The sequence below is a fragment of the Asticcacaulis sp. YBE204 genome, from assembly GCF_000495855.1.
GTDB lineage: Bacteria > Pseudomonadota > Alphaproteobacteria > Caulobacterales > Caulobacteraceae > Asticcacaulis.
This window is the reverse complement of the sequence record NZ_AWGF01000016.1, coordinates 1-81,716: the sequence shown is the minus strand read 5'-3', so window position 1 is coordinate 81,716 and position 81,716 is coordinate 1. Positions and strand designations below refer to the sequence as shown.

The following is an 81,716-nucleotide window of genomic DNA, read 5'->3' as shown; positions in this document are numbered from 1 at the left end:
GGCGGGGTGTCGACGACCGGAGCCGGCGGCGGGGTCGGCGTGCCGAGCGCCCAACGCAGGCCGACGGTGACGGTCTGGTTGTTGAACTTGCCCGAGAAGCCGTTGTTGGCCGGGCCGAAGAAGTTCGGCGTATAGGTGGTGGTGGCCGCGACGTTATACTTCAGGTTCACTTCTTCCGTCGTCAGATAACGGTAGGTGAGGTCCAGATTCAAACGGTCGGACAGGGCCCACGCGAAACCGGCCAGGGCCTGGTAAGCGGCGACGGTGTCTTCACCGGTGATCTTGAAGTTGGCGTTATAGGTCGCCGCCTTGCCCGAATAATCGGCCTTGACGCGGTCGAGACCGATACCGACGCCGACGAACGGATGGAACTTCGACTCCGGAATGAAATCGTAGATCAGGTTCGTGATGAAGGTCGTCTGGTCGAAGCTGCCGGTCACGCCGGTCAGGCCCGGCGTCATGCCGATGCCGGGGGTGCCGCGGACGGAGTCCACGTCGCCGGGGCGGTAGCCGCCTTCGAATTCAACGCGCCACTTCGGGCTGTAACGGTAGCCGAGACGGGCGAAACCGGCCCAGTCGTCTTCCGTCGAGGTCTTGAAGACGTAGGTCGGGCTCAGGCCGGTGCCTTGTGCAACCGGCGCATTGCGCGCGTCGTAATCGGACTTCGTGTTGTAACCGAGGTCGACAGCGCCGTACCAACCTTCAGCTTCCTGAGCAAAGGCGCCAGTCGCCGTTGCCAGTGCGACGAGCGCAGCGCCCGCCAGCAAATTGAGTTTCATGTGTAATGCCCTCTCTTGGCCATCGATCGAACAGCCGAAATCCCGGCTGAGTACCGTTGTTTACAAATGTATACATAACTTTGGGAACGTTTTTTGCCTAGCACCTAAAATGGTATTTTGGTTAAAAATGCGCCCGGTGAATCGCTTTAGCGACGACTGACACCCGAAAGACACGAATTATGACGGGTCAACTCTTGAACATCAGATGGCTTATCACCTCTAGGATCGGGTGTAAATTTTCAATAATTAAATGTGAATAGCTGTGGAAAGGGACTTGCGGAATTCGTTACATGTGAGTAGGAGAACACCTCGTTCAGACCACTGAGCGATTTGCGCTTCCTTTTGGCGCAACACCTTGAAAAGACGGAGAGGTGGCAGAGTGGTCGAATGTACCGCACTCGAAATGCGGCGTAGGTGGAAGCCTACCGTGGGTTCGAATCCCACCCTCTCCGCCATTCAAAAAGCCCGCCGGTTCGGCGGGCTTTTTTGATTCTGTGGTAAATTTACCGCGCTTATCGCAGTGGATATTTAACGTTCACAAAGGACGCCGTCGCCGCAATCCATTGCAGCGCACCCAGACTCGATTCGCATTTGCGAGATGAAGTCAGGCGAGTTCGATCTCGCGCAGGCGCACCGTATCGCAGACTTCGCCCGCGCGCGCCGGGTTGAGCGTGTCCTCCAACGCATTGAACAGGCTGTCGGCCCCGGTCACCAGCAGCGGACTGTCGTCTTCTCGCCGGGGCAAACCGAGCGGGTCGTGACCGCCTGCGGCCGTTTCGGATATTTGCACATGGTGCTGATGCTTGGTCATGACCTAGGCCTCGCCCGTCTGGTGCAAGCGGAAATGTTCGCGCACCGCGTGGTTTAGTTCGCCGATCTGCTCGATCCACAGATCGCTGGAAATCGAGGTCGCGCCGATGGCGTCGATCAGTCGACGGATATCGGCGATTTGATGCGCGCCCTCGCCCGTTCCCGCGCGGCCCTCATGCCCGTCAGCGTCTATATGCGCCAGCAAGGCCGCTTTCAGCTGTTCGTAGCCCGCCACGCGCAAGGTGCGGTTGGTCGTGCCGATAATGTCGTCGAGCAAGGCGATCACGCGATGACGGTCGTCAGTATCTACGGTCATTCGGCGGCCACCTTCGTGTCTTCGGCGACGGCGTTTTCGATATCGCCGGTCAGACGCTCGTCCTCGCAGCCCCGCGCAATGTCGCCGAGCGACACCACGCCCACCAGCCGCCGGTCGGCATTGAGGACGGCCAGACGACGTATCTGGTCGCGCTTCATGCGCCGGGCCGCGTCCTCGACGTCGTCTTCATCGAAGCAGTAGATGATGCGATCGCTCATCACATCGGACACCGGCGCGTCGGGCTTTTTCCCTTCGGCCAGACCGCGGATGACGATATCGCGATCGGTTACCGCCCCTTGCAGGCGATCGTTGGAGCCCACAGGCAGAAACCCGCAGTCGCGGTCGCGCATCATCTGCGCCGCCTCGCGGAAGGAGGTGGAAGGATGCACGATGCGGACATCGGTACACATGACCTGACGGACTAACATAGATTGCTCCCTGACTTCTGGAGCTTCAACCTATACGAAAGGCCATAAAAAGGACGGCAGTCTTGGCGAGTCACATGTAAGGATCGAACAAGACGCGCCTTTATGGATTTTCTATATCCTCACCTTTCAGCTTCGGGGCGAGAAAAGCGCAGACGATCAGCTGCAACTGATGGAACAGCATGACCGGCAACAGCACCGGCCCCAGCACGGCGGGCGGAAACAGCGTCCCGGCCATCGGCACGCCGGACGCCAGACTCTTTTTCGAACCGCAGAACAAAACGACGACGCGATCCTCGCGGCTAAGACCTGCCCGACCCGACGCCCACCAGGTGAAGCCCATGACGGCGGCCAGCAAGGCGGCGCCCGCGACGAACATCAGGGTCAGATCGCCAAGGCCGACCTTCGACCACAGGCCCTCGACCACCGAGGCCGAAAAGGCGGTGTAGACGACCAGCAGAATCGAGCCGCGATCAACGCGTCCGACGAGGGTCTTGTGCCTGTCGAGAACCCCTTTCAGAACCGGCCGCAGCAGGTGCCCGACGATGAACGGCAGCAGCAGTTGCAAGGCGATCGAGCTGATAGCATCAAGCGATACACCGCCGGCCGCTTGCCCCATCAACAGCGCCACCAGCATCGGCGTGATCAGGATGCCGAGGATATTGGACACCGAAGCGCTGCACACGGCGGCGGCGACATTGCCTTTGGCGATGGCGGTGAAGGCGATGGACGACTGCACCGTCGAGGGCAGCAGGCAGAGGAACAGCAAACCGGATAACATCATCGGGTCCATGATCGGGCCGAGCGCCGCCCGCAGCCCAAGCCCCAACAGCGGGAACACCGCAAAGGTCGTGGCGAAGACCAGCGCATGGACTTTCCACGCCTTCATCCCGGCCCAGATCGATTCGCGCGACAGCTTGGCCCCATGCAAAAAGAACAGCAGGACGATGGCGGCGTCCTTGGTCCATTCGGCCATAACGGCGGCTTCGCCCCTCACGGGCAAGATCGAAGCCAGCAGCACCATGCCCAGCAGCATGAGGATATAGGGGTCGAGGACTTTGAACAGTTTCATGGGGTTTGTCCCGCCAGCAGGGGCACGAGGATATCGCTGACCGGGGTCGGGATACCATGCTTGCGGCCTTTTCGCACGATCACCGCATTGCGGGCGTCCCATTCGGTTTCGCGGCCCGCCGCCCGGTCGTCGTACATCGAATTGGTGTCGTCCGGGGTAGCGTCCATGAATTTCGCCATCTGGGCCTCGATGAGGCTGTCGGGCAATTTCGCGCCCTCGGCCCTACCCACCGCCACGCATTCACTGAGGATGGCGCGGGCGATATCGGCCACGCCCGGTTTATGGAAGACGCGCATCGGCTGACCGGTCAGGGCCAGGACCGCGCCGCCGGGCGCATTGACGCACAGCTTCAGCCAATTGTCGGTGACGAAATCCCCGGTCGTGCGCGCGCTGACGAAGGTGCCGTCGAACAGGGCGCAGAAATCACGGCCATCGGCTGAGTCCGGCACCAGCAGATTGGCCCGCCCGCGCCATTCGACGACGCCGGGGGCGTAACGACCTGCGGGGATATCCACGACCACCGGCACCAGAGGCACGTTCGGCACCAGCGGTTCGACACGCTCGACGTGTTCGACGCCGTTTTGCAGGATGGCGACGCGCGTCCCCTCACCCGCCGCCGCGTTGAGCCAGTCCGCCGCGCCCTGAACCTGATGCGCCTTGACGCAGAGCAGTACCCAGTCGGGCGGCGTGACCTCAGCCGGATCGGTGACGACGGTGACGGCCAGATCGCGCGCGGGTTCGCCGGCACAGTTGACGCGTAACGGCGCGAAGGCCTGACGCGCGGCGAAGGTGACGTCGTGTCCGGCGTCGATCAGGGCCGCTCCGGCGCTCAGGCCGACAGCGCCCGGTCCGATGATCAGGATATTCTTCATTTTAAGTACCGGCTTCCCTTGGGTGAATCTGTACCGCTGCTGCGTTTGACGTTAAGGTCAAGACAATCTCATGCGGAGCGTACTTATGGCCAGCGACCCTATCAAACGTTTCAAGCTGATCAACCTCTATCCGCCGATGATCGGGGCCGGTATCCGCGTCGTGCGCTATTCCGACGACTTCACCGAGATCGAGGTCCACATGAAGCTACGCTGGTGGAACCGCAACGTCGTCGGCACACAGTTCGGCGGCTCGCTCTATATGATGTGCGACCCGTTCTTCATGGCGATCCTGATGACGCAACTGGGGCGCGGCTATATCGTGTGGGACAAGGCGGCGCGCATCGACTTCCTCAAGCCCGGTCGCGGGCGGGTCAAGGCCATCTTTCGCATCCCGCCGGAAGAGATCGCGCGGATCAGGGCGTTGGCCGACAGCCAGCCCAAGATCGAGCCGGAATTCGAGGTCGATGTGGTGGATGACGACGGCGTAGTGGTGGCGCGCGTCCACAAGACATTATATGTGAGGAAGAAACCCGCTAAATAGCTTAGAATGGCCTTACTTAAACTCCCTCGCCCCTACGGGGAGAGGGCTGGGGTGAGGGGGCCACCTCCGAGCGTGTCACGCCCCCTCACCCGGCCTTTCAGGCCACCCTCTCCCCATAGGGAGAGGGGAAAGTTGAAATCATGCCCTCCTTAGCCAGCGACAATACCGCCCCGATGCACCCCGCCGTTCTGGCAGCCTTAGGCGCCGTCAATAGCGGCCACATGCCGTCCTACGGGGCCGACGAGGTCACCCTCCGCCTCAACGCAAAACTGCGCGAGGTGTTCGCCGCGCCGCAATTGCGCGCCTTCCCGACCTTCAATGGCTCGGCGACCAATGGCGTGGCGCTGGCCGCCATGATGAAACCGTTCGAGGCCGTCATCGCCACGCGCGACGCCCATATCCAGAACGACGAATGCGGCCTGCCGGAGTTCTTCACCGGGGCCAAGATTCTGATCGCGCCGGATCACCTCGGCAAGCTGACGCCCGACGGTATCGAGCGCATCGTCGCCGGATCGAAGGACCACGCGCCGCACGCCGTGCGGCCCCGGGTGATCAGCCTGACGCAATCGACCGAGATCGGCACGGTCTACAGCATCGCGGAGTTGCAGGCCTTGCGTGCCGTTGCCGATGCGCACGACCTGCTGATCCACATGGATGGGGCGCGCCTGAGCAATGCGGTGGCCTCATTAGGCGTGTGGCCGCGTGAGGCCGTGACTGGCGTCGATATATTGTCGTTCGGCGGCACCAAGGCGGGCGCGGCTCTGGCCGAAGCCGTGGTCATCTTCAATCCGGCGCTCCAGCGCGATTTCGAATACTGGCACAAGCGCATGGGGCAGTTGCCGTCGAAGATGCGCTTCGTTTCCGCGCAATTGCTGGCCTTGCTGGAGGGCGATCTGTGGCTTGAACTGGCTGGTCACGCCAACGCGATGGCGCAGCGGCTGGAGGCCGGATTGGCTGGCATCGACGGCGTATCGGTGCTCTATCCGGTCGAAGCCAATGCCCTGTTCGTCACCCTGCCACCCAAGGTCGCAAAGGGCCTTGAAGCGGCGGGCCATAAATTCTATCCGTGGTCGCTCGCCGGGGATAATGCCTACCGTCTGGTGTGCAGTTTCATCACTACCGCCGCGGAGGTCGATCAGTTCCTTGCCGATTGCGGCTCTCAACAATCCCCTCTCCCTTGAGGGAGAGGGCTAGGGTGAGGGGGAACTGTTAAACACATACTCGCTGCACCCTTTCCCCCTCACCCGGCCCAGTCGGGCCACCCTCTCCCTCAGGGAGAGGGAAAAAAATGACAAGTCCATGTCCAAAACCACCGCCGCCACTGCTGCCCTCACCAAAGCCGGGATCGTCTTCGATCTCCACCCCTATGCCTACGACCCGGACGCGCCGCGCGTCGGACTGCAAGCCGCCGAGGCCCTGAACGTCGATCCGTCGCAAACCTTCAAGACCCTGATGGCCGAGGTCGACGGCAAGGGCGTCTGCGTCGTTGTGCCGTCGGACGGCGAAGTGTCGATGAAAAAGCTGGCTGCGCATTTCAAGGGCAAGTCGGCTAACATGATGAAAGTGCCCGAAGCGGAAAAGGTCACCGGCTTCAAGGTCGGCGGAATCTCGCCCTTCGGCCAGCGTAAAGCCCACCCCACCGCCATCGACGAAACCGCGCAGCTTTATGACATTGTCTATATCAATGCCGGTCAGCGCGGTTTGCTGCTCAGCATCGCGCCAGATGAGGCCTTAAACTTCCTAAATGCCGGATATATGGATTTAATGGCGGAATAACTATGCGCATGATACCGTCCTCGAAACAGGGGGCAGGACATGCTGAAGACCGTTTTAGCGACCATTTTTCTGATCGCGACCAATATCGGTGTCGCTCAGGCCATACAACCGTTCGATATGGGTTACCGTGATGGGGAACCTGAACGATTGACGGAATCCAGCGGCCTTGCTGAACGAAACGCAGACACGCTCATCTTGAATTTCGACGGTAAGCCAGTTGTCCATCTTAAAGACAACGCTTCGGGAAACTGCCCGGTTAATGAATGCTATATCTGGACCTACTGGATGATGTGGCAACTGAAAACGTCAGCGGACAGCGCGCCGGAACCTCATGCCTTGACCGTTTGGTATCCGGGCGAAGGCGGAAACCTTATTCTGATCGGCAAAGACGGGCGCTTGTTCTGGTTCGATGCCAATGTCGCGCCCTCACCCGATGGCCGCTACGTGACCGACTCAGCGATCGAGGAGATGCATAGTCCGGCGCAATTCCACCTGATCGATTGGGCCTCGCCCGATCATGCCACAGCGTGGAAAGCACCTTTTCCCTGTGAAATACCGGAATGGGCAGGTCCGTCATTGTTTTACGTGGCCTGCCAGAATCCGCAACTAAAGTCCCGTAGTTTTGCCGAAGTCAGCCTAATGCCTGATGGGAACTGGAAATTGCGGGAATTAGGCGGCTTACCCAAGGGCATATGGCTGCTGGATGAGTTTATCGCCAAAGGCGCCAAGGTGGTCGCCGTTCCGAAACGCCACCTGAGAGAGGTGGTGCTAACGCCGTTTCGTTACGATGGCCGCCCAATGTGGCCAACCACTGAAGTCTATAATGACGTCATGCGTTCGGTAACGGTCGTAAAATCCAAATAGGCCTAACGCGCTTCCTTGCCGATGGTCATGCCCTTTTGTACCGCCGGGCGTTCGCCGACCTTGGCGAACCAGGCATTGATATGCGGCGTGGCTTCCAGCAGCGCTTCCTGCTTGTAGAAGGTGCGGAGCGTATTGATCCACGGATAGATGGCGATGTCGGCGATCGAATAGTCCTCGCCCGCCACGTAAGGATGCTTCGACAGTTGCGTTTTAAGCACCTTCAGCAGGCGGATCGCCTCGGTCTTGTAACGGTTCTGGGCATAGGGCACCTGTTCCGGCGCGAATACCGTAAAGTGGCCCAGTTGCCCCAGCATCGGCCCCAAACCGCCCATCTGCCAGTTGAGCCATTCCAATACCTTATACCGCGCCTCGCCCGACGCGGGCAGCAGCTTGCCGGTCTTTTCGGCCAGATAGACGAGGATGGCGCCGGTTTCGAAGACGCTGATGCCGGTCTCGTCATCGACGATGGCCGGGATCTTGTTGTTGGGGGAGATTTTGAGGAACTCCGGCTTGAACTGATCGTCCGCGCCGATATTGATCGGATTGACCTTGTACGGCAGACCCAGTTCCTCCAGCGCGATGGAGGCCTTGAAACCGTTGGGCGTCGTCCAGGTGTGCAGGGTGATCATCGCGGAAATCCTTAGTTCGGGTTTCCCCTGTCGGGGTGTCTCAGTGCTGCGTCAGAGATAGGGGCGCAATTGTGGCGGTCAAGGGCTGCAAATCAATATTTACGCCCCTGACTACGGCTTTACCACCATCAGCCAGAACACCACCACGATCGCCGGAAAGGCGAGCGCGCCGAGGATCACCCACCAGCGTTCATAGATCCAGTAAAGTGGCGGCAGGGGCTCGCCCGACGCCAGTGCGGCTTTCGACAGGTCGCGCATCCGGATCTGCATCCACACCACCGGCAGCCAGCACAGGCCTGCGAACACATAGAGCAGCAATCCGCCCAGTACCCAGCCACCGAACAGGCTAAACCCGCCCAGATGGACCAGCCATAGCCCGGTCAGAAGCTGCACCGTCACGGCAGGCGTGGTGAAAATCCAATCGGCAATGACCACGTGGCGCGCGGCGAAGGCGATGCCCGCGACGTCCTTGCGCCGATTGGCCATGAACATGAAAAAGGCCGTGCCGATGCCTGTCCCGAACAGGATGGTCGAGGACACGACGTGTACCCACTTGATCCACAGATAGAGCATTGATCCCCCTCCCCGACAGGCCTATGACAAGGTGATAAAGGGTCAGGGGATGATGAGCAAGACCGACGCCGATACGCTCTATCTCGTCTATGACGGCGACTGCCCGCTGTGCCGGGCGGGGGCGCAGGGTTTTCGCGTCAATCGCGCCGTCGGACGGCTGGAAACGCTCGATGCGCGGACGACCGATCACCCGTTGATAGCCGAAATCAAGGCGCGCGGTTTCGACCTCAATCAGGGCATCGTCGTCGCCTATCAGGGACAGTTGCACCACGGCGAAGACGCCATGCATATGCTGGCTTTGATGGGCTCGTCGAGCGATGCGTTCAACCGTTTCAATGCCTGGCTGTTCCGCTCGAAAGCGCGGGTCAAATGGCTTTATCCGGTGCTGAAAACCGGACGACGCGTGAGCCTGAAATTGATGGGGAAGCACGAGATATGAAAACCACCTTCGAAGCCGTGTTCGATGAGCAGTGGGCCGCCCTGCCCCCGGCGCTCAAGGCCCACTACGCCAACCGGCCATTTTCGCGCGATCGCGTCACCGTCGAAGGGACGCTCGATGTCGAGATGCACCCGTGGATGCGCAAGCTGTCGTGGCTGATCAAACTGACCGGCATGCTGACGCCCTATGAAGGCACCGCCGTGCCGACGACCGTGCATTTTCATTCCGAGCCCGACAGCAACGCTTTCGTCTTTGAGCGCATTTTCAACTTTCCGGGCCGCGCGCCGGTCGTGTTTCGCTCGCGTATGATCTCCAAACGCGCCCACCGCGTGACCGAATATATGAAGACCGGCGCGGGGTGGAAAGCGACCTACTATTTCGACAAAGACAAGGTCATTCTGCGCCACGCCGGTTATGTGGTGCGCCTGCTGGGCCTCGATATCCCCATGCCGATCGAATGGCTCGTCGGCTACGGCTATGCCTACGAACAGGCGACCGGCGAGGACAGCTTCAAGATGCACATGCAGATGTCAGGTGGTTTGCTGGAAAAGCCGCTCTACAGCTACGGCGGCGAATTCCGGGTGACGGAGATTCTGCGGCGTGACTAATTCGGTAATGGTGTTAGGCGGCTATGGTAATTTCGGTAAGCGCATCGCCGATGGCCTGAGGGCGCGCGGCGTATCCGTGATCATCGCCGGGCGCGACCCGAAACGCGCCGAGGCCTGCTTCGACCTCAATACGGGTCTGGCCGAAGCTCTGGCCACATACAAACCCGCCGTCGTCGTCCATACCGCCGGACCGTATCAGGGCGCGGATTACCACGTGGCACGGACCTGTATCGCCGCGGGCGTCCACTATGTCGACCTATCCGACGCCCGCGATTTCGTCGTCGGATTCAGCGCGCTCGACGCCGAGGCGAAAGCCGCCAACGTGACCGCCATCAGCGGGGCCTCGACCGTGCCGTGCCTGTCGTCGGCGGCCATTGACCATTTCCGCGACCGGTTCGCCACGCTGGATGCCGTCGATTTCGGCATCTGTCCGGGCCAAGGGGCGGAGCGCGGTCTGGCCACCACGGCGGCGATTTTGTCCTATGTCGGGCAGCCGCTGAAACCGTTCGCCGGACACGAGAAAGCCTATGGCTGGCAGGGTTTACGGCGGCACCGATTCCCGCATCTGGGGCCGCGCCTGATGGGCGATTGCGATATCCCCGACCTCGACCTGTTGCCCGCGCACTATGGCCTCAAGTCGATCCGTTTTGGCGCCGGGCTGGAGCTGGGCTTTATCCATCTGGGGCTATGGGCGCTGTCGTGGACGGTGCGCTGGCGGCTCCTGCCCTTTCCGCTGCCGAACCTGGCCAAGCCGTTGTTAAAAGCCGCCGACCTGTTCGATCCACTGGGCTCCGACGATGGCGGCATGTTCATGGTCCTGAGCGGCACCGGGCACGACGGGAGGCCCAAACGGATCGACTGGCATATCATCGCCAGGGACGGCGACGGACCGCAGATCCCCTCGGTCCCGGCCATCCTGCTGGCCGAACGGCTGGCGCAGGGCGAACCGCTGGCCGCCGGCGCGCGCTCCAGCCTCGGCCATATCCGCCTAGACGACTATCTGGCCGCGCTGAAACCGTTCAATATTGCAACCGCTTAACTCGCCTTCAAACGCTTCTTCTGCGCCTTGATGACCTCTAGTTCGCTCTTGGCGATCTGGCTCTTCGGGTCGAGCTTCAACGAGTCCTTATAGGCCTTCTCGGCCTCGTCCCACCGCGCCAGCTCGATCAGGGCATAGCCCTTGCGCCGCAGAATAGCGGCCTTGCCGAGGTCCGACAGACCCAGCATGAAATTGTTCAGGTAACCATCGGCCTTGGCGACGGTTTCCTCGTTACGCCGGTCTTGCCCCATGCAATACAGCTCTTCGGCGATCATCAGTTCGTCGAACGGATCGCGCTTCAGACCGTCTTCGAGCACCGTGATGCAGCGGTCATAGTCCCGACGGTCGGCATAGGCCCAGCCCAGGCCGAAAGCCAGTGTCGCATAGGCCGTCTGACCGTGGAGATTGAGATTATTGTTGGCCTTGCTGTCCTTGTCGCCCGCCGCCATCGCGCCGACCAAAATCGCCGCCGTCATATTGCTGGTGTAGATATTGATGCCGTTTTCGCAGCGCTCGATATAATAGGGTGCGGGTGCGGCAGCCATGACGGCTTCCATTTCCGTCACCATACCGAGAATAGCCGCGCGATCGCCTGAACGGAGCGCCGTTCTGAACTTGTCCGCCAGGCCTTGGGCCTTTGCCTCGGCGTCCTTGTCGTGCGTCTGGCACGGCGACACCGGTACCAAAGGCAGGATATCGTCTTTCTTGTCCGCTTCCGCGTAAGCGCCGGTTGCGGTCATGGCGACGCATGCCGCGACGAGTATCGGTCTGAAAATCATGAAAAAGCCCCCCGTTATGATGACGGGAGGCTAAACCGGAACGGGTATGTCTGGCAAGACTTAACCGCCGCGCAGATAGTCGCTCTTGCCCAAATCGACGCCGTTATGACGCAGGATCGCATAGGCGGTGGTGATATGGAAAAAGACGTTCGGCAGCACGAAACCGATCACGTAGCTGTAGCCGGTGAAGTTGATTTCGCGCGCCGGGGTTTTCAGCACGACGTCGCGCGTTTCCGCGCCTTCGAACAGGGCCGGATCGACCGATTTTATGAAATCGACGGTCTTTTGCAGGCGTTCTTTCAACTCGGCGAAGGTCGTTTCCGTGTCCGGCATGGACGGGTTTTCCGTGCCACTCAGACGCGCCACCGCGCCCTTGGCGGTGTCGGACACCGACTGGATCTGACGACGCAGCGGGTGCATGTCGAGCGCCAGACGCGCCTCGGTCACCACCGCCGGGTCGATCTTCTTTTCCGTCGCATAGGCCTCGGCCTTGTCGAGGATATGGGTCAGGTTTTTGATGCCGTTGAGCAGTACGGGCACGGTCATCGAATAGATATTGATCGGCGGGACGTCGGACATGGTTTCGCTCTCTGTGGTGCAATATGCCCTACGCAAATGGGCGGCAGACGCGTCCGATCAAGAGGCGGGATTTCGATTATCTGCGATATATTGAAGTTCGTATTTGGCCTGCATATTGCCGGGTTCGAGTTTCAGCGACGCCTTGAACGCTTTTTCCGCCTCGTCCCAGCGCTCCAGCCCAATCAGGGCATAGCCGCGCGATCGGAACAACCCGGCCTTTGCCTTCTTGTCCAACGGCTTGCGTATGAGCAACGCGTCGACGGCGATCAGCGCCTCGTCGTACCGTTCCAGCTCGATCAGGGAAAATGCCGCCTCGTGCGCCAGCGCCATATCCATCGGCGTATAGACCGTACCGCGCACGAAGATCGCCCGCGAACCTTCGTGGTCACCCGACTGTGCGCGCAACCAGCCGAGCGCCAGCGCCACCTTGCCATAGACGTTGAGCTTCCCGGCACAGGTCGGGTCGGCGGGATCGGGCGCGCGGTCGAACGCCGCTTCCAGTTGCGGGCGCAGGGCCTCCAGCGCCACCTGATCGGTCGCCTCGTACAGCCGTTCCGCACGCACGAACAGCATCGTGTCAGGGCGCGAAATGAGCGGACAGGCCTGCGCCGCACCGGCAAACACCAGCACACAGAAAATAGTCAGCCTGATCATGTTCCACCCTCTTTTCCTTAAGGGAACCACAGGTCGCCCCGACTGACAAGCCAGCGTTACGCGCTTACAGCACTTGTAACGGGCCCGCCCGGTCGGTCAGGGCTTCGGTGCGGAACCGCCCGTCGGTCGTCACGTTATAGTCGCGCGAGGTGATCGACGACACCGACACCCATTCGGCCTCGGCGCGCTCCGTCGTCAGCGTCAACCGCACAAAGCCGTTGCGGTCGGTCGAGGCCGCCAGCACCTCGGCGTTCTGATCGGTCAGCACCTTCGGCAAATCGAAGTTCGGGATGATCTTGTCGAACCAGATGGTCGGGCTGGAGATCGCCGTGACGCCGATTTCGACGGCGACTTCCGCGCCCGTTGTGTCATGAAGTTGATTGGCCCAGGCCTGATGGCTGTCGCCCGACAGGACGATGGCGCGCGCCTTCGCCGCCTTGATCAGGTCGTAGAGCCGTTCGCGCTCCGCCGGGTAGCCGTCCCAGGCATCGAGATTGAGCGGCAGGGCATCGTCCTGACTGAAGGTCAGGACCAGCGGCTCGACGATGGCACGGACATTGCCCGGCAGGCTGTCGAGCAGTTTTTGCACCTGTGCGTCGCCATAGACCTTGCGGATATTCGGCCCGGCGACCTTCGCCATGACCACCTGATTGCCGAGCACCTGCCAGCGCACGCCGTCTTTGGTCGAAGCGGTCAGGGCTGCCCCCAGCCAGTCGCGCTGCGCCTGCCCCAGCAGTTCGCGCGCCGGGTCGTTCAATTTCACGCGGAAGGCGTCGAAGTCGAGGCCGGTGGCCGTCTTCGGCACATCGGTCTGGTAATCGAGCTGTTTGCTGCGCGCCAGCAACCGCGTCTCGGTCATGAACAGTTCGGCCAAGGTGCCGAAACGGAAGCTGCGATAGATGGCCTCATTCAGTTGCCCCGGCTGCGGATCGCGGATCGGCATCCATTCGCGATAGGCCCTCAGCGCCACGGCCTTGCGCACCATAAAGTCGCCTTCGCGGTCCGGTTGGTGGTTTTCGGCGCCGCTGGTCCACGGGTCGTTGCAGATTTCGTGATCGTCGAAGACGCAGATCCACGCCGCGCGGGCGTGCGCCGCCTGAAGGTCGAGATCGGACTTATATTGCGCGTGGCGGGTGCGGTAATCGGCCAGCGACACGATCTCGTGCGGCGGGTCCGGCACCCGGCCCAGCATCCGCCCGTTGCCCATGCCGTAGTCGGTCAGGCCCGCGCCGTATTCATAAAGATAGTCGCCCAGATGGACGACCACATCGGCCTCATCGAGGTCGGCTATGGCGCGATAGGCGTTGAAATAACCGTTCGGGTGCAGCGAACACGAGGCCACGGCCATGATCACGCGCTCGGTCTTTTCGGGGAGCGTCTTGGCCTGACCGACGGGCGATTCGACGCCGTCACAGATGAAGCGGTAATGATAGACCGTGCCGGGTTTGAGCCCCGCCACATCGACCTTGACCGTATAGTCGCGTCCGGCGTCGGTATAGAACTGTCCACTGCGCAGAATGGTTTTGAAACCGGCGTCGGTCGCGATTTGCCATGTCACCGCCGTCATGGCCTCGAGACCCGACACTCTTGTCCACAGGACCAGCCGGTCGTTCAGCGGATCGCCGGCGGCGACCCCGTGGCGGAAATGCGCCCCCTTGACCGGCGCAGGACCGGTGGCGCTGACGGCGGGGGCGGCACCCGCCAGACCCAGCGCCATCAGGGCCTTGCGGCGATTCAGTCTGTAGTCGGTCGTCATGCCCGCCGTCCCCTGCGTTGCAACGCTCAGACCGGCCTTTAGGGTGATTTCATGACAGCCGCTTATCGACTTTGCGACAGTTTATCCACAGGCCGTAATTCATTTGACTCTCGCCACAAAAGTGATATCACTTTGATATAAGAATAACGGAGGACTTTTAATTATGGCTGACGATACGAAACCCCTGAGCGATCTGGTGGCGCAGGGCTGGGAAATTCTGAACTACAGTTCGTCTCACGATGCCGCGGGCCTGAATGTAGACAATTTTCTTCTGCGCAAGCAGAAGATGCACCGCGTCCTCACCCTGCGGCCGAAGATGATGGGCAAGGGCTACGCGACCACGGAAAGGGACATCTGAGATGAACACGCAACCGATAAACAGCACGCGCGAACGGCCGGGTGCGGGCAGCAGCGGCGGCCTGTGGCTGCTGATCGTTCTGGTGTTTCTGGCCGGGGCCGGGGTCGCCATCGCACTTCGCCTGATCCCGCCCGCGATCGTGATGGGCGTCCTGACGCTTCTGGCCGTATCGGGCTTCTATACGGTGCAGCCCAATCAGGCCGTGGCCATCACGGTCTTCGGCAATTACAAGGGCAGCGACCGCACGACCGGCCTGCGCTGGGTGCCGTTCTGGTACACGCGCAAGAACGTCAGCCTGCGCGTGCGCAACGTCACCAGCGAGGCGCTCAAGGTCAACGACCAGCGCGGCAACCCGATCGAAATCGCCGCCAATGTCGTCTGGCACGTTTCGGACTCGGCTCAGGCCCTCTTCGACGTCGACGACTATAATGTCTTCGTCAATATCCAGATCGAGACGGCCCTGCGTGAAACGGCACGGCAATACGCCTACGATCACGCCGAAGACGGGGCACCGACCCTGCGCGACGACGCCGACATCGTGGGGGCGCGCCTCAAGGCCGACCTTCAGCTGCGCGTCGAGGTCGCCGGCGTGACGGTCGACGAAGCCCACCTGATGCATCTGGCCTATGCGCCGGAAATCGCCGGAGCCATGCTCAAACGTCAGCAGGCCGAGGCCGTCATCGCCGCGCGTCAGAAAATCGTCGCCGGGGCCGTCGGCATGGTCGAAATGGCGCTGGAGCAGTTGTCGGAGCGCGGCGTCGTCAAGCTCGACGAAGAGCGCAAGGCGGCGATGGTGTCGAACCTTCTGGTCGTGCTGTGCGCCGACCGCGAAGCCCAGCCGGTGGTCAATACCGGCACGCTGTACGGCTGAGATCGTGGCCTCGCCCGGTAAAAAAGCCTATCCCCTGCGCCTCCCGCCTGAGGTGCTGACGGCGGTCGAGCGTCTGGCCGCGGCCGAACTGCGCTCGACCAACGCCCAGCTTGAGATGCTGCTGCGCGAAGCCCTGACCCGGCGCGGCGTCCGTCTGCCCGTGCCGGGGACAGAGGATTAACCATCACGTTCCTCGCCGCTGTTGTAACAACTTATCAACACACCGGTCGGTTAGGGACTTGCCAAAAGCGCGCTCAGGACGCATAGGCGGCACAGGATCGCGTATCGGGCGTATTTTCTCAGCACAATTTTCATTTGCGCAAGAATTTCTGGTTCGGATCTGGTGTAAAGTTGCGTCTGGACTTGTAGTGCTTTCAATTTATCGTTTCGAAGACTTTGTCTCCGATACTGTTACGGCCCCCACCGAAGCCGCGTTATTCGGCTACCTGTCCCGTGCGGTAGGCCAATACGGCTACGAGCGGATAATATTCTCTATTTTCAACGATCCGGACATCCCGGAATGCAGCCATGCCTACGGCATTCACATGCAGGCGCTTGAGGGATGGAAGGCGTTTTACAATGAAAAGAATTACGCCCGGATCGACCCGCTTGTGCGGGCCGTAAAGTCCGGCGTGCGTATTTTTGCCTGGGACGATCTGGCGAAATTCTACAGCCTGAGCCGGGCGCAGGCCCATTTCATGGGCGAACTGGAAGATCTGAATTTACGTCAAGGGATCGCGGTGCCGCTGGCCGGAGGCCGCGCCGCCATAGGTTTATCGACGGCGGACCGTGAAAAGCGTCACGTCGATCTGCCGCTTCTGAACGCGATATGCGCCCAGTTCTATCAGGCCTACCGCGACATGAAGACGCCTCATTGTGCAGGGCGCGTGGACATCCATCCCCTGAGCGTCAAGGAACGCGATGTCCTGCTGTGGCTCGCCGCCGGTAAGACCGATGGCGAAATCGGCCAGATACTGGGCATCAGCCAGAGCACGGTCGATGGCCACTTGCGCAGCATTTTTCATAAGCTTGACGCACCCAACCGGGTCGTAGCGACCGTCCGCGGTCTGAAACGCGGATATATCAGTCTTTAGAGCCCAGCCTGTACTTTAATTTCTCGGAAACCAATCCGGGCGTTTGCCCTATTGGCGGATAACCGTGTTTTCGGCACCTTGGGCAAGATTGTTACTCACCCGATATGAGCGTTAAGGTTATGAATCAGGACAAGTTTATGGACGCCCTCCTGGGGCAGTTGGATCTCCTTCAGGACCTGGCGCTCAAGGCCGGCGACCCCGATCTCGCGCAAGACCTGAACGCGATGATGGCGCGAACGCTGGAGCGCTATTGCGCGACGAAGCGGTCGCGCATGGAGCAACAATTCCACGGACGCAAGCACATCGCTTAAACCGCGATAACCGCTCCGTTATAGGTTCTGGCGATGAAATCCTTCGCCGTAGCCGACGTCAAAGCCACCGCCAGCGCCGTGATGCGCGGATCGTCTTTTTTGTCGGCGCGCGCCACCAGATAGTTGATATAGGGGCTGTCCGAGCCTTCGATGATCAGGGCGTCGCGCTTGGGCTCCAGCTTGGCGTCCAAAGCATAGTTGGTGTTGATCAGCGCCAGATCGACCTCGCTCAGCACGCGTGGCAGGGACGGCGATTCCAGCTCCTTGAACTGGAAGTTCTTCGGATTGGCGGCGATGTCTTTCAGGGTCGCATTGATATTGGCCGGGTCTTTCAGTGTGATCAGGCCGTTCTTGTGCAGCAGGATCAGGGCGCGGCCGGTATTGGACGGATCGTTCGGCAGGGCGATGACCGCGCCATTGGGCAAGGCGTTGATGTCTTTGTACTTGCGCGAATAGGCCCCGAATGGCTCGACATGCACGCCCGCGACCGTGACCAGCTTGGTGCCGCGTTCGGTATTGAAGGCCTCCAGATACGGCAGGGTCTGGAAATAGTTGCAGTCGATCAGGCCCTGATCGACCTGCAAATTCGGCTGCACATAGTCGTTGAAAATCTTGATATCCAGCGTGATCCCGCCCTTGGCCAGTTCCGGCGCGATGGCTTTGAGGATTTCGGCGTGCGGCACGGCGGTCGCCGCCACGCTCAGGTGGCTGAGGTCGGCCTTGGGTTTGGCACAGGCTGCCAGCGAAGACGCAGCTAGAACCGATCCTACAAATCCACGACGTGATAGCATGTTGAGTTCCTCCTACTTACGGGCAAAGCGGGCCACCAGCCCGTCGCCCAGCCCCTGAAGCCCCTGAACCAGGGCGATGATCAAGACGACCGTCACCACCATGACGTCGGTCTGGAAACGCTGATAGCCGTAGCGCACGGCCAAATCGCCCAGCCCGCCGGCCCCGACGACGCCCGCCATGGCCGTGTAGGAGACGAGCGCGATGGCCGTCACTGTAGCCGCTACTATCAGCGACGGCAGGGCTTCGGGCAAAAGCGCCTGAAGGACGATTTGACGCTTCGACGCACCAAGCGCGCGGCTGGCCTCGATCACCGAGCGGTCGACTTCGCGCAGGGCGTTCTCGACCAGCCGGGCGAAGAACGGCGCGGCCCCCACGACCAGCGGCGGGATCGCGCCCCTCACCCCCAGCGACGTGCCGACCAGAGTCAGAGTGACCGGGATCAACAGGATGAACAGGATCACGAAGGGGATGGAGCGCAGGACGTTGACCCCGAAACTCAAAGCTGCATAGACGCCGCGATGGGGCGACAGGCCCGACGGCGACGTCACCGACAGCCACACACCCAGCGGCAGTCCCAGCGCGATGCTGGCGACCAGAGACGCCGCGACCATGCCGAGGGTCTCACCCGACGCCCGCGCGATTTCCAAAGGATCGATATTGCCGAGCCATTCCATCATGCCGCCTCCCGCACCTGAACGCCCGCCAGCCGCAGGGCGTCGATGGCCTTTGTGCGGTCGGGTCCACTGATGTCGGCCCACACATCGCCATAGGGTCCGGATTTGAGTGCCGAGACCTGCCCGCTGCGGATGCTGACCCAGGCGTCTAACCCTCGCAGGCTGTGCGCCACGGGGTCAGCCCCTTGCCACGTCAGGCGCACAAGACCGGCGTCACCCGGTGGTCTGAAATCCGACAGTACCCGGCCCTGCGCGCTTTTCGGCGTGAACAGCACCTCGGCCACCGTGCCCGTTTCGGCCAAATGCCCGTGGTCGAGCACGGCCACGCGGTCGCAGACCCGGCGCACCACCTCCATCTCGTGCGTGACCAGCACCACCGTCAGGCCCAGATCGCAGTTCAGGGCGGCGATCAGATCGAGGATATCGCGCGTCGACTCCGGATCGAGGGCGCTCGTCGCCTCGTCGCACAGCAGGATGTCGGGCGCATTGGCCAGCGCCCGCGCGATGGCCACGCGCTGCTTCTGACCGCCGGACAACTGCGCCGGATATTTGTCGGCGTGGGCAGTGAGTCCCACCTGCGCCAGCAACGCATCGGCGCGCGCCTTGCGTTCGTGCCGGGTGCCGGTCCCGGCGATATCCAGCGCATAAAGGACGTTCTGCCGCGCCGTGCGCGACGACAACAGGCCAAACTGCTGAAAGATCATGCCCAGCTTGTGCCGCCGGATGGACAGATCGGCCTCGGACAAGGTGGCCATGTCGATACCCGCGACCTCGACACGCCCCTCATCGGGCCGTTCCAGACGGTTGATGAGGCGGATCAGGGTCGATTTCCCCGATCCCGACGGCCCGATAATGCCGAACACCTCGCCGGTGGCGATCTCCAGATCGATACCGGACAGGGCAGCCTGCGCCCCACCGCCCTTGAGCGGGAAACGCTTGCTGACCCCGCTCAGGCGGATCATGGGCGCGGAACTGTTATCGACTGAAACCATGTTCCGGTTCTAGGCAGTGCGCGGAAGCCGGTAAAGCGCGATTTTCTGCGGCCTCAGGTGATCCAGACTAAACCGCCTCTTAGTAATTCACCCGCACCGTGACACCGACCATGCGCGGTTCGCCCGCGATGAAGGTCGCTACACCGAGGTTGTCGCCCGTATTACCCGCGTCCTTGATATAGGCTTCGTCGGTCAGGTTGTCGGCGAACACTTCAACCGACCACGGGGCTTTTTTAGGCGCGAAGCCGAGGCGCAGGTTGAGCAGACCATAGGCTTTCTGCTTTTCGTCCTGCACCGTGTCGCCGACCGGGCGCAGATTCGGCACGGCGGTCTGAAACTGCGGCAGGTCGTTGTCGTTCTCGAAGAAGACGTCCGATTGCCAGGTATAGGTCGGGGTGACCCAGAAGCGCAGGGCTTCGGTCGAGAACTTGAAACGACCGCCTAATGATACGCTATGATCCGGGCTCAGGCGGAAGCGATTGCCTTTGTAAATCCCGTTACCGAAGCGCGAATGGTTATAGGCGTAGGTGGCGAAGATATCCGCTCCCGGGATCACGCGGTAATAGGCCTGGGTCTCAAGGCCGTAGGCGTCGGCCTCTCCCGCGCTGACCGTGACCAGACCGCCGGTCGAGGTCGAGACCTGTGTCTGGAAGTTCTCGTACTTGTAGCCATAAACCGCCGTGTCCCAGCTCAGGCGACCGCCCATCAGGCGCGTCTTGAGACCGAGTTCGAGGCTGTCGACCGTCTCGGCGTCGGCTTGGGTAAATTTCGGCTGGGCCAGCGGCGTGGCGCCGGAGTCGCCCGACAGGACCTTGGGCTGACGGCCGCGCGCCACCGAGACGTAGCCGTTGACCGTATCGCTGAACAGGTAGCGGCCCACGAGGCGCCAGGTGACGCCGTCGTCGCTGAACGACTGGCTGACGACGTTGCCGTTACCCGGCGTCGGCTGCTTGAAGATACCGACCGGCGGCAGGCCCGCCACGGCGGCTTTCGTCACGGCAGCCGTCCAGGTCGCGATCATCGCCTGCGACGGCGCGGTGCCGGTTTGCAGGAAATACTGCGTCGCCAGCTGATTGACCTGCGCGCTGATGGCGGGGGAAAGCTGCGAGGCGGCGGCGAGCACCGACGGCGTCTCGACGCTGGCCGAATAGCCCGACACCTTGTCGTCCTGCGTGTAGCGGATACCGGCGCTCAGTTCGAACTTCGGCGTTACGCGCCACGTGGCGTCGGCATAGGCGTCGATCGACTTGGTGTCGCCATAGGTGGTCGACACTTCGCGGTGCGTGGTGTCGAGATAGGGTGCCAGCGGGCCGAAAGCGGCATTGGCCGTGGCTTGCAGCACCGGCAGGGACTGCGGCGTCGGGCGCGTCAGGACGTTGGCGAGGAACAGGCCGGCGGCGCGCTCGTCGAATTGCAGCGGCACGGCAGTCGAGGCCTCTTCTTTGAAGTAGCTGACGCCCGCGAACCACGACACGGCACCGCCCGTATCGTAGTTGAGGCGTAGTTCCTGCGACCACTGTGACCCCTTGGCGATTTCGGCGGCGGTCAGCAGGTTGAGCGACATGCCGTCGGCGTCGAAGACTTCCGAGGCGCTGAAGCGGCGGTGCGCCGAGATCGACGACAGGCTCCACACGTCGTTGATCGCCCAGCGGCCCAGCAGGGTCGTGCCGGTCACCGTGCGCTCAAGGCCGAGGTCGCGGCCCAGGAAACCGGGCGACAGGGCGGCACCGCCGAACGGCGTGCGATCGCCCAGAACCGCGCCCGTATTGGGATCGGTCGGGTTCCACGTCCCCGACTTGAAGGCCGTGCCCGGCGTCGAGTCCTTCTGCGTATTGACGATCAGGTCGAAGCCGAGCACGTCCGACGGCGTCCACGCCGCCGACAAACGTAAAGCATCCGTGCCGAGCCCGTTGAAGTCCTTACCGCCGAGCAGGTTCTCGACATAGCCGTCGCGGTGCTTGGTGCGGCCTGCCAGACGCACGGCGAAGGTGTCGCCCAGCGGCACATTGATCATGGCGTCGACCATGCGGAAATTGTAGTCGCCCGCGCTGACGGCGGCCTTGGCGTCCAGCACCGGCTTGGCCTTGGCCTGAATGACATTGACCGCGCCGATCAGCGCGCCACGCCCGAACAGGGTCGATTGCGGGCCCTTGGCGACTTCGACGCGCTCAAGGTCGAACAGTTCGACATAGGAACCGCGCGAGCGCGAAATGCTCACCCCGTCCTGAAACACCGAGACGCGGGTTTCCGCGGTCGCCGTGCCTGAGTCCGAGGTCACGCCGCGCATGACGAAGCCCGGATTGTTCGGTGACTGGTCCTGCACCTCGAAGCCCGGCACGAACAGGGCCAGTTCGGCGAAATCGGTGATGCCGACATCGGTCAGGAAGCTGTTGCTCAGGCCCGTCACCGCCGCCGGGACGTTGAGCAGCTTCTGCTCGCGCTTTTGCACCGTGACGACGATTTCGGGGATGACGTCTTCGTTCACTGTTTGGGCGGAAACCGGCGCAGCAGCCATAAGAGCGAGAGTGGAAACGGCCATGAGCGAAAGGCGCGAAGACGACATGGGAACAACCTGCAAATAAGGGAATAGGACGTTATCTCGTTGCAGGCTTAACGAAACCTTATGACAGTCGCGTTGCGCTTTGGTGTCAGTTGTGGATTGCGTCGCGCGCGTTACCTAAAAGCGACAATGGCGACCGTATGGAAATCTGATAATTCTCGCTGCGTTTTTATTTTTATCGCGGTACACCCTCTTGCAAGCCATAACGGTAACTCTTATAGTTACGTTTAGTCGCATACATGTTTCTGCCTCAAAAGGATCCCTTCATGAAGCCCCTGTTCAAATCCGCTGCCGTCGCCGCCGTTCTGTTTGCTGGCGCCATGAGCCCTGCTCTCGCCGCGCCGGAAACCTTCAAGCTCGACCCGACCCATACCGAAGTCGCCTTTAGCTGGAACCACCTCGGCTATTCCAACCCGACCGCCAAGTTCATGAACGCTGTCGGCACCGTCACGCTCGACGAAGCCAAGCCGGAAATGTCTTCGGTCGAGGTCTCCTTCGCCATCGCTGGCCTGAACACCGGTTACGATGTCTTCGACGGCCACCTCAAGGGTGAGAAGTTCTTCGACGCCGCCAAGTACCCGACCGCAACCTTCAAATCGACCAAGGTCACCGTCACGGGTAAGGATACGGCCAAGGTCGTCGGCGACCTGACCATCAAGGGCATCACCAAGCCGATCACCCTCTCGGTCAAGCTGAACAAGATCGGCGAGCACCCGATGGCGAAGAAGAAGGCCGCGGGCTTCAGCGCTACGGGCGCCATCCTGCGTTCGGAATTCAACATGGGCGCCAATGTCCCGTTCGTCAGCGACGAGATCAAGCTGGTCATCACCGCCGAAGCACAAAAGCAGTAAGTCACGCCTAAGCCTATACGTACAGGAACGGGCGCAATTCGGTTGCGCCCGTTCTTTTTTGGAGACCTGTCATGTCCGCGAAAATGCCTACCCTCTATATCCCGCATGGCGGCGGTCCGTGCTTTTTCATGGACTGGAACCCGCCGCATATCTGGGACAGGATGGGCGATTATCTGCGCGATATCCCTCGTCAGGTGGGCCAGAAACCGAAGGCCATTCTGGTCGTATCAGCCCACTGGATGACCGAACGCTTCACGGTCCAGACCAAGGCGCATCCGGGTATGCTGTTCGACTATTACGGCTTTCCCGACCATACCTATCAGCTGAAATATCCCGCGCCGGGTTCGCCGGAACTGGCCGAGCGCGTGATCGAACTGGCCGCCGGGGCCGGTATTCCGGTCGATCGCGACGCTGAGCGCGACTACGACCACGGCGTCTTCGTGCCGTTCCTGTTGATGTATCCCGATGCCGATATCCCCGTCGTGCAATTGTCGATCAAGACCAACTGGAAGCCGGAGGACCATATCGCCTTGGGCAAGGCGCTCGCGCCACTACGCGACGAAGGCGTGCTGATCGTCGCCTCGGGCATGAGTTTCCATGATCTGAAAGCCCTGATCCGCGGGACGCTGGTGCATGAACCGGTTAACGGCTCACACCATTTCAACGACTGGCTCAACGACAGCCTGACGCGGCATGACGGTGGGGAGCGCGAGGCGCTGCTCGCCGACTGGTCACGTGGCGCGGGGGCGCGCATCGCCCATCCGCACGAAGACCATCTGGTGCCGCTGTTCATCGCCGCCGGGGCCGCTGGAGACGATGCCGGTGTGCGGACTTATGACGAGACGCTCCGTCCGATGAACACGGCGGTGAGCGGTTTCCAATTTGGGTAATGGCGGAATATTTACGAAAGCTGACAAACTGCCAGCTTTCGTAAATCCACACGTCTTGGCATAGTCTTCGCATCAACCGGAGACGCACCATGTACGACCTGCACATCGCCAATAAGAACTATTCCTCGTGGTCCCTGCGCCCGTGGGTGCTGCTGCGCGAACTGGATATCCCGTTCACCGAGCATCAGCACTTTTTCAGCACCCCGATCGGCGAGAACGTACAGTTCAAGGCCTTTTCACCGACGGCGCTGGTCCCCGCCTTGCAGGACGAAGCGGTGACGGTCTGGGACTCGCTGGCCATCGCCGAATATGTCTATGAGACGCATCCCTCCGTCTGGCCCACCGATCGCGAGGCCCGCGCCTTTGCCCGTTCGGCGGCGGCGGAGATGCATTCAGGCTTTTCGGCCCTACGCAATATCTGCACCATGAACTGCGGTTTGCGCATCGAGTTGACGGAAATTGCTGCGCCTTTGCTGCGCAACATAGAACGCCTCGACGCCTTGTTCCGCGAAGGCTTGCAACGCTTCGGCGGGCCGTTTTTGGCGGGTGCGACCTTTACGGCGGCTGATGCCTTTTACTGTCCGGTCGCATTTCGCGTACAGACCTATGGCCTGAAACTGAGCCCGCCGTCGCAGGCCTATATCGAGCGTCTGCTGCAATTGCCGTCGATGCAGGTGTGGTACGCCGAAGCCCTGCAAGAGACCGCGCGCGAACCGGAACACGAAGACGAAGCGCTGGCCGCCGGAACGATTACCGCCGATTACAGAGTGGTATAATTATCCGGCGGAAGGCATCGTCCGGAGCCTCCCGCCGCGGCAGGTCATCTCACGGATGGCCTGCCGTTTACGCGCCGTGCAAAAGTTCGGGCGGCAAGGTCATTGCCACCCAAGACGGCGGGTAAAGCGGAGAACGGCCTCAAGCAGGCCAAAAAGATCAGGACGATGCGGGGGAATATAGACTTCGGTCGCGCGCTGGGCCTCGGACGGCAGATTGGCGCGGGCATCGGCGCGCAGCGCCGGGAACAGGGGATCAGGGGTACGCATACTCAACACCACATTTACACAGTCAGACTCTATAGCCTGAAAACCCGAAGCGTAACCATGTTCACTTAATGCGCGATTAACGCCCCGGTTGCATATCCTGAGCGGCATATCATCCAAGGCACTTGACGTGTGCATTTATTTCGTTATTTTGGCAACGAGCGAATTAATGGGGGTAAGTTATGAAAAATGCGCTTGTGTCCGCCTTGATCTGGATCATCGCCCTGCCCGCCGCCGCCGAAGAGGCTGCCGGTATCTGGCACGGCAAGCTGATGGGGCAACTCAATATCATCCTGCGCATCGAGAAGGACGGCGCGGGCTATAAGGGCGTTCTGGAAAGTCCCGATCAGGCCAATTTCAAGATGCCGCTCGACAGCGTCACGGCGACGCAGGACAGCCTCGATGTCACCGCCGCCAGGATCAATGGCCGCTATCAGGGCAAGTGGGACGAGACGCAAAAAGCCTGGGTGGGCACGTGGACGCAAGGCCAGGGCCTGCCCCTGACGCTGAGGCGCATCGACGCCGATCAGGCCAATGGCTTCGCGCCGAAACGCCCGCAGGTCGATGCGGCTGAGGCGGCTCTGGCCCATTATCACGTCGAGGCGGTCACCCTACCCGGCGCGGTCGCGAGCGTCACCCTGTCGGGTACGTTCAGCGCGCCCAAGGGCAGCGGACCGTTCCCGACGGTGATACTGATCGCCGGATCGGGCCCGAATACGCGCGACGAAGCCGTTGCCGGACACAAGATTTTCCTCGTCTGGGCCGATGCCCTGAATAAGGCCGGGATCGCCGTCCTGCGTTACGATAAACGCGGCGTCGGGGCCTCGACGGGCGATTACAAGGCCGCAACCACCGCCGATTTCGCCGCCGATGCCGAAGCGGCGGTGACGTGGCTCAGGGCGCGCAAGGACGTCGGGGCCATCGGTCTGATCGGCCATTCCGAAGGCGGCGTCATCGCCCCTATCGTCGCCAATCGCGATTCTGCGGTGAAATTCATCGTGCTGATGGCGGGGTCCGGCGTGCGCGGCGATCAGGTTCTGCTCGGTCAACAGGCTTTGATCGGTCGGGCCAACGGTCAGACGGAAGAGGTCATCGCCAAGGCAGCGGCGACCAATCGCAAGATTTACGACGCGATCATTACCGACCCCGACCACGCCGAAGCCAGGGTCCGCGCCATTGTCGAGGCGGAACTGCTGCCGTCTCAGAGGGTCGATGCCGCGATCATCGACAGCATCGTCAAGCCGGTCACCGCGCCGTGGATGACATATTTCATCGCCTACGACCCGGCGCCGGAACTGCGCAAGTTGAAGACGCCGGTGCTGGCCCTGATCGGCGAAAAGGATTTTCAGGTGACGGCGAAGGACAACCTGCCGGTTATCACCGCCGCGCTCAAGGACCACAAAAAGGCGACGGTACGCGAATTGCCGGGGCTCAATCACCTTTTCCAGACCGCCCCGACTGGCGCGCCGTCGGAATACAGCCAGATCGAGGAGACGACCTCACCGGCAGCGCTCGATCTGGTGACCGGGTGGATCAGGACACAGTAGCACCCTTTTTCAGTTCGTCCTCAAGCCATTCCATGTCGTCGTCGCTGAGGCCGAAATGATGTCCGGCCTCGTGGATCAGGACGTGGGCGACGAGGTCTTCGAGCGTGACCTCTCCGCTGGCCCACTCGTCGAGGATCGGGCGGCGAAACAGGTGGATCATCGGCGGCAGGTCGCCGGTATAGACCTCGGTTTCCGCCGGACGCCCGCTATAGAGGCCGGTCAGTTCGAACGGATCGTCCATCTCCAGATCGGCGAGCAGCTCTTCGGACGGGAAGTCTTCGACGATCAGAACCACGTCGCGCAGGTGTCCGGCAAACGGCTCCGGCAGCTTGGCCAGAGCGTTGCGGGCAATGACCTCGATGGTGTCCAGCGATGGCGGCGGGCCGTATTTGCGCGTCATTCGGCCGCCGGACGCGTTTCGGTGTCCGGATGGACCTCGACCGGTTTTTCGCCGTCCCAGACGACCCAGTACTGCCCCAGACGGCGCTTGCGATCGATGGCTTCGGCCACGGCTTCGCGCAGAACGCCAAGGGCGTGATCGGCAACGGCTGAAACGTCTTTATTCGTCATTTCAAGTCTCCGGCCAAATGTTCCAGATGCGCAAAAAGAACAGGATCGGCAATCCGGCAGTCTGCACCTGACTGCTGAAATATCTTATCCGCGCGGTCATCGTCGTTCATATAACACACGCAAATATCGACCTTCATTCTATAGACATTCAGAAGATTGTGCAAACCACGCGGGAAGCGTCGTTCGATATCCGTGATGGGGATATTGTGGCCACCGTGAGCGACACGTTCAGCGACACGACGCTTGGAAACGGCGACATCCGGCAGAGCGAGATAATGAAGCTCGACCTGCCAGCCCTCTGCTTTCAACCGTTCAATCAGTCGCAAGTAACCGCGTCCGGCCAGCGTCGTCTCGAACGCAAAGCCCTGTTGCGCTTCGATGCGGGTGTCCATTTCTTTCAGGAACAGGCGCGCGGCAGCGGTGGCTTGCTGTTCGGGGTGAAAAGGCGACAGACCCGAAGCGATCAGGTCGGCATTGATGAAATGCGCCACGCCGATGGCTGGCAGGTATTTCAGCGCAAAGGTCGTCTTACCTGCGCCATTCGGTCCGGCAATGATAAGGCACTTGGGCATCCGGTTCCACCATGAAAAACGCCGTCGGCACAAGATGCACCGACGGCGTTACAATCGTCAAGGAAGCGGTTTTAGGCTTCCATATCTTCCGGCAAGCCAACCACATGGAAGCCCGCATCGACGTGAACCACTTCACCTGTCGTCGAGAACCCAAGGTCAGACGCCAGCCACAAAGCCGCGCCCGCGACGCCTTCCATCGAGGTTTCTTCCTTCATCAGCGAGAACTGGCCCGACTTGGCGTGCAAGCCCCGGCCACCGGCGATCCCGGCGAGGCTCAGGGTGCGCATGGCGCCCGCCGAAATGGCGTTGGCGCGGATGCCCTTGGGGCCGAGGTCGCGGGCGATGTAGCGCGTCGAGGCCTCAAGGGCGGCCTTGGCGACGCCCATAGTGTTGTAGTTGGGGATGACGCGCTCGGCCCCGAGATAGGTGAGCGTGACCAGCGAACCGCCGTTCGGCATCAGCTCGGCGGCGCGGCGGGCCGTGTCGACGAACGAGAAGGCCGAAACGTTGAGCGCCAGCAGGAAGCCTTCGCGCGTGGTGTTCTCGACGAACGAGCCTTGCAGTTCGTTCTTGTTGGCAAAGGCCACCGAGTGGATGACGAAGTCGATCTCGCCGTAAATCTCTTTCAGCTTGGCGAAGGCCGCGTCCATGGACTCGTCAGACGTCACGTCGCATTCGATCAGGTGCTTGACGCCGATCGAGTCGGCCAGCGGCTGCACGCGGCGCAGCAGCGACTCACCGAGATACGAGAACGCCATGTCTGCACCCTGCGCCGCCAGTTGCGAAGCGATGCCCCAGGCGATGGACTTGTCATTGGCAACGCCCATGACGAGGCCTTTTTTGCCCTTCATCAGGTCGCCCGTGGGGAATTTCCAGCCGGATTCAGCCATGTCGCAGTCCTAGTTCTTATAAATCAGCTTGAGAGAGAATGATCGAGCCATTGGTGCCGCCGAAGCCGAACGAGTTCGACATCACGGTTTCCAGCGCCCCGTCGCGGCGCTCGCGCAGGATCGGCATCCCGTCGAAGGCCGGATCGAGTTCCTCGATATGAGCGCTCTTGGTCGCGAACCCGTGCTGCATCATCAGCAGGCAGTAGATGGCTTCCTGAGCGCCCGCCGCGCCGAGCGAGTGCCCGGTGAGCGACTTGGTCGAGGAGATTAGCGGCAGGTTCGCGCCGAAAACGTTGCGCACCGCGCCCATTTCGCGCTCGTCGCCGACCGGCGTCGAGGTGCCGTGCGGGTTGAGATAGTCGATCTTGCGGCCACCGGCCTGACGCAGGGCTTCGCGCATACAGCGTTCCGCGCCCTCGCCCGACGGCGCCACCATGTCGTAGCCGTCCGAATTGGCGCAGTAGCCGACGACTTCGGCGATGATATTGGCGCCGCGCGCCTTGGCGCGCTCGTATTCTTCGAGCACCACCGCGCCCGCGCCCCCGGCGATGACAAAGCCGTCGCGGTTCTTGTCGTAGGCGCGCGAAGCGACCGACGGCGTATCGTTATAGTTCGACGACATGGCACCCATCGCGTCGAACAGGTTCGACAGGGTCCAGTCGAGTTCTTCGGTGCCGCCGGCGAACATCACGTCCTGACGGCCGAGCATGATCTGCTCCGCCGCCGCGCCGATGCAGTGCACCGAGGTCGCGCAGGCCGAGCTGATCGAATAGTTGATGCCGCGGATCTTGAACCACGTGGCCAGCACCGCCGAAGGGCCCGACGACATGGCCTTGGGCACGGCGAACGGCCCGATGCGCTTGGGCGACTTCTTTTCGCGCGTGATGTCGGCGGCTTCGACGATGGCCTTGGTCGAAGGACCGCCCGCGCCGAAGATGATGCCGGTACGCTCGTTGGAAATGTCGGACTCGTCGAGGCCCGCCGACTTGATGGCCTGCTCCAGCGAGATGTGGCCATAGGCCAGACCGCTCGACAGGAAGCGCGCGGCGCGGCGGTCGACGAACGGCGTCCAGTCGCCGATGGTCGGTGCGGCGTGAACCTGGCACTTGAAGCCCAGTTCGGCGTATTCCGGCGCGGCTATAATGCCCGACTTCGCTTCACGAAGCGACGCTGTGACTTCGTCGGCACCCGTGCCGATGGACGACACGATGCCAAGACCGGTGATGACAACTCTGCGCATATCAGTATCCCCTGCGATGGGTCGTGGCGGTTCTTACACCAGATCCTTGGCGTCGAACAGGCCGACGCGCAGGCCCGAGGCGGTGTAGATCGGCTTGTCGTCGGCAAGGACGACGCCTTCGCCGATGCCCATGATCAGCTTGCCGGTAATGACGCGCTTCATATCGATGCGGTAGGTGATCTTCTTGACCGACGGCGTGACCTGACCGGTGAATTTCACTTCGCCGACGCCCAGCGCGCGGCCACGACCGGGATTGCCCGACCAGCCGAGGAAGAAGCCGACCAGCTGCCACATGGCGTCGAGACCGAGGCAGCCCGGCATGACCGGATCGTTGATGAAGTGGCAGGCGAAGAACCACAGGTCCGGATGGATATCGAGTTCAGCCTCGATATAGCCCTTGTTGAACGCGCCGCCGTCCTTGGTGATCGTGATGATACGGTCCATCATCAGCATCGGCGGCGCGGGCAGCTGCGCATTGCCGGGGCCGTACATTTCGCCGCGCGAACAGGCCAGAAGATCTTCGTAGCTGAAGGAGGAAGGACGGTCGCTCATTGGGGCTCCGGGTATAGAATCGTACGCATCGACGTTATGACAAACGGCGCTAATGGCCCATTCGTAACAGGCTGTAAAGATGCGTTACACGCATCACCGCTGCGGCTCAATGCTTTTTAGCGTTTTTTATGGGGTGCGGAGTGTCGAACTACGCCCGTTCATACTCCCCCACTGGTGGGGGAGATGTCAGCCGCGCGAAGCAAGGATGACAGAGGGGGGCCTTGCGGTATCGACAAAGGCCCTCCTCTGTCATTTTCGCTGGCGCTCAAATGCCACCTCCCCCGCGTGACGGGGGAGTATGAAAAATAAGAAAGCATCTGAGCTTTACGACAGCCGCGTCAGGGCGTCGGGGCGCTTGCAGACCGCCCCTTCCTGCGCGCCCCACAGGCTCTTTTGCGGCACCCAGCCATCGACATTACCGACCGTGATCCGGCAATAGTCCTTCTTGCACTTGTCAAGCGCCGCCAGCGACCGGGGATTGAGGCGGGCCTTGACCTTCGCCGTGGCTTTCGGTCCGCTGAGCAGGTCGATTTTCGCGGCCCCCATCGACACGACGCTGCGCTGGGATTTCAGCATGGTCTTGCTGACCCAGGCGATGCCACCATCGGGATCGCAGATCATCCGCCATTCCTTGGTCTCGGAAATGATCTGTACCGGCAGGTTCTTCTGCTTGTAGGTCCACAGGACCTTGTTTTCCTTGGTCGGCCCCGACCGGGCATAGACCTCGCTTGAGCGCAACGACGCCCACCGCGGCACGGGTTGCTTCGACGGCGTGTCGAAGGCGTCCTCGGCGGGACCGGCCAGCGCGGCACCGGCAGGCATCAGACAAAGCGCCGTCAAAAACCCCATCATAAGTATCGACGCCCAACGGCGTGCCTTGACGCAAGGGCCTGCGCTATGGTCAGGTGATTTCACAGCGAACGACGGGCTGAACAGGGTCATCGGCAGGACACAAACTAAGGCTGGCATGAGGGATAGCTGGTCAAGACATGCGTCCGAAAGCTTCAGATTTGGTTAACCATAGGGCGATAAGCGGCCATGCAGCCGTAAAATTCGCTTCCCGGATTTGACGAAGACCCTGTAGAAGCCCGCAAACCAGATGCCACAGGAATTAAGCCGCGATGAGCAAGAAGCTTAAGGTCGTCATGACCGTGAAACTGCCCGACGGGGTCGAGACGCGGTTCCGCGAACTGTTCAACACGACTCTGTGGCTCAACAAGAACCCCATGCCGCGCGAAGCCCTGCTGGATGCCGCGCAAACCGCCGAGGTGCTGGTGTCCTCGATCAACGACCGCATCGATGAAGCGTTTTTCGAGGCGGCGGGCGAACAGCTCAAGATGATCGCCAATTTCGGCGTCGGCCACGATCATATTGACATCGCGAAAGCCGTCGAAAAAGGCATCATCGTCACCAATACGCCGGGCGTCCTGACCGAAGACACCGCCGAGATGACCATGGGCCTGATTATCGCCGTGTCGCGCCGCTTCATCGAAGGCGCCGAAACCGTGCAGCGCGGCGAGTTTTCCGCCTGGTCGCCGACCTTCCTGATGGGCCGCCGCATCTACGGCAAGCGCCTCGGCATCGTCGGCATGGGCCGCATCGGTCAGGCCCTGGCCCGCCGCGCCCGGGCGTTCGGGATGCAGGTCCACTATCATAACCGCAAGCCGGTCTCGGCGCGCATTTCCGAAGAGCTCGAGGCGACCTACTGGGACGATCTCGATCAGATGCTGGCGCGCATGGACGTCGTGTCGATCAACGCGCCGGGCAGTCCCAGCACCTTCCACCTGCTCAGTGCCGAGCGTCTGGCTCTGCTTCAGCCCCACGCCATCCTCGTCAATACCGCCCGCGGGCAGATCGTCGACGAAGAGGCGCTGGCGCATCTGCTGAAAGCGAACCGGATCGCGGGGGTCGGCCTCGACGTCTATGAGCGCGCCACGGCGATTTCGCCAGAGCTGTTCGGGTTGCCGAACGCCGTGCTGCTGCCGCACATGGCGTCTTCGACGGTCGAGGCGCGCACCGACATGGGCGACCGGGTGATCCTGAACATCAAGACGCTTCAGGACGGCCACCGCCCACCGGACCGCGTCATTCCGGCGATGCTCTGACCCTTATACCTCCCCAGCTTGCTGAGGAGGGGGACCGCACGACGCTTGCGGAGCAAGCTAGATGCGGTGGTGGGGGTTCTTGCTTACTTGAATCGCAAGGCTTGCATTGAACCTCCGCAAGATACCCCACCACCACGCCCTCCGGGCGCGGTCCCCCTCCCCGGCATAGCCATGGAGGTATAAGAATAAGAGAGGCAACCCCTTCTCCAAAGTTTTTCACAGATTCACACCCCAAGGGGCTTGCAAAGGCTCAAGGCTTTTGTCTATAAGGCCCACCTCTTCGGCCACGTGCCGGAAAGATGCGGGCGTAGCTCAGCGGTAGAGCGCAACCTTGCCAAGGTTGATGTCGAGAGTTCGATCCTCTTCGCCCGCTCCATTTCCTTATCGCTTAAGGAAATGAGTTGAACAGATTCAAGCGGGCGTAGCTCAGCGGTAGAGCGCAACCTTGCCAAGGTTGATGTCGAGAGTTCGATCCTCTTCGCCCGCTCCAATCTCCTCAGGTTGGACACAATTTTCTCAAAAAAATCTTCATATCTCCAACGACGTGCCTCCCCTTGCGCGCGTCCGCAAAACAGGTACGCTTATTGCATCCGCACAATATGATGGGGTGAGGTCGGCACAGGCTGTGCCAGACTGACGCGCGTTTTGGAGACAATAGGTCCATGCTTCTGGAAAGCGAAGGCGATCTGGTTATCGTTCTGGGGGTGCTGGCGGCCCTGCTGCTGGCTGTGGCCATCGGCGCTGGCATTCTGGTCGTCTTCCGGACCATGCAGATCCGTCAGTTTCAGGATCTCCTGTTCAAGGCCGAACGCAAGATCGATCACCTTGAGCGCCGCATGTTTAACGTGCTGAACGCGGTCCCGGTGGCGCTGGTCGAAACCGACGCGACGGGCAAGTTCATCTTCGCCAACAAGGCCGCGCACCAGTTGCTGGGGCGCAAGGATAACGAACTGATCGGATTGAGGTTTCACTCGGCTACCTGGGGCATTACCTATCCCGACGGCCGCATCATCCCGCCCGACCTGCTGCCGATCGCGCGCACCCTGCGCGGTCAGACGGTCAAGGGCTTCCAGCACCTGATTTCCAACCACGGCAGCCAGACCAAGACGCTGGTTTCGGTCACCTCGATGCCGATCATGAACACGGTCGGCGAGGTCATCGGCTCGACCACGGCGCTCGTCGAACTGGACACCCAGACCGGCGAAGGCATCGGCGATATTTCCGGCGTCTGGCGCGGGCAATGGTTCGCCGCCGCCCCGGTCCCCTTCTGGGGTCTGGATCAGAATGGCACAGTGCTCGACGTCAATGCCCGCGCCGGCGTCGTCTTCGACACCCCGCGCGAGCAGTCGGTCGGCGAGAACTGGGTCAAGACCTTTGTCGCCGATGCCGATTTCCAGAAGGCCATCGACTACCTGTCGGACCTGTCGTCGTCCAGCCATCCGGCCTCGATCAATCTCGGCCTGAAAGACGGCAAAGGTACGGTGAAACCCGTCATCCTCACCGCGTGGGCCGTCACGACGCAGGACGGCGCCGCCGAGGGCCTGACCCTGATGGCCGTGCCGACCGAGGTGACGCTGTCGGTGTCGGTGTCGGCGCCCGTCGCCTTGCCTGCCATCGCGCCGGTCGTGTCCAACGAGGCCCTTGAGGCGCTCAACGACCTGCAAAACGCCGAACGCGCCCGGGCGGCTTTGGGCGTCGGCGTGTGGCAGTACGACGCCGCGTCGGACTCCATCGTCGAGGACGAAGGTATGCGCCGCCTGATCGGGCGCGAATACGACGGCGGTCCGACCCTTATTTCCGACGCCGATCAGGCCCGCGCCGACGAGGCTTTCGGGCGTCTGATGTCCGGCGAAAGCGACGTGCTCAATCTGGAACTCAGCGTCCGTCAGCCCGATGGCTCATTGCGCTTTGTGACGCTCAAGGGGCAAGGCAAGGGCAGCAACGGCAATCGCGAACTGTTCGGTGTCGCCATCGACGTGACCGCCGCCAAGACCCTGGTCGAACTGCCGGCAGACGCCGCCATCGGCGAGGACAAGGCCGCGCTGGAAACGCAGGTCGCGGCCCTGACGCACGACCTGAAAATGGCGCACGCCGATCTGGCGACGCTCAAGGCGCTGGAAGGTGAACTGGAAGACCTGAAGGCCGCGCGTGAAGAGATCGAGTCGCTAAAAGCCGAAAAGGCCGATGCCGAATTTGCCGAAAATCCGGAATTGTCCACACTCAAGGCGCAACTGGACGAACTCAAGGCCGCCGAAACCGAGTTGCTCAACCGCGCGCAGGACGAAATCGAGGCCCTGAAAGCCGAGGTCGAGGCGCTGAAAACCGCGCCGGTGGACACCACCGACCCCGTGACCGGGATTGCGCCCGAGGCGGTCGAGGCCCTGCACAACGAAATCGAAACGCTCAAGGCCGAGAATGCTGCGCTCAGCGGTCTGAGCGAACAGCTTGAAGGCCTGAAAGTCGAAAAGGCCGAGGTCGAGGCGCAATTCGCCCTATTGCTGGAAACGCCCCTGCCCGCGCCTGAACCCGCTGTCGAAGCGGCCCCGGAACGGACTTTGGGCGACATCGCCGAAGACCTCAGCGACCTGACGCGCGTCTGGAAGCCGGACGGGACGCTGGTGCGTCTGTCGCGCGGCTGGCACGTCCTGACCGGTTGCGGGGCGCAGGAATTCCTCGAAGACGGTTGGCTCGACAACCTGCACGACGACGATCAGGCCCGCGTCCACGACACGCTGAAAGACCTGCTTGATCGCAAGACCGGCGGCGACCTCGGCTATCGTGTCCGCACCGCCGATGGCCACTACGTGTCCGTGCTGGAGCGTCTGACGCCGGTCGTCACCGACGGGGCGTTCGACGGCCTGATCGGCATCGGATTCGACCTGACGGCGCATCTGCCTGCGCCGGTTGCGGCGGAACCGGTCGAAGAATCCTATACCGACAAGCTCGAATACCTGACCATGAAAGCGCGCACTGGGGCGCTGGAACTTGAAATCGCCCAGCTTCAGCACGCCAAGGGCGAACTGGAGCGTCAGGCGCGGGCGCTCGACGATGCGCTGGCCAAGGCCCAGCAATACGAGACGGTGGGTCGTCTGACCGGTGACGTCGCTGCCGACTTCTCGCAGATGCTGAACGTGATGAACGCCGCCCTCGACATGATCGGCAAACAGTCCGAAAATCCGGACCTCAAGCGCCTGTCCGACGCGGCGCTGGCGGCGGGCAAACGCGGCGAGCGCCTGACACGGCAATTGCTGGCCTTTACGACGCAGGCGAAAGAGAAGGCCTGATTGCAGACGCGCATCTGATCCCAAAACCGCTGCACACTTTTGGGGATGCGCTTTTTGCTGATCGCGCATCTGATCCCAAAACCGCTGCACACTTTTGGGGATGCGCTTAAAGCTTCTCGCCGGGAAGCTTACTGGCCTGCTTGATCCAATCGGTGAACTGCGCCTCGTCGAGCGCACCCTCGCGCACGTCGAGATAGCGTACATTCGCCTGCTTCGACTTGCCCGGCGGCACGGGCGTCAGCGATGCGCCCTGAAAGAAGGTCACCTTGACGTAGTTGGTGAAGCAGTGAAACGCCACGAACCAGCTGTCGTTTTCGAGGCCGTAAAAGGGCGTGTTCCACTTCACCGCCTTCTGCACCTCCGGCACGGCGGCGACGATCAGTGCATCGAGTTGCCGCCCGATACCCTGCTTCCAACCGGGCATAGCGTCGATATAGGCCTGCACCGGCGCGTCACCATAACCCTTGGCGATCTGCGGATTGCCACCGGACAGAAGAACGGGTTCGGTTTTAGGTGGGGTCATGAACATGTCCTCAGCATGAAATAGGAAGATGCTTTTACCACGGAAGTGAAGTTCAACAGCCGCGTTCAGTATAGGCCGAACGGAGGAAGCCATGACAGCAAAAGCACTCCGATCACCGACAACAGGGTCGAAACCCAGATGCCAAACGGCCAGGGGTGCTGATGGCGCCGCATTTTCAGAATTGCGCCTATGAGCAGGACAAACCCCAGATACGCGACGGGTCCCAAAAGGAAACCCGTTACCGCACGCTTTGCATTTTGCAGGATTGCCAGCGCCATACCGTATCCGGCCCACATCGAGCCAAATAGACCCACGGGCACGACTAAGGTGGTGATTGTATGTCTGACAAGGGTTCTGGCATTCATACGATATGTCTATACCGGACGATATCAGGCTGGCAAATTAGAGTATGTACAATAAAACGCCTGAAAGCGTTTCTTCCGGCGAGCCTATATATTTGTAACGCTAAGACTTTTTGCGGCGAATTTTCGTGTTCTTGGCTTCGGCGAATTTTATCGTCTCTTTCGTGGTAAAAATAATCCACCTCTCAGGCATCCGGAAACTAACCCGTTTTCCGGTAAGGCGTGCCGTCGGGCCATTTACCGGTGCGGGCCGCGCGCTGTTCGCGCAAGGCGGCCTGTTTGTCGGACCAGCCCTTTTGCAATACTGGCGCGTCTGAAGCGGGCGGGGTTTGCGGCTGCGCCGCCCCCTCCGTCGGCTTCGCTTCGCTCGCTGCACGGCACGGGCCGCCCCGCTCCCCACTGCGTAGGGAGGAGGGCGTGTGATCGACGCCAGTCTGCGCAACCTTCGTCTTCGTCAGCGGCGTATGCAATTGCCGGATCAGGCGCGTCGCCACGCACAGGGCGCTGAGTACGGCGACGACCTCCTTGAGGGTCGAAGGTGTGGCGCGCTCGATCTCGGCGAGCATGCGCTGGGCCTGAACCATCAGGCGGTCGTGTAAGGGAGTATATGTGTCGGTCATACCCCATGATGCGCACGGTTCGGAGCAGCGGGGATAAGTGCGTCCGTGCCACCCCGACAAAAAAGCTTCGCAAAAGCGGCCTATGGGCGGTAACCTGCCCCTTCACCGCACGAGCGCCGCATGACCGACACGCCAGAAACACCCCTCACCTTTGGCTGGGAAGAATGGGTCGGCCTGCCCGATCTGGCCCTGCCGGCCATCCGGGCCAAGGTCGATACCGGAGCGCGGACCTCCGTGCTGCACGCGGTCGATATCGAGCCCTTCGGCACGCCCGACCGGCCGCGCGTGCGCTTCGTCGTCAATCCGGTGCCGGGGCGTTACGATATCGAGGTCGCCTGCTCCGCCGACCTGCTGGGGCAGCGCGAGGTCACCTCGTCGAACGGCGAGACCGAGTGGCGCTATTTCATCCAGACCCATATCGACATCGGTGGCCATCTGCACCCCATCGAGATGTCGCTGACCAACCGCGCCAGCATGATGTACCGCATGCTGATCGGGCGGCAGGCGCTGGAAAGCCTCGGCGCGATGGTCGATCCGACCGCCGCGCACCGTCAACCCATCCTCTCCTACGACGTCTATAGCCGCGCCGAGGCCCCCAAGGCCGTCAAGCGCCCCTTGCGTCTGGCTATTCTGACGCAGGACGCGGGCAACTACTCGATCCGCGCCCTGATCCGCGCGGCGCAGGAGCGCGACCACGTCATCGAGGCCATCGAGACCTCGCGCTGTTATATGAACATCAACGTCACGCGCCCCGAAGTCCATTACGACGGCAAGCCATTGCCGCAGTTCGACGCCATCATCCCGCGCATTGGGGTGCCGATGACCAGCTACGGCCTGGCCGTCGTGCGTCAGTTCGAGACGACCGGGGCCTATTGTCTCAACCGCTCCTCGGCCATTTCGGCCTCGCGCGACAAGCTGCACGCGCTTCAGGTCATGGCGCGCAAGGGTATCCCCATGCCGGTGACGGCCTTCGCCAAGTCGCCCAAGGACACCGACTACGTCGTTAAGTTGGTCGGCGGCGCACCGCTGGTCGTCAAGCTGACAAAGGGCGCGCAGGGCCGCGGCGTCGTGCTGGCCGAAACGGAGCTGGCCGCCGCCTCGGTCATCTCGGCCTTTCGCGACCTCGATGCCGAACTGCTGACGCAGGAGTTCATCAAGGAGGCCGACGGCGAAGACCTGCGCTGCCTCGTCATAGGCTCCAAGGTCGTCGCCGCCATGAAGCGCAAGGCCAAGATCGGCGATTTCCGCGCCAACCTGCATCAGGGCGGCAAGGCCCTGTCGGTCGAGATCACCGAGGATGAGGCCGATATCGCCGTCAAGGCCGCCCGCGCTTTGGGGCTACAGGTGGCGGGGGTGGATATATTGCGCTCGAATTCCGGCCCCAAGGTTCTGGAGGTCAATTCGTCGCCGGGTCTGCAAGGGATCGAGAAGGCGTCGGGCGTCGACGTCGCCGAGCTGATCATCCGCCATATCGAAGGCAAGTTGCGCCCGGTTCAGCATCTGCCGAAGAAGAACCCACGCGCAAAACGACGGGAATAATTTCTTCCCCTTTTACCCTTGCCATGCCATTTAGATTCCCATGGCCCGCTTCGGTTTCAAGGATGAGGATCTGCGCCTGTGGCATCTGGTGACGGCCACGGTGCGACCGCATGCGCCGCGTTTAAAGCCCGAAAAGGCCAAGCCGCCAAAACCCGAACCTCAGATCGAAACCGTGACGATCAAGGGCATGCCCGAAGGCCAGAACACACTTTCCGCCCCGCGTATTGAACGGCCCCTGCCGCTGGTGCCGTTCAACATCGGACAGGCGTCGAAATCGCCGTCAGGCTTTCGCCTGATCGAGACGATGCGCGACGGACCGGACCCTATCGAGCCCAAACGCAAACGCCGCATTTCGCGCGAACGCGACCCCATCGAAGCGCGCCTCGACCTGCACGGCCTGACGCAGATTCAAGCCGAACAGCGGCTCAAATCCTTCGTACAGCAGGCCTGGGCCAACGACTACCGCGCCGTACTGGTCATTACCGGCAAGGGGATGGCAGAAAACGGAATATTGAAGCGCAACGCGCCGGAATGGCTGGCCGATCCGGCGCTGTCGTACATCGTCGCGGGCATATCTCAGGCCCATGCCCGCCACGGCGGCACTGGCGCGCTTTACGTGGCGCTTAAGCGGCGGCAGGTCTAACCGCGATTTGATCCACGATCCGGGCTGCAATAATCGTCCTCAAGTTCGGCGTAGACGCCGCTGCCCTTGTCCTGGCGGTCCAGTTCGATGACCTCGCGCAGCAGACGGCAGGCCGTGGCGCTATCCCCCGCCTTCCAATGAGCGCGCGCCGCCAGATAGCCTTCGCGGATTTTCGTCCGCCGTTCCGCGGTCGGGCTATAGGGGACGTACCCGAACCGCGGATCGAAGACGCCATCCGGACGAACCTCATAAAATCTGCCGTTGCGCGAATCGTAGATGACGCTCGACGACCAGCGCTCGTAACGCGGCTGATTGTCGTAGCGTTGAGCCAGAGACGGATTGGCAGTGGCCATCACCAATATCACACCTAAGGCAATCATGCGCACGGCTAACCTCCTGCCGCCCAGACGACGGCATTTACGGCACAGAGTCTGACACGAGGTCGCAAATTTACAAAATCACAGATGCCTTATTACGATCTGTCAGGCTTAACTGCGGTCGGTGGTGCAGTATTCGGCCTCCAGATCGCGATAGATATCATCAGGGGCCTCCTGATCCAGACCGGGATTGGCTCTGTTTTTAGACCTGAGATAGCGCTTGTCCAGTTCAATGGCCTTACGCATCGATCGACAGGCGGCGGCATCCCTGCCTTCGGATTTCTGCGCCTGCGCCGCTTCGAAAACGGTACGGGTCCTTTGCCTCAGATCACCAGCTGACGGCAGGCTATTAGAGGTCATACGTCCCGACGCATCGCGGGCATAGAACAGGGTGCCATGAATCGGATAGTAGCGTTGCTCAGGGCGCATCGAATTATAGCTGTCTGCCGGGGGCACATATTGTTGCGCCGAAACCGCCGTAGCGGCTCCCGATCCCGCAACCGCGATCGTCGCCACCATCATAAAAACACGCATAAAAACCTCCCTTTTTTAGTTTCGGATCAACTGCGAACGCTGGCGCAAAATTCGGTTTCAAGGTCTTCGTACAGACCTGGGCGGGTATCCCTGATCAGTTCCGGATAAAGTGTATTTTTCCGGCTGACATATTGCTTTTCCAGATCAATCGCCTGACGCATGGATCGGCACGCCGCTTCGGCATTGCCTTTTTCACGCTGCGTCCGGGCTTTCTTGAAGGCCGTCTGAGCGCGGCTCATCAGATCATGCAGCTTACGGTCGGTAATTTGGCTCCGCACACTGGGGGCCGGGTCGCGATAACGGCCGTCATCGGCACTCGCATTGAAGCGATAATCCTGCGGCCGATAGGTCGTGTCACCACCGGAGTAAATCGAGCTTTGCGCCCCTGCCGCGCCGGCTATCGCCAGATTTGCGACAACGGCAGCTATCCATAAAACACGCATACCAACCTCCCTGTAATAAGGTTCATCATGCTTCGGCGTCGGATTTACCAATCGCCGAGGTTGTGATCACTATGGCACAGGTTGCGGGTTTGGCAAGGGTTTAGATAAGGCCGTTATCCCTGGCCAGCTGGGCATAGGATACCTGCGGGCGCGGACCGTAGTGGCTGATCACTTCGGCGGCGGCCAGCGCCCCCAGACGGCCGCAGGTTTCCAGATGCAGGCCCTGAGTCAGGCCGTAGAGCACGCCCGCCGCATACTGATCGCCCGCGCCGGTCGTGTCGACCACGGCGCTGACCGGATAGCAGGGAATGTCGTGCGAAATATCGGCCTTGATGGCGACCGAGCCCAGTTCCGACCGCGTGATGAAGGCAAGGTCGGTCTTGGTCTTGAGATACCGCGCGGCCTTATGGAAGTCGTCGGTCTGGAAGAAGGACAGAAGCTCCGACTCGTTGGCGAAGACGAGGTCGATATGCTGCTCGATAAAGGCCATCAGGTCGGTGCGCCAGCGATCGACCACGAAGCGATCCGACAGGGTGATGGCGGTCTTGCGCCCCACGGAACGCGCGATCTCACAGGCCTTGGCAAAGGCGGCGCGGCCCGACGGCGTGTCGAATAGATAGCCTTCGAGATAGGTGATCTGCGACGCCTTGATCAGTTCGGGATCGACGTCGGCGGGGCCGACCAGCGCGGCGGCGCCGAGAAAGGTCGCCATCGTCCGCTGACCGTCTTCGGTGATATTGATCAGGCAGCGCGCCGTGTGGGTCGGGTCGTCGTGCAGGAACGGCGTGTCGAAGCTGACGCCCATCTTTTTCATGTCGCGGCTGAAGACGTTGCCCAGCTCATCGTGCGCCACCTTGCCGATATAGGCCGCCTTGCCGCCGAAAGAGGCGACGCCGGCGATGGTATTGCCCGCCGAACCGCCCGATTCCTGTGTCAGCTCGTCCCGCGACACCATCTTGTCGTAGAGATTGATCGCCCGGTGCTGGTCGATCAGCGTCATGCCGCCTTTCGGCAGACCTTCATCGGCGATGAAGGCTTCGGTGGCGGGGGCCAGAACGTCCACGATGGCGTGGCCTACGGCGGTGACGTCGAACTCTTGAGACATGCGAGATAATCCGGTTGCGTTTGGGGTGTCTTTGCGCAAAAACCGCCTGATGAGCAAGTCTTTATTGATACTAACGCCCAATCCGGCCCATCCGTCGCATCACGGGCGCTGGCCCGCGGTGCTGGACGCCTATCGCGCCGCCTTTGCCGGGTTCGAGGTCCACGCCCAGCCGTGGTCGGAGCCGTTGACCGAGGCCTACGACCTCGTCCTGCCGCTGGTCGCGTGGGGGTATCATAACGCGCCGGATGAGTTTCGCCGCGCCCTGGCCGCCATCAAGGCCAAAGGCTTTAAAATGCTCAATCCACCGGAAATCGTGAGCTGGAACGTCGACAAGCGCTATCTGCGCGACCTGGCCGATGCGGGTATACGCATCATACCGACCCTGTTCACCGAGCGCCTGACGATAGCCGATATCACCGCCGCCCGTGCCGATTTCGGCCAACAGGCCGTCGTGCTGAAACCGATCGTTTCCGCCGGGGCCAAGCACACCATGATCTTCGACGGCGACACCCTGCCGCTACCCGGTGAAGACGCCAAAAGCGGCCACAGCGCCCCTGAAGGCGAGGCGATGATCCAGCCGTTCATGCCCGCCATCCAGACCGAGGGTGAATGGTCGCTGATCTTCTTCGACGGCACGTTCAGCCATGCCGTACTGAAAACCCCTAAGCCCGGCGATTTCCGCTCACAGCCCGATTACGACGCCCATCTGCGGTTAGAGACCCCGCCGGTCGCCGCCGTCGAACTGGCCTATGAGGCGCTGGAATTCGTCGGACAGACCCTGCTCTACGCCCGCGTCGATATGGTCCGCGACGCGCAGGGCCGGTTCTGCCTGATGGAACTGGAGCTGATCGAACCGGACCTGTACCTCAAATATGAGGACGCTGCCCCGGCCCGCCTCAGCCACGCGGTGGAACACGCCTTAGGGACGTGCGGCCATCATCATTGATCCGCCATCCTGAATGTGATAACTTTGTGCTTACAAAGGAGTCCGTCATGAAGGCCAGTATACGCAAGATGGGCAATTCGCAAGGGGTCATCATCCCCAAGGCCGTGCTGGCGCAACTGGGCCTGAGCGAGAGCGTCGAAATGACGGTGACCGAAACCGCCATCATCCTCGCCAAGCCGAAAAGTCCGCGCGACGGCTGGGCCGAGGCCAGTCGGGTTTTAGCTGAAAACGGCGACGATACCCCGGTCTGGCCAGAGATCGCCAATGCCGACGACGCCGACCTGACATGGTGAAGCGCGGCGACATATGGCTGACCAATCTCGATCCGACGGTCGGCAGCGAAATCCAGAAAACCCGTCCGTGCGTCGTCATCTCACCGCCGGAGTTACACGACTATCTGCGCACGGTGATCGTCGCGCCGATGACCACCGGCAGCCGTCCGGCGCCCTTTCGCATAGACCTGACCTTCGACGGCAAGACCGGGCTGATCCTGCTCGATCAGATCAGAACGCTGGATAAGACGCGGCTAGTCAAACGTCTGGGGGCTGTGCCCGATACGGTGCTGATCGAAACGCTCGCTACCCTGCGCGAAGTGTTCGAGGTTTAGCCTACGCCGATCTTGGGGCATAGATCCTCGACGATACAAGCCACGCACTTCGGATTGCGCGCCACGCAGGTATAGCGCCCGTGCAGGATCAGCCAGTGATGCGCCCGCGTCAGCCACTTGCGTGGGATGACCTGCATCAGTTCGGCCTCGACCTTGTCCGGCGTATTGGCCGCCGCATCGACGATCCCCAGCCGGTGCGAGACGCGAAAAACGTGCGTATCGACCGCAATCGCCGGTTCGATATCCAGCTCATTCAACACGACGCTGGCGGTCTTGTTGCCGACGCCGGGCAGGCTCAGCAGATCGGCGCGATTGAGCGGTACTTGCCCGTCGAACCGCGACAGCAGGATGCGGCACATCTCCATCACGTTCTTCGCCTTGTTGCGGTAAAGTCCGATCGAGGAAATCATCTGCATCAACCGCTCTTCGCCTAAGTCGAGCATGGTCTGAGGCGTGTCGGCGATCCTGAACAGGGGCGCGGTCGCCTTGTTGACCGCCACGTCGGTCGTCTGGGCCGACAGGGCCACGGCGACCGTCAGGGTGAACGGATTGGTGAAGTTCAATTCGGTCTTCGGTTCCGGCTTGTCGGCCTCGAAGCGCTCGAACAGCTTTTTGACGGCGGCAGCGCTACGCATGATTTTCCGCCGCCATGACCGTTTCCCACTTCATCCACTTCTCTTCGATAGCCGCATTGAGGTCTATGCTTTCGTCGCGCGCCATCAGGAAGATCATGCAGATGACATCGGCCATTTCCATCGCCACGTCGTGCCGGGCGGTGTCCGGATCGCGGCGCGAGCGGCCGGTCATGGCGAGATAGGCTTGCGTCAGCTCCCCCACCTCTTCCTGCACCTTGAGCAGGTGCCAGTCGCCGCCGCGGTCAATGCCGTGTACGCGCTCGTAACGATCCGAAATCGCTTTCAGGCGGTCGATAAAGCCTTCAAGCTCAGGCAGGGGTTGCGCGGCCATCGAAACATCACCGTTCATTATCTGTTCTGAAATCGGTTTTAGGCAGGATTCGCACGGGTCACAAGGCCGCGCGCCACTTTTCCCTATGCCCGCCGCGTTTCGCCCTATAAGCTTTCGGAATGTACCCGCCGGATACCGCCTTGAACCCGCTTGACAAAGATATCGCCGCCATTGCGCGCATAGACGCCGTCCCGACCATTCTCGACGTCGTGTGCCGCACGACCGGCATGGGCTTTGCCGCCATCGCCCGTGTGACGGATGAAAAGTGGATCGCCTGCGCCACGCGCGACGATATCGGCTTCGGGCTGAAGCCCGGCGGCGAGCTGGAGCTGCGCAGCACGATCTGCGACGAAATTCGTCAGTCGGGCCAAGGTGTGATCATCGACGAAGTCGCTGCCGATCCGTATTTCGTGACGCACCACACACCGCTTCAGTACGGCTTCCAGAGCTATATCTCCCTGCCGATCCATCGCGCCGACGGCAGTTTCTTCGGCACATTGTGCGCCATCGACCCGAAGCCCGCGAAGCTCAACACACCGGAAACCATCGGCATGTTCCGCATGTTCGCGGACCTGATCGCCTTTCACCTCGATACCCAGGACAAGGCCGAGGCTTCGGCGCTGGAACTGGCCGAACACCGGGCCACCGGCGAATTGCGCGAGCAGTTCATCGCCGTTCTGGGCCACGACCTGCGCAATCCGCTGGCCGCCATCGCTTCGGGCTCGCACCTGCTCGACATGCCCTTGCCCGAAGATCGCCAGAAGACCGTCATCGCCATGATCCGCACCTCGGCGGCGCGCATGGCCGGACTGATCGACAATATCCTCGACTTCGCGCGCGGCCGCATGGGCTCAGGCGTCGGCATCGATCTGGAGCGTCAGCCGGTTCAGCCGGTGCTGGAACAGGTCGTGTCGGAATTGCGAATGGCCGCCCCCGACCGCGTGATCGAAACGCATTACGACCTGCCGCAGCCGGTGACCTGCGACGCCAAACGTCTGGCGCAGCTCTTTTCCAACCTGCTCGGCAATGCCCTGACGCACGGCGCGCCCGATCAGCCGGTCCGCGTCTCAGCCCGCACGGAAAACGGTCACTTTATCCTGTCGATCGCCAATGGCGGCGAGGCCATCCCCGAAGCCGCCCGCGCCCGTCTGTTCCAACCCTTCGCGCGCGGCGAGGTCAAGCCCGGTCAGCAGGGTCTGGGGCTCGGCCTCTATATCGCCTCGGAAATCGCCAGTGCCCACGGCGGCAGCTTAAGCGTCGCGTCGGACGCCGCGGAGACGCGCTTCACGCTGGACATGCCCGCCTGATGCGATCCGTGCTGTTCGTCTGCCTTGGTAATATCTGCCGCTCGCCGCTGGCCGAGGGCCTGTTCCGCCATCACGTCGAAACCGCAGGCCTGAGCGACCGGTTCACGATCGACAGCGCGGGGACCGGCAACTGGCATAAGGGCGAGCCGCCCGACCGGCGCTCGATCGCGGTCGCCGCGCGCTATGGTGTGGCCATTCATGAACAATGCGCCCGGCAACTGCACGCGGATGACTTTCACCGCTTCGACCTGATCCTCGGCCTCGACCGCGACAATGTCCGCAATATTCGCACCCTCATGCCGGACGATGCTACCGCGACCGTCGCGCTCTATCTCGATGAGGCGCTGGGCATCAGCAAGGACGTGCCCGACCCTTACTACGGCGACGCGCGCGACTTCGAGACCGTCTATAATCTTTGTGACAAAGCCTCTGTCGCCTTGCTGGCCAAGTTGACAAAGCCTGCCCCCTGACGCCAGATACAGCCTTCAGTATTTTTATCTTGTCGCGATATTTTGCGGAAAACCGCTAACACTTTTCCGAATATCGCTCAGTTTTTATTTTGTCGCGATATTTTGCGGAAAACCGCTAACACTTTTCCGAATATCGCTCAGTAAGGAGCACCGCGTGGTCAAGCCCTCGGATCAGGACTTCAGTCAGATGATCATCAACCATATCAATATCGGCAATAGCGACGCCCAGAAATCCGAACCCGGCGTCGCCGGTGCGGCCCTGATGCACGCCGCGGCGCGCTTCAACGCCTATGTCAGTTCGCTGCAATATGTGTCGCCGCGCATCATGCAGGACCGCCGTCAGTTCGAGATCGATCACTATCTCAAGCTCTACAAGGAAATGCTGGAGCAGCATTACGACGAATATGTCGCGAACTACGACCAGTACCGCACGCCCCCCAAGATAGGTTAAGGAGATAGGTTGATCATGAGCGACCCGAACCCCTCGCCCGAAGCCTTCCGCCAGATGGCCTCGGAATATATCGAAGTCGCCAACCGTCAGGGTCAGGACGCCTATGTGGGTGCCGTGGCGACCGCCATGCTGCACGCCGGGGCGCGCTATGCGGCCTTCGTCGCCGCCAGCAACAGCCCGAACAAGACCCAGATGCAGTTGTCGCGTAAAACCAATCTCGACCAGATCACGGCGCAGTTCCGCACCTATCTCGAAGGTCATTACGACGAGCATAGCGAAAACTACGACAGCTACATCAAGCGTTAGAAAAATACTCAAAAGCCCCGGTCCTTCCGGGGCTTTTTTTCACAGCGGTTCCGTTGACAAATCCCCCTCCCTCACCCCACATACGGCAAATAAATCAACGAGGAGCACCCAGTGGCCGAAGTTTCCAACGAACGATTCAATGAGTGGATCGTCGAGCATATCAATACGGCGAACAGCCATCTGCCCGAAAGCAATCCCGGCGTCGCCGGTGCGGCCCTGATGCAGGCGGCGGCGCGGTTCAACTGCTTCGTATCGTCGACGCAGTTCGTCAGCGGGCGCGTCATGACGCAGAACAAGGACGCCCATATCGACCATTACGTGAAGCTGTATCGTGAATATCTAGAAAGCCATTATCAGGACTATACCGATAATTTCGCCGCCTATTCGCCGCCGGTCCTGGGGATTTCCAAAACATGAGCCAGACGACTGAACCCACCTTCGGCGACCTGGCCTCGGCCTATATCGACACCGCCAATGCCCAGGCAAAAACGAGCGACAGCGCGCTGGTCTCCGCCGCCCTGTCGCACGCCGCCGCGCGCTTCACGGTGCATGTGGCCGCCGGTAACGCGCTCGACGCCACGCAGTTCGCCGCCAATCGCAAGGTGTTCATGCAAGACGCCTTGAAACATTACGCCGACTATCTGGAACACCATTACGCCGAATATGTCGATCAGTTTGCCCGCAATACGGGCCGCGAATAGAAAAAGCCCGCTCAATCGAGCGGGCTTTTTTAATAGGCTGAATTAAAGAATATACCGACTCAGATCGGCGTCCCCGGCGATCTCGCCCAGACGCTGCTTCACATAGGCCGCATCGATGGTGACGGTCTGACCCGCCTGATCGGCGGCGGTGAAGCTTAGGTCCTCCATCACCTTTTCGATGATGGTGTGCAGGCGGCGCGCGCCGATGTTCTCGACCTTGGCATTGACCTGCGCGGCGGCGGCGGCCATCTCGACGATCGCGCCGTCGTCAAATTCCAGCGTCACGCCCTCAGTCGCCATCAGGGCCTGATTCTGCTTGATCAGATTGGCTTCCGGCTCGCTCAGGATGCGGCGGAAGTCGTCCTGCGTCAGCGCCTTCAGCTCGACGCGGATCGGCAAACGGCCCTGCAATTCCGGCAGCAGGTCCGACGGCTTGGCCACGTGGAAGGCGCCCGACGCGATGAACAGGATGTGGTCGGTCTTGACCGGGCCGTACTTGGTCGAGACCGTCGTGCCCTCGATCAGCGGCAGCAGGTCGCGCTGGACGCCTTCGCGCGAGACGTCGGCCCCGCCGCGTTCGGACTTCGAGGCCACCTTGTCGATCTCATCGAGGAAGACGATGCCCTCCTGCTCGGCCAGGGACAGGGCTTCGCGGGACACGGCTTCCTGATCGAGCAGCTTTTCCGACTCTTCGGACAGCAGGATCGGCTGTGCCGCCGCGACCGTCAGGCGCACGTTTTTCTGCCGCCCGCCCATCGCCTTTTGCAGCATGTCGCCGAGGTTTATCTGATTGCCCGCCTGACCGGGGATTTCGAACATGCCGATCTGCCCGCCGGTATCGGCGACGCTCAGTTCGACCTCCTTGTCGTCCAGTTCGCCGTTGCGCAGGCGCTTGCGGAAGCTGTCGCGCGTCGCCGGTTGCGAGCCGGGGCCGACCAGCGCATCGAGCAGGCGTTCCTCGGCAGCGGCCTCGGCCTTGGCGCGGACGCCCTGACGGTTCTTGTCCTTGACCATAAATATGGCGGCTTCGACGAGGTCGCGGACGATCTGATCGACGTCGCGGCCGACATAGCCGACCTCGGTGAACTTGGTCGCCTCAACCTTGATGAAGGGGGCATTAGCGAGCTTCGCCAGACGCCGCGCGATCTCGGTCTTACCCACGCCGGTCGGGCCGATCAGCAGGATGTTCTTCGGCGTGATCTCGTCGCGGATGGCCGGATCGGTCGCCTTGCGCCGCCAGCGGTTGCGCAACGCCACGGCTACGGCCTTCTTGGCGTCGGTGTGGCCGATGATATGGCGGTCGAGTTCCGAGACGATTTCACGCGGGGAAAAGGTGGTCATTACAGATTCCAATATCTAAAGCGCATTCCGAAACGAAGTTCGACGAAGTCAAAAGTGTGCAGCGGTTTTTGGATCAAATGCGCGATAAAGCTTTAAGCAAAGGCCGCGACATCCGGCGTCCGGCACATCAGGCGCAAGCCGCCCGACACGGACGCATCCGACGGCGTAAAGCCTGCCTTTTCGCAGCAGCGGACGGCGGCGGCGTTGGCGGTGTGCGGGGCGACACGGACGACCTGAGCGCCCTTCTTGAACATGCCCTCACACACCATGCGCAGGGCCTCGGTGCCGACGCCTTCGCCCAGCAGCGAGGCATCGCCGATGAACAGGTCGATCAGGAAGGTGCCGCGCGGCGTTTCCGCATAGCACGGGTCATCGGCCTCATGATCCGGGCAGCATTCGTAGCTCTGCACATAGCCCGCCGGCTGGCCGTGCCAGTTGAAGATATAGCCGGTGCCGTTGGCCGCGCCGACATAGGCGAGCGCGTCTTCGACGGCGTCCTCGGCGGACTGGCCGTCGTGGCCCCACCATTGCTGCACGTGCGGAGACGACATCCACAGCAGGAGCAGGCCTGCGTCATTATCGGTCAGGGGGCGGAACGAGATCACGCTTCCAGTTTCTCCAGGGTGACATTGCCGTTGGTATAGACGCAGATTTCCCCGGCGATCTTCATCGCCTTGCGCGCGATGACCTCGGCGTCGGGTTCGTAATCGAGCAAGGCGCGCGCCGCTGACAGGGCGTAGGTGCCGCCGGAACCGATGGCGGCCACGCCATCTTCGGGCTCCAGCACATCGCCGACCCCGGTAATCGTCAGGATATGGTTCTGATCGCCGACCAGCAGCATGGCCTCCAGACGGCGCAGATAGCGATCCGTGCGCCAGTCCTTGGCCAGATCGACGCAGGCCCGCGCCAGTTGATCCGGATAAAGCTCCAGCTTGGCCTCAAGCCGCTCCAGCAGGGTGAAGGCGTCCGCCGTTGCCCCCGCAAAGCCGACGATCACCTTGCCGTTGGCGAGGGTGCGGACCTTCTTCGCCCCGCCCTTGACGATCGTCGGCCCCATCGAGACCTGACCGTCACCGGCGATCACGGTCTTGCCGTTCTTGCGCACGGCCACGATCGTGGTCCCGTGCCAGTTAGGAAAATTGCTGTCTGTCATCCTCGTTACTTGGCGTGTTTGGAGTTGCGATTCAAGTCCCGCAGTGCCATTTCATCCCCATGTCCTTACCTAAGCTCCCCCCCGAACTTACAGACGACGATCTCGACCGCTACGCCCGCCATATCGTGCTGAAGGAAATCGGCGGATTGGGGCAGATGCGGCTCAAGGGCGCGAAGGTGCTGATCGTCGGTATGGGCGGTATCGGCGCCCCTGCCGCACTGTATCTGGCGGCGGCGGGGATCGGGACGCTGGGCCTTCTCGACGACGACACGGTGTCGCTGTCGAACCTGCAACGACAGGTGCTTTATGCCACCGGCGACATCGACGCAGGCAAGGCCGAGACGGCACAGGCGCGGCTGTCGGCATTGAACCCCCACGCCGAGTTGATCCTGCATCCGGTGCGCCTCACTGAGGCCAATGCCGCCGGGATCATCGCGGGTTACGATATCGTGCTGGACGGCTGCGACAATTTCGAGACCCGGCATCTGGTCAACCGCGTCTGCATGGCACAGGGCAAGACGCTCGTCTCCGGCGCACTGGGGCGCTGGTCGGGGCAGGTCGCCGTATTCAATGGGCAACCCTGCTATCAGTGCTTCGTGCCGGACATCCCGCCCGATGCCGAGACCTGCGAACGCGTCGGCGTGGTGGGCGCTCTGGCCGGGATCATCGGCTCGATCTGCGCGCTGGAGGTCGTCAAGCTGATCACCAAGGCCGGAGAACCCCTGATCGGCAAGCTTATGCTGTTCGATGGCTTGTCGATGACCTCGCGCGTGATAGGCTTGCCGGCGGAACCGGACTGTCCGGTATGCGGGAGCCACGCGTGAGACGGTTGTTTTTGAGCCTGAGTCTTGTCCTGATCGCCACCGCCGCGCAGGCCGGTCCCGGTGATGCAGCCTTGGGCGAAGACCTGTTCGACCAGTACTGCGCCGCCTGTCACGACACCGGGGTGTCGAACGGTCAGGGCCCGTCGCTTAAAGGTGTGGTTGGACGCCGGATCGCCGCCGTGCCGGGCTTTGCCTATTCGACACCGCTGAAAGCCGCCGGTGCGAAAGGCGAGCGCTGGAGCGAGGCCCAACTTGACAAGTTCCTGACCGAACCGTCGAAGATGTACCCCGGCACCGCCATGCCGCAGGCCATCGGCAAACCGGAAAGCCGTGCCGCGCTCATCGCGTTTTTGAAGACGAAGTAGGCGCCTATTTCTTTTCCGGCGCGCCGACAAAGGCACGCAGCAATTTTTCCTGATCCAGATTCTTGGTCAGGCCCTCAAGGCCCTCGGCGACGTTCGGGTCCTGAAACAGGGTTTCCATCGCTTTTTCGCCCAGCGAACCGAACGCGGTCTCCAGAGCCTCAGGGCCATCGGCACGCATCGCCTCGGCGGTCTCGGCGCGGCAGTCTTCGGTCAGAAGCCGCATGGTCAGGGCGCCGACCTTGCGGTCGATTTCTTCGCGTTCCTGAGGCGTGACCTTTGCCATGTCGGCGACGCCCGGATGATGGGAGACCGCCGAAAAAATCCAGCGCACCAGCACCACCTGATCGGCCTCGGTCGTGGTGCGCGAAAAACAGGCCCCCAGCGCCGTGCTGGCCGGACCAGCGGTCGCTACCGACGGTGTAATCGCGCACAGCGCCAGCCCGGTCATCAGGGCGAAAATCGTTTTGAATGGCATGGTTCCCTCCTCGAACAGATCACAACCATAGCGCAACATCCCCCCGCCCTGTCAACCGACGGATCGTCGCTTCATCCGGTCTCATTGCTTTCCTGACGACGACGCAGGACACGTCCCGACGATGATCCATCGCCAGCCGGCCGCGCCCGAATATCGGTAGACACACACCTGTTGCCCCGGTTCGACCGAGCGGTAAAAGTGGTCATCCACGGAAACCTCTTCGCCCGCTGCACGGTCGCCCCACGCAGTGACCTCAAGACCGTCGCGATGCTTTCCGGCGTTTTTCTCCAGCACCGTCACGGGAAAGGTCTGCGCTTCCGATCGGTCGAGATACCAGTTGCCGAAGACCAGAAGCCCCCAGAAATAGCCCAGATAAACCACGCCGTAGATGATGATTGACCATTGCCAGCGCCGCTGTTCGACCCACCGCATCAGACCGTAGGCCACAAGGCTCAGACCTGCGGCTATGGCTAAAGGCACCTCCCAGTCGATCATCTCGATATCGAGCATGGCCCTCAGCCCCAGAATGCCCGCCGGCATAGCCGCCCAGTCATGCAGGGACAGACGATTGTCATCTTCGTCCTTATGCAGCATCCAGCGCTTCCGGTTGAGGACGACCGCGCCTACGGTCAAGGCTGGCAAGGCCGCCAGACACGCCAGCGCCCACAGGTACGGCGACGGATAGATCATGCCCCACAGTCCGCAGGCCAAGCCGATCATGCCGCCCCGGCCTATCCACGTCTCCTGAGTGGTGACCGCCTTATGCCGCGCCTCTTCGGTATCGCCATAGACGGGATTGGCCAGAATTCTGTCTGCCGCCTCCCGTTCTTCCTTCGCATCCAGATTATCGAAATCCTCGAACCAGAGCAGGAAATCCTCATCCTTGCGACCGAAATTGGAGATAGTTACCGTCTTCGATTTGGGGGCGTTGTAAACGACGGTAAAGTGCAAGGCGCCGTATTGGTTCTGGATATTGCGGGCGCCCACTATGTCGCGCTTCATCACCACGACACGACGCAGCAAATCCTGAAACTCGAACCGGTCCGCGTAGAAATCCAAGTGACTTCTCAGGCTGAGCAGGCTTGAGAAGCCGCAAATCAGCCCTATGGCCGTACCCATTACGCCTAGAAGGATGTCGTTCCAAGCTGTTTGCCCCAACGTCCACACGGCACCGGCGACGGCCGCACCGACGCAGAGTACGCCAAGCACCGCCATCAGCCAGAAGGTCCTGGGTCCGTAGCGGTATACGCGCGGAATATCGGAACTTTCGGAATGCATTTCGTCCCCTTGAGCCCAGCATAGCAAAACATTGGACCGTGACCAGCCCGATCGATTAGACATTCCCCGCGTTTTCCTGTATAGGCCCGCATTCGCTCCCACATCTGTTGCTTATCCGAAGGTTCCCTCCGTGGCCTATACGCTCGACCTGTCCGCAAAACCTGCCATTCAAGTGGTTGGCCAGAAGGTCAATATCACCGGCCTGACGCGCGACGGCCTGATCGCGGCGCTCAAGGAATCCGGCGTGGTCGAAGAGCGTAAAGCCCGTATGCGCGCCACGCAGATCTGGCGCTGGGTCCACCATTACGGCTTCACCGATTTCGAGCAGATGACCGATATCGGCAAGGATCAGCGCGGTCCTCTGGCCGAGAAATTCACCCTCGCCCGTCCCGAAGTCGTCGAGCGTCAGGTGTCAAAGGACGGCACGCGCAAGTGGCTGATCCGCATGGCACCGGGCATCGAGGTCGAGACCGTCTATATCCCCGATGTCGGCCGGTCGGGCGCTTTGTGCGTCTCGTCGCAGGTCGGCTGCACGCTCAACTGCTCGTTCTGCCATACCGGCACGCAGAAACTGGTGCGCAACCTGACTGCCGCCGAGATCGTGGCGCAGGTGCAGATCGCGCGCGACGACCTTGAGGAATGGCCGTCGCCCAAGGAAGACCGCAAGCTGTCGAACATCGTTTTTATGGGCATGGGCGAGCCGCTGTACAATCTCGACAACGTCGCCGACGCCATCGACATCATCTCCGACAACGAAGGCATCGCCATTTCGCGCCGCCGCATCACGGTGTCCACGTCCGGCGTGGTGCCGGAACTGAAGGCGCTGGGCGAGCGCACGGCCGCCATGCTGGCCATCTCGCTGCACGCGACGAACGACGATCTGCGCGACCTGCTGGTGCCGCTGAACAAGAAGTATCCGCTGGTGCAACTGATCGAGGGCATCCGCACCTATCCCGGCATTTCCAACGCCCGCCGCGTGACCTTCGAATACGTCATGCTGAAAGACGTCAACGACAGCCCCGCCGAGGCCCGCGCCCTGCTGAAACTGCTCAAGGGCATCCCGGCCAAGATCAACCTGATCCCGTTCAATCCGTGGCCCGGCACCAACTATCAGTGCTCGGACTGGCGCACGATCGAGTCGTTCGCCGCCATCCTGAACAAGGCAGGCTATGCCTCGCCGATCCGCACCCCGCGCGGGCGCGATATTCTGGCGGCCTGCGGTCAGTTGAAGTCCGAAAGCGAGAAGGTCCGCGCCTCGGTCCTGCGTAAAGCGGGTCAGAATGGGACAGATGAGGTGGAAACCGAACTGCCCTACGGCCATCTGGCGTCGGGAATGGTTTGATCTTTCCCCTCGCCCCTTGGGGAGAGGGTGGACAAAGACGATAGTCTTTGGCCGGGTGAGGGGGAAATCTTTCCTCCTTAGCCTAATTCTGTCTCAAATTACACGAATGGATTGAGTGACTCCCCCCTCACCCCAACCCTCTCCCCGCAGGGGCGAGGGGGCGCGGATTACGGCCTTGATATTGCACTGCGCTTAAGCCAATACTTGTCGTCCGCGCGGGACCGCGGGCGTATTTGGGGGCTTAAGCGTCATGATACCCGACTTTCTCAATCTCGATTTCCTCACCCCCGAAGTGCTGCGGCCGGAAATTCAGGCCTTCGCTGCCGGTTTCCCCGTCACCCTGTTGCACGCCGGTGTGACGCTGCTGATGCTGGTCATCGGGGCGACCCTCTATTCGATCCTGACGCCGTACAAGGAAATCCAGCAGATCCGCGACGGCAATTCCGCCGCCGCCGTCGCCTATGGCGGGGTGATCATCGGCCTGGCCGTGCCGCTGGCGGCGTCGATGTCGGCATCGGACACCGTGCGGGAAATCCTAATCTGGGGCGGTGCGACCGTTCTGTTGCAGTTGTTCGTCTTCCGCATGGTCGACTTCCTGCTGACCGGCCTGCCGTCGCGCATCAATGAGGGCGAGGTCTCCGCCGCCGTCCTTCTGGTCGCCGCCAAGCTGGCCGCCGCCCTGATCCTCGCCTCCGCCGTCTCCGCCGGCTAGGCATAGAGGTTTAAGATGACACTCCTGCCCGACTGGATGGTATATGGCACGGCGGTGGCGCTTCTGGTCGTCATACCGGGCCGCTGGGGCGACAAGTCGATGTCGCCGCCCGCCCCGCCGCCGCCGGGCGAAGGCGAAATGGCGCTGTTTGCCGCCTATACGCCGTTTTCCCACGCCGAAATCATCACCCTGCCGCTGATGAACAAGATCGAATACCGCGGCACGGCCTTTTCGGTCTCCAAATCCGGCGAGTGGGTGCTGTCGCGCGAAAGTATCCGCAACTGCCGTTACCCCTTCCTCAATGTCGGCGGCAATCTGGGGGTGCGCATCCGCGTCCAGTATAAACGCAGCCTCGACAACTACGTGCTGGCGGTGACCGACAGCGGCGCCCGGCCCCTGCCCTTTGCCGACCCGGCGACGATCAAGCCGGGGATGCGCGGCTTCATGCCGGGCTATCCGCACGGGCAGGTCGGCGAGGCGACGGGCCGCCTGATCGGCAAGACGAAACTCAGGACCGGCAAACGCTTCCAGAAGCCCGAAACCGTGCTGGCCTGGGCCGAAGCCGGGCATACGGCGCAAATTCCCGGCAGCCTGAACCAATTGATCGGCGGCCCGACGCTGAACGCGCAGTCGCAGGTCATCGGGATCACGCTCAAGACCAATCCGCGCCGGGGGCGCATCTATTCCTCGACGCCGGAAACCGTGGCGAAGATCGGCACCACGCCGTCGCGCAAATACGATTTCGAGCACGAAGACCTGCTGACCCGCCGCAATTACGGCGTCGTATCGGATACGCTGCGCCGCGAATACCGCGTGGCTCAGGTGGGCTGTATCCAGAGCTGATTGTATTATACCTCCCCACTACGTGGGGAGGGGGACCGCGCCTGAAAGGCGGGGTGGTGGGGGCCTTACGGAGGTTCAATGCCCACTGTAGCAAGTAAGCAAGAACCCCCACCACCACATCTCACCGACTTCGTCGGCTCGTGCGGTCCCCTCCCCGGCATAGCCAGGGAGGTATAATATGGCGGCAAGAAACGGGAGGTGACAGGGCGCGACGCGCGTGTAAGTCTGACCGCCCTTTTGCGGAGTTCTCCCAATGATCCCCGGCGACCTTGTGCCTTTGGAACGCGCCCATATGACGGCGCTGTCCGAGGCCGATCCGAAGCTCAAGCCCCTGTTCGCCGCGGTCGGCGATCTCAATTTCCGCCACCGCGCCGGCGGGTTCGAGGGCCTGCTGCGCCTGATCGTCGAGCAGCAATTGTCGGTCAAGGCCGCCGATTCCATCTGGCAAAAGGTGCGTCTGGGGCTGATCGAGGTTCTGCCCGCCAACCTGCTGGCCCAGACCGACGACGCCCTGCGCGGGCACGGCCTGTCGCGGCCCAAGGCCAGATATGCCCGCATCCTCGCCGAGGCCGTCCACGACCGCAGCGTCGATTTCGACCGCCTGCCCGGCCTCGATCCGGAGGCCGCCATCACGCATCTGACGACGCTCAAAGGGATCGGGCGCTGGACGGCGGAGGTTTATCTGATGTTCTGCGAAGGCCGTCTCGATGTGTTTCCCACCGGCGACATCGCGCTGCGCGAAGCCGTCGGCTGGCTCGACGGCCTTGAGGCGCGGCCTGACGAAGCCTATTGCAAGGCGCGCGCCGAGGTCTGGTCGCCCTACCGTTCGGTCGCCGCCCATGCCCTGTGGGGCTGGTACAGCGCCGTCAAGCGGGGCGAACTGAGCCGGACGTTTTACTGACGGGTATAGATGCGCAGGAAGATCGGCTTGTTAGGCCCCGTACCGCTATTGTCAGCCCAGGTCACCGCAAAGCCGTTCGGCGACGCGCCGATGGATACGGCATCGAGCGACACGCCCGACATGGCCTCGAACTCCGCCATATACTTCGTGCCCTCAGGCGTAATAATCTGCCCCGCCAACCGGTTATTGACCTCGTACAACAGGACGTAATTACCGCCCGTCAGGCCCACGCCACCGCGATAACTGGCGCTGACGGTGGTGCTGTTGGTCACGCTGACAGTTGCACCATAGGTCGAGCCGTCACTGGCATAGGCCTGACTGCGCAAATTATAGGCCGACGGTCCCGACAGTGTCCACTGGGCGACAAACCTTGCATTTTCCAACGGCAGCAGACTGGCGCCGAAGGCCTCCAGACCGCCCGCCAAAGCGATGGGTGCGCCCGACGTGCCGCCCAGAGCGCTGTAACGCTGCACCGACGCCTTGAGAATGCCGGAGGTGTTGGGAATGGCGTTGTCGTCATAAACCCCGACGAAGGTGCCGTCGGTGAGGCCAACGGCCATATAGGAGGGTATTGTCCCGCCGATAAAGCCCGTCGGGAAACTCTTGAGCAGCAGTTCGGAACCCACCACGGCACCCGAGTTGGTATAGATTTGCGCCCTCACCCCGTCACGGGTCGTCACCGCCATCAGGTCCTGCGCCCGGTCACGGTAAACCACCATGAAGCCACCACTGACCGGTATGATCTGACTGGTGAGACCGTCGGCCACCGTTGTGGTATTCACCTTGAATTCCGCGCCCGACTTCGCGCCATTGACATCGAAAAGCTGCGCCCGAATGGCGCGCGACGTTGTGCTGGCGTCTTCCCAGGCCACGACGAATCCACCGTTCTCCAACGCCAGTATGGCGGGTCGGCTCTGATCGCCGGCGGTCGTGGTGTTGGCGGTCAGCTCCGTTGTCACCGCCGCGCCCGCCGGGGAGATGATGCGCAACAGGATAGCTGATCCGGCGGTATCCGGCGTACCCGCCACGACGGCGCGATCGGTCCAGGCGACGACATAGTTGCCCCCCTTCAATCCGGTAACAACGGTATCGCCGCGGAATCCCCCCGTGCGTGTGTTGACCGTGACGACCGTTCCCGCAGCGTAGCTGGAGGACGAAGACGACGACGAGGTTGAGGACGACCCGCCCCCACTCGACGACCCGCCGCCGCCTCCACCGCAGCCATGCACCATGACGACCGCGAACGGAATGGCGGCCAGAATCAAGGCCTTGCGCAGATATCCATGCATTATAACTTCCCCCTTTTGACCGCGCTACGGCGGCAACCCCCTCGACACCTCCGGACGACCGACCGTCCGGCATGTTTCAACATTGAAACATGCCATCTTGTACAGGCGTTGCCATCTCATGGCAATCCTGAGGCGTTGCGACAGGCATTCGGGGTCGGCTTATTTACCGCTTACACAGGGGCTCAGGGTGCGCCATATCAACCTTATGCGGGCTCGGAGATGGTGAATATCCAATCACAAAGTACCCCGAGGAGCTTCCCATGGATATCTACGGCTATATCAAGAAGGACCACCGTCGCTTTGAGGACCTGATGGAGCAGGTCGAAAAGGCCCGCACGACCGCCAAGCGTCTCGACGTCTTCCGTACGCTCAAGGCCGAGTTGATCATCCACGCCAAGGCCGAAGAGCAAAGCCTCTATGCGGCGATGGACAAGGCGACACGGTCGAAGGCGGTCGAAAAAAAGCTCGATCACACGACCGAAGAACACGACGAGATCGAAGGCTTCCTCAAGCAGATTTCAGCCGCCTCGCCGTCCAGCGATCAGTGGATGATCCATTTCGGCGAACTTAAACACGCCTGCGCCCACCACTTCGAGGAAGAGGAAGGCACACTATTCGAAAAGGCCAAGGGCTATTTCGATGCCGCTCAGGCGCGCCAACTGGCCAAGGACATGGACGCGCTCAAGCGCGAAATGATGGCGGATGCTTAAAGCGTATTGATAAAAAAGCCCGGTCAACCGACCGGGCTTTTTTGTTAAAGCCCCGCGCCCTTGACCAGATCGGCGACCACCGACGGATCGGCCAGGGTCGAGATATCCCCCAGTTGATCGGGCGCACCTTCGGCAATCTTGCGCAGAATACGGCGCATGATCTTGCCCGAACGCGTCTTTGGCAGACCCGGTGCCCATTGAATGACATCCGGCGACGCAATCGGGCCGATTTCGCGTCTGACCCAGTTGCGCAGCTCGGTTTTCAGCGCGTCGGTTGGTTCCACGCCCTTGACCAGCGTCACGTAGCAATAGATCCCCTGCCCCTTGATATCGTGCGGGAAACCGACCACGGCGGCTTCGGCGACGGCGCTATGGGCGACCAGCGCGCTTTCGACCTCGGCCGTGCCCAGACGGTGGCCCGACACGTTCAGCACGTCGTCGACGCGGCCCGTGATCCAGTAATAGCCGTCCTCGTCGCGCCGCGCGCCGTCGCCGGTGAAATACATCCCCGGATAGGTCGAAAAATAGGTCTCGATGAAGCGCTGATGGTCACCGAAGATCGAGCGCATCTGCCCCGGCCACGAGTCGCAAAGACAGAGATTGCCTTCGGTTGCGCCGGTCAGCACCTTGCCCTCGGCATCGACCAGACAGGCCTCGACACCGGGCAGCGGGAAGGTCGCCGACCCCGGTTTGAGCGCCGTCGCCCCCGGCACTGGGGTGATCAGATGGCCGCCGGTCTCGGTTTGCCACCACGTATCGACGATCGGGCATTGCCCGTTGCCGACGACGCGGTGATACCACAGCCACGCTTCGGGATTGATTGGCTCACCGACGCTGCCGAGCAGGCGCAACGACTGACGCGAGGTTTTCAAAACGGGTTCGTCGCCGTCGCGCATCAGAGCGCGAATGGCCGTCGGCGCGGTGTAGAAGGTCGTCACCTGATGTTTGTCGATGACCTCCCAGAAGCGGCTGTTGGTCGGGTAGTTCGGCACACCCTCGAAGATCAGTGAAGTCGCCGCATTGGCCAGCGGCCCATAGACGACGTAGGAGTGGCCCGTCACCCAGCCGACATCGGCGGTACACCAATAGACATCACCGTCTTGCCAGTCGAACACGGTCTTGAACGTATAGGCGGCCCACGCCAGATAGCCGCCGGTGGTGTGCAGGACGCCCTTGGGCTTGCCGGTCGAGCCCGACGTATAGAGGATGAACAGCGGGTCTTCGGCGTTCATCGGTTCCGCGGGACACTCGGCGCTCAAGGCATCGAGTTCCGTCTCGACGCAGACATCGCGGCCTTCGCGGTTGATCGAGCAGCCCTCGCCGGTGACGAATACCGTCTTCACATCCGGGCACTGCAAGAGCGCCAGATCGGCATTGGCCTTGAGCGGAATGGCCTTACCACCACGTCGGCCTTCGATGGTGGTGATCAGATATTGCGACTGGCAATCGAGGATGCGTCCGGCCAGACTGTCGGGTGAAAAACCCCCGAAGACGACGCTGTGGACCGCGCCGATGCGGGCGCAGGCGAGCATGAAATAGGCCGCTTCCGGCACCATAGGCATATAGATGGTGACGCGATCGCCCTTCTTCACGCCGTATTTTTTCAGCAGATTGGCGCGCTTGCCGACCGCTTCGGCGAGTTGCACATAGGTGATTTTGTACGATGTACCCGGCTCGTCGCCCTCGAAGATGAAGGCCGTGTGGTCGGCTTTTTCCGGCAGGTGGCGGTCGATGCAATTGGCCGCGACGTTCAGCTTGCCGTCGTGAAACCAGCGGATGCGGAAATCTTCGCGGTTGAACGACACGTCCTTGACCTGCGTGAACGGCGTCGTCCAGTCGAGCGCTTCACCAAGCGTGCGCCAATGGGCGTCGGGGTTGCTTTTGACCAGATCGCGCTGAGCCTGAAGCTGCGCCGCCGTCACCGTTTCGGCGCGGGCAAAGTCGTCGGGTACAGGAAAAAGCGTCGTATCGGTCATGAGCGTCCTCGGTATTTTATTCTTAAAACTTACCTTGAGATAAGCACTGCCCTCCCCCGGTGTCGAGGGCGCACGCTTCAAAAAAACGTGGTCAAAGCAGCGGGAAAGGCCTAAATGACGGTTACAAAAGATACCGAGGTTCCCATGCTGCTCGCCCACTCGACCTGGCCCGAAATCGACGCCTTCCTGAAGACCTCGAAGACCGTCATCATCCCCATCGGCTCCAACGAGCAGCACGGCCCGATGGGCCTGCTCGGCACCGACTGGCTGTGCCCGGAAATCATCGCCCACGCGGCGGAAAAGCAGGGCAATATTCTGGTCGCGCCGACGTTCAATATCGGCATGGCCCAGCACCATCTCGCCTTTTCCGGCACGATTTCCTTGCGCCCGTCGACCTTTATGGCCGCCATCGAGGACTGGGTGAAGTCGCTGGGGCGGCATGGCTTTCAGCACATCTATTTCCTCAACGGCCACGGCGGCAATGTCGCCTCGATCGAAGCGGCGTTCTCGGAAATCTACAGCCAATGGTCCTATAAGGGTATTCGCTGCCCGTTCGCGCTGAAACTGACCAACTGGTGGGATCTGCCGGGCATTGCGTCTTTGTGCGCGCGGCAGTTCCCCGTCGGTCACGGCAGCCACGCCACGCCGTCCGAGATCGCCGTCACCTACGCCGCCTATCCCGACGCCGTGCGCGATGTGCCGATGGAGCCCAAGATTGCACCGAACGGCCCGATCCGCGATGCGCTCGATTACCGTGCGCGCTTTGCCGACGGCCGCATCGGCGCGGATTCGTCACTGGCCACGATTGCGCTGGGTCAGGAGATCATCGACGCGGCGGTCCCGGCCTTGTTGAAGGATGTCGAAAAGTTCAGTAACGAGGTGCGGCCTTAAAGGTTGTCGCGCATTTGATTCCAAAAACCGCTGCGCACTTTTCGGAATACGCTTAAACCGTCACCACCTCGTCGCCGCGCCGCTCGACCGGCCACGGTTCCAGATGGTCGCCCGCGCAAGGGCCGCCGATACATTCGCCGGAGTCTTTCAGAAACGACGCCCCGTGCCAGCGGCAGATGATGACGTCCTGTTCGCGGGTCTGATAATCGGTCTCTTCCTGATCGCCGCCCAAGGGCATGCCATTGTGCGGGCAGGCATCGACATAGCCGCGCGGCAGATAGTCGTCGAGGATGACGAAGCCTTCGAACCCCTCGACGCGATAAAGGACTGTGCCGGTCGTTTGCAGATCGGCCCAGCGACAGACGACGGTGCCGGGAGGCGGTCTCACCGTTCCGTCTTCAGCGGGCGCGACATCAGTTCGCCGATGGCTTCATCGACGCTGGCCTCACCCGACAGGATCGTTGCCACCATATTGCAAATCGGCAGTTCGACGCCCTGCTTTTCCCCCAGATGCTTGACGGCGGGGGCGGACTCGACGCCTTCGGCGACGGATATCTTGCCTTCCAGCGCCTCGGCCAGAGTCTTGCCGCCCCCCAGCGCCAGACCGACGCTCATATTGCGCGATTGCGGCGACGAGCACGACAGGACCAGATCGCCCATGCCGCACAGGCCGCCCATGGTCTCGGCCTCGGCCCCCAGCGCCACGGCCAGACGCGTCATTTCGGCGAAACCGCGCGTGATCAGGGCCGCGTGGGCCGAGCGCCCCAGACCCTTGCCTTCGGAGATGCCCGCCGCGATGGCCAGCACGTTTTTCAGCGCGCCACCCGCCTCCGCCCCGATCATGTCGTCGATCAGATAGGGTCGGAACGTCGTCGTCGCTATGGTCTTCAGAATACGCGCGCCCAGATCGTCGTCCTTGCACGCCAGGGTCACCGCCGTCGGCAGGCCGCGCGCCACCTCGGCGGCGAACGACGGCCCGGACAGGACCGCCGCGCGAGCCTGCGGCAGGGTCGCGGCCAGCACCTCGTTCATCAGGCAGTCGGAGCCGCGCTCGACGCCCTTGGCGCACAGGACGATCGGCAAGCCGTCGGCGACGTAGGGCGCAAAGGCCTTTAAGGTCGCGCGCATATGCTGCGCCGGGGGCACGGCGAGGATCAGATCGCAGTCGGCCAGATCGGCGAGATCCGCCGTCGCCTTCAATCCCGGCGCCAGTTCGATATTCGGCAGATAGAGGTGGTTCAGGTGGCGGCTGTTGATCGATTCGGCGACCTCCGGCTCACGGCATTGCAGCAGCACCTCGCGTCCCGCGCGCGCCGCCACAGCCGCCAAAGCCGTGCCCCACGCGCCCGCGCCGATGACGCCGACCTTTTGAAAAGGCTGCGCTTCCTGAAACTGGGTCAAGCCTTGGCTCCCTTGCGTCCCGAATTCTTGTGTATGGGTGCACTGATCGCGCGGCGCTCGTCAAGAGGCCAGCGCGGGCGGGCGACGGTCGTCAGGCTCTGACGGCGGAAATCCTCCCCATCGAAATCGGGTGCGCGTCGCTTTTCGGCGAAGTGTTCGAGGCCCGCCAGCGCGATCATCGCCGCATTGTCGGTGCAGTAGGCCAGCGGCGGCGCGACGAACGCGAACCCGTTTTTGGCGGCCAGAGCGGTCAGTTCCGCGCGCACGGTCTGATTGGCAGCCACGCCGCCCGCGACGACAAAAGCCGGTTTATCGACATCATTAGCCAGTTTGAAATCGACCATCGCCCGCGCCGAGCGTTCGACCAGTTGCCGCGCGATCGCCGCCTGCACCGAGGCGCACAGATCGGCGCGGTCCTGAGGCGTCTTGACCTGTTTCATGGCGATTTTCGCGGCAGCCGTTTTCAGGCCGGAGAAGGAAAAATCGCAGTCCTTGCGGCCCAGAAGCGCGCGCGGCAGCGTAAACCGTCCGGCATCGCCCGTTTTGGCTGCGCGCTCCAAAGCCGGACCGCCGGGATAACCGAGCCCCAGCGTCTTGGCGATCTTGTCGAAGGCCTCACCGGCTGCATCGTCGATGGTGGTGCCCAGCCGTTCGTAATCGCCGACGCCCCTGACCGACAGAAGCTGACAATGGCCGCCCGACACCAGCAACAGCAGGAACGGGAATGTCACATCGTGCGTCAGGCGCACCGACAAGGCGTGGCCTTCGAGGTGGTTGACGCCGATCAGCGGCAGACCGCGCGACAGGGCAAACCCCTTGGCGAAAGACAGTCCGACCATGACGCCCCCGATCAGCCCCGGCCCGGCGGTCGCCGCCACGGCATCGAGATCGTCGGCGGTGACGCCTTTGTCGGCGGCCTGAGCGAGCGCCAGTCGCGCCAGATCGTCGATGGTCTCGACGTGGCTGCGCGCGGCGATTTCCGGCACGACGCCGCCGTAAGCCGCGTGCTGCACGACCTGAGAATGGATGACCGAGGACAGGACCTCGACCGTGCCGTCGTCGGCCCGCCGCACGACGGAGACCGCCGTTTCGTCACAGCTCGATTCGATACCCAGAACGCAGAGAGACATATAGACCGCTTAATCCTAAAACCCCCTCTCCCTCAGGGAGAGGGGGTCGGGAGGAGTGCGAAACCTCAAAAGGGCAAATGGCCGCACGTCAAGGGGCTTGCAAGCCTCGGCGCTAAAATTTAGGAAAGGAAATTCGCAATCGAGGGCGGCTTCTTACCCCCTCTCCCCACTGGGGAGAGGGTTGGGGTGAGGGGGCATCTTCGTCCGGCCCCCTCATCCGCCGCTTCGCGGCACCTTCTCCCCACAGGGAGAAGGGAAGGAACAAAATGACGGCACTCCTGAAAATCGGCACCCGCGGCTCGCGTCTGGCGACCACCCAATGCGGCTGGGTCCAGCGCCAGATCGTCACGGCGCTCGGCCACGACCCGATGCACGCGCACGACCTCGCGCCGCTGGTCATCATCACGACCCAGGGCGACCGCATTCAGGACCGCCGCCTGATCGAAGCCGGCGGCAAGCAGCTCTTCACCAAGGAGATCGAGGACGCGCTGCTCAACGGCGAGGTCGATGTCGCCGTCCACTCACTCAAGGACATGCCCGCCGAGGAAATCCCCGGCCTGTCGCTCTGCGCCTTCCCCGTGCGCGAAGACCCGCGCGACGCTTTCGTCTCATTGAAATACCATAGCTTAGAGGAAATGCCCGCCGGGGCGAAACTCGGCACCGCCTCGCTGCGCCGTCAGGCTCAGGCGCTCGCCGTGCGGCCCGATCTGGAAATCGTCATGCTGCGCGGCAATGTCGATACGCGCCTGTCGAAACTGGAGGCCGGACACTGCGACGCCATTTTGCTGGCCGCCGCCGGGCTCAAGCGCATGGGGCTCGAAGCGCACATCAAATCCTATATCGACCCGGAACAGTTCCCCTGCGCCCCCGGACAAGGGGCGCTGGCCGTGCAATGCCGGACCTCTGACCTCGATCAGGTGTGGATCGAACGCCTGCACCACCCCGACACCTTCCTGCAAATCTCGGCGGAACGCGGGGCGCTGGTCGCGCTCGAAGCCTCGTGCCGCACCGCCGTCGGGGCCTATGCCAAGATCGAAGACGGTGCGCTGACCCTGTTCGTCGAAGCCCTCACCGCAGACGGTAAAACACGCTGGCAGCGCCGCGAGACGATCAGCGCTCCGACGCCGGAAACCGCCCACGCGCTGGGCCTGCGACTGGGGCAATCGATCCGCAGTGAGGCGGGTGACCAGCTGATCCAGTACACGTCTTGACCCTCGTCTGGATCACCCGCACCGAGCCCGCCGCCACGGTGACCGCCGCAAAGGTCGCCGCGCTGGGGTTCGTCCCGCTAGTCGATCCGCTGCTCACCGTCAAGGCCCTCAAACCCGACCTCGATCCCAAGGCGTTCGACGACCTGATCGTCACCAGCCCCAACGGCCTCGACGCCTTTTGTGCGCAGCATAGCGACCATCGTCATACAGTCTGGGCGGTTGGCGATACCACCGCCGAGGCCGCGCGCCGCGCCGGGTTTATCCACGTCCACAGCGCGCAGGGCGACGCGGGCGATCTACTCGAACTCCTGAAAACCGCCGATCCGACGCGGCGTTATCTCTATGTGTCCCCGGAAACCCCGGCGCGCGACCTGTTGTCGGATCTCGGCGGTTACGACGTCACCCGCGCTGTCTTTTATCGCACCGTCGAACGCAGGGCCAACGCTCCGATCAACGACCTCACTCATGTCCTGCTGCATTCACCACGCGCCGCCGCGCTGGCCGCGCCCTATCTGCGGGACGCCACCCTCACCGTTATCTGCATCTCGGACAATACCGCGCGCGCCCTGCGCGAAAGCCTGAATTTGGTCACTGGAAATTTACCGTCCGCAGGCCTAAACATAAGGGTGGCCGCTACGCCTGACGAAGCGGCCATGCTAGACCTGCTGACATAACCAAAAAAGCGCGGATACCCATGACCGACGACCTTACTCTTGGCGCCTCCACCGTAACCGATACGGAAAAGACGAAATGGGCGCGCGGTCCGCTGATCATCGCCTTTGCCTTTCCCATCGTCTTCGTCGTTCTGGCCTTGCTGGCGCTCGGTTATGGCCTTTACAAGAGCAAGGAAACCGCCGCCCCCGTCGCGGTGGCCGAGAGCCCCAAGGACGCGGAAATCGCGCGCCTGACCGCCGAACTGAACGCGCTCAAATCGCAACCTGCGCCCCTGCCGGTGGAAGCCCCCGCGACCGCCACCCCCGCCCCCGCCCCGGTCTATGGCGACCCTAACCTTGCCGCACGTTTGACCGAGCGCATGGATCGCCTTGAGGCCAATCAACGCCTGCTGGTTCAGGCCGCGGCTTCGGCCACTGCCGCCGCCGGTTTGCAGCAAGCCGCCAAGGGTTCGCAACCCTTCCTCAGCGAACTGGCCGACGTCGAAAAGAGCCTGACCGACACGTCGCTGATCGCACCGTTGCGGCCTCTGGCGCAAAAGGGCGTCCCGTCCGAAGTCTCGCTGGCCATCGAATTCCCAGCCTATGCCGCCCGCGCCCAGACCGCCGCCAAATCGACGGCGGACGACAGCTTCCTGGGCCGCATCGGCAATGCGCTCAACGGCCTGATCAGCGTCCGCCGCGTCGATGGCACAGCCAAGGGCACCGACAACCTGCTGCTTCAGGCGCAGGGACGCCTTGATGAGGGCGATCTGGCGGGTGCTTTAGCCGTGCTGGCGACCCTGCCCAAGCCCGCTCAGGACGCGCTGGCCCCGTGGCTGACCAAGGCGCGCAACCGTCTGCTGGTCGATACCACGACGCGGCGCATCACGGTCGACGCCCTCAGCCGCCTGTCGCAGGCCAATTACAGCACCGTCAATACGGGGACCGCCCTGTGATCCGCACCGTTCTCATCCTTCTCGGCATCGTTGTTCTGGTCGCCATAGCCCTTGGGGCTACCGGCGAAGCGGGCACGGCCAGCCTCGTCTGGCTCGGCTACCGTATCGACACCTCGGCGGCGACCGCCGTCATCGTCATCGGCCTGATGACCTTTGCCGCCGTCTGCTTCTGGAACCTGGCCCTGTGGCTGTCGCGCTCGCCTCAGCGCGCTGAACGCAAACGCGCCGCCACCCGCCGTCGTCAGGGCGAAGACATCCTCACGCGGGGCTTCCTGGCGGTCGCGTCCGGTGACGGGCTCGAAGCCCGCCGCCACGCCGTCAAGGCCGTCGACATGCACGACAATGTCGCCTTGGTCCGCATCCTCAATGCCTTTGCCGCCGATGCCGCGGGCGACACCGCCGCCATCCGCGCCGCCTACTCGGCCATGCTCACCGTGCCGGAGCTGAAACTGGCCGGACTGCGCGGCCTGATGAACCTCGCCATCGCGACCGGCGACCGCAGCGAGGCCATCCGTCTGGCCACCGAAGCCTATAATCAGGCCAAACCCGCCATGTGGGCCTTCAAGACCCTGTTCGAGGCCAAGATCACCGCCGGCGAATGGGCCGAAGCCCTCGCCCTCGTCGAGGGGGCTTTGAACCGCAAGCTGGTCTCGCCGCTGTTCTCCGAACGCGCCCGCGCCTCGCTGATGGCGGCGTCGGCCGCACAGCTAGAAACTGCACCGGACGCCCAGATGCGCGAACAGGCGCTGGACTACGCCGTGCGCGCCGCCAAGCTGCAACCGATGTTCGCCCCCGCTGCCGTTATCGCCGCCCGCCTTCTGGCCGCGCACGGCAAGCTGGGCCGCGCCGAGGACGTGCTGGAGGCCGCCTATGCCGCCGCGCCGCACCCGGCGATCTGGCTGGCCTATCGCGACCTCGTGTCGGACGAGACGCCGAAGGACCGCGCCCGCCGCCTGCACGGCCTGATCGACCGCAACCCGGGACATCGCGAAAGTCGCCTGCTAACGGTCGAACGCGCCGTGCTGAACAACCGCCGCGAGGACATCGCCGCCGCCACCGCCGCCCTTGAAGACGATCTGAGCGAAGAGCGCGTCACGCGCCGCATCTGCGGCCTGATGGCCAAGGCGGCGCTGGCTTCGAACGACATCGACGGCGCCCGCGCCTGGGTCGCCAAGGCCTCGATCGCGCGGTCGGAGCCCGACTGGTCCGACCTCGACCCGGAAGGCAAGGCGTTTGCCTATACGCCCGCCGACTGGACGGCGCTGGTCCTGACCTATGCCGAAACCGGCGCTTTGGCCCATCCGCGCCACGAACGCTCGGAAAAGGGCCTGCCCGACGTGCCGGACATGCCGACGCGCTACGTGCCGTCCATGCCGTTCGTCCGCGCCGCGCAGAAGAAAACGTCGCCTGCGCCCCTGCCCGACAATCTGGCCGAAGCCCCCGACGGCTACGATGCCGCGGTGGCGGGGCACGATCTGGATGAGCCTGTGGCGGTGGCCGAGGTAAAGCCCCGCGCCAAACGGGCAAAACCCACAAAATAATTCGCTTATCCCCCTTGCCAAGCGGGCGCGCCTGCCTGTAAAGAGACGCCCTCCGAACCGGACGGGCGTCTCTTTTTCGCCCGCGCAGGCGTGCCGCTTTAGCTCAGCCGGTAGAGCACATCATTCGTAATGATGGGGTCAGGTGTTCGAGTCACCTAAGCGGCACCATTTTCTCTTTTAAAATCAATAACCTACAAACGTCCTTTGGGCCAGAGTAATTTGGCGGTGCATTTGGGGCACAAATGGGGCACACACAGGTTGGCTGATGGCTCTTTGCGCCGATAAACTCTTTTGCTTCTCTTCGCGCGCAGGGTAAGACGTGCCAACTAACTGACGCATGGACTCACTATGACCGACGCGAGAACTCTGGCGCTTGTTGACGATATTCTCGCGTTGGGGACAGAAACATCTTGGACTGAGTTCAAAGAAAACAACGCTGATCCAGACGGTATGGGTAAGCGAATTTCTGCCATTTCCAATGCAGCAAGGCTTGCCGACAAGCATTTTGGCTACATGCTTTGGGGAGTGCGCGACGAAGATCGCGCTCTCGTCGGCACCACATTCCGCCCGTCCGCCGCTAAAGTGGGGAATCAGCCTCTTGAGTTTTGGCTGTCGCAGCGCTTAAGCCCAGATTTGCCTATCGTCTTTAAAGAGGTGGAGCACGCGGGCCTTAATATAGTCCTGTTGGAGATACCAGCAGCAACAACTGCACCAATTGAATTTGATCGAACTGCGTATATTCGTATAGGTAGCGCCACTCCGTCTTTATCTGATCATCCAGAAAGACAACGTGCTTTATGGGCAAAACTTCAACCGTATGTATGGGAAAGTGGGCTTGCAGCGCAATTTATTACCTCAGACACGGTACTGAGCCTGCTAGACTACGTTAGCCTCTTCGAATTGACGGGGCAAACACTACCCGACAATCGGGCCGGCATTTTTGATAGGCTTGAGACAGAGCGCCTGATTATGCGCGACGTCGGCGATCGCTGGAATATTACTAACTTAGGTGCGATTTTGTTCGCGAAAGATCTGGACCAGTTCGATTCCCGCTTAGCTCGGAAGGCTGTTCGTTTCGTTGCTTACGACGGCAATAATCGCGCAGACATGGTTAGCAAAAGGCAGGATGGCAGAAAGGGATATGCATCCGGTTTCAAAGGGCTAATTGATTACGTTTCCGGCCTGCTTCCTGAGAATGAGCACATCGGTCGAGCGTTCCGTACCGAAACGGTCATGTACCCGCCCATTGCAATTCGCGAGCTTGTTGCCAACGCCCTAATTCATCAGGACATGTCTATCACGGGTACAGGCCCTCTGATTGAATTATTTAAAGATCGGCTTGAAATTACCAACCCTGGCCAGCCCTTAATTGCGCCAGAGCGATTTATTGATTCCCCGCCCCGTTCTCGTAACGAGGCGCTCGCTGCCTTCATGCGCCGCATGAAGATATGTGAGGAGCAAGGCACTGGCATCGACAAAGTTGTAGCTTCTGTTGAATTGTATCAGCTTCCCCCTCCCGACTTCCGAGTTGAGGGTGAGGCTATGCGCTGCGTACTGTTTGCTCCCCGACGGTTTAGTGCGATGTCCCCGGATGAACGTATTCGCGCTTGCTATCAGCATGCTGTGCTAAAATTCATCAGCGGGGACATTATGAAAAACGCCTCTTTACGGGAGCGCTTTGGAATTGAGCCTCAAAATTCGGCGCAGGTTTCCCAAGTAATTAGTGCGACGTTAGCGCGTGGAAGAATTAGAGCGGCTGACCCGGATCGACCTAAGTCTGGATATGTGCCTTGGTGGGCTTAGGCTAACATTTGAGTGGGATTTGATTGTCGCCGCAATCAAATCGAATGACTGTCAATTTTTAATTGATACTTCAATGGGTTATTGAAACGAAATCAAGAAAAAAGATTTGAGTGGGATTTGATTGCCAATTAATTCTAGCGATAGATAAGGACGGCCAAGAGTCCCGACGCTGGAAATGAAACCAATTCGAAAGCCTACCCTTCCTCTTTAGAGACGGTATAGCAAAAAATGGCTCCGGAAAATCCGGAGCCATCCTTTTACGTCCTAGAACTTCGTGCCGATCGTCACCATGGTGGTGATCGGGGCGCCGATCCAGAAGTAGTTGCCCGAGTCGTAGAAGACGTTGCCCGTCGAGATCGCCGAGATATATTTCTCGTTGAACAGGTTCTTCACGTTCAGGCGGACATAGCTGTCCTTCATCGGGCCGATGTCGCCGAAGTCGTAGCTGACATTGGCGTTCCACACCGTGTAGCCCGGTGCCGCGTCGCCATTGGCCAGCGAGGCGTAGCGCTTGCCGGTATATTTGCCGGTCACGCCGAAGTCCCAGTTGCCGTGCTCGTAATCGACGTTCACCGCGTGCATGATGCGCGGGATCTTGCCCAGTTGCTTACCCTTGGTCGGGTTGTAGGCGGTGGCCGAATAATAGACGTTCTCCAGCATCTCGGTGTCGGTGTAGGACGACGAAGCGTAGATATCGAGACCTTCGACCGGCTTGAAGCCGATTTCGGCATTGATGCCTTTCATGCGTGCCTTGCCCACGTCGGTGGCCACCGAAGCGCCGATCGTCTCGTCCCAGGCCGTTTCGACGCGGTGATCGAAGTCGGTCTTCCAGACGGCGATCGAGCCCGACACCATCGGCGAGGCATAGCGGTAGCCGAGGTCGATGGTCTTGGAGATTTCCGGCTGGAGATCGAGCGACAGGCGGTCGTAGAGCGAGTCGGTCCGCGGCGCCGAAATGGTCTCGGCATAGCTCGAATAGACCGTCTGGTGGTCGGAGACCTTGTAGCTGACGCCGAGGTTCGGCAAAGTCTTGTCGTAGGACACCGTCCAGCTGGCCGGGGCCTTGGCGGTGATCTGCGTCGTCGTGCCGGTCAGGACCAGCGTCGTGCCGTGGCTGGTCGAGCAGTAGGCGGTCGAGGACGAAATCTGGTAGCAGTAGTTGTTCAGCTTGCGCTCGAAGTCCGGCAGGCGCACGCCGGCGTCGATCTTCAGCTTGCTGTCGAAGAACGAACCGGCATAGGTCAGGGCGAACTGCTTCAGGTTGGCGTAGGATTGACGGTTGCGCTTCTGGATTTCCTCGCCGTTCTTGCCGCGCAGCCACATCGACTCGTCTTCAGCGAAGATGTCGCCGATCCACTGACCGCCTTCGAGCAGGCTGACGTGGCCGGTCTGGCGGTGGTCGCCGTGGTCGTAGGTATAGGCGGCGCGCACGGTGTTGTGGTCGTCAAGATACCAGATCAGCGAGGTGTTGATCGTGGAGCGGCGGGTCTCGGTGACGCTGGGCGAAAAGACCTTGTAGGCGGTGGTCGAAACCACGCCGTCGTGGTTGGCGTCGTACCCCTTCAGCTCGTTCCAGATATAGGACGAGCCGACCATCGACAGGACGCCGGTCGATTCCGTCAGGGTCGAGACCTGCGTGCCGCCGTCGGCCAGGGTGTACTGGAAGCTGGGGTCGATGGTGAGGACCAGATTTTCCGTCAGATGCTTCTTGAACTGAGCGCGGATATTGCCGTTGTTCGTCGGGTTGATGCGGTAGCCGTAATAGCCGGTCGCGCCCGACGAGATCGAGTTCGACACCGTACCGATGGTCGAGGCATAGGCTTCGGACCAGTTACCGCCGTTAATGGTGGTCAGCGAGCTGTTGTAGATCGCGTTGTTGCGCGTCTCGTTGTAATAGAAGGCCACCGAGGCGAAATCGCCGCCGCCGAGCGACTGATAGATGCGACCATTGACCTGCTTGCGGTCTTCGGTGCCGACGCCCTTGAACTGGTTGGCGCTCAGGTTCGAGGCGGCGACGAAGGCGGTCGTGCCCCACGGACCGAAGGCGCCGGTATCGACGCGGACATATTCACGCGCATAGTCGTTGGTGCCGAAGGTGCCTTTCACTTCGACGCCGAATTTGTCCTTCGGACGGCGGGTGATGTAGCCGATGGTGCCGCCGCCGGCCGAGGCCGTCGGGCTGTCGACATCGGTGGTCCCCAGATTGACGTCGACCTTGGCATAGATTTCCGAGTCCGGGTTCATGGTCGGATAGTAGGCATAGTTGCCGGTGTCGTTCAGCGGCATGCCGTCGAGCATGAAGGCGATGCGCTGCTGATCGAAGCCGCGCAGGGTGATGTCGCCGCCGACCGAGCCCGTGGCGCTCTGATCCGAGAAGTTGACGCCGGGCAGCAGGTTGATCGCTTCGAGGATCGAGCCGGGGCCCTGCTTTTCGATGAATTCCTCGGTGACCGACGAGCGGGTCTTGGTGACGCTCTGATCGACCGCCAGACCGCCGACATTGCGGTTGCGCTGACCGGTGACGACGACTTCCTTGACGTCTTCCAGCGCCTGGGTGCCGGTCGATTGCGCCAGCGCCCCGTGCGCGCTCAGAAGACCCGCCATCGCGGTCCCGGCCATAAATACTGATTTCGTGAACTTCATTACGGAGTATCCCTTCTCCAACCTACTTGATACAGCGGCGCCGCAATGGAGAGGAAGCGGGACGCCCGGTGCCTGCCGAAGCTAACAGCACAAGCGCGATCCGTTAAACATAGATTGTGAAACTATTGCGAATGCAACAGTATTCATAAATATACGGTGTGGACTTGCCACACTATATTTCAAACTTGAAATCGAAAATATTGTTCTTAAAATTTCATTTTATGATTTAAAATCATGGAAATTCGAAAATTATGACAACGTTATTATTAAAAAATGGGGCAAATAGTGATCCATATGATGTCACGCTTGAAACAATCCTGCGACAAGGCATTTGCCCGCCTTTAGAATTTTATAGGATCGCCATAGATACCTATTGACCAAATGAAGACGCCCGCCATTATGCAGCCCTAGGCTGCCACCAGAGCAGATACACCTGAAACCAGTCAGGGTATGGGGGAATTCATGTTCAGATCGCTTCGCGTCGCCATCGTCGGCGCGCTCATCGTGGCCGCGCCAAGCCTCGTCACGGCGCAATCCACAACGCCCGCGACAACCGCCGACGATATTACCGATGTGACCGTCTTCCTGAGACGCGAAAACAGTATTCCCGGTCGCAATATCCGTATCCCGGCCGGGTCCGCATCCAGTTGCCGCTTCATCGGAACGTCCGGGGGTGATTCCGACTATATACAGCAATATCTGGCGGCAACCGGCAGCGATCCGTCGGCAGCCGACGACGATTCAGGTTATATCAATATCAATGCCCCTTATGGAGACGCCTCGCGAGATAGCTCTGGCGGGGACCCGTTTTTCTCACGCAACGACAGTTTCGGCGGCGATCAGTTCGGAGATCAACGAAGCGCCCGTGACGGCTGCACGCAGGCCGATTATAATTTCGCTGCGGGACGGGCGCATATCGCGCGCAACGACCGGACCCTCAGCGACGCTTACGCGCTCTTCGATCAGAAGAAATACCCCGAAGCGTTCGCGATGTTCAAAAAATCCTACAGCAAGATGGGGTATCCTCAGGCCGGTTTCATGATCGGCAAGATGTATCTCTATGGCGTCGGAACCGAAAAGAACGCAGCCGAGGCAATTAAATGGCTGCGCAAGGTGGCCGACGCGCCCCGCCCTGCCCAGCCGCCGCGCTTCGATCCGAAAAACCCGCATATCATGTCGCCTCAGATCGACGCCACCATAAGTCTGGCCAAGATCTACCTTGTCGGTTTCGGTGTACCGCAAAACAGGACAGAAGCCCTGAAATGGTATCGGAAGGCCGCCGGTTTCGGCTATATTCCGGCGCATAAGACCGTCGGCGACTTCTATTATTTCGGTTATGGCACGCCTCGCGATTTCGCGAAGGCGGCCAAAACCTACAAGGTCGCCGCCACCTTCGACTACGCACCGGCGCAATTTGCCCTGGCCCAGCTTCTGGAGGACGGGCAACCCGGCGTACCGGCCGATCCGAAACAGGCTCTGGCGTGGTACAGCCACGCGGCCAAATGGAACCATCCCGGCGGGCTCTATGCTCTGGCCGTGGCCTACGATACAGGTCAGGGTGTGAAGGCGGATCCGGCTCAGGCGCTTTATTTCTACAAGGAAGCCGCCGTGCGCGGTCATCCGGACGCGCAAAACGCCATCGGCACCTACTTCTATCGCGGCGGCAGCCTGCTGCCCAAGGATGCGCCCGTCGCCAGAAAGTGGTTCGATATCGCCGCCCGTAACGGCAATGCGGACGCCATGTTCAATCTCGCCGTCATGTACATGAAGGGCGAAGGCGGGGCGGTCGATCGCGTCAAGGCCTGGGCCTGGTTCACGCTGGCCGGAAAGGTCGGTCACCCGGATTCGAAAGCCGCCATTACGGCGCTTGAGCCGCAGATGAGCGCGACCGAAAGAGCCGAGGCGGAGGCTCTTTTCAAACCAAAGCCATAATCCACCGCACCCTGTCCGACTTTCGTCTATATTTATCAGACAAAGCGCAGGGAAACGTTTGCGTACCCGTATAAAGACCAACAGATAAGATTAAGGGGGCTCCCATGTTAAGATCGCTGAATGCCGTCGCATTGAGTGCGTTATTGCTTTCCGCCGCCGTACCGGCGCTGGCGCAAACCACCCAGACCCAGAACAAGACCCAGACTCAGGAAAAGACGACGGCCCCCGCAGCGAAGACAACGGAGCAGACCCCGGCGCCTGCGGCCAAGACGACCGAGCAGGCGCCCGCTTCCGGCGCCGACGACATTACCGACGTCACGGTCTTTCTGAAAAAGAAAACCAGCGTCCCGCAACAGAACATGCGCATCGATACGCGCTCGGCCTCTTCATGCGGCTTCTTCGGCAGCGACGGCAGCGCCGACTATATGGCCGACTACATCCGCGACTTCACCGGCAGCAACGATTCGAGCGATCCGAACTCGTTCGATGAAAACAGCCCCAATGGCGACGCCTCGCGCGACGGCGGCACCTCCTTCTTCGATCAGGCCGAACGCGGCGTGAGCGAAAGCGGCGAAGAAACCGGCGCGACCGGCTGCACCACGACCGACCGTGCCTTCGCCGCCGCCCGTGCGCGCATCGCGCGTAACGACACGACGATCACCGAAGCCTTCGCCCTTTTCGACCAGAAAAAGTTCCCCGAAGCACTGGCCATGTTCAAGAAGAGCTACGACAAGGTGGGCTACGAAGACGCTGCCCTGATGATCGGCAAGATGTATCTGTATGGCATGGGGACGCCTAAGGATTCGAAGCAGGCGGTCTATTGGCTGCGTCGCGTCGCCGAACGTCCGTTCGACATCAACCGCGAACTCCACAAGTTCGATCCGAAAAATCCCGAAGCCGCCAATACCCTGGCCGAAGCCAATCTGACGCTCGCCAAGATCTACCTCACCGGCTACGGCGTTCCGAAGGACCAGAAGGAAGCGCTGAAATGGTTCGAGCGCGCCAGCTATATCGGCTATGTGCCGGCGACCAAGACCGTCGGCGACATGTACTATAACGGTGTCGGCAACGCCAAAGACGTCAAGAAAGCGGTGAAAAACTATCAGGACGCCGCCAAGTACGGCTACGCCCCGGCGCAGTATGCTCTGGCCGAAATCCTCTATACCGGCGAAGGCGATATCAAGGCGGACCCCAAAATGGCGCTGGCCTGGTACAACGAAGCCGCCAAGGCCAATCACCCCGGCGGGCTCTACGCTTTGGGCGTCGCCTACGATTCCGGCGAGGGGGTGGCCGCCGATCAGCAAAAGGCGCTTTATTTCTATAAGGAAGCGGCCATTCGCGGCAATGCCGATGCTCAGAACGCGGTCGGCACCTACTTCTATCAGGGCGGCAGCCTCCTGCCCAAGGATGACATCGCCGCGCGTCAGTGGTTCGAGGTCGCCGCCAAGAACGGCCAGACCGACGCGCAGTTCAATCTGGCGGTCATGTACATGAAGGGCGAAGGCGGGCCGAAAAATCTGGTCAACGCCTATCTGTGGTTCGCGATGGCGCGCAAGGGCGGGCATGAAAACGCCGCTGCCGCCATCAAGGCCGTCGAGGCTCAGATGACCGAAGCCGACAAGGCCGAACTGACCAGGCTTCTGGCGCCCGCGCCGAAAGGCTAGGTTTTACGCCCGTCGCCTGCTAAGAAAAGGACATGCGCGTCATGTCCTTTTTTCTTGCCTTGCTCGTCGTTGCCGCACCCGTGGCAGCCCGCGAAGCCCCCCTGCCCCCGGCGCAGGCCTTTGCCATGACCTATGTGCGCCAGGGCGATGCGGTACAGGTGCGCTGGGTCATGCCGAAGGGCTATTACCTCTATCGTGAGCATATTACCGCCTCCGACGCGCAGGGACGCACGGTGAAAATCCGCACACCGAACGGCACGATGAAGGCCGATCCCACCTTCGGTCCGGTCGAGGTCTATTACGGCACCGCCCGCGCCGATATCCGCCATAAGGGCGCGATAACCCTCAGCTATCGCGGCTGTCAGGCGGACGGGCTGTGCTACATCCCCGTCCGTGTGGTCATCCCGGCGCGATAAAAACGCTTGCGCCAGACACGGAAAATTTGCACACCGGACGCATGATCACGCGCAGACACATGCTGGCGCTCGGCGCCGCCGCCACGGCTTTTCCTTTGACCGCGACCGCCCAGCCGGGGTTTCCGACGCTTCAGGAGGTTACCGTCGATCCGGATGTGCCGGTGCTCGGCAATCCGAACGGCGACCTGACCATCGTCGAATATTTCGACTATCAGTGCAGCGTCTGCAAGCACGCCCATTTCGATCTGCTGAATATCGTCAAGGCCGACGGCCATATCCGCTGGATGATGCGCGACTGGATCATCTTCGGCGAGGTCTCGACCTATGCGGCACAGGTGGCGCTGGGGGCTCAAAAGCTGGGGGTCTATGAGACGGTCAGCTCCGCCCTGATGCGCATCCCCGGCGGCAATCTCAACAAGGGCGACATCTTCGGCGCCATGATGCAGACCGGCCTCAGCCCGGCGGATGCGCTCAAGGCCTATCGCGCCGATCAGGCCCGCATCGACGCGCTTTTGGCCCGCAATGCCGTTCAGGCTGAGGGCTTCGGGTTCAGCGGCACGCCGTCCTTCATCATCGGCAACGCCGTCTATCGCGGCGCGCTTTCGCCGAATGATATGAAACAGGCCATTGCCGATGCCCGCCAGCGCCAGAAGGCCACACCTGTATAAAAAAGAGGCCGCTCCTTACGGAACGGCCCTTCAGTCAGGATCAACTCTTAAACTCAGTGGTCCACCGCGCCCGACGCCCCAAGCCCGGTTTGCGAGCGAACGAACTGCGCGAAGAATTTCTCACGTTCCGCCTTCGCTTTGGCCGAATTGTCGGTGATCGAAAAGAACCACGTCCCCACGAACGACACGATCATGGCGAACAGGGCCGGGTATTTGTACGGAAAGATCGCCGTCGCGTGATGGAAGACGTCGACCCACACGGTCGGGCTCAGCACCGTCAGGGTCAGGGCCGTGATCAGGCCCAGCGCCCCGCCGATGAAGGCCCCGCGCGTCGTCAGCTTCGACCAGTACATGCTGAGGAACAGGATCGGGAAGTTGGTCGAGGCCGCCACCGAGAACGCGAGGCCTACCATGAAGGCGATGTTCTGCTTCTCGAACACGACGCCGAGCCAGATGGCGACGATCCCCAGCAGCACCACCGACACTTTCGAGACGGTCATCTGCTGTTTTTCGGTTGCCTTGCCCTGACGGATGACGTGGCTGTAGAGGTCGAGCGCCACCGACGACGCCCCGGCCAGCGCCAGACCGGCGACGACGGCGAGGATGGTCGCGAAGGCCACGGCCGAGATAAAGCCGAGGAACACGTCGCCACCGACGGCCTTGGCCAGATGCACGGCGGCCATGTTCGACCCGCCGAGCAGTTCGCCCGCCGCGTCCTTGAACGCCGGATTGGTGCCGACCAGCAGGATAGCACCGAAGCCGATGATGAAGGTCAGGATGTAGAAATAACCGATGAAGCCCGTGGCGTAGAAGACCGACTTGCGCGCTTCCTTGGCGTCGCTCACCGTGAAGAACCGCATCAGGATGTGCGGCAAACCCGCCGTCCCGAACATCAGGGCCAGACCGAGCGATATAGCCGAGATCGGGTCGGAGACCAGTCCGCCGGGGCTCATGATCGCCACACCCTTGGGGTGGACGGCGACGGCGTCGGCGAACAGCTTGCCGAAATCGAAATCGACCGAGACCATGACCATGATGGCCATGAAGGTCGCCCCCGACAGCAGCAGGACGGCCTTGATGATCTGCACCCAGGTCGTCGCCAGCATCCCGCCGAACAGCACATAAAGCACCATCAGCACGCCGACCAGCACCACCGCCACCAGATAATCCAGCCCGAACAGGAGTTGGATCAGCTTACCGGCGCCGACCATCTGCGCAATCAGATAAAAGGCGACCACAGTCAGCGACGACAGGGCCGACAGGAAACGGATCGGCGTCTGGCTCAGGCGGTAGGACGCCACATCCGAGAAGGTATATTTGCCCAGATTACGCAGGCGCTCGGCCATCAGAAACAGGATGATCGGCCAGCCGACGAGGAAGCCGATCGAATAGATCAGGCCGTCGAAACCGGACGTAAAGACCAGCGCCGAAATGCCCAAAAACGACGCCGCCGACATGAAGTCGCCGGCGATGGCCAGACCGTTCTGGAAACCGGTGATCGACCCGCCGGCGGTATAGTAGTCCTTGGTCGAGGCCGAGCGCTTCGAGGCCCACTTGGTGATGCCCAGCGTCAGGAGAATGAAGGCCAGAAACATGCCGATGGCGATATAGTTGGTCGGCTGCTTATGCACCTCGCCATTGATCGAGTCGGCGAAAGCCAGCGCGGGCGCGGCGGTCAGAGCCGCGGCGGCGATCAGGGAACGCAACACTCTCATTGGTCCGCCTCCGCGAGGATTTCCCGCGTGATGCGGTCGAACTCGCCATTGGCGCGCTGCACATAGATGCCGGTCAGGATGAAGCACAGGAAGATCAGACCCAGCCCGCCGGGAATGCCCCAGCTCATCACGGTCGCCGAACTGACCGGTTGCCCCAGCAGCTTCGGGTCGAAGGCGATCAGGCAGACGAAACCGTAATAGGCCGCCAGCATGACGATCGACAGCGTCCAGGCGAAGCGCCCGCGCCGTTTGACCAGCGCCTGAAATTTCGGGTTGTCGTAGATGCGACGATAGACGTCATCTGTACTCATAGCGGTTCCTCTGCCTGTCGGCTTTTTATTGTTTGAGAGCGTACGTGACGCCCCTCCCTACCGCTATACGACTTTAGTCGCGCCGGTTTGGCAAGGGGTGACGCGCGCCACCGGTTTCATTTGAAATTTCCGCTTGCGCCCCGTGGTGCGCCGGTTAATCTCCTCCCGAGATTTCCGAGGGGCTGACCATGAAACCGCACCACCTGATCCTTATGGCCGCGCTGGTCGCCGCCCCCGCACTGGCCGCCGACAAGCCCAAGCCGGTCACGCCGTCGTCGATCATTGAGTCCGCACCGCCCAGCGTATGGCGCGACGTAGCGGCGGAGGATCTGGTGGTCATGACGCTGGCGGACGGGCACAAAGTCGTCTGGCAACTGGCGCCCGCGTTTTCGCCGGTCCACGTCGCCAATGTGAAGGCCTTTGCCCGCGCCAAGTGGTGGGACGGCTCGGCCCTGATCCGCGTGCAGGATGGCTATGTCACGCAATGGGGTTGGCCCGACGAGCCGGAACCGAAATATCCCGACAGCGTGAAGGCCGAACCGCCCGCCGAGTACGATCAGCCGGTGACGGGCAAGCTGCGCCCCCTGACCTATCGCGATGCCTATGCAACGCAGGTCGGCCATATCGACGGCTGGCCGGTCGCCTCAGACGGCAAAAGCCAATGGATTCCGCACTGCTACGGCATGATCGGCGTGGCGCGCGGGCTCAATCCCGACACCGGTTCGTCGTCGCAGCTCTATACGGTCATCGGCCACGCCCCGCGCCACCTCGACCGCAATCTGGCCATCGCCGGACGCGTGGTGTCGGGCATGGAATACCTCACCGCCCGCCCGCGCGGCACCGAAACGCTGGGCTTCTACAAGGCCGCCGAGGAACGCACGACAATCGTCTCGATCCGCGTCGCCGCTGATCTTCCCAAGGAAGAACGTCCGGCCTTTCAGGTCTTCGACACGCGCAGCCCGACCTTCGACGCCTGGGTAAAGGCACGCGCCAACCGCAAGGACGACTTCTTCGCGGTCTCGGCCGGAGCGTTGGATATTTGCAACGCTTTGCCGCCCGTGCGCGAGAAAAAGTAAAAACCGCTTTTGTCGCGCTCTCCCATGCGCCAACAATGGTTAACGGGATGGGGTCAGATGACGATTGTACGGTACATTGCGGCGGTTGTGCTCAGTCTGGGGCTGCTCCTCAGCCAGGTGCACGTCCTGTTCGGCGGTATGGATCAGGCCCGTCAGGCCGAACGCGTCAGCGGCGAGATCGCCAAACTGGAGCCTGAGGTCGGGCAGTCGAAGGCCTTCTTCGCCCTGATGCAGACCTACGATACCAACGCCATCCGCGCCCGCATGAACGGCGACTATATCGACGCCAATTTCGACCTGATCATGGAGCGGGTCTATCTCTATCTGCCGCAGGAGGCCCCGAAAAGCGTCAAGCCGGTGGGGTATCTGGTCCGCCAGATGGAGGGCAAGCGTTTCGTCTTCGTCGTGCTGGAATACGAATTTTCCGACCGCTGGGTTGTGGCGACGGTGACGTCGGAACCCTCGAACCCGCAGCGCCTGATCGCCGGATTCAACCTCAATACCTATAGCGCCTCGCTGCTGGAACGCACCAAGTTCCGCCTGAGCGGTCAGAGTATCGAGCACTATATCCTGCTGGGGTTGGCGGTGCTGAACCTGGTGTTCTGCGCGGCGACCCTGTTCGTGTGCATCGTCGCGCCGCGCGTGCGCTGGCGGTTTTTGTGGATCGCCCTGATCCTGCTGGGGGTGGGATTGATGAGCTTCAACTGGCTGGAAGGACGCATGGCGCTCAATATCATCGACGCCGGTCTGCCGCCAACGCGGCTGGCGCTGGAGCTATATCAGCCGCTGTTCATCATGCTGTCGATCCCGCTGGGGGCGATCCTGTTCTGGATGAATTTCAGGCGGCTGACGCGGGCCTGACGTCCCGCTCCCCACAGGGGCGAGGGACGTC

94 protein-coding genes, 4 tRNA genes and 1 pseudogene are annotated in these 81,716 nt (G+C 61.7%); 53 read left to right on the top strand and 46 right to left on the bottom strand.

The genetic code is table 11. The features are described from left to right. Window positions 1-779 (bottom strand): outer membrane protein (locus AEYBE204_RS36995; protein ID WP_023463703.1); only part of this gene is annotated, 779 nt, incomplete at its 3' end. Between the two features lie 365 nt (window positions 780-1,144). Here AEYBE204_RS36995 and AEYBE204_RS36990 point away from each other — a divergent pair. After that, window positions 1,145-1,234: transfer RNA gene (locus AEYBE204_RS36990), tRNA-Ser, on the top strand. Between the two features lie 149 nt (window positions 1,235-1,383). Here AEYBE204_RS36990 and AEYBE204_RS36985 read toward each other — a convergent pair. The 5 genes from AEYBE204_RS36985 to AEYBE204_RS36965 form a co-directional block, all read right to left on the bottom strand. After that, entirely contained in the window at window positions 1,384-1,590 is a 207-nt protein-coding gene (locus AEYBE204_RS36985; protein WP_023463702.1) for a hypothetical protein, read from the bottom strand. A gap of 3 nt (window positions 1,591-1,593) precedes the next feature. Continuing rightward, window positions 1,594-1,905, bottom strand: coding sequence for a hypothetical protein (locus tag AEYBE204_RS36980; RefSeq protein ID WP_023463701.1), 312 nt, complete (start codon window positions 1,903-1,905; stop codon window positions 1,594-1,596). Next, entirely contained in the window at window positions 1,902-2,333 is a 432-nt protein-coding gene (locus AEYBE204_RS36975) for a CBS domain-containing protein (RefSeq protein WP_023463700.1), read from the bottom strand. The genes AEYBE204_RS36980 and AEYBE204_RS36975 overlap by 4 nt, the downstream gene beginning before the upstream one ends. 100 nt (window positions 2,334-2,433) lie before the next feature. Next, a complete protein-coding gene (locus AEYBE204_RS36970; RefSeq protein WP_023463699.1) occupies window positions 2,434-3,402 on the bottom strand; it encodes a bile acid:sodium symporter family protein in 969 nt (322 codons plus the stop codon). After that, window positions 3,399-4,274 carry a 2-dehydropantoate 2-reductase gene (locus tag AEYBE204_RS36965; protein WP_023463698.1) on the bottom strand — a complete coding sequence of 292 codons (876 nt, stop codon included), beginning with the start codon at window positions 4,272-4,274 and terminating at the stop codon, window positions 3,399-3,401. The genes AEYBE204_RS36970 and AEYBE204_RS36965 overlap by 4 nt, the downstream gene beginning before the upstream one ends. A gap of 85 nt (window positions 4,275-4,359) precedes the next feature. Between AEYBE204_RS36965 and AEYBE204_RS36960 the strand changes: the two genes are divergently transcribed. The 4 genes from AEYBE204_RS36960 to AEYBE204_RS36945 all read left to right on the top strand — a co-directional run bounded on the left by AEYBE204_RS36960 (window position 4,360) and on the right by AEYBE204_RS36945 (window position 7,455). Continuing rightward, window positions 4,360-4,815, top strand: coding sequence for a DUF4442 domain-containing protein (locus tag AEYBE204_RS36960; RefSeq protein ID WP_023463697.1), 456 nt, complete (start codon window positions 4,360-4,362; stop codon window positions 4,813-4,815). Between the two features lie 140 nt (window positions 4,816-4,955). Next, entirely contained in the window at window positions 4,956-5,996 is a 1,041-nt protein-coding gene (locus tag AEYBE204_RS36955; protein WP_023463696.1) for a low specificity L-threonine aldolase, read from the top strand. A gap of 118 nt (window positions 5,997-6,114) precedes the next feature. Beyond that, the gene (gene ybaK, locus AEYBE204_RS36950; protein WP_023463695.1) at window positions 6,115-6,591 is read left to right on the top strand and encodes a Cys-tRNA(Pro) deacylase; all 477 of its coding nucleotides are present in this window, start codon (window positions 6,115-6,117) and stop codon (window positions 6,589-6,591) included. A gap of 39 nt (window positions 6,592-6,630) precedes the next feature. Next, complete coding sequence (locus tag AEYBE204_RS36945; protein WP_023463694.1) at window positions 6,631-7,455, top strand: hypothetical protein; 825 nt, start codon at window positions 6,631-6,633, stop codon at window positions 7,453-7,455. 2 nt (window positions 7,456-7,457) lie between these two features. Here AEYBE204_RS36945 and AEYBE204_RS36940 read toward each other — a convergent pair whose 3' ends face one another. Together AEYBE204_RS36940 and AEYBE204_RS36935 are read right to left on the bottom strand one after the other, a co-directional pair. Then, the gene (locus AEYBE204_RS36940) at window positions 7,458-8,084 is read right to left on the bottom strand and encodes a glutathione S-transferase family protein (RefSeq protein WP_023463693.1); all 627 of its coding nucleotides are present in this window, start codon (window positions 8,082-8,084) and stop codon (window positions 7,458-7,460) included. A 111-nt stretch (window positions 8,085-8,195) separates the two neighbouring features. Continuing rightward, window positions 8,196-8,657 carry a DUF2269 domain-containing protein gene (locus AEYBE204_RS36935; RefSeq protein WP_023463692.1) on the bottom strand — a complete coding sequence of 154 codons (462 nt, stop codon included), beginning with the start codon at window positions 8,655-8,657 and terminating at the stop codon, window positions 8,196-8,198. A gap of 49 nt (window positions 8,658-8,706) precedes the next feature. Here AEYBE204_RS36935 and AEYBE204_RS36930 point away from each other — a divergent pair, with 49 nt between their 5' ends. Genes AEYBE204_RS36930 through AEYBE204_RS36920 form a run of 3 tightly spaced genes read left to right on the top strand, consistent with a single transcriptional unit; the run spans window position 8,707 to window position 10,743 of the window. Beyond that, window positions 8,707-9,096 (top strand): DCC1-like thiol-disulfide oxidoreductase family protein, encoded by a 390-nt coding sequence (locus AEYBE204_RS36930; RefSeq protein WP_023463691.1) that lies wholly within the window; start codon window positions 8,707-8,709, stop codon window positions 9,094-9,096. Beyond that, on the top strand, window positions 9,093-9,704 hold the full coding sequence (locus AEYBE204_RS36925) for a DUF4166 domain-containing protein (protein WP_023463690.1): 612 nt from the start codon (window positions 9,093-9,095) through the stop codon (window positions 9,702-9,704). Before AEYBE204_RS36930 ends, AEYBE204_RS36925 begins: the two co-directional genes overlap by 4 nt. After that, window positions 9,697-10,743 (top strand): saccharopine dehydrogenase family protein, encoded by a 1,047-nt coding sequence (locus AEYBE204_RS36920; RefSeq protein ID WP_031231420.1) that lies wholly within the window; start codon window positions 9,697-9,699, stop codon window positions 10,741-10,743. Before AEYBE204_RS36925 ends, AEYBE204_RS36920 begins: the two co-directional genes overlap by 8 nt. Here the strand turns inward: AEYBE204_RS36920 and AEYBE204_RS36915 are convergent. The 4 genes from AEYBE204_RS36915 to AEYBE204_RS36900 all read right to left on the bottom strand — a co-directional run bounded on the left by AEYBE204_RS36915 (window position 10,740) and on the right by AEYBE204_RS36900 (window position 14,511). Next, entirely contained in the window at window positions 10,740-11,522 is a 783-nt protein-coding gene (locus AEYBE204_RS36915; protein WP_023463688.1) for a lipopolysaccharide assembly protein LapB, read from the bottom strand. The genes AEYBE204_RS36920 and AEYBE204_RS36915 overlap by 4 nt on opposite strands. A 60-nt stretch (window positions 11,523-11,582) precedes the next feature. Further along, a complete protein-coding gene (locus AEYBE204_RS36910) occupies window positions 11,583-12,101 on the bottom strand; it encodes a DUF1993 family protein (protein ID WP_023463687.1) in 519 nt (172 codons plus the stop codon). Between the two features lie 57 nt (window positions 12,102-12,158). After that, the gene (locus AEYBE204_RS36905) at window positions 12,159-12,755 is read right to left on the bottom strand and encodes a M48 family metallopeptidase (RefSeq protein ID WP_023463686.1); all 597 of its coding nucleotides are present in this window, start codon (window positions 12,753-12,755) and stop codon (window positions 12,159-12,161) included. Between the two features lie 64 nt (window positions 12,756-12,819). Next, a complete protein-coding gene (locus tag AEYBE204_RS36900) occupies window positions 12,820-14,511 on the bottom strand; it encodes an alkaline phosphatase (RefSeq protein WP_023463685.1) in 1,692 nt (563 codons plus the stop codon). Between the two features lie 163 nt (window positions 14,512-14,674). Between AEYBE204_RS36900 and AEYBE204_RS36895 the strand changes: the two genes are divergently transcribed. The 5 genes from AEYBE204_RS36895 to AEYBE204_RS40450 all read left to right on the top strand — a co-directional run bounded on the left by AEYBE204_RS36895 (window position 14,675) and on the right by AEYBE204_RS40450 (window position 17,145). Continuing rightward, window positions 14,675-14,869: a hypothetical protein gene (locus AEYBE204_RS36895; RefSeq protein WP_023463684.1), complete on the top strand. Its 195-nt coding sequence runs from the start codon at window positions 14,675-14,677 to the stop codon at window positions 14,867-14,869. A gap of 1 nt (window position 14,870) precedes the next feature. Next, on the top strand, window positions 14,871-15,740 hold the full coding sequence (locus tag AEYBE204_RS36890; RefSeq protein WP_023463683.1) for an SPFH domain-containing protein: 870 nt from the start codon (window positions 14,871-14,873) through the stop codon (window positions 15,738-15,740). A 4-nt stretch (window positions 15,741-15,744) separates the two neighbouring features. Next, a complete protein-coding gene (locus tag AEYBE204_RS40755) occupies window positions 15,745-15,921 on the top strand; it encodes a hypothetical protein (protein ID WP_023463682.1) in 177 nt (58 codons plus the stop codon). Between the two features lie 187 nt (window positions 15,922-16,108). Next, window positions 16,109-16,834: a LuxR family transcriptional regulator gene (locus AEYBE204_RS36885; RefSeq protein ID WP_023463681.1), complete on the top strand. Its 726-nt coding sequence runs from the start codon at window positions 16,109-16,111 to the stop codon at window positions 16,832-16,834. A gap of 137 nt (window positions 16,835-16,971) precedes the next feature. Then, complete coding sequence (locus AEYBE204_RS40450) at window positions 16,972-17,145, top strand: hypothetical protein (RefSeq protein ID WP_155908485.1); 174 nt, start codon at window positions 16,972-16,974, stop codon at window positions 17,143-17,145. Here the strand turns inward: AEYBE204_RS40450 and AEYBE204_RS36880 are convergent. The 4 genes from AEYBE204_RS36880 to AEYBE204_RS36865 all read right to left on the bottom strand — a co-directional run bounded on the left by AEYBE204_RS36880 (window position 17,142) and on the right by AEYBE204_RS36865 (window position 22,166). Beyond that, window positions 17,142-17,936, bottom strand: a complete 795-nt coding sequence (locus AEYBE204_RS36880; RefSeq protein WP_031231417.1) for a MetQ/NlpA family ABC transporter substrate-binding protein — start codon at window positions 17,934-17,936, stop codon at window positions 17,142-17,144. The two genes, AEYBE204_RS40450 and AEYBE204_RS36880, sit on opposite strands and share 4 nt — an antisense overlap. Before the next feature lie 12 nt (window positions 17,937-17,948). Next, window positions 17,949-18,614, bottom strand: coding sequence for a methionine ABC transporter permease (locus AEYBE204_RS36875; RefSeq protein WP_155908483.1), 666 nt, complete (start codon window positions 18,612-18,614; stop codon window positions 17,949-17,951). After that, window positions 18,611-19,573: a methionine ABC transporter ATP-binding protein gene (locus AEYBE204_RS36870; protein WP_023463677.1), complete on the bottom strand. Its 963-nt coding sequence runs from the start codon at window positions 19,571-19,573 to the stop codon at window positions 18,611-18,613. Before AEYBE204_RS36870 ends, AEYBE204_RS36875 begins: the two co-directional genes overlap by 4 nt. Window positions 19,574-19,682: 109 nt before the next feature. Continuing rightward, a complete protein-coding gene (locus AEYBE204_RS36865) occupies window positions 19,683-22,166 on the bottom strand; it encodes a TonB-dependent receptor (RefSeq protein WP_023463676.1) in 2,484 nt (827 codons plus the stop codon). A gap of 263 nt (window positions 22,167-22,429) precedes the next feature. On the opposite strand from AEYBE204_RS36865, the gene AEYBE204_RS36860 reads away from it, so the two are divergent. The 3 genes from AEYBE204_RS36860 (at window position 22,430) to AEYBE204_RS36850 (ending at window position 24,680) form a co-directional block, all read left to right on the top strand. Further along, window positions 22,430-23,014 (top strand): YceI family protein, encoded by a 585-nt coding sequence (locus AEYBE204_RS36860; RefSeq protein WP_023463675.1) that lies wholly within the window; start codon window positions 22,430-22,432, stop codon window positions 23,012-23,014. A gap of 71 nt (window positions 23,015-23,085) precedes the next feature. Continuing rightward, a complete protein-coding gene (locus tag AEYBE204_RS36855) occupies window positions 23,086-23,904 on the top strand; it encodes a class III extradiol ring-cleavage dioxygenase (RefSeq protein ID WP_023463674.1) in 819 nt (272 codons plus the stop codon). An 89-nt stretch (window positions 23,905-23,993) separates the two neighbouring features. Beyond that, window positions 23,994-24,680: a glutathione S-transferase family protein gene (locus AEYBE204_RS36850; RefSeq protein WP_023463673.1), complete on the top strand. Its 687-nt coding sequence runs from the start codon at window positions 23,994-23,996 to the stop codon at window positions 24,678-24,680. Between the two features lie 99 nt (window positions 24,681-24,779). Here the strand turns inward: AEYBE204_RS36850 and AEYBE204_RS40445 are convergent, their stop codons facing one another. After that, window positions 24,780-24,947 (bottom strand): hypothetical protein, encoded by a 168-nt coding sequence (locus tag AEYBE204_RS40445; RefSeq protein WP_155908480.1) that lies wholly within the window; start codon window positions 24,945-24,947, stop codon window positions 24,780-24,782. A 179-nt stretch (window positions 24,948-25,126) separates the two neighbouring features. Here AEYBE204_RS40445 and AEYBE204_RS36845 point away from each other — a divergent pair, with 179 nt between their 5' ends. Continuing rightward, window positions 25,127-26,491: a S9 family peptidase gene (locus tag AEYBE204_RS36845; protein WP_023463671.1), complete on the top strand. Its 1,365-nt coding sequence runs from the start codon at window positions 25,127-25,129 to the stop codon at window positions 26,489-26,491. Here AEYBE204_RS36845 and AEYBE204_RS36840 read toward each other — a convergent pair. From AEYBE204_RS36840 to AEYBE204_RS36815, 7 genes are all read right to left on the bottom strand, one after another. Next, window positions 26,478-26,891: a metallopeptidase family protein gene (locus AEYBE204_RS36840; protein WP_023463670.1), complete on the bottom strand. Its 414-nt coding sequence runs from the start codon at window positions 26,889-26,891 to the stop codon at window positions 26,478-26,480. The two genes, AEYBE204_RS36845 and AEYBE204_RS36840, sit on opposite strands and share 14 nt — an antisense overlap. Further along, a complete protein-coding gene (locus AEYBE204_RS40750; RefSeq protein WP_023463669.1) occupies window positions 26,888-27,061 on the bottom strand; it encodes a hypothetical protein in 174 nt (57 codons plus the stop codon). The genes AEYBE204_RS36840 and AEYBE204_RS40750 overlap by 4 nt, the downstream gene beginning before the upstream one ends. Continuing rightward, window positions 27,058-27,633 (bottom strand): zeta toxin family protein, encoded by a 576-nt coding sequence (locus AEYBE204_RS36835; protein ID WP_023463668.1) that lies wholly within the window; start codon window positions 27,631-27,633, stop codon window positions 27,058-27,060. Before AEYBE204_RS36835 ends, AEYBE204_RS40750 begins: the two co-directional genes overlap by 4 nt. Window positions 27,634-27,704: 71 nt before the next feature. Beyond that, the gene (locus AEYBE204_RS36830) at window positions 27,705-28,523 is read right to left on the bottom strand and encodes an enoyl-ACP reductase (RefSeq protein ID WP_023463667.1); all 819 of its coding nucleotides are present in this window, start codon (window positions 28,521-28,523) and stop codon (window positions 27,705-27,707) included. Between the two features lie 16 nt (window positions 28,524-28,539). Then, window positions 28,540-29,763: a beta-ketoacyl-ACP synthase I gene (gene fabB / locus AEYBE204_RS36825; protein WP_023463666.1), complete on the bottom strand. Its 1,224-nt coding sequence runs from the start codon at window positions 29,761-29,763 to the stop codon at window positions 28,540-28,542. 33 nt (window positions 29,764-29,796) lie between these two features. Beyond that, a complete protein-coding gene (gene fabA / locus AEYBE204_RS36820; protein ID WP_023463665.1) occupies window positions 29,797-30,315 on the bottom strand; it encodes a 3-hydroxyacyl-[acyl-carrier-protein] dehydratase FabA in 519 nt (172 codons plus the stop codon). A gap of 324 nt (window positions 30,316-30,639) precedes the next feature. Then, the gene (locus AEYBE204_RS36815; RefSeq protein WP_235068258.1) at window positions 30,640-31,137 is read right to left on the bottom strand and encodes an SH3 domain-containing protein; all 498 of its coding nucleotides are present in this window, start codon (window positions 31,135-31,137) and stop codon (window positions 30,640-30,642) included. A gap of 299 nt (window positions 31,138-31,436) precedes the next feature. Between AEYBE204_RS36815 and AEYBE204_RS36810 the strand changes: the two genes are divergently transcribed. The 4 genes from AEYBE204_RS36810 to AEYBE204_RS36795 all read left to right on the top strand — a co-directional run bounded on the left by AEYBE204_RS36810 (window position 31,437) and on the right by AEYBE204_RS36795 (window position 35,704). After that, window positions 31,437-32,420, top strand: coding sequence for a D-glycerate dehydrogenase (locus tag AEYBE204_RS36810; protein ID WP_023463663.1), 984 nt, complete (start codon window positions 31,437-31,439; stop codon window positions 32,418-32,420). 301 nt (window positions 32,421-32,721) lie between these two features. After that, window positions 32,722-32,796, top strand: a tRNA-Gly gene (locus AEYBE204_RS36805). A gap of 39 nt (window positions 32,797-32,835) precedes the next feature. Next, window positions 32,836-32,910, top strand: a tRNA-Gly gene (locus AEYBE204_RS36800). Between the two features lie 172 nt (window positions 32,911-33,082). Continuing rightward, window positions 33,083-35,704, top strand: coding sequence for a PAS domain S-box protein (locus AEYBE204_RS36795; protein ID WP_023463662.1), 2,622 nt, complete (start codon window positions 33,083-33,085; stop codon window positions 35,702-35,704). A gap of 106 nt (window positions 35,705-35,810) precedes the next feature. Here the strand turns inward: AEYBE204_RS36795 and AEYBE204_RS36790 are convergent, their stop codons facing one another. From AEYBE204_RS36790 to AEYBE204_RS36785, 3 genes are all read right to left on the bottom strand, one after another. Next, on the bottom strand, window positions 35,811-36,227 hold the full coding sequence (locus AEYBE204_RS36790) for a DUF1801 domain-containing protein (RefSeq protein WP_235068255.1): 417 nt from the start codon (window positions 36,225-36,227) through the stop codon (window positions 35,811-35,813). A gap of 65 nt (window positions 36,228-36,292) precedes the next feature. Further along, entirely contained in the window at window positions 36,293-36,505 is a 213-nt protein-coding gene (locus tag AEYBE204_RS0120750; RefSeq protein WP_023463660.1) for a hypothetical protein, read from the bottom strand. Between the two features lie 284 nt (window positions 36,506-36,789). After that, complete coding sequence (locus AEYBE204_RS36785; RefSeq protein WP_155908478.1) at window positions 36,790-37,209, bottom strand: hypothetical protein; 420 nt, start codon at window positions 37,207-37,209, stop codon at window positions 36,790-36,792. A 120-nt stretch (window positions 37,210-37,329) separates the two neighbouring features. Here AEYBE204_RS36785 and AEYBE204_RS41135 point away from each other — a divergent pair. The 3 genes and pseudogenes from AEYBE204_RS41135 to AEYBE204_RS36775 form a co-directional block, all read left to right on the top strand. Beyond that, window positions 37,330-37,743, top strand: a pseudogene (locus tag AEYBE204_RS41135) (ATP-dependent zinc protease); the annotation flags it as partial. Between the two features lie 81 nt (window positions 37,744-37,824). Then, on the top strand, window positions 37,825-38,748 hold the full coding sequence (gene rimK / locus AEYBE204_RS36780) for a 30S ribosomal protein S6--L-glutamate ligase (protein ID WP_369751910.1): 924 nt from the start codon (window positions 37,825-37,827) through the stop codon (window positions 38,746-38,748). A gap of 40 nt (window positions 38,749-38,788) precedes the next feature. After that, on the top strand, window positions 38,789-39,391 hold the full coding sequence (locus AEYBE204_RS36775) for a Smr/MutS family protein (protein WP_023463657.1): 603 nt from the start codon (window positions 38,789-38,791) through the stop codon (window positions 39,389-39,391). Here the strand turns inward: AEYBE204_RS36775 and AEYBE204_RS36770 are convergent. The 4 genes from AEYBE204_RS36770 to AEYBE204_RS36755 all read right to left on the bottom strand — a co-directional run bounded on the left by AEYBE204_RS36770 (window position 39,388) and on the right by AEYBE204_RS36755 (window position 41,850). Then, window positions 39,388-39,777: a hypothetical protein gene (locus AEYBE204_RS36770; RefSeq protein ID WP_155908476.1), complete on the bottom strand. Its 390-nt coding sequence runs from the start codon at window positions 39,775-39,777 to the stop codon at window positions 39,388-39,390. The genes AEYBE204_RS36775 and AEYBE204_RS36770 overlap by 4 nt on opposite strands. Window positions 39,778-39,879: 102 nt before the next feature. Beyond that, on the bottom strand, window positions 39,880-40,302 hold the full coding sequence (locus AEYBE204_RS36765; protein WP_023463655.1) for a hypothetical protein: 423 nt from the start codon (window positions 40,300-40,302) through the stop codon (window positions 39,880-39,882). 26 nt (window positions 40,303-40,328) lie between these two features. Beyond that, window positions 40,329-40,745, bottom strand: coding sequence for a hypothetical protein (locus tag AEYBE204_RS36760; protein ID WP_023463654.1), 417 nt, complete (start codon window positions 40,743-40,745; stop codon window positions 40,329-40,331). A gap of 100 nt (window positions 40,746-40,845) precedes the next feature. Further along, the gene (locus AEYBE204_RS36755) at window positions 40,846-41,850 is read right to left on the bottom strand and encodes an adenosine kinase (protein ID WP_023463653.1); all 1,005 of its coding nucleotides are present in this window, start codon (window positions 41,848-41,850) and stop codon (window positions 40,846-40,848) included. Window positions 41,851-41,899: 49 nt separating this feature from the next. On the opposite strand from AEYBE204_RS36755, the gene AEYBE204_RS36750 reads away from it, so the two are divergent. Genes AEYBE204_RS36750 through AEYBE204_RS36740 form a run of 3 tightly spaced genes read left to right on the top strand, consistent with a single transcriptional unit; the run spans window position 41,900 to window position 43,403 of the window. Beyond that, a complete protein-coding gene (locus tag AEYBE204_RS36750; protein ID WP_031231413.1) occupies window positions 41,900-42,796 on the top strand; it encodes a RimK family alpha-L-glutamate ligase in 897 nt (298 codons plus the stop codon). Between the two features lie 47 nt (window positions 42,797-42,843). Further along, window positions 42,844-43,089, top strand: a complete 246-nt coding sequence (locus AEYBE204_RS36745; RefSeq protein WP_023463651.1) for an AbrB/MazE/SpoVT family DNA-binding domain-containing protein — start codon at window positions 42,844-42,846, stop codon at window positions 43,087-43,089. Then, on the top strand, window positions 43,083-43,403 hold the full coding sequence (locus tag AEYBE204_RS36740; protein ID WP_023463650.1) for a type II toxin-antitoxin system PemK/MazF family toxin: 321 nt from the start codon (window positions 43,083-43,085) through the stop codon (window positions 43,401-43,403). Before AEYBE204_RS36745 ends, AEYBE204_RS36740 begins: the two co-directional genes overlap by 7 nt. Here the strand turns inward: AEYBE204_RS36740 and nth are convergent. Together nth and AEYBE204_RS36730 are read right to left on the bottom strand one after the other, a co-directional pair. Beyond that, window positions 43,400-44,038 carry an endonuclease III gene (gene nth / locus AEYBE204_RS36735; RefSeq protein ID WP_023463649.1) on the bottom strand — a complete coding sequence of 213 codons (639 nt, stop codon included), beginning with the start codon at window positions 44,036-44,038 and terminating at the stop codon, window positions 43,400-43,402. The two genes, AEYBE204_RS36740 and nth, sit on opposite strands and share 4 nt — an antisense overlap. After that, on the bottom strand, window positions 44,031-44,387 hold the full coding sequence (locus AEYBE204_RS36730; RefSeq protein ID WP_031231412.1) for a hypothetical protein: 357 nt from the start codon (window positions 44,385-44,387) through the stop codon (window positions 44,031-44,033). Before AEYBE204_RS36730 ends, nth begins: the two co-directional genes overlap by 8 nt. Before the next feature lie 122 nt (window positions 44,388-44,509). Between AEYBE204_RS36730 and AEYBE204_RS36725 the strand changes: the two genes are divergently transcribed. The 6 genes from AEYBE204_RS36725 (at window position 44,510) to AEYBE204_RS36705 (ending at window position 47,604) form a co-directional block, all read left to right on the top strand. Next, window positions 44,510-45,676 (top strand): GAF domain-containing sensor histidine kinase, encoded by a 1,167-nt coding sequence (locus AEYBE204_RS36725; RefSeq protein WP_031231411.1) that lies wholly within the window; start codon window positions 44,510-44,512, stop codon window positions 45,674-45,676. Further along, window positions 45,676-46,146 carry a low molecular weight protein-tyrosine-phosphatase gene (locus AEYBE204_RS36720; RefSeq protein WP_023463646.1) on the top strand — a complete coding sequence of 157 codons (471 nt, stop codon included), beginning with the start codon at window positions 45,676-45,678 and terminating at the stop codon, window positions 46,144-46,146. Before AEYBE204_RS36725 ends, AEYBE204_RS36720 begins: the two co-directional genes overlap by 1 nt. A 154-nt stretch (window positions 46,147-46,300) precedes the next feature. Then, a complete protein-coding gene (locus tag AEYBE204_RS0120745) occupies window positions 46,301-46,597 on the top strand; it encodes a DUF3144 domain-containing protein (RefSeq protein WP_023463645.1) in 297 nt (98 codons plus the stop codon). A gap of 15 nt (window positions 46,598-46,612) precedes the next feature. After that, entirely contained in the window at window positions 46,613-46,903 is a 291-nt protein-coding gene (locus AEYBE204_RS36715) for a DUF3144 domain-containing protein (RefSeq protein WP_023463644.1), read from the top strand. A 111-nt stretch (window positions 46,904-47,014) separates the two neighbouring features. Continuing rightward, window positions 47,015-47,320 (top strand): DUF3144 domain-containing protein, encoded by a 306-nt coding sequence (locus AEYBE204_RS36710; RefSeq protein WP_023463643.1) that lies wholly within the window; start codon window positions 47,015-47,017, stop codon window positions 47,318-47,320. Next, on the top strand, window positions 47,317-47,604 hold the full coding sequence (locus AEYBE204_RS36705; protein WP_023463642.1) for a DUF3144 domain-containing protein: 288 nt from the start codon (window positions 47,317-47,319) through the stop codon (window positions 47,602-47,604). Before AEYBE204_RS36710 ends, AEYBE204_RS36705 begins: the two co-directional genes overlap by 4 nt. Before the next feature lie 42 nt (window positions 47,605-47,646). Here the strand turns inward: AEYBE204_RS36705 and hslU are convergent, their stop codons facing one another. From hslU to hslV, 3 genes are all read right to left on the bottom strand, one after another. Continuing rightward, window positions 47,647-48,945 (bottom strand): ATP-dependent protease ATPase subunit HslU, encoded by a 1,299-nt coding sequence (hslU, locus tag AEYBE204_RS36700; RefSeq protein ID WP_023463641.1) that lies wholly within the window; start codon window positions 48,943-48,945, stop codon window positions 47,647-47,649. 92 nt (window positions 48,946-49,037) lie between these two features. Next, on the bottom strand, window positions 49,038-49,550 hold the full coding sequence (locus tag AEYBE204_RS36695) for a GNAT family N-acetyltransferase (protein WP_023463640.1): 513 nt from the start codon (window positions 49,548-49,550) through the stop codon (window positions 49,038-49,040). Next, window positions 49,547-50,098 carry an ATP-dependent protease subunit HslV gene (gene hslV / locus AEYBE204_RS36690; protein WP_023463639.1) on the bottom strand — a complete coding sequence of 184 codons (552 nt, stop codon included), beginning with the start codon at window positions 50,096-50,098 and terminating at the stop codon, window positions 49,547-49,549. The genes AEYBE204_RS36695 and hslV overlap by 4 nt, the downstream gene beginning before the upstream one ends. A 59-nt stretch (window positions 50,099-50,157) precedes the next feature. On the opposite strand from hslV, the gene AEYBE204_RS36685 reads away from it, so the two are divergent. Next, window positions 50,158-50,922 carry a molybdopterin-synthase adenylyltransferase MoeB gene (locus AEYBE204_RS36685; protein ID WP_031231407.1) on the top strand — a complete coding sequence of 255 codons (765 nt, stop codon included), beginning with the start codon at window positions 50,158-50,160 and terminating at the stop codon, window positions 50,920-50,922. Next, window positions 50,919-51,287 carry a cytochrome c family protein gene (locus tag AEYBE204_RS36680; RefSeq protein ID WP_031231405.1) on the top strand — a complete coding sequence of 123 codons (369 nt, stop codon included), beginning with the start codon at window positions 50,919-50,921 and terminating at the stop codon, window positions 51,285-51,287. The genes AEYBE204_RS36685 and AEYBE204_RS36680 overlap by 4 nt, the downstream gene beginning before the upstream one ends. Window positions 51,288-51,291: 4 nt before the next feature. Here AEYBE204_RS36680 and AEYBE204_RS0120735 read toward each other — a convergent pair whose 3' ends face one another. Then, window positions 51,292-51,762 carry a hypothetical protein gene (locus AEYBE204_RS0120735; protein WP_155908474.1) on the bottom strand — a complete coding sequence of 157 codons (471 nt, stop codon included), beginning with the start codon at window positions 51,760-51,762 and terminating at the stop codon, window positions 51,292-51,294. A gap of 81 nt (window positions 51,763-51,843) precedes the next feature. Next, window positions 51,844-53,040, bottom strand: a complete 1,197-nt coding sequence (locus tag AEYBE204_RS36675; protein ID WP_023463635.1) for a hypothetical protein — start codon at window positions 53,038-53,040, stop codon at window positions 51,844-51,846. 130 nt (window positions 53,041-53,170) lie between these two features. On the opposite strand from AEYBE204_RS36675, the gene rlmN reads away from it, so the two are divergent. The 4 genes from rlmN to AEYBE204_RS36655 all read left to right on the top strand — a co-directional run bounded on the left by rlmN (window position 53,171) and on the right by AEYBE204_RS36655 (window position 56,838). Next, the gene (gene rlmN, locus AEYBE204_RS36670) at window positions 53,171-54,382 is read left to right on the top strand and encodes a 23S rRNA (adenine(2503)-C(2))-methyltransferase RlmN (RefSeq protein WP_023463634.1); all 1,212 of its coding nucleotides are present in this window, start codon (window positions 53,171-53,173) and stop codon (window positions 54,380-54,382) included. A 250-nt stretch (window positions 54,383-54,632) separates the two neighbouring features. Beyond that, window positions 54,633-55,094 carry a DUF350 domain-containing protein gene (locus AEYBE204_RS36665; RefSeq protein ID WP_023463633.1) on the top strand — a complete coding sequence of 154 codons (462 nt, stop codon included), beginning with the start codon at window positions 54,633-54,635 and terminating at the stop codon, window positions 55,092-55,094. Window positions 55,095-55,109: 15 nt separating this feature from the next. Continuing rightward, window positions 55,110-55,937: a serine protease gene (locus AEYBE204_RS36660; protein WP_023463632.1), complete on the top strand. Its 828-nt coding sequence runs from the start codon at window positions 55,110-55,112 to the stop codon at window positions 55,935-55,937. 253 nt (window positions 55,938-56,190) lie between these two features. Then, on the top strand, window positions 56,191-56,838 hold the full coding sequence (locus tag AEYBE204_RS36655) for a DNA-3-methyladenine glycosylase (RefSeq protein ID WP_023463631.1): 648 nt from the start codon (window positions 56,191-56,193) through the stop codon (window positions 56,836-56,838). Here the strand turns inward: AEYBE204_RS36655 and AEYBE204_RS36650 are convergent. Next, the gene (locus tag AEYBE204_RS36650; protein ID WP_023463630.1) at window positions 56,832-58,127 is read right to left on the bottom strand and encodes a hypothetical protein; all 1,296 of its coding nucleotides are present in this window, start codon (window positions 58,125-58,127) and stop codon (window positions 56,832-56,834) included. The genes AEYBE204_RS36655 and AEYBE204_RS36650 overlap by 7 nt on opposite strands. Before the next feature lie 260 nt (window positions 58,128-58,387). Between AEYBE204_RS36650 and AEYBE204_RS36645 the strand changes: the two genes are divergently transcribed. Then, window positions 58,388-58,837: a hemerythrin domain-containing protein gene (locus tag AEYBE204_RS36645; protein WP_023463629.1), complete on the top strand. Its 450-nt coding sequence runs from the start codon at window positions 58,388-58,390 to the stop codon at window positions 58,835-58,837. A 44-nt stretch (window positions 58,838-58,881) separates the two neighbouring features. Here the strand turns inward: AEYBE204_RS36645 and acs are convergent, their stop codons facing one another. Then, the gene (gene acs / locus AEYBE204_RS36640) at window positions 58,882-60,813 is read right to left on the bottom strand and encodes an acetate--CoA ligase (RefSeq protein ID WP_023463628.1); all 1,932 of its coding nucleotides are present in this window, start codon (window positions 60,811-60,813) and stop codon (window positions 58,882-58,884) included. Between the two features lie 144 nt (window positions 60,814-60,957). On the opposite strand from acs, the gene AEYBE204_RS36635 reads away from it, so the two are divergent. Beyond that, entirely contained in the window at window positions 60,958-61,704 is a 747-nt protein-coding gene (locus AEYBE204_RS36635) for a creatininase family protein (RefSeq protein WP_031231401.1), read from the top strand. 52 nt (window positions 61,705-61,756) lie between these two features. On the opposite strand, the gene AEYBE204_RS36630 is transcribed toward AEYBE204_RS36635, so the two are convergent. Genes AEYBE204_RS36630 through tsaD form a run of 3 tightly spaced genes read right to left on the bottom strand, consistent with a single transcriptional unit; the run spans window position 61,757 to window position 64,235 of the window. Next, the gene (locus tag AEYBE204_RS36630) at window positions 61,757-62,092 is read right to left on the bottom strand and encodes a Rieske 2Fe-2S domain-containing protein (protein ID WP_023463626.1); all 336 of its coding nucleotides are present in this window, start codon (window positions 62,090-62,092) and stop codon (window positions 61,757-61,759) included. Further along, window positions 62,089-63,105 (bottom strand): NAD(P)H-dependent glycerol-3-phosphate dehydrogenase, encoded by a 1,017-nt coding sequence (locus AEYBE204_RS36625; protein ID WP_023463625.1) that lies wholly within the window; start codon window positions 63,103-63,105, stop codon window positions 62,089-62,091. Before AEYBE204_RS36625 ends, AEYBE204_RS36630 begins: the two co-directional genes overlap by 4 nt. After that, window positions 63,102-64,235: a tRNA (adenosine(37)-N6)-threonylcarbamoyltransferase complex transferase subunit TsaD gene (gene tsaD, locus AEYBE204_RS36620; RefSeq protein WP_023463624.1), complete on the bottom strand. Its 1,134-nt coding sequence runs from the start codon at window positions 64,233-64,235 to the stop codon at window positions 63,102-63,104. Before tsaD ends, AEYBE204_RS36625 begins: the two co-directional genes overlap by 4 nt. A gap of 266 nt (window positions 64,236-64,501) precedes the next feature. Here tsaD and hemC point away from each other — a divergent pair, with 266 nt between their 5' ends. The 6 genes from hemC (at window position 64,502) to AEYBE204_RS36595 (ending at window position 70,399) form a co-directional block, all read left to right on the top strand. Further along, window positions 64,502-65,446, top strand: a complete 945-nt coding sequence (gene hemC / locus AEYBE204_RS36615; protein WP_023463623.1) for a hydroxymethylbilane synthase — start codon at window positions 64,502-64,504, stop codon at window positions 65,444-65,446. Then, window positions 65,443-66,120, top strand: a complete 678-nt coding sequence (locus AEYBE204_RS36610; RefSeq protein WP_023463622.1) for a uroporphyrinogen-III synthase — start codon at window positions 65,443-65,445, stop codon at window positions 66,118-66,120. The genes hemC and AEYBE204_RS36610 overlap by 4 nt, the downstream gene beginning before the upstream one ends. 20 nt (window positions 66,121-66,140) lie before the next feature. Further along, the gene (locus tag AEYBE204_RS39705; protein WP_023463621.1) at window positions 66,141-67,055 is read left to right on the top strand and encodes a COG4223 family protein; all 915 of its coding nucleotides are present in this window, start codon (window positions 66,141-66,143) and stop codon (window positions 67,053-67,055) included. Next, window positions 67,052-68,596: a heme biosynthesis protein HemY gene (locus AEYBE204_RS36605; RefSeq protein WP_023463620.1), complete on the top strand. Its 1,545-nt coding sequence runs from the start codon at window positions 67,052-67,054 to the stop codon at window positions 68,594-68,596. Before AEYBE204_RS39705 ends, AEYBE204_RS36605 begins: the two co-directional genes overlap by 4 nt. A 92-nt stretch (window positions 68,597-68,688) precedes the next feature. Next, window positions 68,689-68,764: transfer RNA gene (locus AEYBE204_RS36600), tRNA-Thr, on the top strand. A gap of 180 nt (window positions 68,765-68,944) precedes the next feature. Then, window positions 68,945-70,399 carry an ATP-binding protein gene (locus tag AEYBE204_RS36595; RefSeq protein WP_023463619.1) on the top strand — a complete coding sequence of 485 codons (1,455 nt, stop codon included), beginning with the start codon at window positions 68,945-68,947 and terminating at the stop codon, window positions 70,397-70,399. Between the two features lie 264 nt (window positions 70,400-70,663). Here the strand turns inward: AEYBE204_RS36595 and AEYBE204_RS36590 are convergent, their stop codons facing one another. Then, window positions 70,664-73,042 (bottom strand): TonB-dependent receptor domain-containing protein, encoded by a 2,379-nt coding sequence (locus AEYBE204_RS36590; protein ID WP_023463618.1) that lies wholly within the window; start codon window positions 73,040-73,042, stop codon window positions 70,664-70,666. A 462-nt stretch (window positions 73,043-73,504) separates the two neighbouring features. On the opposite strand from AEYBE204_RS36590, the gene AEYBE204_RS36585 reads away from it, so the two are divergent. The 4 genes from AEYBE204_RS36585 (at window position 73,505) to AEYBE204_RS36570 (ending at window position 77,722) form a co-directional block, all read left to right on the top strand. After that, complete coding sequence (locus AEYBE204_RS36585) at window positions 73,505-74,974, top strand: tetratricopeptide repeat protein (RefSeq protein ID WP_162148418.1); 1,470 nt, start codon at window positions 73,505-73,507, stop codon at window positions 74,972-74,974. 104 nt (window positions 74,975-75,078) lie between these two features. Next, the gene (locus tag AEYBE204_RS36580; RefSeq protein WP_023463616.1) at window positions 75,079-76,638 is read left to right on the top strand and encodes an SEL1-like repeat protein; all 1,560 of its coding nucleotides are present in this window, start codon (window positions 75,079-75,081) and stop codon (window positions 76,636-76,638) included. Window positions 76,639-76,679: 41 nt separating this feature from the next. Then, a complete protein-coding gene (locus AEYBE204_RS36575) occupies window positions 76,680-77,054 on the top strand; it encodes a protein-disulfide reductase DsbD domain-containing protein (protein ID WP_162148417.1) in 375 nt (124 codons plus the stop codon). 41 nt (window positions 77,055-77,095) lie between these two features. Continuing rightward, window positions 77,096-77,722, top strand: a complete 627-nt coding sequence (locus AEYBE204_RS36570; protein ID WP_023463614.1) for a DsbA family protein — start codon at window positions 77,096-77,098, stop codon at window positions 77,720-77,722. A gap of 53 nt (window positions 77,723-77,775) precedes the next feature. On the opposite strand, the gene AEYBE204_RS36565 is transcribed toward AEYBE204_RS36570, so the two are convergent. Next, window positions 77,776-79,437: a cation acetate symporter gene (locus tag AEYBE204_RS36565; RefSeq protein WP_023463613.1), complete on the bottom strand. Its 1,662-nt coding sequence runs from the start codon at window positions 79,435-79,437 to the stop codon at window positions 77,776-77,778. Then, window positions 79,434-79,748, bottom strand: coding sequence for a DUF485 domain-containing protein (locus AEYBE204_RS36560; protein ID WP_023463612.1), 315 nt, complete (start codon window positions 79,746-79,748; stop codon window positions 79,434-79,436). The genes AEYBE204_RS36565 and AEYBE204_RS36560 overlap by 4 nt, the downstream gene beginning before the upstream one ends. Window positions 79,749-79,936: 188 nt before the next feature. On the opposite strand from AEYBE204_RS36560, the gene AEYBE204_RS36555 reads away from it, so the two are divergent. Together AEYBE204_RS36555 and AEYBE204_RS36550 are read left to right on the top strand one after the other, a co-directional pair. Continuing rightward, window positions 79,937-80,824, top strand: coding sequence for a peptidylprolyl isomerase (locus AEYBE204_RS36555; protein WP_023463611.1), 888 nt, complete (start codon window positions 79,937-79,939; stop codon window positions 80,822-80,824). Between the two features lie 57 nt (window positions 80,825-80,881). Next, on the top strand, window positions 80,882-81,685 hold the full coding sequence (locus AEYBE204_RS36550; RefSeq protein ID WP_023463610.1) for a hypothetical protein: 804 nt from the start codon (window positions 80,882-80,884) through the stop codon (window positions 81,683-81,685). The last annotated feature ends 31 nt before the right edge of the window (window positions 81,686-81,716 follow it).

Coding starts and splice junctions, on each gene's coding strand:
- AEYBE204_RS36745 (WP_023463651.1), top strand. CDS start 42,844: ATGAAGGCCAGTATACGCAAGATGGGCAATTCGCAAGGGGTCATCATC.
- AEYBE204_RS36740 (WP_023463650.1), top strand. CDS start 43,083: ATGGTGAAGCGCGGCGACATATGGCTGACCAATCTCGATCCGACGGTC.
- AEYBE204_RS36815 (WP_235068258.1), bottom strand. CDS start 31,137: ATGCCTGCCGGTGCCGCGCTGGCCGGTCCCGCCGAGGACGCCTTCGAC.
- AEYBE204_RS36975 (WP_023463700.1), bottom strand. CDS start 2,333: ATGTTAGTCCGTCAGGTCATGTGTACCGATGTCCGCATCGTGCATCCT.
- AEYBE204_RS36635 (WP_031231401.1), top strand. CDS start 60,958: ATGCTGCTCGCCCACTCGACCTGGCCCGAAATCGACGCCTTCCTGAAG.
- AEYBE204_RS36970 (WP_023463699.1), bottom strand. CDS start 3,402: ATGAAACTGTTCAAAGTCCTCGACCCCTATATCCTCATGCTGCTGGGC.
- AEYBE204_RS36985 (WP_023463702.1), bottom strand. CDS start 1,590: ATGACCAAGCATCAGCACCATGTGCAAATATCCGAAACGGCCGCAGGC.
- AEYBE204_RS36575 (WP_162148417.1), top strand. CDS start 76,680: ATGTCCTTTTTTCTTGCCTTGCTCGTCGTTGCCGCACCCGTGGCAGCC.
- AEYBE204_RS36930 (WP_023463691.1), top strand. CDS start 8,707: ATGATGAGCAAGACCGACGCCGATACGCTCTATCTCGTCTATGACGGC.
- AEYBE204_RS36660 (WP_023463632.1), top strand. CDS start 55,110: ATGACACTCCTGCCCGACTGGATGGTATATGGCACGGCGGTGGCGCTT.
- AEYBE204_RS36960 (WP_023463697.1), top strand. CDS start 4,360: ATGGCCAGCGACCCTATCAAACGTTTCAAGCTGATCAACCTCTATCCG.
- AEYBE204_RS36900 (WP_023463685.1), bottom strand. CDS start 14,511: ATGACGACCGACTACAGACTGAATCGCCGCAAGGCCCTGATGGCGCTG.
- AEYBE204_RS0120735 (WP_155908474.1), bottom strand. CDS start 51,762: ATGCCATTCAAAACGATTTTCGCCCTGATGACCGGGCTGGCGCTGTGC.
- AEYBE204_RS36705 (WP_023463642.1), top strand. CDS start 47,317: ATGAGCCAGACGACTGAACCCACCTTCGGCGACCTGGCCTCGGCCTAT.
- hslV (WP_023463639.1), bottom strand. CDS start 50,098: ATGACAGACAGCAATTTTCCTAACTGGCACGGGACCACGATCGTGGCC.
- AEYBE204_RS36810 (WP_023463663.1), top strand. CDS start 31,437: ATGAGCAAGAAGCTTAAGGTCGTCATGACCGTGAAACTGCCCGACGGG.
- AEYBE204_RS36760 (WP_023463654.1), bottom strand. CDS start 40,745: ATGCGTGTTTTATGGATAGCTGCCGTTGTCGCAAATCTGGCGATAGCC.
- AEYBE204_RS36870 (WP_023463677.1), bottom strand. CDS start 19,573: ATGATCCGCCTGAGCGGGGTCAGCAAGCGTTTCCCGCTCAAGGGCGGT.
- AEYBE204_RS36775 (WP_023463657.1), top strand. CDS start 38,789: ATGGCCCGCTTCGGTTTCAAGGATGAGGATCTGCGCCTGTGGCATCTG.
- AEYBE204_RS36665 (WP_023463633.1), top strand. CDS start 54,633: ATGATACCCGACTTTCTCAATCTCGATTTCCTCACCCCCGAAGTGCTG.
- AEYBE204_RS36655 (WP_023463631.1), top strand. CDS start 56,191: ATGATCCCCGGCGACCTTGTGCCTTTGGAACGCGCCCATATGACGGCG.
- AEYBE204_RS36910 (WP_023463687.1), bottom strand. CDS start 12,101: ATGTCCGACGTCCCGCCGATCAATATCTATTCGATGACCGTGCCCGTA.
- AEYBE204_RS36795 (WP_023463662.1), top strand. CDS start 33,083: ATGCTTCTGGAAAGCGAAGGCGATCTGGTTATCGTTCTGGGGGTGCTG.
- AEYBE204_RS36570 (WP_023463614.1), top strand. CDS start 77,096: ATGATCACGCGCAGACACATGCTGGCGCTCGGCGCCGCCGCCACGGCT.
- AEYBE204_RS36965 (WP_023463698.1), bottom strand. CDS start 4,274: ATGAAGAATATCCTGATCATCGGACCGGGCGCTGTCGGCCTGAGCGCC.
- AEYBE204_RS36565 (WP_023463613.1), bottom strand. CDS start 79,437: ATGAGAGTGTTGCGTTCCCTGATCGCCGCCGCGGCTCTGACCGCCGCG.
- AEYBE204_RS36685 (WP_031231407.1), top strand. CDS start 50,158: ATGTCCTTACCTAAGCTCCCCCCCGAACTTACAGACGACGATCTCGAC.
- AEYBE204_RS36860 (WP_023463675.1), top strand. CDS start 22,430: ATGAAGCCCCTGTTCAAATCCGCTGCCGTCGCCGCCGTTCTGTTTGCT.
- AEYBE204_RS36720 (WP_023463646.1), top strand. CDS start 45,676: ATGCGATCCGTGCTGTTCGTCTGCCTTGGTAATATCTGCCGCTCGCCG.
- AEYBE204_RS36915 (WP_023463688.1), bottom strand. CDS start 11,522: ATGATTTTCAGACCGATACTCGTCGCGGCATGCGTCGCCATGACCGCA.
- AEYBE204_RS36890 (WP_023463683.1), top strand. CDS start 14,871: ATGAACACGCAACCGATAAACAGCACGCGCGAACGGCCGGGTGCGGGC.
- AEYBE204_RS36580 (WP_023463616.1), top strand. CDS start 75,079: ATGTTAAGATCGCTGAATGCCGTCGCATTGAGTGCGTTATTGCTTTCC.
- AEYBE204_RS36830 (WP_023463667.1), bottom strand. CDS start 28,523: ATGGCTGAATCCGGCTGGAAATTCCCCACGGGCGACCTGATGAAGGGC.
- AEYBE204_RS36835 (WP_023463668.1), bottom strand. CDS start 27,633: ATGCCCAAGTGCCTTATCATTGCCGGACCGAATGGCGCAGGTAAGACG.
- AEYBE204_RS36675 (WP_023463635.1), bottom strand. CDS start 53,040: ATGCATTCCGAAAGTTCCGATATTCCGCGCGTATACCGCTACGGACCC.
- AEYBE204_RS36595 (WP_023463619.1), top strand. CDS start 68,945: ATGACCGACGCGAGAACTCTGGCGCTTGTTGACGATATTCTCGCGTTG.
- AEYBE204_RS36840 (WP_023463670.1), bottom strand. CDS start 26,891: ATGACGCGCAAATACGGCCCGCCGCCATCGCTGGACACCATCGAGGTC.
- AEYBE204_RS36715 (WP_023463644.1), top strand. CDS start 46,613: ATGAGCGACCCGAACCCCTCGCCCGAAGCCTTCCGCCAGATGGCCTCG.
- AEYBE204_RS36935 (WP_023463692.1), bottom strand. CDS start 8,657: ATGCTCTATCTGTGGATCAAGTGGGTACACGTCGTGTCCTCGACCATC.
- AEYBE204_RS0120750 (WP_023463660.1), bottom strand. CDS start 36,505: ATGGCGCTGGCAATCCTGCAAAATGCAAAGCGTGCGGTAACGGGTTTC.
- AEYBE204_RS36590 (WP_023463618.1), bottom strand. CDS start 73,042: ATGAAGTTCACGAAATCAGTATTTATGGCCGGGACCGCGATGGCGGGT.
- AEYBE204_RS36555 (WP_023463611.1), top strand. CDS start 79,937: ATGAAACCGCACCACCTGATCCTTATGGCCGCGCTGGTCGCCGCCCCC.
- AEYBE204_RS40445 (WP_155908480.1), bottom strand. CDS start 24,947: ATGCGTACCCCTGATCCCCTGTTCCCGGCGCTGCGCGCCGATGCCCGC.
- AEYBE204_RS36875 (WP_155908483.1), bottom strand. CDS start 18,614: ATGATGGAATGGCTCGGCAATATCGATCCTTTGGAAATCGCGCGGGCG.
- hemC (WP_023463623.1), top strand. CDS start 64,502: ATGACGGCACTCCTGAAAATCGGCACCCGCGGCTCGCGTCTGGCGACC.
- AEYBE204_RS36940 (WP_023463693.1), bottom strand. CDS start 8,084: ATGATCACCCTGCACACCTGGACGACGCCCAACGGTTTCAAGGCCTCC.
- AEYBE204_RS36645 (WP_023463629.1), top strand. CDS start 58,388: ATGGATATCTACGGCTATATCAAGAAGGACCACCGTCGCTTTGAGGAC.
- AEYBE204_RS36905 (WP_023463686.1), bottom strand. CDS start 12,755: ATGATCAGGCTGACTATTTTCTGTGTGCTGGTGTTTGCCGGTGCGGCG.
- AEYBE204_RS36865 (WP_023463676.1), bottom strand. CDS start 22,166: ATGTCGTCTTCGCGCCTTTCGCTCATGGCCGTTTCCACTCTCGCTCTT.
- AEYBE204_RS40450 (WP_155908485.1), top strand. CDS start 16,972: ATGGACGCCCTCCTGGGGCAGTTGGATCTCCTTCAGGACCTGGCGCTC.
- AEYBE204_RS36925 (WP_023463690.1), top strand. CDS start 9,093: ATGAAAACCACCTTCGAAGCCGTGTTCGATGAGCAGTGGGCCGCCCTG.
- hslU (WP_023463641.1), bottom strand. CDS start 48,945: ATGACCACCTTTTCCCCGCGTGAAATCGTCTCGGAACTCGACCGCCAT.
- nth (WP_023463649.1), bottom strand. CDS start 44,038: ATGCGTAGCGCTGCCGCCGTCAAAAAGCTGTTCGAGCGCTTCGAGGCC.
- AEYBE204_RS36880 (WP_031231417.1), bottom strand. CDS start 17,936: ATGCTATCACGTCGTGGATTTGTAGGATCGGTTCTAGCTGCGTCTTCG.
- AEYBE204_RS39705 (WP_023463621.1), top strand. CDS start 66,141: ATGACCGACGACCTTACTCTTGGCGCCTCCACCGTAACCGATACGGAA.
- AEYBE204_RS36895 (WP_023463684.1), top strand. CDS start 14,675: ATGGCTGACGATACGAAACCCCTGAGCGATCTGGTGGCGCAGGGCTGG.
- AEYBE204_RS36750 (WP_031231413.1), top strand. CDS start 41,900: ATGAGCAAGTCTTTATTGATACTAACGCCCAATCCGGCCCATCCGTCG.
- AEYBE204_RS36650 (WP_023463630.1), bottom strand. CDS start 58,127: ATGCATGGATATCTGCGCAAGGCCTTGATTCTGGCCGCCATTCCGTTC.
- AEYBE204_RS36945 (WP_023463694.1), top strand. CDS start 6,631: ATGCTGAAGACCGTTTTAGCGACCATTTTTCTGATCGCGACCAATATC.
- fabA (WP_023463665.1), bottom strand. CDS start 30,315: ATGAGCGACCGTCCTTCCTCCTTCAGCTACGAAGATCTTCTGGCCTGT.
- AEYBE204_RS36845 (WP_023463671.1), top strand. CDS start 25,127: ATGAAAAATGCGCTTGTGTCCGCCTTGATCTGGATCATCGCCCTGCCC.
- AEYBE204_RS36560 (WP_023463612.1), bottom strand. CDS start 79,748: ATGAGTACAGATGACGTCTATCGTCGCATCTACGACAACCCGAAATTT.
- AEYBE204_RS36730 (WP_031231412.1), bottom strand. CDS start 44,387: ATGAACGGTGATGTTTCGATGGCCGCGCAACCCCTGCCTGAGCTTGAA.
- AEYBE204_RS36980 (WP_023463701.1), bottom strand. CDS start 1,905: ATGACCGTAGATACTGACGACCGTCATCGCGTGATCGCCTTGCTCGAC.
- AEYBE204_RS36785 (WP_155908478.1), bottom strand. CDS start 37,209: ATGACCGACACATATACTCCCTTACACGACCGCCTGATGGTTCAGGCC.
- AEYBE204_RS36855 (WP_023463674.1), top strand. CDS start 23,086: ATGTCCGCGAAAATGCCTACCCTCTATATCCCGCATGGCGGCGGTCCG.
- AEYBE204_RS36955 (WP_023463696.1), top strand. CDS start 4,956: ATGCCCTCCTTAGCCAGCGACAATACCGCCCCGATGCACCCCGCCGTT.
- tsaD (WP_023463624.1), bottom strand. CDS start 64,235: ATGTCTCTCTGCGTTCTGGGTATCGAATCGAGCTGTGACGAAACGGCG.
- AEYBE204_RS36790 (WP_235068255.1), bottom strand. CDS start 36,227: ATGACCCCACCTAAAACCGAACCCGTTCTTCTGTCCGGTGGCAATCCG.
- acs (WP_023463628.1), bottom strand. CDS start 60,813: ATGACCGATACGACGCTTTTTCCTGTACCCGACGACTTTGCCCGCGCC.
- AEYBE204_RS36550 (WP_023463610.1), top strand. CDS start 80,882: ATGACGATTGTACGGTACATTGCGGCGGTTGTGCTCAGTCTGGGGCTG.
- AEYBE204_RS36850 (WP_023463673.1), top strand. CDS start 23,994: ATGTACGACCTGCACATCGCCAATAAGAACTATTCCTCGTGGTCCCTG.
- fabB (WP_023463666.1), bottom strand. CDS start 29,763: ATGCGCAGAGTTGTCATCACCGGTCTTGGCATCGTGTCGTCCATCGGC.
- ybaK (WP_023463695.1), top strand. CDS start 6,115: ATGTCCAAAACCACCGCCGCCACTGCTGCCCTCACCAAAGCCGGGATC.
- AEYBE204_RS36585 (WP_162148418.1), top strand. CDS start 73,505: ATGTTCAGATCGCTTCGCGTCGCCATCGTCGGCGCGCTCATCGTGGCC.
- AEYBE204_RS36765 (WP_023463655.1), bottom strand. CDS start 40,302: ATGCGTGTTTTTATGATGGTGGCGACGATCGCGGTTGCGGGATCGGGA.
- AEYBE204_RS36755 (WP_023463653.1), bottom strand. CDS start 41,850: ATGTCTCAAGAGTTCGACGTCACCGCCGTAGGCCACGCCATCGTGGAC.
- AEYBE204_RS40750 (WP_023463669.1), bottom strand. CDS start 27,061: ATGACGAATAAAGACGTTTCAGCCGTTGCCGATCACGCCCTTGGCGTT.